The organism is Sphingobium sp. Ant17 (assembly GCF_000588875.1).
In the GTDB taxonomy this organism is placed as follows: Bacteria; Pseudomonadota; Alphaproteobacteria; order Sphingomonadales; family Sphingomonadaceae; genus Sphingobium.
This window is the reverse complement of the sequence record NZ_JEMV01000016.1, coordinates 1-86281: the sequence shown is the minus strand read 5'-3', so window position 1 is coordinate 86281 and position 86281 is coordinate 1. Positions and strand designations below refer to the sequence as shown.

General features: G+C 64.4%; 72 protein-coding genes and 9 pseudogenes. 41 read left to right on the top strand and 40 right to left on the bottom strand.

What is annotated here, in order from left to right; all coding sequences use genetic code 11:
- Window positions 1-346 precede the first annotated feature (346 nt).
- The 5 genes and pseudogenes from BF95_RS09540 (at window position 347) to BF95_RS09525 (ending at window position 5386) form a co-directional block, all read left to right on the top strand.
- The gene (locus BF95_RS09540) at window positions 347-844 is read left to right on the top strand and encodes a hypothetical protein (RefSeq protein ID WP_152542632.1); all 498 of its coding nucleotides are present in this window, start codon (window positions 347-349) and stop codon (window positions 842-844) included.
- A gap of 384 nt (window positions 845-1228) precedes the next feature.
- Window positions 1229-1672: pseudogene (locus BF95_RS28995) on the top strand (TonB-dependent receptor plug domain-containing protein); the annotation flags it as partial.
- Window positions 1673-2502: 830 nt separating this feature from the next.
- A complete protein-coding gene (locus BF95_RS28990; protein WP_235209664.1) occupies window positions 2503-3924 on the top strand; it encodes a TonB-dependent receptor domain-containing protein in 1422 nt (473 codons plus the stop codon).
- Between the two features lie 14 nt (window positions 3925-3938).
- Complete coding sequence (locus BF95_RS09530; RefSeq protein WP_043151100.1) at window positions 3939-4649, top strand: PepSY domain-containing protein; 711 nt, start codon at window positions 3939-3941, stop codon at window positions 4647-4649.
- Window positions 4646-5386: a PepSY domain-containing protein gene (locus tag BF95_RS09525; protein WP_043151099.1), complete on the top strand. Its 741-nt coding sequence runs from the start codon at window positions 4646-4648 to the stop codon at window positions 5384-5386. Before BF95_RS09530 ends, BF95_RS09525 begins: the two co-directional genes overlap by 4 nt.
- 22 nt (window positions 5387-5408) lie before the next feature.
- On the opposite strand, the gene hutC is transcribed toward BF95_RS09525, so the two are convergent.
- The 5 genes and pseudogenes from hutC to copC all read right to left on the bottom strand — a co-directional run bounded on the left by hutC (window position 5409) and on the right by copC (window position 10643).
- Window positions 5409-6218 carry a histidine utilization repressor gene (gene hutC, locus BF95_RS09520; protein WP_235209663.1) on the bottom strand — a complete coding sequence of 270 codons (810 nt, stop codon included), beginning with the start codon at window positions 6216-6218 and terminating at the stop codon, window positions 5409-5411.
- A gap of 277 nt (window positions 6219-6495) precedes the next feature.
- Window positions 6496-6879: pseudogene (cueR, locus tag BF95_RS09515) on the bottom strand (Cu(I)-responsive transcriptional regulator); the annotation flags it as partial.
- Window positions 6876-9167 carry a heavy metal translocating P-type ATPase gene (locus BF95_RS09510; RefSeq protein ID WP_081764115.1) on the bottom strand — a complete coding sequence of 764 codons (2292 nt, stop codon included), beginning with the start codon at window positions 9165-9167 and terminating at the stop codon, window positions 6876-6878. The pseudogene cueR and the gene BF95_RS09510, both read right to left, overlap by 4 nt.
- A gap of 156 nt (window positions 9168-9323) precedes the next feature.
- Entirely contained in the window at window positions 9324-10253 is a 930-nt protein-coding gene (gene copD, locus BF95_RS09505; protein ID WP_043151097.1) for a copper homeostasis membrane protein CopD, read from the bottom strand.
- 3 nt (window positions 10254-10256) lie between these two features.
- The gene (gene copC / locus BF95_RS09500; protein WP_043151095.1) at window positions 10257-10643 is read right to left on the bottom strand and encodes a copper homeostasis periplasmic binding protein CopC; all 387 of its coding nucleotides are present in this window, start codon (window positions 10641-10643) and stop codon (window positions 10257-10259) included.
- A 131-nt stretch (window positions 10644-10774) separates the two neighbouring features.
- Here copC and BF95_RS09495 point away from each other — a divergent pair, with 131 nt between their 5' ends.
- The 3 genes from BF95_RS09495 to BF95_RS09485 are packed head-to-tail and all read left to right on the top strand — an operon-like array spanning window position 10775 to window position 12053.
- On the top strand, window positions 10775-11056 hold the full coding sequence (locus tag BF95_RS09495) for a hypothetical protein (RefSeq protein WP_043151093.1): 282 nt from the start codon (window positions 10775-10777) through the stop codon (window positions 11054-11056).
- The gene (locus tag BF95_RS09490; protein ID WP_043151091.1) at window positions 11053-11493 is read left to right on the top strand and encodes a periplasmic heavy metal sensor; all 441 of its coding nucleotides are present in this window, start codon (window positions 11053-11055) and stop codon (window positions 11491-11493) included. Before BF95_RS09495 ends, BF95_RS09490 begins: the two co-directional genes overlap by 4 nt.
- Complete coding sequence (locus tag BF95_RS09485) at window positions 11490-12053, top strand: RNA polymerase sigma factor (RefSeq protein WP_043151088.1); 564 nt, start codon at window positions 11490-11492, stop codon at window positions 12051-12053. Before BF95_RS09490 ends, BF95_RS09485 begins: the two co-directional genes overlap by 4 nt.
- Window positions 12054-12463: 410 nt before the next feature.
- Here BF95_RS09485 and BF95_RS09480 read toward each other — a convergent pair whose 3' ends face one another.
- A complete protein-coding gene (locus BF95_RS09480; protein ID WP_043151127.1) occupies window positions 12464-13114 on the bottom strand; it encodes a BON domain-containing protein in 651 nt (216 codons plus the stop codon).
- A gap of 527 nt (window positions 13115-13641) precedes the next feature.
- Between BF95_RS09480 and BF95_RS09475 the strand changes: the two genes are divergently transcribed.
- From BF95_RS09475 to BF95_RS30980, 7 genes and pseudogenes are all read left to right on the top strand, one after another.
- Window positions 13642-14679, top strand: coding sequence for a zinc-dependent alcohol dehydrogenase family protein (locus tag BF95_RS09475; protein ID WP_043151087.1), 1038 nt, complete (start codon window positions 13642-13644; stop codon window positions 14677-14679).
- Window positions 14676-15056 carry a ferritin family protein gene (locus BF95_RS28985; protein ID WP_235209661.1) on the top strand — a complete coding sequence of 127 codons (381 nt, stop codon included), beginning with the start codon at window positions 14676-14678 and terminating at the stop codon, window positions 15054-15056. Before BF95_RS09475 ends, BF95_RS28985 begins: the two co-directional genes overlap by 4 nt.
- Window positions 15056-15798: pseudogene (locus tag BF95_RS28975) on the top strand (VIT1/CCC1 transporter family protein). The gene BF95_RS28985 and the pseudogene BF95_RS28975 overlap by 1 nt, the downstream one beginning before the upstream one ends.
- A gap of 147 nt (window positions 15799-15945) precedes the next feature.
- Window positions 15946-16701, top strand: coding sequence for a sensor histidine kinase (locus tag BF95_RS09465; protein WP_081764110.1), 756 nt, complete (start codon window positions 15946-15948; stop codon window positions 16699-16701).
- Complete coding sequence (locus BF95_RS09460) at window positions 16673-17323, top strand: BON domain-containing protein (RefSeq protein ID WP_043151084.1); 651 nt, start codon at window positions 16673-16675, stop codon at window positions 17321-17323. The genes BF95_RS09465 and BF95_RS09460 overlap by 29 nt, the downstream gene beginning before the upstream one ends.
- 307 nt (window positions 17324-17630) lie before the next feature.
- A pseudogene (locus tag BF95_RS09455) lies at window positions 17631-18682 on the top strand (MBL fold metallo-hydrolase); the annotation flags it as partial.
- Window positions 18620-19228: an MBL fold metallo-hydrolase RNA specificity domain-containing protein gene (locus BF95_RS30980; protein WP_443018353.1), complete on the top strand. Its 609-nt coding sequence runs from the start codon at window positions 18620-18622 to the stop codon at window positions 19226-19228. The pseudogene BF95_RS09455 and the gene BF95_RS30980, both read left to right, overlap by 63 nt.
- A 30-nt stretch (window positions 19229-19258) precedes the next feature.
- On the opposite strand, the gene BF95_RS09450 is transcribed toward BF95_RS30980, so the two are convergent.
- The 3 genes from BF95_RS09450 to BF95_RS09440 all read right to left on the bottom strand — a co-directional run bounded on the left by BF95_RS09450 (window position 19259) and on the right by BF95_RS09440 (window position 24219).
- Window positions 19259-20773, bottom strand: a complete 1515-nt coding sequence (locus tag BF95_RS09450; protein WP_043151082.1) for an acetyl-CoA hydrolase/transferase family protein — start codon at window positions 20771-20773, stop codon at window positions 19259-19261.
- A gap of 192 nt (window positions 20774-20965) precedes the next feature.
- Window positions 20966-23497 (bottom strand): magnesium-translocating P-type ATPase, encoded by a 2532-nt coding sequence (gene mgtA, locus BF95_RS09445; RefSeq protein ID WP_043151126.1) that lies wholly within the window; start codon window positions 23495-23497, stop codon window positions 20966-20968.
- The gene (locus BF95_RS09440; protein WP_043151081.1) at window positions 23494-24219 is read right to left on the bottom strand and encodes a Bax inhibitor-1/YccA family protein; all 726 of its coding nucleotides are present in this window, start codon (window positions 24217-24219) and stop codon (window positions 23494-23496) included. Before BF95_RS09440 ends, mgtA begins: the two co-directional genes overlap by 4 nt.
- A 140-nt stretch (window positions 24220-24359) precedes the next feature.
- On the opposite strand from BF95_RS09440, the gene BF95_RS09435 reads away from it, so the two are divergent.
- From BF95_RS09435 to BF95_RS09425, 3 genes are all read left to right on the top strand, one after another.
- Window positions 24360-26171 carry a PHA/PHB synthase family protein gene (locus tag BF95_RS09435; protein ID WP_081764108.1) on the top strand — a complete coding sequence of 604 codons (1812 nt, stop codon included), beginning with the start codon at window positions 24360-24362 and terminating at the stop codon, window positions 26169-26171.
- Window positions 26155-27210, top strand: a complete 1056-nt coding sequence (locus BF95_RS09430; RefSeq protein ID WP_081764107.1) for a lysylphosphatidylglycerol synthase transmembrane domain-containing protein — start codon at window positions 26155-26157, stop codon at window positions 27208-27210. The genes BF95_RS09435 and BF95_RS09430 overlap by 17 nt, the downstream gene beginning before the upstream one ends.
- A 75-nt stretch (window positions 27211-27285) precedes the next feature.
- Window positions 27286-27897, top strand: coding sequence for a murein L,D-transpeptidase catalytic domain family protein (locus BF95_RS09425; RefSeq protein WP_043151079.1), 612 nt, complete (start codon window positions 27286-27288; stop codon window positions 27895-27897).
- A 134-nt stretch (window positions 27898-28031) separates the two neighbouring features.
- On the opposite strand, the gene BF95_RS09420 is transcribed toward BF95_RS09425, so the two are convergent.
- The 7 genes and pseudogenes from BF95_RS09420 to BF95_RS09390 form a co-directional block, all read right to left on the bottom strand.
- Window positions 28032-29276: a TolC family protein gene (locus BF95_RS09420; protein ID WP_043151077.1), complete on the bottom strand. Its 1245-nt coding sequence runs from the start codon at window positions 29274-29276 to the stop codon at window positions 28032-28034.
- On the bottom strand, window positions 29273-29572 hold the full coding sequence (locus tag BF95_RS09415; RefSeq protein ID WP_043151076.1) for a DUF3240 family protein: 300 nt from the start codon (window positions 29570-29572) through the stop codon (window positions 29273-29275). Before BF95_RS09415 ends, BF95_RS09420 begins: the two co-directional genes overlap by 4 nt.
- A pseudogene (locus BF95_RS09410) lies at window positions 29565-32635 on the bottom strand (efflux RND transporter permease subunit). The gene BF95_RS09415 and the pseudogene BF95_RS09410 overlap by 8 nt, the downstream one beginning before the upstream one ends.
- Before the next feature lie 7 nt (window positions 32636-32642).
- Window positions 32643-33767 carry an efflux RND transporter periplasmic adaptor subunit gene (locus tag BF95_RS09405; protein ID WP_043151074.1) on the bottom strand — a complete coding sequence of 375 codons (1125 nt, stop codon included), beginning with the start codon at window positions 33765-33767 and terminating at the stop codon, window positions 32643-32645.
- A gap of 50 nt (window positions 33768-33817) precedes the next feature.
- Window positions 33818-34834: a sensor histidine kinase gene (locus BF95_RS09400; RefSeq protein WP_043151072.1), complete on the bottom strand. Its 1017-nt coding sequence runs from the start codon at window positions 34832-34834 to the stop codon at window positions 33818-33820.
- Window positions 34831-35508, bottom strand: a complete 678-nt coding sequence (locus tag BF95_RS09395) for a response regulator transcription factor (protein ID WP_043151071.1) — start codon at window positions 35506-35508, stop codon at window positions 34831-34833. The genes BF95_RS09400 and BF95_RS09395 overlap by 4 nt, the downstream gene beginning before the upstream one ends.
- Window positions 35509-35626: 118 nt before the next feature.
- Entirely contained in the window at window positions 35627-36358 is a 732-nt protein-coding gene (locus BF95_RS09390; RefSeq protein ID WP_043151119.1) for a cytochrome b/b6 domain-containing protein, read from the bottom strand.
- Between the two features lie 458 nt (window positions 36359-36816).
- Here BF95_RS09390 and BF95_RS09385 point away from each other — a divergent pair, with 458 nt between their 5' ends.
- Window positions 36817-37578: an NRDE family protein gene (locus tag BF95_RS09385; protein ID WP_043151070.1), complete on the top strand. Its 762-nt coding sequence runs from the start codon at window positions 36817-36819 to the stop codon at window positions 37576-37578.
- Between the two features lie 150 nt (window positions 37579-37728).
- Here BF95_RS09385 and BF95_RS09380 read toward each other — a convergent pair whose 3' ends face one another.
- The gene (locus BF95_RS09380) at window positions 37729-37911 is read right to left on the bottom strand and encodes a hypothetical protein (RefSeq protein WP_043151069.1); all 183 of its coding nucleotides are present in this window, start codon (window positions 37909-37911) and stop codon (window positions 37729-37731) included.
- Window positions 37912-38271: 360 nt separating this feature from the next.
- Here BF95_RS09380 and BF95_RS09375 point away from each other — a divergent pair, with 360 nt between their 5' ends.
- The 6 genes and pseudogenes from BF95_RS09375 to BF95_RS30975 form a co-directional block, all read left to right on the top strand.
- Window positions 38272-38643 (top strand): hypothetical protein, encoded by a 372-nt coding sequence (locus BF95_RS09375; protein WP_043151066.1) that lies wholly within the window; start codon window positions 38272-38274, stop codon window positions 38641-38643.
- 162 nt (window positions 38644-38805) lie between these two features.
- The gene (locus BF95_RS09370; protein WP_043151065.1) at window positions 38806-40461 is read left to right on the top strand and encodes an NAD(P)-binding protein; all 1656 of its coding nucleotides are present in this window, start codon (window positions 38806-38808) and stop codon (window positions 40459-40461) included.
- Between the two features lie 91 nt (window positions 40462-40552).
- Window positions 40553-44107 (top strand): pyruvate:ferredoxin (flavodoxin) oxidoreductase, encoded by a 3555-nt coding sequence (gene nifJ / locus BF95_RS09365; protein ID WP_235209659.1) that lies wholly within the window; start codon window positions 40553-40555, stop codon window positions 44105-44107.
- A gap of 82 nt (window positions 44108-44189) precedes the next feature.
- Window positions 44190-44894: a hypothetical protein gene (locus tag BF95_RS28230; protein ID WP_200866928.1), complete on the top strand. Its 705-nt coding sequence runs from the start codon at window positions 44190-44192 to the stop codon at window positions 44892-44894.
- A complete protein-coding gene (locus BF95_RS28225) occupies window positions 44840-45262 on the top strand; it encodes a hypothetical protein (protein WP_200866927.1) in 423 nt (140 codons plus the stop codon). The genes BF95_RS28230 and BF95_RS28225 overlap by 55 nt, the downstream gene beginning before the upstream one ends.
- Window positions 45263-45387: 125 nt before the next feature.
- Window positions 45388-46361 (top strand): annotated as a pseudogene (locus BF95_RS30975) (MFS transporter); the annotation flags it as partial.
- A 35-nt stretch (window positions 46362-46396) separates the two neighbouring features.
- On the opposite strand, the gene BF95_RS09350 reads toward BF95_RS30975, so the two are convergent.
- Window positions 46397-48862: an FAD-dependent oxidoreductase gene (locus tag BF95_RS09350; protein WP_200866925.1), complete on the bottom strand. Its 2466-nt coding sequence runs from the start codon at window positions 48860-48862 to the stop codon at window positions 46397-46399.
- A 310-nt stretch (window positions 48863-49172) separates the two neighbouring features.
- Between BF95_RS09350 and BF95_RS09345 the strand changes: the two genes are divergently transcribed.
- Together BF95_RS09345 and BF95_RS25565 are read left to right on the top strand one after the other, a co-directional pair.
- Window positions 49173-49424, top strand: coding sequence for a hypothetical protein (locus tag BF95_RS09345; RefSeq protein WP_235209658.1), 252 nt, complete (start codon window positions 49173-49175; stop codon window positions 49422-49424).
- Between the two features lie 82 nt (window positions 49425-49506).
- Window positions 49507-50100 (top strand): sigma-70 family RNA polymerase sigma factor, encoded by a 594-nt coding sequence (locus BF95_RS25565; RefSeq protein ID WP_048576643.1) that lies wholly within the window; start codon window positions 49507-49509, stop codon window positions 50098-50100.
- A 16-nt stretch (window positions 50101-50116) separates the two neighbouring features.
- Here the strand turns inward: BF95_RS25565 and BF95_RS09335 are convergent, their stop codons facing one another.
- Window positions 50117-50425, bottom strand: coding sequence for a hypothetical protein (locus BF95_RS09335; RefSeq protein ID WP_043151064.1), 309 nt, complete (start codon window positions 50423-50425; stop codon window positions 50117-50119).
- A 239-nt stretch (window positions 50426-50664) separates the two neighbouring features.
- On the opposite strand from BF95_RS09335, the gene BF95_RS27295 reads away from it, so the two are divergent.
- Window positions 50665-51051, top strand: coding sequence for a hypothetical protein (locus tag BF95_RS27295; protein ID WP_152542630.1), 387 nt, complete (start codon window positions 50665-50667; stop codon window positions 51049-51051).
- Window positions 51052-51195: 144 nt separating this feature from the next.
- Here the strand turns inward: BF95_RS27295 and BF95_RS09325 are convergent, their stop codons facing one another.
- From BF95_RS09325 to BF95_RS09285, 8 genes are all read right to left on the bottom strand, one after another.
- A complete protein-coding gene (locus BF95_RS09325) occupies window positions 51196-51849 on the bottom strand; it encodes a DUF2059 domain-containing protein (RefSeq protein ID WP_043151060.1) in 654 nt (217 codons plus the stop codon).
- 29 nt (window positions 51850-51878) lie between these two features.
- Complete coding sequence (locus BF95_RS09320; protein WP_327195443.1) at window positions 51879-52463, bottom strand: glycine zipper 2TM domain-containing protein; 585 nt, start codon at window positions 52461-52463, stop codon at window positions 51879-51881.
- 397 nt (window positions 52464-52860) lie between these two features.
- Complete coding sequence (locus BF95_RS09315; protein ID WP_043151058.1) at window positions 52861-53352, bottom strand: NUDIX domain-containing protein; 492 nt, start codon at window positions 53350-53352, stop codon at window positions 52861-52863.
- 25 nt (window positions 53353-53377) lie between these two features.
- Window positions 53378-53797 (bottom strand): secondary thiamine-phosphate synthase enzyme YjbQ, encoded by a 420-nt coding sequence (locus tag BF95_RS28960; RefSeq protein WP_043151056.1) that lies wholly within the window; start codon window positions 53795-53797, stop codon window positions 53378-53380.
- A gap of 713 nt (window positions 53798-54510) precedes the next feature.
- Window positions 54511-54867, bottom strand: a complete 357-nt coding sequence (locus BF95_RS09300; RefSeq protein WP_043151054.1) for a carboxymuconolactone decarboxylase family protein — start codon at window positions 54865-54867, stop codon at window positions 54511-54513.
- Window positions 54868-54884: 17 nt separating this feature from the next.
- Window positions 54885-56156, bottom strand: coding sequence for a TolC family outer membrane protein (locus tag BF95_RS09295; RefSeq protein ID WP_043151053.1), 1272 nt, complete (start codon window positions 56154-56156; stop codon window positions 54885-54887).
- Window positions 56153-56356, bottom strand: coding sequence for a YgaP family membrane protein (locus BF95_RS09290; RefSeq protein WP_043151050.1), 204 nt, complete (start codon window positions 56354-56356; stop codon window positions 56153-56155). Before BF95_RS09290 ends, BF95_RS09295 begins: the two co-directional genes overlap by 4 nt.
- 31 nt (window positions 56357-56387) lie before the next feature.
- Window positions 56388-57668, bottom strand: coding sequence for an NAD(P)/FAD-dependent oxidoreductase (locus BF95_RS09285; protein ID WP_043151047.1), 1281 nt, complete (start codon window positions 57666-57668; stop codon window positions 56388-56390).
- A 72-nt stretch (window positions 57669-57740) separates the two neighbouring features.
- On the opposite strand from BF95_RS09285, the gene BF95_RS09280 reads away from it, so the two are divergent.
- The 6 genes and pseudogenes from BF95_RS09280 (at window position 57741) to BF95_RS25560 (ending at window position 64882) form a co-directional block, all read left to right on the top strand.
- Entirely contained in the window at window positions 57741-58097 is a 357-nt protein-coding gene (locus tag BF95_RS09280; protein WP_443018351.1) for a rhodanese-like domain-containing protein, read from the top strand.
- Window positions 58098-58123: 26 nt separating this feature from the next.
- Window positions 58124-59146, top strand: a complete 1023-nt coding sequence (locus tag BF95_RS09275; protein ID WP_043151112.1) for an efflux RND transporter periplasmic adaptor subunit — start codon at window positions 58124-58126, stop codon at window positions 59144-59146.
- A pseudogene (locus BF95_RS09270) lies at window positions 59143-62360 on the top strand (efflux RND transporter permease subunit). The gene BF95_RS09275 and the pseudogene BF95_RS09270 overlap by 4 nt, the downstream one beginning before the upstream one ends.
- Window positions 62357-62680: an ArsR/SmtB family transcription factor gene (locus BF95_RS09265; RefSeq protein ID WP_043151046.1), complete on the top strand. Its 324-nt coding sequence runs from the start codon at window positions 62357-62359 to the stop codon at window positions 62678-62680. The pseudogene BF95_RS09270 and the gene BF95_RS09265 overlap by 4 nt, the downstream one beginning before the upstream one ends.
- A 350-nt stretch (window positions 62681-63030) precedes the next feature.
- Window positions 63031-64524, top strand: a complete 1494-nt coding sequence (locus BF95_RS09260; RefSeq protein WP_043151045.1) for a catalase — start codon at window positions 63031-63033, stop codon at window positions 64522-64524.
- Between the two features lie 40 nt (window positions 64525-64564).
- Window positions 64565-64882 carry a hypothetical protein gene (locus BF95_RS25560; RefSeq protein WP_200866924.1) on the top strand — a complete coding sequence of 106 codons (318 nt, stop codon included), beginning with the start codon at window positions 64565-64567 and terminating at the stop codon, window positions 64880-64882.
- Between the two features lie 251 nt (window positions 64883-65133).
- Here BF95_RS25560 and BF95_RS09250 read toward each other — a convergent pair whose 3' ends face one another.
- From BF95_RS09250 to BF95_RS09235, 4 genes are read right to left on the bottom strand one after another with little or no spacing between them, the layout of a single operon-like run.
- Window positions 65134-65607: a Dps family protein gene (locus BF95_RS09250; RefSeq protein WP_051519940.1), complete on the bottom strand. Its 474-nt coding sequence runs from the start codon at window positions 65605-65607 to the stop codon at window positions 65134-65136.
- Between the two features lie 52 nt (window positions 65608-65659).
- A complete protein-coding gene (cydX, locus tag BF95_RS26285) occupies window positions 65660-65770 on the bottom strand; it encodes a cytochrome bd-I oxidase subunit CydX (RefSeq protein WP_043151041.1) in 111 nt (36 codons plus the stop codon).
- Between the two features lie 17 nt (window positions 65771-65787).
- Window positions 65788-66936 carry a cytochrome d ubiquinol oxidase subunit II gene (cydB, locus tag BF95_RS09240; protein ID WP_043151039.1) on the bottom strand — a complete coding sequence of 383 codons (1149 nt, stop codon included), beginning with the start codon at window positions 66934-66936 and terminating at the stop codon, window positions 65788-65790.
- An 11-nt stretch (window positions 66937-66947) separates the two neighbouring features.
- On the bottom strand, window positions 66948-68522 hold the full coding sequence (locus BF95_RS09235; protein WP_043151110.1) for a cytochrome ubiquinol oxidase subunit I: 1575 nt from the start codon (window positions 68520-68522) through the stop codon (window positions 66948-66950).
- 118 nt (window positions 68523-68640) lie between these two features.
- Here BF95_RS09235 and cydD point away from each other — a divergent pair, with 118 nt between their 5' ends.
- Window positions 68641-70212: a thiol reductant ABC exporter subunit CydD gene (gene cydD / locus BF95_RS09230; protein WP_043151038.1), complete on the top strand. Its 1572-nt coding sequence runs from the start codon at window positions 68641-68643 to the stop codon at window positions 70210-70212.
- Window positions 70209-71801, top strand: coding sequence for an ATP-binding cassette domain-containing protein (locus BF95_RS09225; protein ID WP_043151036.1), 1593 nt, complete (start codon window positions 70209-70211; stop codon window positions 71799-71801). Before cydD ends, BF95_RS09225 begins: the two co-directional genes overlap by 4 nt.
- Here BF95_RS09225 and BF95_RS09220 read toward each other — a convergent pair.
- Both BF95_RS09220 and BF95_RS09215 read right to left on the bottom strand, forming a co-directional pair.
- Window positions 71798-72118 (bottom strand): ArsR/SmtB family transcription factor, encoded by a 321-nt coding sequence (locus tag BF95_RS09220; RefSeq protein ID WP_043151035.1) that lies wholly within the window; start codon window positions 72116-72118, stop codon window positions 71798-71800. The two genes, BF95_RS09225 and BF95_RS09220, sit on opposite strands and share 4 nt — an antisense overlap.
- A gap of 46 nt (window positions 72119-72164) precedes the next feature.
- The gene (locus BF95_RS09215; RefSeq protein WP_043151033.1) at window positions 72165-72827 is read right to left on the bottom strand and encodes a peroxiredoxin; all 663 of its coding nucleotides are present in this window, start codon (window positions 72825-72827) and stop codon (window positions 72165-72167) included.
- A gap of 90 nt (window positions 72828-72917) precedes the next feature.
- Between BF95_RS09215 and trxC the strand changes: the two genes are divergently transcribed.
- Window positions 72918-73373 carry a thioredoxin TrxC gene (gene trxC / locus BF95_RS09210; RefSeq protein ID WP_043151032.1) on the top strand — a complete coding sequence of 152 codons (456 nt, stop codon included), beginning with the start codon at window positions 72918-72920 and terminating at the stop codon, window positions 73371-73373.
- Between the two features lie 232 nt (window positions 73374-73605).
- Here the strand turns inward: trxC and BF95_RS09205 are convergent, their stop codons facing one another.
- On the bottom strand, window positions 73606-75357 hold the full coding sequence (locus BF95_RS09205; RefSeq protein ID WP_051519939.1) for a chloride channel protein: 1752 nt from the start codon (window positions 75355-75357) through the stop codon (window positions 73606-73608).
- A gap of 127 nt (window positions 75358-75484) precedes the next feature.
- Between BF95_RS09205 and lgt the strand changes: the two genes are divergently transcribed.
- On the top strand, window positions 75485-76345 hold the full coding sequence (gene lgt / locus BF95_RS09200; RefSeq protein WP_051519938.1) for a prolipoprotein diacylglyceryl transferase: 861 nt from the start codon (window positions 75485-75487) through the stop codon (window positions 76343-76345).
- Window positions 76346-76457: 112 nt separating this feature from the next.
- On the opposite strand, the gene BF95_RS09195 is transcribed toward lgt, so the two are convergent.
- From BF95_RS09195 to BF95_RS09180, 4 genes are read right to left on the bottom strand one after another with little or no spacing between them, the layout of a single operon-like run.
- Window positions 76458-77381: an alpha/beta hydrolase family protein gene (locus tag BF95_RS09195; RefSeq protein ID WP_043151031.1), complete on the bottom strand. Its 924-nt coding sequence runs from the start codon at window positions 77379-77381 to the stop codon at window positions 76458-76460.
- A 10-nt stretch (window positions 77382-77391) separates the two neighbouring features.
- Window positions 77392-78201, bottom strand: coding sequence for a sterol desaturase family protein (locus BF95_RS09190; RefSeq protein WP_043151030.1), 810 nt, complete (start codon window positions 78199-78201; stop codon window positions 77392-77394).
- A gap of 1 nt (window position 78202) precedes the next feature.
- The gene (locus tag BF95_RS09185) at window positions 78203-78640 is read right to left on the bottom strand and encodes an EF-hand domain-containing protein (protein WP_043151106.1); all 438 of its coding nucleotides are present in this window, start codon (window positions 78638-78640) and stop codon (window positions 78203-78205) included.
- A gap of 56 nt (window positions 78641-78696) precedes the next feature.
- Complete coding sequence (locus tag BF95_RS09180; RefSeq protein WP_043151028.1) at window positions 78697-79107, bottom strand: hypothetical protein; 411 nt, start codon at window positions 79105-79107, stop codon at window positions 78697-78699.
- 158 nt (window positions 79108-79265) lie between these two features.
- Between BF95_RS09180 and BF95_RS09175 the strand changes: the two genes are divergently transcribed.
- Window positions 79266-79982 (top strand): response regulator, encoded by a 717-nt coding sequence (locus BF95_RS09175; RefSeq protein ID WP_043151026.1) that lies wholly within the window; start codon window positions 79266-79268, stop codon window positions 79980-79982.
- Window positions 79979-81370, top strand: coding sequence for an ATP-binding protein (locus BF95_RS09170; RefSeq protein ID WP_081764102.1), 1392 nt, complete (start codon window positions 79979-79981; stop codon window positions 81368-81370). The genes BF95_RS09175 and BF95_RS09170 overlap by 4 nt, the downstream gene beginning before the upstream one ends.
- A 286-nt stretch (window positions 81371-81656) precedes the next feature.
- On the opposite strand, the gene BF95_RS09165 is transcribed toward BF95_RS09170, so the two are convergent.
- Both BF95_RS09165 and ppsA read right to left on the bottom strand, forming a co-directional pair.
- Window positions 81657-82490 carry a DUF6629 family protein gene (locus BF95_RS09165; RefSeq protein WP_235209656.1) on the bottom strand — a complete coding sequence of 278 codons (834 nt, stop codon included), beginning with the start codon at window positions 82488-82490 and terminating at the stop codon, window positions 81657-81659.
- 204 nt (window positions 82491-82694) lie between these two features.
- A pseudogene (ppsA, locus tag BF95_RS09160) lies at window positions 82695-85111 on the bottom strand (phosphoenolpyruvate synthase).
- A gap of 44 nt (window positions 85112-85155) precedes the next feature.
- On the opposite strand from ppsA, the pseudogene BF95_RS09155 reads away from it, so the two are divergent.
- Window positions 85156-85974: pseudogene (locus BF95_RS09155) on the top strand (NAD(P)-dependent oxidoreductase); the annotation flags it as partial.
- Window positions 85975-86281 lie beyond the last annotated feature (307 nt).

Here is an 86281-nt window from a genome sequence, read left to right as displayed (position 1 = left end):
CAGCGCGTCCGAAAGGGTCAATTCCTGCGCGCTGGCAACGTCGCCAGCGAACAGAGCGATCAGCGCCGCGCCGATCGCCAGCGCGCGCCGGGAGCGCGCCGGAAGGCGCGCGTCGGTAGGTTGAAACATGGCAAAAGGGTCTCACGAGCAGGCGTGGCGAAAACCGCGCCCTCTCGGACACGGCGGTTCAGACGCTGGCGGTGATGCTTTTGGGCGGTCGTTCGGGGCCGTGGATCGTCACACCGATCACCGGGCGGGCGGGCGTTAGGCTTCGACGGTCGCTGCGAAGATCGGGCAGGCCGTTATCGCCGGATGCGAAGGCGGGCAGACCGGAGCCGCTATCGCCGTGGTGATGATGTCCGGTTCCGGGCTGATGATCGGGGTCCGCGCCGTCATCCCGATCGCTGGCATCGCTGTGGCCAACATGATGATCGTCGGCATCGAACGAGATATCGGTGAACAGCATGTGCTGGTGGTTCGTTGGAGCGCCCGGCTGATGCTGGATGCGGTCGACGACGCTGGTCGCCGAGGCGGCGGCGAACGCAAGCGCGAGCACGACGCACAGCATCGCGCAAATCCGCCTCAGCGAGAATCGAACCGGAACATCCACGCGAGCCAGCCTATCGGGGTCTGTGCGGCGCGGCAAGAATTCGCGAACATCTTGCAATCGATCATTGGTCGATCAGCGTCATTTGGCGATTCCGGTGCAATTGACGCTCAACAGAGCGTCGAAGAGGGCAGCGGTGCTGGGGAGCCGTCGCATTATCGCCAGATGCGGCGCGAACGCTCGCGATCGTCGCTGAGGCGGATTTGCGCGATGCAAGCTGTGCGGGGCGCGTGCTGATGCTCCTTGCGCGAACACGACGATAGTCGTCGCCGTGATCCTCAACTTTGGACTTTGGCTCGATCGCAGCGACCATCGGAACTCTTCGGTTTCGACCTTGCGCGGCCAATGTTTCACGGTCAACGCGCGATCTGATGTTCCTGCCCTTGCATTGGTTGCCGCGCTCCACAGCCGCGCCGGCAACGCGCGAGAATGCGAAGAGCAAAAAAAAGGCTCCAAATGTGAGGGGTTCCGTCCTGGGCTGCGTATTAAGATACAGAGGCACTCCGCGCGACTCAAATTCAAAGCTAATTAGTTGAAAATACAGGACAATTCATGTTGACCTGTATATACAACCTATGCTCCCTTGCTTGCAGAAGATGAGGGCGAACAGGGAGTTTCAACATGAAAATGGGGGTAGTGTCACTTCTCGGCGCGACGATACTTGCAAGTGGGGCATCGCCCGGCATCGCGCAGGCGCAAAGTTCTCCTGGGGGGAGCGCCGAGGCGCCGGCGTCCGAAATTGTCGTCACCGGCTCCCGTATCCGACGTCAGGACCTGGCCGGCGTCGGCCCGGCCACGGTCGTCTCCGCCGAGCAGATCGAGAATACCGGCATCGTCAATATCGAAACCATGCTCCAGCGTCTTCCAGCCAATGCTGGCTTCGCGGGCAACCAGACTTCGGCCTATTGGACGAGCAATGGCTACGGGACGGCGCAGGTCAACCTGCGCGGCCTCGGCATCAAGCGCACCCTCGTTCTCCTGAACGGTCGCCGCCTCGTCGCCGGCGGCACCGGCGCCAATTCATCGCCCGACCTCAACATGATCCCGGTTGTCGCTTTGGCGCGGACCGACGTGCTCAAGGACGGCGCGTCGGCGATCTATGGTGCCGATGCGATGGCGGGCGTCGTCAATCTCGTAACCCGCACCGACTATGAGGGCCTCGGCGTCAGCACGCGCTATGGTATCAGCGATCGAGGCGATGGCTCGGACTTCTCCGCGGATCTGATCTGGGGCATCCGTAACGATCGCGGCGGCTTCATGGCGGCGGTAACCTATCAGAAGACGAACGCGGTCAACATGGCAAGCCGCGCGCCCTGCTCGCTGGCCGAGACAACGCCCGGCACGCTGTCGTGTGTCAACAGCGCCGCGACGATCGGCGGGCGTGCCGTGCTGCCCAATGGCCAGCAGATCAATTTCAACCAGGTTCCCGGTGGCGACGGCAATTTCTACGAACCGTACAGCGCGTCCAAGCACAACTTCAATTCCGCGCCGTTCCTCAACGCGGTCAGTCCGGTGGAGCGCGTCAGCACAGCCTTCTTTGCCGATTACGACGTCACCGACGACATCGAGGCGTTCGGCGAATTCCTATACACCTTCCGAAAGTCCAACCAGATTGCGACGCCGGGAACGCTGCGTAATTTGTCGATCGCCGCAAGCAACCCGACCAATCCGACGGGTCAGAACATCGTCCTTATTCAGCGTAGACTGGCCGAGCCGGGACCGCGCCAGTTCTTCCAGGAAACGGATACATGGCAAGGCACGCTCGGCTTTCGCGGCAAGCTGGCCAATGACTGGGCCTGGGAAGTCGCAGGTAGCTTTGGCCGCAACACCGCTGTCGATGGTTCCACCAATATCGCAAATCTCGAACGTGTCGCCAACACGCTCGACACTAGCAAATGCAGCCTCACGGCCGGCGCAGCGATCCCGTGCGCAGACTATCTGGGCTTCGGCGACCTGACGCCCGCAGCGCTCGATTATATCCTGTTCACCTCGCGCGATCGGGGCGGCAACGAGCTCGGCACCGTCACCGCAGACCTCACCGGCAGTCTGTTCGAACTGCGGCCGGGCCGGTTTCGTTCGCGACGGGTGCCGTCTACCGCAAGGAGAAGGGTTGGCGCGATCCCGATCCGCTGACCGTGCTGGGCGTCGCCAACACCAACCAGCAGGACCCGATCTCGGGGTCGAGCACGGCAAAGGAAGCCTATCTGGAGCTATCGGTTCCGGTCCTCGCCAACGTGCCCTTCTTCAAGGCACTGACGCTGGACGGCGCGGTTCGCTACTCGAACTACAATCTGTTCGGCAGCGACTGGAACTACAAACTGAGCGCCGACTGGATGATCAATGACGATTTCCGCCTGCGCGGCACTTATGGCACGGGCTTCCGCATTCCCAATGTGCCCGAACTGTTCGGCGGCGTTTCCGAAGGCAATCTGACGACGACCGATCCGTGCAGTCGCTTTGCGTCGAGCGGGAACGCAACGCTGATCGCCAATTGTCAGGCCTCGGGCGTTCCTGCAAACTATGTCCAGCTCGGGACGACCATTCTGACGACAGCCGGTGGCAATCAGGATCTGAAGCCCGAAAGCTCGACGAGCTGGACGATCGGCACGGTGATCCAGCCCAAGGGACTGGTGCCCGGCCTGTCGCTCACCGCCGACTGGTTCGATATCGACATCAAAGACGCGATCCGGGCGATTCCGGGTTCGACCAAGCTCGCGGTCTGCTACGCAAGCGCCAATCTTTCGAGCGAGTTCTGCGACGACTTCACGCGTAGCCCGCTGACCGGCGAGGTCACTTATCTCTCGGCCCAGCCGATCAATACCGGGCGCGAGCAGATGAGTGGGCTCGATCTGGGGCTCGTTTACAACCGCACGATCGGCGGCGTCGCGATCACGCTCGACGTGAACGCCACATGGCTCAACAAATATGTCGTCCTGCCTTTCCCCGGCGGCGCCCCGATCGACTTTGACGGCTATATCGGCGGCGGCAATGGCGGCTATCCCAAATGGCGCGGCTACGGCGTGCTGACAGCGGCGAAAGACGGGATCAGCGCGACCTGGTCGACGCAATGGATCGGCAAGGCGACCGACTTCAACGCAGCCCCGGAGGATGTCGGCTATCGGACCCCCAACGTGTTCTACCACAACGCCCAGCTCGCCTTCGAGATCGATCAGAAGACGCGCTTCCAGATCGGCGTTGATAATGTCTTCGACCGCAAGGCGCCGTACATCCAGAGCTTCACCGATGCCAATACCGACACCATGACCTATGACCTGTTCGGGCGCCGGTTCTACGCCGGTTTCCGGACCGCGTTCTGAGGCAGGAAAGGGCTATGGCAAAGATTCGCTGGCCACTCGTCGCCAGACGGACGCACAAATGGATCGCCCTCTTCGTGGGCGTCCAGGTCGTGCTCTGGACTCTGACGGGCTTCTACATGGTCGTCGTCCATATCGACACGATCCATGGCGACCATCTCGTTCGTGCACCTATCGTCCAGGGCTATGATCTCGCCGCACTCGTGCCGCCGTCATTCATCGTGGCGGCGGCGCCCGGAACCTCCGAGGTACAGCTGCAGCGGCTGTTCGGTCGGCCAGTCTGGCGCTCGGAGACACCCGAGGGGCCAGCCCTTTTCGACGCGAAAACCGGCGAGCGGATGGCCGCGCCGACCGAACAGGAGATCCGTGCCCTTGCCCGCAGGATCTATGCGGGCAAGGGCGACATCGTCGCCGTCAACCTGCTGACCAAGGCACCTCTCGAAATGCAGTCGCGCAAGCCGCCTTACTGGCAGGTCGAGTTTGCAGGCTGGAACCGGCCAACGCTCTATCTGTCGCCGTCGACGGGCGAGCTCATCTCGCGGCGACACGCGCTCTGGCGAGTCTTCGACTTCGCCTGGATGCTCCACATCATGGACTATCAGGGTCGCACGAACGTCAACAATCCGCTCCTTCGGGTCGCAACCTGGAGCGCGTTTGCCATGGCGCTGAGCGGCGCCTTGCTCCTCATCTGGTCGTTTCGGCGCAGCAAGAAGATGCCACGAGCATGAAGCGGTTACGCCTCTCACCGCTGCTGTTCCGCCGTATCCACAAATGGATCGGGCTTATTTTGGGGTTGCAGTTCTTCCTCTGGGCGCTCAGCGGCTCGATGATGGCCCTGCTCGACATGAAGCAGGTCGGGGGCCATGACGCTGCCGAAATCCACGCCCATCCGCTGCCGACTCCCGATCGGCTGATTGATCCCGCCCGCATTCCGGGCGTTCGACAGGCGTCCGGTCTGGTGCTGCGCGATCTCGCCGGCAGCCCGGTCTATGAAGTCCGCACGGAGGACGGAATACGCCTGTTCGGCGCCCATGACGGACATCCAATCCGCATCGATGCGGCGCTTGCCAAGGCCGCCGCATCGCAGATGACCGAAGCGCCAATCCGCGACGTTGTCGCGCTGCCGAAGCCCAATCTCGAAGCGCGCGAGCACTCAGGACCGATGTGGCGGATCAACTTCGCCGATGCGGCGAACAGCAGCGCCTATGTGTCGGCGGAGACAGGTCGCGTCCTCGTGATGCGCGGCGATACGTGGCGGACGTGGGACTTTTTCTGGATGCTCCACAATATGGATTATGTGAGCCGCACCAGCTTCAATCATCCGCTCATCATCTTCGTCGCTTTCGGCACGCTTTGGCTTTCGGGAACGGGCTTCTATCTGCTCTTCAAGAGCTTCGGCCGCGCGGATTTTCGGTGGCTGCGCCGTCGCCGGTCACGCCCCGAGGCGCCCGTTACCACCATCTGACGCAGAGGCGCAGAGGCGCACCCTAACCGCTCGGGACCGAGAAACTGGCGGACAGCTCGAACCGGCTCGCTGGATGGGTCAGCCAAGCATGTGATACCAGTCGCGAGCTGCTCCAGGTCTGACGGGTCAGGAGCAGCACGGGTTCAAGCTCGCCGAGTCCGAGCAGGCTGCGTGTGCGACTGTCGGGCATCGCGGCGCGGACGCGGTGCTCAACGCGCTCGATGGGCGCGATCCGGGTCAGATATTCGTTGGGCGTGGTCTGAGTGAAATCCATGTCGGCATACTCGGGCGCGGCCGACGCCAGGACGAAGCGCTCCTCGAGCTGGATCGGAAACTCGGCTTCGTGGTGCACGATGATCGAGTGGAACAAGCGCGACCCAAGCGACACGCAGAGAAGCGGCGCAGTCTTCGCCGTCGCCTTCTTGACCTCGTTCTGGATTACCCGCGCCCGATATGCGTGACCTCGCGCCCGAACTTCGTCGGCGATGTTGCGAATCTCGATCATGTGGCCGATCGGTCTGGATTCGGCGACGAACGACCCTATTCCCGTCCGCCGAACCAGAACGCCGGCGTTCTGCAGCTCACGCAGCGCCCGGTTGGCCGTCATGCGGGAAACACAGAAGCGGGAGACAAGTTCAGCCTCGGAGAGCACGCGGTCGCCAGGCTTTAGTGCGCCGCTGCCGATCGCGTCCGTAACGAACTGTTTGATGGCGAGATAGCGCGGTCCAGGCTCTGACTCGTCGGATCCGTTGCCCCTGGGTTCATTGACTGGCTGACCGGACCCTCCGTTGCCCGACATCTGACGCGCCTCCGCAGGAGCAAGAATCTTCATATCTGTTCTGCACTTATCCAAGAAGAATACGCTGGATGTTTTCTAACAGTCGGCACTCATATCTGCTACCCACAACAAGCCGCCCCCCTCTACGCAGTGGGGTCACGGCGCGCGATGGTGAGGCGGGCCAACCGCACGTCGATCGTCATTTTTTTACCTGTAGGTTGGTGACGATCTCGTGAGGATTGCCGGTGGCGGCGGGTCCACGGCGATCCGCATGCCCGACAGCCCGCCGCTTCAGCATGCCACGGGATCGCTGGTCGTCCTTTGGCTTGCCTTCCTGAAGCTGGTCGATGATCGGGCACTCGGGACGCTCGCCTCCGTGGCAGCGTTCCGCGAGATCGAGCAACGTCCGCCGCAGCGCCTGCAAGGCCTCCGCCTTGCGGCCGATGTCATCGGACCGGGCAATGGCGAGCGCCTTGACCTCGGCGCTCGAACGATCGCGATCGTCCCAAAGGGCGAGGAGACTTCGGATATCCTCGATCGGGAAGCCGAGATCGCGGGCATTCGCGATGAACCGCAAGCGATGGACATCGGTGTCCGCATAGTCGCGATATCCGCTGTCACGGCGCAACGCGGCCGGGATGAGGCCGATCTTCTCATAGTGACGGATCATCCGCTGCGAGACCCCGCTCACGATGGCGGCCTGTCCGATGATCATATTTTCCGCCGGTTGAGCCGCAGGGCGTTGGTGACGACACTGACCGAGGACAGCGCCATCGCGGCGGCCGCGATCATCGGCGACAGCAGGATGCCGAAGACCGGGTAGAGCAGCCCTGCGGCGACCGGAATACCGGCGGCATTGTAGATGAAGGCGAACACCAGGTTCTGGCGGATGTTGGACATGGTCGCCTGTGAAAGCCGGCGCGCGCGCACGATTCCCATGAGGTCGCCCTTCAGCAAGGTGATGCCCGCGCTTTCGATGGCGACGTCGGTGCCCGATCCCATCGCGATGCCGACCTCGGCGGCGGCGAGCGCGGGCGCGTCGTTGACGCCATCGCCCGCCATGGCGACGATGCGGCCTTCGCGCTTCAGGCGCTCAACGACCGCGCTTTTCTGGTCCGGTAGCACCTCGGCCTCGACCTCGTCGATGCCGAGCGTCCTCGCCACCGCCTCGGCCGTCGTGCGGTTGTCGCCGGTCAGCATCACGACGCGTATGCCCTCGGCCCGCAGGCCGGCGAGCGCCTCCGGCGTCGTCTTCTTGATCGGATCGGCGATGGCGAGGACACCAGCGACGACGCCATCGATCCCCGCGAAGATCGCGGTCGCGCCATCGCGCCGCAGCTCGTCGGCCTCTGCGTCGAGCAGGGCCGTCTCGACCCCATGCTCCTTGAGAAAGGCGGTGTTGCCGAGCAGCACGCGTTTGCCTTCCACGGTGCCGAGCGCGCCCTTGCCGGTCGGGGAGTCGAAGTCCGCGACCTCGGGAATGGGGATCTGCCGGGCATTCGCCGCTTCGACGATGGCGCGCGCGAGCGGGTGTTCGGACGCACGTTCAACTCCCGCCGCCAGGCGCAGCACCTCGTCTTCGCTGAACCCCGCACCGGCGACGATCTTCGTCACCGAGGGGTGCCCCTCGGTGAGCGTTCCCGTCTTGTCGACGACGAGCGTGTCGACCTTCTCCATGCGCTCGAGCGCCTCGGCGTTCTTGATCAGCACGCCGAGCCCGGCGCCGCGGCCGACGCCAACCATGATCGACATCGGCGTCGCCAGACCAAGCGCACAGGGGCAGGCGATGATCAGCACCGCAACCGCGGCGACGAGACCATAGGCGAAGCGCGGTTCCGGACCCCAGATCGCCCAGCCCGCGAAGGCGAGCACGGCGATCGCGAGCACCACGGGAACGAACCAGCCCGAGACCCGATCGGCCATGCGCTGGATCGGCGCGCGCGACCGCTGCGCTTCGGCGACCATCTGGACGATCCGCGCCAGCATGGTGTCGCGCCCCACCTTGTCGGCGCGGATGACGAGCGCGCCGGTCTGGTTAAGCGTGCCGCCAATCACCTTGTCGGCGACCGTCTTGGTGATGGGCATTGATTCGCCCGTCACCATCGATTCGTCGAGCGAGGAGCGGCCGTCCTCTACGATCCCATCGACCGGTACCTTCTCACCCGGCCGGACGCGCAGGCGATCGCCGACGACGATCTGGTCAAGCCCTACCTCCTCGTCCGCGCCGGCCGCGCTGATGCGGCGCGCGGTCTTGGGCGCGAGGTTGAGCAGCGCCTTGATCGCGCCCGAGGTGCGCTCGCGGGCGCGAAGCTCAAGCACCTGTCCGAGCAGCACAAGCACGGTGATGACCGCCGCCGCCTCGAAATAGATCGCGACCGTGCCGTCGGCCGATCGGAAGGCGGGTGGGAAAACACCCGGTGCGAGCGTTGCGACGATGCTGTAGGCCCAGGCGATCCCGGTCCCCATCGCGATCAGCGTGAACATGTTGAGGTTGCGCGTCCGGACCGACGTCCATGCGCGCTCGAAGAACGGCCAGCCGGCCCACAGCACCACCGGGGTCGCCAGCACGAGCTGGATCCAGGCCGATATCCGCATCGGCACCAGATGATGCAGTGCCGGAAAGATATGACCGCCCATCTCGAGGATCAGCACGGGAAGCGCGAGTATGAGCCCGATCCAGAACCGCCGGGACATATCGGCGAGTTCCGGACTGGGCCCCGCGTCCGCCGTAACGATCGCAGGCTCGAGCGTCATGCCGCAGATGGGGCAGTTGCCGGGATGATCCTGTCGGACCTCCGGGTGCATGGGACAGGTCCAGATCGTCCCGGCTTCCGTTTCGTGCTGCGGGACGGAAGTCGAGCCGACGTAACGCCCGGGATCGGTGACGAATTTGGCGCGGCAATCTGAACTGCAGAAATAGTAGGTGGCACCGCCATGTTCGACGTGGTGCGTGGTCTTTTCCGGATCCACGGTCATTCCGCATACCGGGTCCCCGACCGTCATCGTAGACGCAGCGCTATTTTCATTGTTCGCGCAACAGCCGCCATGGGCGGAACGCCCCGCGTCTTTCGAATCGGTCACTGTACTTCTCCTCGTAGACGCATTCAGATCTGGGGTTTGACACCGTGTCAGAGTCAAGCACCGGATCATCTCCGGTGGCTAGCCGTCCGACAAAGGCGGCGCCAAGGTGCCAAGCCAGGCGACGATGGCGAGAACGAGTATCGCTGTGGCCATCTCAAGCATCACGCTGCGCCGGAGTTCCGAGATCGCCTCGCCAGGCGCTCCTCGACTGATCGCGGCTCCAAGCCTGGGAGTCAGGCGGAATCGATTGGCGACTGCAAAAGTCAGCATCAGCGCGAACAGCAACAGCTTTGCGAGCAGGACCTGGCCGTACAGGCTGGTCGTCAGGTGCATGAGATTAGCAAGTCCGACCAGGAGTGCACCGTTTATGAGTCCGGTTGCGACGATGAGTCCGACGATGATGCTGCCGACGAGCGAAAAACCGGCAAGTGCCCGATAAGCCGTCCGCAACATCGCCTCATCGGGGTTGCGCGGCGCTTGCCACAGCAGAAGCGTCAGCCCGAGCAGGGCTCCGAGCCACGCACCGGCCGCGAGGAGATGCAGGATATCAGCGAGCAGATGTATCGTCCCGGCATTCCCTTCGGTTGCCGCGGCATGGCCCGACCAGGCGAGTGTCGCGACCGCGGTCGCGCCAGCGGCCGAGCCGAGTGCAAGAACCGCCACTGGCCGACGCGAAATGGCCACGGCACCTGCGAAGGCGAGGAGCAATGCCGCCGTCATGATTTGATAGGCCCATCCCACCGGAGTATCCGTCAGGAGCATATTTAATATGCTGCGATCCACACCGCCGATGCCCGTTCCGGCCATCGATGCCGCCATAAGCAGGAAGCCCACGCTTGAAAGGGCAAGGCCGAAGAGCGCGAGAAACGCAATAAGAGAGCGCGACGGCAGGAGTCTGTGCCGTTCGCTGCCCTTTAGTGCGTAGAGCCCGAACAGGGGCACCCCGAACAGGAGGGCGAGATCGACATAGACCGCAAACCGGGCGGCGATGAGGGGCCATGCGCTCATGGGTCACGTCACCGTGAAAGCGACCTGTCCTTCGATACGATGGGTGTCCGCCGAAACCGCATGCCATCTGACCTCATAGGTGCCGGACGACAATGGATGCGGCAGCGCGGCCATCAGTGTCTTGCCACCGTTCGAGACGCTGATCTGCAATCCCGTCACTTTCATCGGCGCATGGTTGGCCATGCCGGGCATTCCCGTCATGGTCAGATCGATGCCCGACAGCTGCGCCATCAGCTTTTCGGAGAAGGTCAGCGTGATCCTCGTCGGCGCGCGGACTATCGACGTTGCCGATGGTGTCGATGCGACCAGCCGCGGATGCGCGACGGCAGGGGTTGCCAGGGCAAGACCTGCGATCATTGGTATGGCCAGCAATGCACGCACGTGGTTCATCTCGATCTCCTTTAGTGTGAGGACAAGATGTATACGCAGCGCAGCTCCATATCCCTCGACTGTGGAGCTATCGGAAAAATGAGGGCTTATATCGGATGGTGCGTACTAGCAGCATGGAATGGAGAAGTTGAATGACCGACGTTGACGCCGCACTTGCCCGTTTGCGCGAGGCCCCGGTTCATCCGCGCCTCGCGACAATCGATGAGGCGGTATTGAACCATATGATCGCCCGCACATCCGCTCGTGACGTGTCGCCGGCCGGATTCTTCGGTATGGCGGCGGTGGGGGCTCTGATCATGGGGATTGCGGGATCGAGCTTTCCGGGTGAGCCGGTACGATTGGCCTCTTCGATCTCGCCATTCGGAGCCCCGCCCATGCTCGCGCCCTCGACGCTGCTGGAAAGCGGAGAATGAGCGATATCCGCCGCAACATCCTGATCGCCCTGATCGCTTTTGCGGCGGCGATTGCCGGCGTGTTCGTTGGCCGTGAGCTGGTTGCGCACCAGGCTCCGGTCGAAAACGAGATTCATGACTTGCTGCATGGGCAACTGGACCTCGACAAGGGCCAGCAGACGCGTCTCGATGAGATCGAGCGACGGTTCGCCGTGCGGCGACAGGCGCTGGAACTCGAACTTCGAGCGGAAAATGCACGGCTTGCCGATGCGATCGAGGCCGAACACGGCTATGGTCCGCGGGTAAGCGCGACCGTCGACCGCTCGCATCAGGTGATGGGGCAGCTCCAGAAGGAAACGCTCGAGCATGTCTTCGCGATGCGGGGCGTGCTGCGGCCCGCCCAAGCCGTGAAGTTCGACCGGGCCGTGGTCGGGGCGCTGACGGCCAAGGAAAGGTGACGATCGATCTCGGGGAGTGTTCCGACGGCGAACTGGCCGCACTGGCACTGGGAGGGCGGCAAAGTGCCTATGGGGCACTGATGAGCCGCCATCGCGAAGCGGTCTACCGTCTGGTACGCGGTTATATCGGAGATACCGAAGAGGCGGTCGATGTCACGCAGCAATGTTTCATGTCCGCCTTTTCCGCGCTTGCCCGCTACGATGGTTCCCGCCCGTTCAGGCTCTGGGTCACCCGCATCGCGATCAATAAATGCCATGATTGGGCGAGGCGGCGCGCGGTCCGGCGCTTCCTCCTTGCGGCTATGCCGATCGCGACTGCCGAGCATGTGGCCGACGAGGCGGTTGCCGTCGATGTCGCGATAAGTGATCGCGAGGAACTCGAACGTGTGATCCAGGCGATCGCGGCATTGCCCGCCTCGCTGAAGGATCCACTGATGCTCCGGACGATCGAAGGTCTGTCGGAGACCGAAACGGCGCAGGTGCTGGGCGTGAGCGAGAAGGCCGTCGAGATGCGATTGTACCGGGCGCGCGAAAAACTCGCCGTGCTTCTGGGTGATTGACGCCGGCCCCTCTTGAGGCGGCCATCTGTCGCGACGTCATGTTTGAGACGAGCATGAAGTTGGCGCTGCGGTGATCGGCTGTTTCACGGCGCCGTCCATAGCGCTTCTTAGCTGGCGTTTCCCGGTCAACTCGCGTGCAGCATATCGATGCCAGACTGTCCCGGTGCTCCAGTTCGCTTCCGCCAGGAATTTGCCACGTGAAGACAGGATTAGAAAGCTGAGCGGTATCCTCCGGCGTCGAACGCCATGAACTGGAAGGATTCTCTTTCGACGCTTGACGAGAGCCGGACGGTCACCGAAGAGATATTCGAGAGCGCAGCCGTCCTGATGCCGTGAACGGCGACGCACGCCATATCGACCAGCGCATTTCGCAACGATATCGTCGCCTGTCAGAGTCCAATACCGCGCATTCACGCGATGATGATGTCATTCCGCACATCGGTCACGCCCGGTGCGGCCCACGCCGTCGCCGCGGCGACCTGCCTGTCGTGCGGCGAGTGAACGGTTCCAGCGAGCACGACATTCCCCTGCTCCGCGCTGACGGTGATGGTCTTCGGATCGAAGAACCAGGAACGATGGAGCGCATGCATGATCTCGTCGCTGATATTGGACACGTCGACCCTGCGCTTGATCGTGATCTGGTTGGACACGCCGATCACGCCGAGCAGCCGTCGGACATCCTGTTCGGCGCTGTCCTTCTGATAGTGCCAATCGGCTTCGCCGGTCAGGGTGATCCAACCGTTTTCGACCACAACCTTGATGGCGTCGCGTGGAACGGACACGTCCCAGGCGAGCCGATCGAGCGCGGCGGCTGCGATGTCATCGTCGTCACGCTGGTCACCGAGAGGGAGCCGGATCTCGATCTCCTCGGCCACTGCCTTGACGCCCTTCACCCTGCGGGCCGCAGCCTCGGCTGCCTGCTTTTCCGCGAAACTCTCGACATGGCCCGTGAGCGTCACGACGCCAGCGTTCGCAGTGACACCGATATGGGCGGCGGTCACGCTCGGTTCCCAGTTCAGCTCGGCGAGCACAGACTGTTGAAGATGACTATCCTGGGACATGATATTCTCCAAAGCGATCGACAAAGGGAAGCTGCGCGTCTTGATCGACGACCTTCCTTACGGGTGTCATGTGACAGACAGGCGCAAACTACCTTCGCTCCGACGGAATTTGACTCCTGTCGAAGCAACTCGTCGCGCACCGGCCTTCTAAGCCGGGCTTGCAGGGCCGGCATTCCGGAGTTTTACTGGCGGGTCGTCCACGCATAAGCATCTGGGATCGGCTTTCGCATCGCCGAGATCCATCGCGCCCGTTTTGATGCGCAAGCACGGCGTTACGAGTCTCTCGGTGTTCCTGGACGTCGCGTTCCAGTATGCGACATGCCGGTGTGAGAGAATCATCTCTAGCCAGCCTCACGGGAAAGCCGAAACCCGTCGGAGGTCACGAGACATCGACAGGATTCGTCCCCTCCGTTGATTTACGAATAGGTTCGGCGGGCGTCCGGGTTCAAATCGCGGGTCTTGATCATCGGCCCTGGAGGGATGCGCCCAAGGCGCACGCCGACATTTCACCTTAGAGAGGTTTGTTCATGAAAGCGCTCGTTTATCAGGGTCCCGGCGCCAAGGCGCTCGAAGACCGGCCGAAGCCCGAAATCCGCGACGCCGGCGACGCCGTCGTCCGCGTGACGCGGACGACGATCTGCGGGACGGACCTGCATATCCTGAAGGGCGACGTCGCGACCTGCGCGCCGGGCCGCATCCTTGGTCATGAAGGCGTGGGCATAGTCGAGGCGATCGGCGCGGGCGTCACCGTCTTCAAACCGGGAGACCGCGTCCTGATCTCATGCGTCACTGCCTGCGGCCGGTGCGACTATTGCCGCCGCGGCATGTATTCGCATTGCACGACCGGTGGCTGGATCCTCGGCAACGAGATCGACGGCACCCAGGCCGAATACGTCCGCATCCCCCATGCGGACACCAGCCTCTACCCGATCCCCGAGGGCGCCGACGAGGAGGCACTGGTGATGCTGAGCGACATATTGCCGACGGGCTTCGAATGCGGCGTGCTCAACGGCAAGATCGCGCCCGGGAGCAGCGTCGCCATCGTCGGCGCGGGTCCGATCGGGCTTGCGACATTGCTGACCGCGCAATTCTATTCTCCCGCCCAGATCATCATGATCGATCTCGACGACAACCGGCTTGAGGTCGCCCGCCGTTTCGGCGCAACGCACACCGTCAACAGCGCCGACGGGAAGGCGCAGGACGCGGTGAAGGCGCTGACCGAGGGCCGCGGCGTAGACGCCGCGATCGAAGCGGTCGGCATTCCCACCACCTTCCTGCTGTGCCAGGATATCGTCGCGCCGGGCGGCGTGATCGCCAATATCGGCGTCCACGGCTCCAAGGTCGATCTCCATCTCGAGCGGCTCTGGTCGCACAACATCTCGATCACGACGCGACTGGTCGACACCGCGACGACGCCGATGCTCCTCAAAACGGTCCAATCGAAGAAGATCGATCCCAAGCTGCTGATCACGCATCGTTTCGCGCTGGCGAACATTCTCGACGCCTATGATACTTTCGGCCGCGCCGCTACGACTCAGGCGCTGAAAGTGATCATAGAAGCTTGACCACCGGGACCGACCCTGGCGCCCTGCCGCGCTATCGCTCCAATCTCCAGGGCGAGGTCGATGGCGCGGCGGTCTATGCGGCGCTGGCCGAGAGCGAGGCCGATCCGAAGCTGGCCGAGGTGTTCCACCGGCTCGCCGCGGTCGAGCAGGCCCATGGCGAGTTCTGGCGCAAGCGGATCGAAGCGGCGGCGGCCATTTTTCGCCTGCTCCCTCCGCAAGCGCACGCATCCTCTCCTGGCTGGCGAAGCGATTGGGACCGGCTTTCGTCCTGCCGGCGATCGCGGCCAGCGAGGCGCGTGGCAGCACGGCCTATGACGCACAGCCCGAGGCGAAGGCCGCCGGGCTTCCCGGCGACGAGCGATCGCATGCCGTGCTGATGCGGGCCGCCGCCGGCAAAGGAGGTCTTTCAGGACCGACGATCGCGCTCCTCGAGGGACGCCACCGCGGCGGTGGCAACACATTGCGCGCCGCCGTGCTCGGAGCCAATGACGGCCTCGTCTCCAATCTCAGCCTGGTGATGGGTGTGGCCGGCGCCGCCGCGGCGGACAATACGCTGTTGCTCACGGGGCTTGCCGGTCTTGTCGCGGGCGCCTGCTCGATGGCGATGGGCGAATGGCTGTCGGTCACAAGCTCGCGCGAACTCTACCAGAGCCAGATCGCGACCGAAGCCGAAGAGTTGCGCGAGGTTCCCGAGGAAGAGGAGGAGGAGCTTGTCCTGATCTATCAGGCCAAAGGCATCGCCGAACCACAGCGCGCGCGCTGGCGGAGCGGCTGCTGGGCAATGAAGGAACCGCGCTCGACACGCTGGCGCGCGAGGAGCTCGGGATCGATCCGGATCAGCTCGGCGGGTCCGCCTGGACGGCCGCGACATGGTCGTTCCTGCTCTTTGCGACCGGCGCGATCATCCCGGTCGCGCCGTTCCTGCTGCTCTCGGGGCGACCGGCGCTGATCGCCAGCCTGGCCGCCAGCGGCCTTGCCCTCGCGCTGATCGGCGCCGGCACGAGCCTTTTCACCGGCCGTTCCGCGCTGTTCTCGGCGGCGCGCCAACTCGTCATCGGGATTGCCGCTGCCGCAGTCACCTATGGTGCCGGGGCAATCGTCGGCGTGTCGCTCGGCTGACGGCCACGATGAAGCCGTCGCCAAGAGCCCGCGGAGTGAAACATCAATATGGAAGGACGCGAGCACGGGGGATCGACCCCTAAGTAACATTCCCGATTCTCCGGGCGCTTCCTGAGAGGGACAAGAATTGCGTCAACGGAGGGCGCCATGCACAGTGTCTCACTTCACCGGGATCCGGATATATCCACGCGTGAGACTATTCACGATCTGCGCAACCTCTTCGGCGTCGTGGCCTCCGCGCGGCACATGCTGGACGACAGGCCGACGGGCGATCGGCGGACATTGCTGCTCGACGCGATCGAGGACGCCGCGTTGCGCGGGGGACGACTTACCAGCGCGATGCTCGGGCAAGGCCGATCGGGAGGCGCCGCGACGCGCTTCGACCTCAACGAGCATCTCGCCGGTCTCGGGTCGCTGATGCGCGCGCGCGCCGGTCGGCACGTCGAAATCCGGTTCGAACCGGCCGTCGGCTCACTGCCCGTGAAGCTCGATCCCGCCGATCTGGACGCCGTGATCCTGGAGCTGGTCTCCAACGCCTGCGCGGCATTGGTGAGACCGGGCGTCATCCGGATCCGGACCAGACGGCTCGGAGGCCGCGTCCGGCTCATCGTCGCCGATAATGGCCGCGGCATGAGCGCCGCCGAACTCCACGCGGCGCTGCATCGATTCGAACAGCCCTCCGTGAACGGCTTCGGCCTCGGCCGCGTCCGGCATTTCGTCGAGAACGCCCATGGCCGCCTGCGTTTCCGGAGCAGCGAGAACCGCGGCTCCGTCGCTTCCCTGAACTTGCCGCTGGTCCTCAAGGTCGCCGGCGCTGAGACCGCCGCGACGGCCCCCGCCCGGTGGAATAGAATGACCCGCAAGGAGATCAGACATGAAAAGCGACAGTCAATTACAGCGTGACGTTCTCGATGAGCTGGCGTGGGAGCCGAGCATCGACCAGGCCGATATCGGCGTGGCCGTGACGGACGGCGTCGTCACACTTTCCGGATTCGTCAAAAGCTATCCGCAGAAGATGGCGGCGGAGAAGGCAACCCGGCGCGTTGCTGGGGTCAAGGCAATCGCCGAGGAGATCAAGGTGCGCTTCGCCTCCGATCCGAAGACCGCCGATCATGAAATCGCCAAGCGCATCCTCGACATGTTCTCCTGGAACGTCTCGATCCCCGACGACAAGATCGCGGTGAAGGTCGAGCATGGCTGGGTGACGCTCAGCGGCACGGTCGACTGGTACTATCAGAGCGACGAGGCGCGGAAGGTCGCCGGCAAGGTCAACGGCGTCGTCGGCGTCAGCAATCTGATCGAGCTGCGCAAGCTGCCGACGTCCGGCGACGTCAAGGACCGGATCGTGGCGGCGTTCAAGCGCAATGCCGATCTTGATGCCGCCTCCGTCACCGTGTTCACCGATGGCGGCAAGGTGACGCTGGGCGGCAAGGTCAGGGCGTGGAACGAGCGGCAGATCGCCGAGCGCGCCGCCTGGGCCGCTCCCGGCGTCACCAGGGTCGAGGATAATATCGTCGTCGTCTGACTGCGCCACGTCGGAAATCAGCGGCCGCCGGAATATCCCGGCGGCCGCATCTGCGCTGTCCTCTTCTAAACTCGGAGTTTCGTCGATCGCGCAGCCATCCGCACGGATAGCTGCTCAGCCATCGTCCGGATGAATGTCGCCGAGAGAATATCGCCACAAATACTGATTGCACGGCGGCAAGGCCTCCTGCTTTGGTTGCCTTCGCTTGCAACACGTCGGACACTCTCCGGCGAAACGATGACATGGGCAGTTCGAGTGGGAGAAACGGCTTTTCCCCAGCCGATCCAGGACAATGATCTGATACTTCATGACTGACGACCTCACACTCGCCTTCCACGGAGCAGCCCGTACTGTCACTGGCTCCTGCATGGAATTCTGCCGTGACGGGAAACGGTTGCTCGTCGATTGCGGGCTCTTCCAGGGTTCCCGTACGCTCGAAGCGCTCAACCGGAGTGCCTTCCCGTTCGACGCGGAGGAGGTCGACGCGGTCATCCTGACCCACGCCCATATCGATCATAGCGGACTATTGCCCAGGCTCGTGGCCGAAGGCTTCACGGGCGAGATCTGGTGCACGGCGCCAACGGCGGATCTGCTCGAGTTCATGCTGGCCGACGCGGGGCGCATCCAGGAGAGCGACGCAACCCGACGCAATCGACGCAAGGATCGTGCGGACCAGCCAAAGATCATACCGATCTACACCGAGCAGGACGCGATGGCCGCGTGGCGGCAGACCCGGCCCGTTGAGCTCGAGACATGGTTTGAGATCCCCGGGTTCAGGGCGCGCCTTTGGAACGCCGGGCACATCCTGGGCTCGGCGTCGGTTGAGCTCGATGTCGGAGGGAGGCATGTCCTGTGTTCCGGTGACCTTGGTCCCGAGCATAAGGCGTTTCAACGCGATCCGGAGGGTCCTTCGGGGTTCGATCATGTCATCTGCGAATCCACCTACGGCGACCGCAAGCGCGACCATCTCACCATCGGCGAGCGCCGAACCTTGCTGGAAGCCGAGATCAAGGGGGCGCTGGCGCGCGGTGGCAATCTCATCATTCCGGTGTTCGCGCTCGAGCGCACGCAGGAACTGCTGGTTGATATCGCCGCGCTGATCGACGCCAACCGCATTCCGTCCACCCCTGTCTTCGTCGATTCCCCTTTGGCCAATCGCGCGACCAGCGTGTTCGCCAAATATGCCGGCTCGCTCGAGGACATGGAGGGCGAGAATGTCTTTGGTCACCCGGCTTTTCATTTCGTCGATGATGTCGCGGAATCGATCCGGCTGAACAGCTTGTCGGGCGCATCATCATGGCGGCATCGGGCATGTGTGAAGGCGGCCGCATCCGGCACCATCTCAAGCACAATCTCTTCCGACGCGAATCCACGGTGCTGTTCGTCGGCTTCCAGGCGGAGGGCTCGCTGGGCCGGATCATTCTCGACGGCGCCGAGCGCGTGCGCATTTCGGGTGAGGACGTCGTCGTGCGCGCCCAGATTCGGCACATCGACACCTATTCGGCGCACGCCGATCAGGACGATCTGCTGGCGTGGATGGAGGCGCGGCGTCCTGTCGGGGGCAGTCTCTTCCTCTCGCATGGGGAAGCGACGGCGATCGGGACGTTGCGCCGCATCGCCCAGGCCCGCGAATTGAGCGCCTCCATCATCGTGCCGGAGATAGGCGAGGTGTTCCGGCTGCCCGTCGGCACGCCTGCCGCCCGGATCAAGACCGGAGACCCGGAGCTTCGGCAGGCCGTGGGTCGCGATTGGCAGAACAGCTACGCTGATTTCGCCGCCGGCCTGAAACGCGAACTAGCCGAAATACAGGATGCCAAGATCCGTCAGCAGGCGCTCGACGATATGCGGGCTGTTCTGGAGAGCTACAAGAAGGTCCGGGACAAGCGCGCCGCCCGGCGGCACTGAGAGACGATGATCCCACGGACTCGCGCTGGCTCAGGCCATCATCGTGCCTGTCTCCACGAAGCGCTGATGCCATGACAGGGCTTCGGCCAACAGGGACGGCGAGTGCTTGCCGTAGGATGACCGCAAGGCCCGCTCGAAATAGTCGGACAGCGCAGGCTTGTAACGAGGATGCGCGCGTTTCTCGATGATCAGTCGCGCGCGCTGCTTGGGCGAGAGACCGCGCAAGTCGGCCAGGCCCTGCTCAGTCACGAGTATCTGGACGTCCTGGTTGATGTGGTCGACATGGCTCACCTGCGGCACGATGGCGGAAATCGCGCCACCCTTGGCGAGCGAGGGCGTCATGAAGATGGACACATAGGCGTTGCGGGCGAAATCGCCCGATCCGCCGATGCCGTTCTGGATGCGCGAGCCCATGACGTGGGTGGAATTGACGTTGCCGTAGATGTCGGCCTCGATCAGCCCGTTCATCGCAATGCAGCCCAGCCGGCGGATCAACTCGGGATGGTTGCTGATCTCCTGTGGGCGCAGCACCATCTTGTCCCGAAAACGCTCCATGTCGGCGTTGAGACCGGCGGCGGCCTCGGGACTGAGCGAGAAGGCCGTCGCGGATGCCATCCGCAGCTTGCCGGTGGCAAGAAGATCCAGCATCCCGTCCTGGATCACCTCGGTATAGGCGGTCATGTCCTCGAAAGGGCTATCGACAAGGCCGGTCAGCACCGCGTTGGCGATGTTGCCCACGCCCGACTGGATCGGCAGCAGGGACGCGGGCAATCGGCCCTGCGCGACCTCATGGCGGAAGAAATCCAGCAGGTGACCGGCTATGGTCAGCGCGTCCTCGTCGGGCGCCTTGAACGGCAGATTGCGGTCGGGCGCGTCCGTTTCGACGATAGCGATGATCTTGGCGGGGTCGCACCGGAATCCGGTCTCGCCGATCCTGTCGTCCGGCCGCACGAGCGGGATCGGCACGCGGTGCGGGGGCAGCGCGGTGCCATAATAGATGTCGTGCATGCCCTCGAGCGCCGGGTTCTGCCAGCTGTTCACCTCGAGGATGACCTGGCTCGCCCTGTCCAGCCACGTCTTGTTGTTGCCGACCGACGACGACGGGATCAGCGAGCCGTCCGGCCGGATGCCACTGATCTCCACTAGCGCCGTGTCCAGCGGACCCAGGAAGCCCTGCCACGCCATCGGCGCGACCTGGCTCAGATGCATGTCGAAATATTCCATCTCGCCGCGGTTGATCTTGTCGCGGGCAATGGGGTCGGAATTATAGGGCAGGCGGAATTCGATGCCGTCTGCCTTGGCGAGCGCACCGTCGAGTTCCGGACCTGTCGATGCACCGGTCCAGACGCGGAGCGAGAAGGGGTTGCCTGCGGCATGCTCGGCCTCAATTCGCTCGGCAAGGGCGAGCGGGACCGCCTTGGGATAGCCCGAACCAGTAAAGCCGCTCATGCCCACTGTGGTGCCGGGTGCGATCAACCGGGCGGCATCCTGCGCGCTCATCAGCTTCGACCGCAGCGCTTCGTAACCAATACGTCGTTCCTTCACCGTCCCGAATCTCCGATCGTGTTCAAACTGCCTGCAAGCATTCATGATACCGGGCCCGTGCGCCAGCGCCGCGCGTCCGCATGGGCGCTTACGGCCCCGGCCTATCGCTCCGCCGCGATGCCAATTGCCGGCATTTCAAACCATCCCGATAAGATCGAGGGACGCGGTCATGCAGCCACGGCGGCCTCGTCATCAACGCGCGGACCTCGCTGGCCGCAATGCGAACCGCTTGAGGAACTCCGCGCTTGCCAGATAGCCGGCCACCAACAGCGCGATGGCGCCGAATATGGTTGCACCCGGTATCGCGAAGCCGAGCAGACCGGCCGAAGGCAGCAGCGGCAGCAGCAGCGCTGCCGCCAGGCCGGCCAGCGCGGTGACCGTCAGCACGATGTGAGGCCGGCTCGACCAGGCCGGGCGGGATGTACGGATCACGAACACGACGAGGATCTGCGTCATCATCGATTCCATGAACCAGGCCGTGCGAAACTCCGGGATGCCGACGTGGAAGACGCCGAGCAGAAGCGCGAAAGTCGCGAAGTCGAAGAGCGAGGAAAGCGGTCCCATGATCGCGGTGAAGCGTACGAGCCCCCTTATGTCCCATCCCTGCGGACGCGCCAGATCGCCGCTGTCCGCGGTGTCGAACGGGATGCCGATCTCGGAAAGGTCGTAGAGAAGGTTGTTGAGCAGCACCTGCACCGGCGTGAGCGGCAGGAACGGCAGGAACAGCGACGCGATCGCCATGGTCAGCATGTTGCCGAAGTTGGAACTCGTTCCCATCCGGACATATTTCATGATGTTGGCATAGGTCCGTCGCCCCTCCGCGACACCATCGGCGAGCACGCCGAGATCGGGCGCGAGCAGGATCATGTCGGCCGCCTCGCGGGCCACATCGGTGGCGCCGTCGACAGACAGGCCGACATCGGCGGCGCGGATCGCCGGCGCGTCGTTGATGCCGTCGCCGATGAAGCCCACCGTGTGACCGCGCGCACGGAGCGCGCGGACGATCCGCGTCTTCTGGTCGGGCGTGACCCGAGCGAAAAGGTCGACCTGTTCCACCCGGGCAGCTAGTGCTGGATCATTCAGCTTCGCGATCTCTTCGCCGGTCAAAATACCTTCGACCGGCAGGGCGAGCGCCGCCACGAGATGCTGGATCACGGGCGCCGCATCGCCCGAAATCACCTTGATGCGAATGCCCGCCGCTTCGAGCCGGGCGACTGCGGACGTGGCGCTCGGTTTGGGCGGGTCGACGAACACGCAATAGCCCGCGAACACCAGCTCGTCCTCTCCCCGGGCGTCGATTCGCTCTTGCCCGGCCGCCGGTTTCCATGCGATCGCGAGCAATCTCAGCCCCTGCGCCGCGCGATCGTCGCGCAGCGCGCACAGACGGGCGCGCAGCGCATCGTCGAGCGGCACGAACTCTCCCGATCGGTCCTGCGCTCTTGTGCACAAGGCGAGCAGCGTCTCGGGCGCGCCCTTGACGATCTCGATCCGCTCGCTTCCCTGCTCGGCAAGCACCGCGACGCGCCGCCGCTCGAAATCGAACGGCCGTTCATCCAGCTTGCGCCAGCCCTCGAGCGAGCGGCCGGTCATGTGGAGCAGCAACGCCTGGTCGAGCGGACTTTTCAGGCCGGTCTCGAAGCGGGCGTTGACCGCCGCCAACTCCGCCACCCGCTCGTCATCCTCGCCGTCGATGCCTGGGTGGCCGACGAGCGTGATCCGCGCCTCGGTGAGCGTGCCGGTCTTGTCGGTGCACAATATATCCATCTGGCCGAGGTCGTGGATCGCGGATAGCCGCTTCACCACGACTTTGGCTTTCGCCATCCGCTGAGCGCCGCGCCCGAGCGCGACGGTCATGATCATCGGCAAAAGCTCGGGTGTCAGGCCCACCGCGAGCGCCATCGCGAACAGGAAGGATTGCAGCGGCGGCCGCCCGAGCGCGAGATGGGCGAGCAGCACGAACAGCACGAGGAAGATCGTGAGCCTGACGATCAGCACCCCGAGCTTGTGGATGCCATGCTCGAAAGCAGTCGTCGGCTGTTTGCCGGCGAGCGAACGCGCGATCGCGCCGAAGCGCGTGCGCAAACCGGTCTGGACGACGAGCATTGTCGCCGTGCCGCCAATGAGCGATGTCCCGTGGAACAGCGCGTTGCGCGCGTCGGCCGGCGTCTCGGCGACCATGACGGGCTCGATCTGCTTCTCAACCGGATAAGGCTCGCCGGTCAGCAGCGCCTCGTTCACCTGCGCGCCGTTCGCCGCCAGGACGACGCCATCGGCGGGGACGAGATCGCCCGCCGCAAGCATGACGATATCGCCGGCCACCAACTCGCGCACGGGCAACTCGATCGGCTTGCCGTCGCGCAGCACGGTCGCATGAAGGGCGATCGCCCGCTTGAGCGCTTCCGCCGTCGCTTCGGCCCTGTGCTCCTGGACGAGATCGAGGGTGGTAGACAGCACGACGACGAGGAAAATGATGGCAAAGCTCGCCATGTCGCCGGTGGCCCCGGCTATGCCGGCGGCCACGAGCAGGATAGCGATCAGCGGATTGCCGAGGCGGCGCAGGAGGTCGAGCAGGAGATGCCGCTGCTTCGCCGCGGAGATCTCGTTCGGCCCGTCACGGTCGAGGCGCGCGGCAGCCTCATTCGACGACAGCCCGTCGCAGGTCGCGGCGAGCGTGCGGAGAGAATCGTCGGGCGTGGCTTGCCAGAACGCCTGCGGCTCGGTCACCACCGCTCCCGTCCGCTGAACCGCAGCAACGACAGGAACAGGTTCAGGAAATCGAGGTAGAGCGTCAGCGCACCCAGCACCGCAGCGCCATTGCGCCCGTCCGCGGCGCCCTCCTCATATTGACGCTTCAGCCGCTGTGCATCGAATGCGGTGAGCCCTGCGAACAGCAGGATGCCGACGCCCGAGGTGAGCAGATCGACAGTGCCTGAGCGCACGAACAGATTAAGCAGCATCGTCACGATGAGCCCGACGAGCGCGATCGTGAAGAAGGCGCCCAGGCCCGACAGATCCTTGTGCGTGACAGTGCCCACCAGAGCGAGCACGGCAAATCCGGCAGCAGCGGAAACGAAGGTGTAGCCGACGCTGTCGCTGCTGTAGGTGAGCAGCAAGCTGCCAAGCGACAATCCGACGAGCGCGGTGTAGAGGATGAAGATCGCGCTGGCCGTCGAGGCAGACAGCCGATCGACCCGTGCGCCGAGCAGGATCACCAGTCCCAGGGGCGCCAGCGTCACGATCCATCCAATGATGGTGAGCCCGTCGGCAGTGAACAGGGCGTCCGCGAGCGATCGGCTGTAGGCGGCCAGAAGGGCGAACGCTGCCGATAGGATCACGCCGCCGGCCATGTGGAGATAGACCGCGCTCATATAGGCGCCCAGCCCACGATACCCGCCGTTCGCATTGCCGGATGCCGGCCACTCAAATTCGTTGCTTCGATGGAGCATGCGCCGGTCCTCGCCTTGGGTAAAAGCTACACTTCTACCCTGTGTCGGCACGTCGCTGCGACCAATCCGCAAAGCTACGTAAGCTGACGGGCGGCCCGGGTCCGTAGGCTTACCTAATTCGTGGCGCTGCCGAAGTCCCTATGAGCCAAGTGGCAGGCAACGAGGAGCAGGCAGTGGTTTCGCTATCGACGCCCGACGGAACGGCAACAAACTGTGCTGGTGGTCCATATGACGGATGGGCCGAACTGTTCCTTCGCCCCACGAGAGCGGCCGTTGCAACCCTTACAGGCGGGCTGGCGCCGTCGTCGCTCGGTGAGGCCTTCGCAGACTGGGCGACGCATCTCGCCTTATTTCCAGGCAGCCAAATGCATATTGTTGCCGAGACCGTCCGCGAATTTATGTCGCTCGCCGGTGGTGAGTGGCGGACTGCTGCGTCCGCAGGCGCACCCAAGCCCCAAGCCGGCCCTCCAACGCGGGATCACCGCTTCGACGATCCTTCCTGGGAGGCATGGCCTTTCGATCTGATACGTCAGTCCTTTTTGCACAGCGAGAGGTGGTGGGATGAGGCGGCGTGCGATATTCTTGGGGTTACAGCGCAGCATCGGGCAATCATGCGCTTTTCGATCCACCGAATGCTCGACATGCTGGCGCCCTCGAACTTTGTCGCCACCAATCCGGTTCTCCAGCACCGCATTATCGAGACCGGGGGCGAATGCCTGATCGATGGTGCGGCAACTCTGATCCAGGACTGGCTCCGCTCGCTTGCGGGGGAGCGGCCGGCCGGCGCCGAATTCTATCGTCCTGGCGCCGACGTGGCGATCACGCCGGGCAAGGTGGTTTATCGGAACGATCTGATCGAGCTCATCCAATATGTGCCGACGACGCAGGCCGTCCGTCCGGAACCGTTGCTGATCGTTCCGGCGTGGATCCTCAAATATTATGTTCTCGACCTGTCGCCCGAGAATTCCCTGGTGCGCTGGCTCGTCGGGCAGGGACAGACGGTGTTCATGATTTCGTGGCGCAATGTCGGCGAAGGCGGTCGCACGCTCGACCTGGAGGATTATCGTCGGCTGGGTATCATGGCGTCGCTCGACGCGATCACCGCGATCACCGGCGCGAACAAGATCCATGCGACGGGCTATTGCCTCGGCGGGACCTTGCTCGCGATCGCGGCGGCGGCGATGGCGCGCGATGGCGACGATCGTCTTGCGACGATGACGCTGTTCGCGGCGCAAACCGATTTCAGCGAACCGGGCGAGGTCGGCCTGTTTATCGATGCGGCGCAGCTGGATTTTCTCGAGACGATGGCGCGCGCACGGGGTTATCTCGACAGCGCGCAGATGAGCGGCGCTTTCCAGGCGCTGCGCTCGAACGATCTTGTCTGGCCATATTTTGTCCGCGACTATCTCATGGGCGCACGCGGCCCCATGAGCGACCTGCAAGCTTGGCACAGCGACGCCACCCGCCTGCCTTTTGCAGCGCATAGCCAGTATCTTCGCTCCCTGGCTCTTGGTAACGATTTGGCCGAGGGACGGTACCAGGTCGACGGTCGACCGATCCCCCTCGAAAATATTCATGTGCCGGTTTTCGCGGTCGGCGCCGAAAGCGACTATGTCGCGCCCTGGCGATCGGTCTACAAGATCCATCGGCTGATGGGTACGGAGGTGACATTCCTGCTCACCACCGGCGGCCATGACGACGGAATTGTATCCGAGCCAAGCCATCCGGATCGATTCTATCGGTTGCTCGCACGACCGGCAGACGCGGACTGCGTCGAACCTGAAACCTGGCTGGCCCGGACATCGTCAGACGCAGGTTCGTGGTGGCCGGCATGGGCCGTCTGGCTCGATCTGCATTCAAGCCCTCCAAGCGTACCGCCGCCGCTCGGCGGTTCCGGCGTGAACTCCGGGGCGCTCGGGAACGCGCCGGGCAGCTATGTCCTCGAAAGCTGACGAGGCGACCGCAACAAAGCCGTCGGGCGCATGGCGGTCCTGGTTTCTCGGCATCATCCTTGTGGCGGCGCTGGTCGGGGCGGTGCTGCATTTCGGCGAGATAGAGAAGTTCGGCCGTCTGGTCGCTCGCGCCAATCTCTTCTGGTTGGCTCTTGCCGTCCTGTTCCAGCTTTCGACCTATGCCAGCGTGGCGGCGGGCTGGGCGGCGGTGCTGCGCAGCGCCGGCACATCACGCCCGCTTTCCTCGTTGATGCGCATCGCGCTCACCAAATTATTCGCGGACCAGGCGGTGCCAAGCGCGGGAATGGGGGGCAATGTTCTTCTCGTCGACCAACTCGTGCGGTTGCGCGTGCCGCGCGGGACGGCGGTGGCGGCGCTGCTCGTCTCGATGATCGGCTATTATGCCGCCTTCGCTTTCTTCGCGGTCTCCATGCTGGTCCTGCTATGGCTCCATGACAAGGCGACGCCGCTGATGGCCGGTGTGGTCACCACGTTTCTGCTGGTGGCGCTCGCCATTCCGTCGCTCGCGCTCTGGCTCAGACATCGCGGCAGCCAACCCTTGTCGCCCCGGCTCGAACGGGTGGGCGTGGTCCGTAACCTGCTCGGGATCGTCGGTCAGGCCCCAGCCCATCTGATCGGCGATCGCCCGCTTTTGGTTCGAGTCACAGGCTTCAATGCATTGGTCTTCCTTGCCGACGCCGCGACGCTCTGGGCCTGCCTTGACGCACTGGGAGGGCCCGCCGGTTTCGGAACTGCGTTCATTGCGCTGATCATGGCTTCGATCGTCGTGACGCTGGGCCCGATCCCGCTGGGTCTCGGCAGCTTCGAGGCGACGTCGACCGCAACGCTCGGTCTCCTGGGTGTGCCGATCGAGAATGCCTTTGCCGCCACCATGCTGCTGAGGATCCTGATATTGTGGCTGCCGCTTCTGCCCGGTCTTATGATGATGCGCTCGGTACTCAGGCGGCGTCCGCATCGGTCTCGGCGATCGTCTCGAACCAGCCCGCCCGGCAATCTTCCCGATTCTCGTAAGGTTTAGTACTTATCTGTGAAGTGGCTCATATCATGCTTATCATGGTCTTGATCAGCAAACAGATAGTGGTTCAAGACAAGCGTGACATTCATTTCCAGGCGCCATCTGCTTCTGGGTGGCGGTGCCGCTGCTTTGGGCATGTTACAACAGACGAACGGGCTTGCCGCCCTGCCAGGACCAGTTCCTCCGCGCCCGGCCTTGCTTCAACGCGCATTGAGTGCGCTGGACCGCCACCGCGCGACGATAAAGCATCGCGACGTGATCGGTATCGTGGATTTCAGCCAGGCGTCGCGCATTCCCCGGTTCCACCTCGTCGATGTGATGAGCGGGCGAAGCCAAAGTCTGCTGGTCGCACACGGGCGCGGATCCGATCCGGATCATAGCGGTTGGGTCGAGCGCTTCTCGAATTCACCGGGCTCGGCGGCGTCTTCAGCGGGCGCTTATCTGGTCGGCAACGGCTATTCAGGCAAGCATGGTCGCTCGCAGCGCCTGATCGGCCTTGACCCTGAGAACAGCAACGCCGAGGCGCGCGCCATTGTCATCCATGCGGCATCCTACGTATCGGATGATATAGTTCGTGCCACCGGCAAGCTCGGGCGAAGCCAGGGGTGCTTTGCTGTTGCACAGGCCGATATAGCCCAAATTCTCGGCCGGCTCGGCCCGGGCCGAATGATCTACGCGGCCAAGCTTTAGTCAAGCGACCAAGGCGTTCGCGGTACGCCGCCGTCGGTGAGGTCCGGACTCGGCTTCCCTGCACATTTCATCTCTTGTGCCGCCAAGAAGCTGAACCAGAGGGCCTGGCTTCGCGCCCGTGCACAAAGCCGTTCTCAATCATGGTCGCCATCGGGAACCCAGATGCTATGGGAATCGATCTGCAATTTCAGCAGCGCCCGCGAGGCTTCCGATCGCGCATCGATCTCGGATCGGCGGGCGTCGTTCGCCTGGCGGCGGGCATAGAGCAGGTCGACCAGATCGATCTGGCCCAGTTGATAGCCGCGCTCCGTCCGCCCGGCGGCGTCGGAAGCGCTCTGCGCCGATGCCTGCGCGCTTCGCCACGCTTCCAGCCGGGTGCGCGCATTCGACAGGTCGGCGTCGGCGATAGCCGCGACCGATCGCTGGATATTGGCGAGTTCGAGACGGGCGGCGTTTGCCTCCGCCGACGCCTGGGAGGCGGCTGCCCGGCGGTAGCCGCCTCCCAGCGGGATGGACGCCACCACGCCCGCGCCCCGCTCCATGCCGCTACGCTCACTGAACAGGCGGACACCGAAAGAGGGATCGGCGATCCGATCCGCTCGAACCCGTCGCGCAACGACGGCCAACCGCTGCGCCTCGCGGTCGGCGGCGCGGATCTCGTGACTGCGCTCGATCACCAGCGTCCGCATGGTTTCGAGTTTCTGTGGCGGCAGTTCGGGCAAGGCGAGTTCGGCTGGCTCGGGAGGAAGCGGTATCTCTGGAAAAGTCGCGACCAGGATCACGCGCGCCTGCTCGCCTGCGGAGAGAGATGCAGCGGCCTGGGCCTGCGCCTGCGCCAGTGCGGCGGAAGCCTGGTCGAGATCGAGCGCCGGGGCATCTCGTAGCTGGACGCGGCGACGCAAGGCGGTCAGGGCCGCTTCCAGCGAGCGCACCGTGTCGAGGTCGTTGCGATAATGGCTGCCAGCGGTCAGCCAGTCATGCCAGAGCCCGGTCAGGACCAACGCCGCCTGATGGCGCGCATCCTCCATCTGGTTCTCCGCAACCTCGACGCCCAGCGCGCCTGACTTGCGGTCGAGCGCCGCCTTGCCGGGGAGACGGAAGGGACGGGAGAGGGTTGCATCAAACTCGTCATAGCCGCCTTCGCGGTCAACGCTGCGGCGAATGTAGCTGCCCGCGATAACCGCTTCATGGGTGCCCTTATACAGCATGTCCCCGCGCGCACGGGCGACTTCAACCCTGGCGGCGGCGGCCATGACGGTCGGATGGTTGTCGAGCGCTTCGTTGACCTTCTCGACCGGCGGGAGGTCCGCGCGCTGGGCATGGAGCATGCTAGGCGCCAGCAGCGAGAGCATGGCGAGGACGAGAATGAACGGCCTCATGCGAGCCTGCCCCGCGCCACGACCGGAACGGCGCGCCAGCGAACCGGCAGGTCGCGCCTGGATTCGGCCACGGCCCGAACCAGTTCGGTCATCGCATCGTCCGCTACGATCAGCTCGATCGCACTTCGATCAAGATTGCCCGTCACGCGCTCGGCGGTGCGTGCGTCGCTGAAATCCCGGCCGCGCACCGCGATATCGTGGATGTGGATCGGTGCCTGTGATGCCGCGCGGATCGCCGCCACGACGGTTTCGACATCGCGGGTCGCGCAGTGAAAGGTCAGGAGCAGGTCAGGCATTTTCGGTTTCCCTGGCACTTTCACCAAAGCGCTCGAACAGGATGGGCAGGAGGACCAGCGTCAGCAGCGTCGAGGTGATGAGCCCGCCGATGACGACGATGGCGAGCGGGCGCTGGATTTCCGAGCCCGGGCCGCTGGCGAACAGCAGCGGGACGAGGCCGAAGGCGGTGATGCTCGCCGTCATCAGCACCGGGCGCAACCTGCGCTCCGCGCCAAGCCGGACGGATTCGGTCATACTGCGCCCTTCGGTGCGAAGCTGGCGGAAATAGGCAACCAGCACGAGACCGTTCAGCACCGCTATCCCCAGCAGCGCGATGAACCCGACCGAGGCCGGCACCGAGAGATATTCCCGCGACGCCCAGAGCGAGACGATGCCGCCCACCATCGCGAACGGGATGTTGAGCAGGATGAGGATCGAGGCGCGCAGCGACCGGAGCGTCGCTAGCAGCACGAAGAAGATCAGCAGGAGCGCCACCGGGATGACTAGCATCAGCCGGGTCGACGCGCGTTGCTGGTTCTCGAACTGCCCGCCCCAGACGATGCGGTATCCGATCGGCAGCTTGATTTTTGCCGCCACCGCCGCCCTGGCTTCGTCGACATAACCCACCAGGTCGCGCCCCGAGACGAACGCCTGCACCAGCGCGAAGCGCGAGCCGTTTTCATGGTCGAGCTTCACTGGCCCCTGGGTCCGCTCGACCCGCGCCATGTCGCTGACGCGAGCGAGAATGCCCCCGGGCGTGCGCAATTGCAGGTCGGCGAAGCGCGTTGGGTCCGAGCGCAGGCTTTCATCGCCACGGATCATGATCGGAACGCGCTTCTGACCTTCCGCGACAATGCCCGCGTGAATGCCCTCGACCTGGGCGCGCAGTGCATCCTGCATCCGGTCCACCGGCATGCCGAAACGCCCGGCCGCCGCGCGATCGATGTCGAGCTGGAGATAATCGACACTGTCGTTGGCGACGGTCAGCACTTCCGACGCCCCGCTTATGCTGGAAAGGGTGCGCTGGACCTGACCGGCGAGGTCAGCGAGCGTCGCGAGGTCCGGCCCAAAAATCTTGACCGCGAGATCGCCGCGCGCGCCGGTCAGCATCTCGGACACGCGCATCTCGATCGGCTGGGTGAAGCTGGGCTGGATGCCGGGCATGCCTTCCATAGCCTTGCGCATCTCGCCGACGACGAAGTCCTTGTCGCCGCGCCATTCCGACTGCGGTTTCAAGCGCACGAAGCTGTCGGTCTCATTCGGCCCCATCGGATCGAGGCCGATCTCGTCGGCGCCGACGCGGGCGATCACGTCGCCGACCTCGGGCACCGTCAGCAACGCGCGCTGCGCCGCCATGTCGCCCTTGACCGATTGGTCGAGGCTGATCGACGGGAGCTTGGTGAGCTGCACGATCACCGAGCCCTCGTCCATGGTCGGCATGAAGGTCTTGCCGACCGCACCATAAGCGATACCGGCGATCACCAGCCCCGCCGTCGCCAGACCATAGACCAGTCGCTTGCGGGCGAATGCCGCGTCCAGCAGCGCGCGGTAACGCGGCGAGATCCGGCGCATGATCCAGGGATCGCCGTGGTGGCCGCTCTTCAGGCCGAAGGAGGACAGCACCGGAACCAGCGTCAGAGCCAGCAACAGCGAGCCAGCCAGCGCGAAGACGATGGTCAGCGCGACGGGCGCGAACAGCTTGCCCTCCAATCCCTGGAGCGCGAGCAAGGGCAGGAAGACGAGCGCGATGATGACGATGCCCGCCGACACAGGAACGACCACCTCGTTGGTCGCCTGGAAGACATGATTGAGGCGCGGATGGTCGTCATCATGAGCCCGTCCGAGCCGCTCGACGATATTCTCGACCACCACCACCGCGCCGTCGACCAGCATGCCGATGGCGATGGCGAGGCCGCCCAGGCTCATCAGGTTCGCCGACAACCCCATGCCGCGCATGAACAGGAAGGTGATGAGGGCCGCCATCGGCAGGGTCGCGGCGACGATCGCCGCCGCCCGCCAGTCGCCCAGGAACAGGATGAGCAGCACGACCACGAGGATCGTCGCCTCGAGCAGCGCTTCCTCGACCGTGCCGATGCGCGGCCGATGAGGTCGGATCGGTCGTAGAAGACATCGACATGGGTTCCGGCGGGCAGCGTCTTCTGAAGCTCCGCAAGCCGGGCGCGCACGCCGTCGACGACCTGGCGGGCATCGGCGCCGCGCAGGGCGATCACCAGCCCCTCGACCGCCTCGGCCTTGCCGTTCTTGCTGACGGCGCCGTAACGGGTGAGGCTGCCGATTCCGATCGTCGCGACATCGCCCAACTGGACGATGCGGCCATCGCGACTGGCGATCACCAGCGACTGGAGATCCTCCACCGTGCGGATCGCGCCGACCGCGCGGACGATCAGCGATTCTTCTCCGCTTGTCAGGCGGCCGGCACCGTCGTTGCGGTTGCCGCTTTCGATCGCAGCGCTGATGTCTGCGGTCGACAGTCCCGTGCCGGCAAGCGCCACCAGATCGGGCCTGACCTCGAACGTCCGCACGAAACCGCCCAAGGCGTTCACGTCAGCCACGCCGGGCACGGTCCTGAGCGCGGGCCGGATCGTCCAGTCGAGCAGTTCGCGCTTCTGCTGGAGCGAGAGCGGCCCTTCGATCGTGAACATGTAAACGTCGGACAGCGGCGTCGAGATCGGGGCGAGGCCGCCGCTGACCGACGCGGGCAGATCGGCCATCACGCCCGACAGGCGCTCGGCAACCTGCTGGCGGGCCCAATAGATGTCGGTGCCGTCGGTGAAGTCGATGGTGATGTCGGCAATGGCATATTTGGCGGTGGAGCGCAGGATCGCCTGGTTGGGAATGCCCAGCATCTCCATCTCGATCGGCGTGATGACGCGGCTCTCCACCTCCTCGGGCGTCATCCCTGGCGCCTTCAGGATCATCTTGACCTGCGTCTGAGCGATATTGGGATAGGCATCGACCGGCAGGTTCACGAAGGCCCATGCACCGAGGCCCGCAACCGTCAGCGCGAGAGCCAGCACGAGCACGCGATAGGATAGAGCCGCGGCGACCAGTGAGCGCAGCATTGGCCGGTTACCGCGACAAGGCGAGCGCTTTGAGCGCGCTCGTGCCGGCGATGACGACCTGCTCGCCGGGCTTCACGCCAGACAGCAGGATGGCCTGGCTTCCATTCGCCCCGCCGCTCTTCACGTCGCGCACCGCAAAGCCGCCCTTGGTGGCGACGAAGACGACAGTCCGGCCGTTCATCGTTGCGACGGCGGCAGCAGGCACGCCGACCGCGCCCGAGGGAGCCGGGCCGGAAATCAGCAGATTGGTCGCCCGCCCCGCCACGATGCCTGGACCGGCGGCGATCTCGGCCTTCACGCTGGCCGAGCGTGTTGCAGGATCGATGGTCGACCCCACCGCCGTGACGCGGCCCTGTATGTTCGGATCGATCCGCACCAACATGCCCGGACGGACCAGCCCAACCAGCCGCTCGGGCAGCTGGCCAAGCACTTCGTAGCGGTTCGCTGCATCGATCACATAAGGCGCGCTCGTGCCGTCCACCGAATTTCCGGTCTGGATCCTGGCCGTGGTGATGCGGCCGGCGATCGGTGCCGTCAGCGTGTAGCTGCCGCTTGCACCATGGCCGTTGACCATGTGCAGGATACGCGCCTTCTCCGAAACATCGGCGCTCGTTTCCACGGCGATCGCACTGGCCTCGTCGGCACGGGCGCCGGCAATGATGCCCTCACGACTGAGTTGCGAGAGACGAGCGGCATTCGATCGAGCGACCCCCAGCCGTGCGTTCGCGCGCGTCAGGTCCGCGCCCATCATCAGCACCTCGCGGCTCGAAATCACCGCAAGTGGCTGTCCGCGCCGCACCGTGTCGCCTTCGACGACCAGGGTGCGCATCACCACGCCCGGAAAGGTTGCGGCCACAGCCACGCGCGCATTGGCGGGCGGCTGGATCAGGGCGGGCACGATCGCGAGCGGCGCTTCGTTCGCCGCAACGGCGGGTGCAAGGCGGATACCGAGTTGCGCCGCCTGCCCGGCCTCGACGCGTAGATGGCCCGGCACCGCGCTCGCAGAGTCCACAGGGGGGCTGGACTGAGCGGCGGGCGACGCCGTGCCGGCACGGGTGGTCAACCACCACAGGCCGGCAAGCGTCAGCGCGATCACGGCGACGCCGGCAAGGATGAAGCTGCGGTTCAACATGGCTTTCGCCTAGCGGACGAAGCTGACGACTCCCTGACGGGAGTGGAACGTCAGGCGCCGGGAAAGCGCAGCGACAACTCGCGCCTGTCCGAATCGGTCGCGAGCATCCCGCCGTGCGCCGCCATGATCCGGTCGACGATCGCGAGGCCCAGCCCCGCGCCGTCCTTGCTCGCATGGTCGGCGCGGCTGTGGCGCCGCACAAGATCGCGCAGGCGATCGGGCGAAAGGCCCGGCCCCTCGTCTCGAACACCGATCGCCGCTCCGGGACCGACGCTGACATGGACAGCCCCGCCGGCGGGCGTCACGCGCACAGCATTCTCGATGAGATTGCGCAGGGCCGCCGCGATCGCCTCGCGCCGTCCACGCACGATCGGCGATTGCTCTCCAGTTTCGAGGGCGATGGTCTTGCCCGTCGCGATGATCCCCGGGGCCATGAAACTGACGGCGTCGGTCGCCACATCCGTCAGCGAAACGGCTTCCGGCACCAGTTGGGCCGCCGTGGCGGCGTCGATCTGGGCGAGCAGCATGAGTTGGTCGATCAGCCGGCGCATGGCCGCGACATCTCCCTTGAGACGGCCTGCCTCGGCGTGATCGAGCCGGTCGAGTTCAAGCGACAGCACGGCGAGCGGCGTGCGCAGTTCGTGCGCGACGTCGGCGGCGAAGGCCTCCTGACGCATTGCCGCATCGTCGAGCCGGGTGAGCAGATCGTTGACCGCATCGGTGAACGGCAACGCCTCGGAGGGCATTCGCGAGGTATCGATCCGGAAGCCGCGCTCATGCCCGCGTGCCGCCTCGATCTCCGCTGCCGCCTCTTCCAGCGGGGTGAAGGCCTGTCTGATGACCCGGAGACCGACGAACGCGACCGGCGCCATCAGGATAACCACCGGCAGGGCGACATGATCCAGCATCTCGTTGAGTGCGCGGGACGTCGCTTCGCCTGCGGCAAGGTCTGCGAACGACAGTCGATAGAAGAAGGCGACGGCCGCAAGCAGCAGGACCGTGCCGACCAGCCCGACCAAGCCCAGGCCACGCACCAGCCGTCGGGAAACGGACCGCCGATAGGTCATGCACCATTGTCCCGCAACATATAGCCCACGCCCCGGATGGTATGGAGGTTTCCACCCGCGCCGGCATCTTCGAGCTTGCGCCGCAGCCGCGATATCGCCGCTTCCACCGCATTGGGCGTGACGGGCTCGTTGAAATTGTAGAGCGCGTCCTCGATGGCTTCCCGGCGAACGACCGCGCCCGCGCGTCGCATCAGCAGTTCCAGCAGGTCGGCCTCGCGGCGGGACAGGTCAATCTCCCTGCCGTCATGGCGCGCCGTCCGCCCAGCGGTGTCGAACAGTAGCGGCCCGACTTGCAGCACGGTCTGGGTGCGCGGGCCGGGGCGGCGAAGCAATGCGCGAAGGCGTGCGGCCAGTTCGTCGATCTCCACGGGCTTGACGACATAATCGTCGGCGCCGGCGTCAAGTCCCGTTACCCGGTCCTCCAGCGCGCCGCGCGCGGTCTGGACGATCGCGGGCGGGACCTGCCGGTATCGCCGCCGCGCCGCCAGCCAGTCGATCCCGTCGCCGTCAGGCAGGCCCAGGTCGAGGACGATGGCGTCATAGGCCGCGCTGTCCATCGCGCTGTCCGCACCCGCCAGGCAACCGGCGACGTCGCACGAAAAGCCCCGGCGCTGGAGGCCGTCCGCGACCAGCTTCGCCAGCCGGTCATTGTCTTCGACTACAAGGACACGCATAAAATGGACCTCTCCAATATAGCCCGTTCCAGGGCTTCTGCCCCTGTTCTTTGCGTATATTGGCACGAGCGACATGGAGGTTGCGGCAGCCCGGGTCAAACCGCGCCGGGAGCTACGCTCAATCCCCGTCAGGATTTTCGCCGTGCCCGGCGGCCGTGTACTCGCCGCCCTGGCCTTCTCCCGCCTCGCCATGCGCCTGCGGGCTGAAGGCGGCGGGATCGAACCGCGTGATGCCGAACACCGCCGCGATGACGACCACGCCGCCAAGCACGACCGCCATGAAACCCGGGACCCGCGCATCCCGCGCTCCCGGGTAGAGTGCGGTGCGCTTGCGACCCGTGACCATCGCTCTGGCGAGGTTGTCGCGAGTGACCAGCGACATCACGAGAACGGCGGCGACATGGATGCCGACCAGCGCCAGCATGCCGTAGGCGAGCGCTTCGTGGATGTCCTCGTCCGCTTTGCCCGCATCGACCTGGATGCCGGTCCACAGGACTGCGCCGACCGCCGCGAACAGGGCAAGCACAGCAAGCGCGCCAAGCGGATTATGCCCGACCGTGCGCTCCGGATGGCCGGCCACGAGGCCACGGATATGCGCCACGATACCCGAAGGCCGGATGAAATTTACGAACCGCGCATGCTCGCCTCCGACAAATCCCCAGATCAGGCGAAACGCAAGGAGCACGGCCGCGACCCAGCCGGCCGCCATGTGCCAGGCGGCGATCGGACTGTCACCTTCCGAGGATAGGAAGGCCGCTGTTATCGCAGCGACGAGCAGCCAGTGAAACAGCCTGAGCGGCGCGTCCCAGACCTTGAATGTATTGCCACCAGCGGGGTTTGCCACGAGCATCGACATCTCCTTTGCCCAATCGCATAGGGCCGCTTACTGACGACAGCCTGACGGCCGCGACAATGATCCCTTAATGGGCGTCCGCTGCACGTGCGCGAAGACACTCGCGGCGGCTGAAGCTATCAGCGATGATGCTGAGCGGCCGTTCTGACGTTCCCCGAGCACGATACGCTTCGTTTGGGCAAGCAATGACGCGTTGCCCGGCGAGCAGCTCTATTCGCCGCACATCGGCAGCGCGCATTGTGGGCGGCACACGCGTGACAGCCCTGCGAAACGGCTATGGCGACAAACGGGAGGAAACAGATGATGATAGGTGTTGCCGGGCCTGATCAGGTTGTCGGCCGAAACGGCGAGCGGCAACTTAAAATCCCGAGACCGCTCGCTCTTGCGTGTCGGAAACGGAACGCTATCTCGTTGGACAGCGTTTCGATTGATCCGGCAGCCGTCGGCGAGCGGATATGTGCGTCTTAGCATTGGCGTGGCGCGCGCACCCAAATTGGCGCCTCGTCGTTGCCGGCAACCGTGACGAGTTTCACGCGCGCCCTGCAGAACCGTTACGACGATGGGACGAGCCCGATCATGTGCTTGCGGGCAGGGATCTGCTATCGGGTGGCACATGGCTCGGCGCCTCGGAGCAGGGACGGTTTGCTGTGGTCACGAACCTGCGAGGCTTCGGGCCGTCGGAGCCAGGCCGACCGTCCCGCGGCCTTCTATTGAAGGATCTGTTGGCGGGGGAGGGGCGATATGCCGAACCAGCCGACGCGGACCTCGTGGATTTCAATCCGTTCAACCTCATCGTGGTCCAGCGCGGCCAGGCCGAATTCTGGTCCAACAGGCCCGGTCCCACGCGGCGCATCCTGCCGCCGCAGGTCTATGGTCTGTCCAACGGCGCGCTGGACGAGCCCTGGCCCAAGACTGTTCGCCTCAAGGCCGTTCTTCGCAACTGGATCGGCGCCGGCGCGCAGCACCCCGAGAGTCTTCTGGACGGACTAATGGAAGAGACCCTTACGGAACCGTCCGATTGGCCGGTCGGCCCATCTGACGTGGTGCAGGAGCCACCTCTTTCGCCGATTTTTATCCGCGATCCGGTTTACGGGACGCGGTGCAGCACCTTCGTCGCGATTGATGGTGTCGGGCGCGGCATCATCTTCGAGCGTCGTTTCGGCGCGAGTGGAGACAGGGAGGGTGAAACGGCCATCCCATTCTCGTGGCCGCGTTGAGGCTCTGAGGTGCGCCGCGGCTGGATGGAGGATCGCATCAGCCCCGGAGGCTTGCGCAGGACATTCGCGGACATGCGCCAACCATCGCCGGTCCAGCGGCCGGCCGCCCCACACGCCGCACCTCGCGGGAGGTGAAGCTTTCGATAGGATTCAGATTACGGGGACCGCCGATATCACTCGAATGTCCCCCGGCTCGCTCCGCCGGGCCGCGACAGCCTTCGCCTTTTCGACTGCCAGCAGTCCGCGAAGAGTCGTCGCTTTGCATGCGTCGGTTTCGCTCGCGAGCAGATTCTCGAACCGCTCGATATTGGTCTGGGTAACAAATTCCTTCATGGCCGCTGTTCCTTCGGAACGCTGCCCGGACCTGTCCGAGTCGTCTGACAGATCATAGCATGGCCCGACCCAATGGGCGCTCACATATGCCGAGAGTTCGCATCTCGGTCTCCATTTCCGCGTACTTTCACATCCACATCGGTGCAAAATCTCAACGGGCGTTGCTTTGTGCGGAGATTCGCTCTCTCGCGTCGGCGTTCGCGCAAGCAGCCGATAGCGTTGCCGCCGCGCCTCCCGCAGACTGTGCCCCGGTCGGCAAACTTCCCAAGCCGGCCTACGTAGCATTCCCAATGCATGTCGGTCCTGCGTTTCGCCACAACGCATGCTTCCCCTTGAATTCGCACCGCAGGAGAAGACCCGATGACCTATCCCCTCGATCAACTGACCGCGACTTCTGAGGCTAATGTCCGCCTCGCGACAAGCATGGCCGAGACGGCCCGCCAGGCCGGCGAGGATTGGATGGATCTTGCGGGGAGGGCGTTCACGCATGTCGGCAAACCGGCTGAGACCAATGGCAAGGCCGGATTTTTGCCTTTTTCGCTGATCGCCCCGGGCAATCTCGGCGAAGGCGTTCTTGCCTCCATGACCGAGAGCCGGGAGCGAACGACCCGGACGCTCGCCAGCGCGTGGGAAGCCTGGCAGCGCTCCTTGGCTGATGCCTGGAATCCCGCGAAGCTGCTCGCCGGCGCGGCCAGGAACGCGGCGTCGGCCAACCCGCAGCCTGCCGCCTGACGGCGTGGCTCCCGCCGGTCGTCAGGCAGCAGATTCACGCTCACATGATGCGATGCGCACCATGTGTCTGCCCAGCTGTCCAGCGGCCGGTATCGTGTCATCGTCCAATGAGCGTCTTCTCGGACAAAGGGGCCACCGCGCGAAGCTGATGGCTCGGCCGATATGCCCGGCAGGATCGCGATGGTGAGCAGGACGCCGGATTTTACACCCCTCATCGATCTGGTTGCCCAGCCGGGCACTGGTCCGGTGCGCGTGCGCCGTCCGCTCTATCTCGATCTCCTGCCGCCCTGCAATCATGCGTGCCCGGCAGGCGAGGACATCCAGGGCTGGCTCGCCCATGCCCGGGCGGGTCGCTACCGTGAGGCCTGGCTGACGCTGGTGCAGGATAATCCCTTGCCGGCCATTCACGGGCGGGTCTGCTATCACCCGTGCGAGGTGAGCTGTAATCGCAAGGACATCGACAGCGCGGTCTCGATCCACGCAGTCGAGCGCTTCCTCGGCGACGAGGCCGCCCGGGAAGGCTGGCGCCTGCCTGTCGAGGCGGCGCCCTCCGGCAAGCGCGTGCTGATCGTCGGGGCCGGGCCGAGCGGTCTTTCCGCGGCCTATCATCTGGCGCGGCTGGGTCACACGGTGGAAATCCGGGATGCGGGTCCTTTGCCCGGCGGGATGATGCATTTCGGCATCCCGGCCTACCGGCTGCCGCGCGAGGATCTGATGCGCGAGGTGCAGCGGATCGAGGCGATGGGCGTCAGCATCGTCCTCGATCACAAGGTCGAGGATCTGCTCGCGGAGAAGGATGCCGGCGGCTTCGACGCCGCGTTCGTCGCGATTGGAGCGCATGCTTCCAGGCATGTCGACATTCCCGCGCGCGACGCCGCGCATGTCCTCGACGCGGTCAGCCTGCTGCGCGGGGTCGGGGCCGGCGAACACCCGAAACTGGGGCGGCGGGTGGCCATCTATGGCGGCGGCAACACGGCGATGGATGCCGCCCGCACTGCCAGGCGCCTGGGCGCCGACGAAGCCCTGATCATCTATCATCGCGACCGGGCGCATATGGCGGCCCACGCTTTCGAGGCCGAGGAGGCGCTCGAGGAGGGCGTGAAGATCCGGTGGCTGACCAGCATCAGGGACATCGCCGGCCCGAGCCTGACGGTCGAGGTCATGGAGCTGGGGGCCGACGGCACGCCACGCGGTACCGGCGAAATCGAAACGCTGACGGCGGACACGCTCGTGCTGGCGCTGGGGCAGCAGGCCGAAAGTGGTTTCCTCGCGAAGATCCCCGGTATCGAGGTAGCGGCGGACGGCACGGTCGTCGTCGCCCCGAACATGATGACCGGCCATCCTGGCATCTTCGCGGGCGGCGACATGGTGCCGAGCGAGCGCACCGTCACCGCCGCCGTCGGGCACGGCAAGAAGGCGGCGCGCGCCATCGATCGCTGGCTGCGCGGCGAGGACGCGCGGCCCGCGCAGCCGCGCCCCGTCGTCGGCTTCGAGATGCTGCATCTGCCGATCTACAGCGACGCCGAGCAACGCGCGCAGGCCACATTGCCGGCCGCGACGCGGTCCGCCGGATTCGAGGAGGTGGTGGCCGGGCTGGGCGAAGCGGACGCCCGCTACGAGGCCCAGCGTTGCCTGTCCTGCGGCAATTGTTTCGAATGCGACCAATGCTATGCGGCCTGCCCCGAGCAGGCGATCGAAAAACTCGGTCCCGGGCTGCGCTACCAATTGCTTTACGATCGCTGCACCGGATGCGGTGTCTGTTACGAGGCCTGCCCCTGCCATGCGATCGAAATGATCCCCGAAGTCGCGGCGAGCTGACGGAAGGTGTGATGCAGCCCGATATGCCCCGCACCGAGATCATGGACGGCAACACCGCGGTTGCCCATGTCGCCTATCGGATCAACGAGGTGTGCGCGATCTACCCGATCACGCCATCCTGACGATGGCCGAACTGGCCGATGAATGGTCGGCGCGGGGACTGACCAACATCTGGGGCAATGTGCCGGTCGTGCAGGAAATGCAGAGCGAAGGCGGCGCTGCCGGTGCCGTCCATGGTGCGCTGCAGTCCGGTGCGCTCACGACGACTTTCACGGCATCGCAGGGGTTGCTGCTGATGCTGCCCAACATGTTCAAGATCGCCGGCGAGCTGACCTCGACCGTGTTCCATGTCGCCGCCCGGGCGATCGCGACGCAGGCCCTTTCGATCTTCGGCGATCATTCCGATGTCATGGCGGTGCGGACGACCGGCTTTGCCCTGCTGTCGTCCGCCTCGGTGCAGGAGGCCCATGACGCAGCGTTGATCGCGCAGGCGGCGACGCTCGAGGCCCGCATACCGTTCCTGCACTTCTTCGACGGCTTTCGAACCTCGCACGAGCTCAACAAGATCAGCCTGCTCTCGGATATCCAGATCCGCGCGATGATCGACCAGGATCTCGTTCGCGCGCACCGGGCCCGGGCGCTGACACCCGAGCATCCCGTGGTGCGCGGCACGGCGCATAATCCGGACACCTTCTTCCAGGCGCGCGAGACGGTGAACCCCTATTACGCCCGCCTGCCCGCGATCGTGCAGGCGACGATGGATCGCTTCGCCGCGCTGACCGGCCGCGCCTACCATCTGTTCGAATATACCGGGCCGAGCGACGCCGAGCGCGTGATCGTCTTGATGGGCTCCGGCGTGGCGACCGCATGCGAGACGGCGGCGTTCCTCGGAGCGCAGGGCGAGTCCGTCGGCGTGTTGCAGGTGCGGCTCTACCGCCCCTTCGCGACCGAGCAGTTCCTGCAGGCCCTGCCCGAGACCTGCCGCGCGATCGCGGTGATCGAGCAGACCAAGGAACCGGGCGCATCGGGCGAGCCGCTCTACCAGGACGTTGTCGCGACGCTGGCCCAGGCGGTCGCAAGCGGTACGCGCGCGGCCATGCCGCGGGTGATCGGCGGACGCTATGGTCTGGGATCGAAGAACTTCAGTCCGGCGCAGGCGAAGGCCGTGTTCGACGAACTGAAAAGCGCCAATCCCAAGCACGGCTTCACCGTCGGCATCGAGGACGACATCGCGCAGACCAGTCTTGCGGTCGATCCGGATTTCTCGCTCGAGCGCGAGGATGTCGTGCGGGCCCTGTTCTTCGGGCTCGGCGCCGATGGCACGGTCGGCGCCAACAAGGACAGCGTCAAGATCCTCGCCGAGGATGCCAACAGCTATGCTCAGGGCTATTTCGTCTATGACTCGCACAAATCGGGCGCGCAGACGATCTCGCACCTGCGGTTCGGAAAGCATCCGATCGGATCGAGCTATCTGATCGAATCGGCCAACTTCATAGCCTGTCACCAGTCCGGCCTTCTCGACCGCCTCGATGTGCTGCGGCTGGCGGTCGATGGCGGGACATTCCTGCTCAACACGCCGCATGGGCAGGAGGCCGTCTGGCATCATCTGCCGCGCTCGCTCCAGCGCCAGATCGTCGACAAAAAGCTGCGCTTCTTCGTGATCGACGCCTCCCGGGTCGCGCGCGAGGCGGGCCTGGGCGAGCGGATCAACACCGTGCTGCAGACCTGCTTCTTCGCCATTTCCGGCGTGCTGCCGCGCGACCAGGCGATCGGGCGGATCAAGCACGCGATCGAGGCGAGCTACGGGATCAAGGGCGCGGGCGTGGTGCGCGCGAATTTCGCGGCAGTCGACCATGCGCTGGCCAATCTGTTCGAGGTGGCGGTGCCGTCCACCGTGACGAGCCTGTTCGAACGACCGCCAACGGTGCCGTCGCGCGCGCCGGCGTTCGTCCAGGAAGTGACTGCCAGCATGATGCGTGGTCGCGGCGACGATCTCCGCGTCAGCCAACTGCCGGTCGATGGAACCTATCCTTCCGGAACCGCGGCGTACGAGAAGCGGAACATCTCGGAGAGCGTCGCGCTCTGGGATCCGGACGTCTGCATCCAGTGCGGCCAATGTGGTTTTGCTTGCCCGCATAGCGTCATCCGTTCGAAATATTTCACGCAGGATGCCTGCGACGGCGCGCCGGAAGGGTTCAAGCACGCGCCGGTCAACTCCCGCGGGAACCCTGAGGTTCGCTTCGCGCTGGAGGTCTATCTGGAGGACTGCACCGGTTGCGGCATTTGCGTCGAGGTCTGTCCCGCGCACAGTTCGCGCGAACCGGGCAGGAAGGCGATCAACCTTGCGGACAAGGCGCCGATCCTTGAGACGGGGAAGGCCAGCATCGCCTTCTTCGAAACGCTGCCGGTCAACGATCGCGCGCGCGTCGATTTCGCCAATGTGCGCGGCGTGCAGTTCCTCGAGCCGCTGTTCGAATTCCCGGGCGCCTGCGCCGGCTGCGGCGAGACGCCCTATCTCAAACTCCTGTCGCAGCTGTTTGGCGATCGGTTGCAGATCGCCAACGCGACCGGCTGCTCGTCGATCTACGGCGGCAATCTTCCCGTCACGCCCTGGACGAAGGATGCTTCCGGCCGCGGCCCCGCCTGGTCGAACTCCCTCTTCGAGGACAATGCGGAGTTCGGGCTGGGCTTCCGCCTTGCGGCGGACAAGCACCTCGATCTGGCAAGGACGTTGCTGCTCGACCTGGCCGCGAGCCTGGGCGAGGAGGTCGCCCGGGCGATCCTCGACGCGCTGCAGGAGCGCGAGTCGGACCTGCGCGCCCAGCGCGCCCGTGTCGATGCCCTGAAACAAAAGCTTGCCGCGCTGGATGACGAGCGGGCCCGTGATCTTCTTTCGGTCGTCGATCATCTCGTCAGGCGGAGCGTCTGGATCGTCGGCGGTGACGGCTGGGCCTACGACATCGGCTATGGCGGCCTCGACCACGTCCTGGCGAGCGGACGCGACGTCAATATCCTCGTGCTCGACACCGAAGTCTACTCCAACACCGGCGGCCAGGCCTCCAAGGCGACCCCACTCGGCGCCGTCGCCAAATTCGCGTCCGCGGGCAAGCGGGCGGCGCGCAAGGATCTCGCGCTGCAGGCGATCGCCTATGGCGACGTCTATGTCGCCCAGGTTGCGATGGGGGCCAACCCCCAGCATACGCTGCTCGCAATGCGGGAAGCCGAGGCTTATCCGGGTCCGTCGCTGATCATTGCCTATAGCCATTGCATCGCGCACGGCTTCGACCTCCGCCATGGCATGAAGCAGCAGGATCTGGCGACCGCCAGCGGCTACTGGCCGCTGTTCCGTTTCAACCCGGCGATGCGCGCGATCGGTGAAAGGCCGTTCCTGCTCGATTCACCGGGGCCGACGATAGCGTTCAAGGACTATGCCTATAACGAGTTGCGCTATCGCGCGCTCGCCCAGAGCGATCCGGCCGTAGCCGCGGCGCTGCTCGCCCAGGCACAGCAGGTCGCTGACGAAAAATATCGCCAATACGAGGCGCTCGCGAACCGCGGTGGCGATGCCTTCCATCCCGAAACACGCGAGGTCAGGCGACCGGCTGTCGCGCCAGCCAGGCGCGACCATTCGGGCGAGGCGGGATGACGCGGCCCGTCGCCTGCAACCGTTCGTTCCCGCGCACGCGTCTCGCGCGCGCCAAGGGGCAACATCGCTCTGGCGTGGCCGCATGGGGCCGGTCGTGGAACGGTTCGTGCCGGGCAGGCTCGCATCTGGCGCCTTTGACCGGGAGCGGCGCATGGACCTGACCACCCACTATATGGGATTGCGCCTGAACAACCCGCTGATCGCCTCGGCAGCGCCGCAGAACGGGGAAATCAAGACGCTGCGGGCGCTGGAGGACCATGGCGCGGGTGCCGTGGTGCTTCCCTCGATCTTCGAGGAGGAGATCGACGCCGAGCGCCACGCGCTCGAGCGGCAGGGCCAGCTTGCAGCGACCGGTTCGGCCGAGGCCCAGAGCTATTTCCCGCTCTATGGCGGGTACGGCTTTGGACCGGAGCGCTATCTCGACATCGTCCGACGCGCGAAGCATGCCGTCGCAATACCGGTGATCGCCAGCCTGAACTGCGTGTCCGGCGAAGTCTGGGCCGAATACGCCCGCGATCTTGAACAGGCCGGAGCCGATGCGATCGAACTCAATATCTACTTTATCACGGCCGACCCGGCAGCGGACGGTCGCGCGGTCGAGCAGCGCTATATCGACACCCTGAAAGCCGTGAAGGCGGTCGTCGCCATTCCCGTCGCGGTCAAGCTCAGCCCCTATTTCAGCGGCATGGCGGCGATGGCGCACGCCCTCGCCGGCGAGGCGCGGACGCTCTGGTGCTGTTCAACCGCTTCTACCAGCCCGACATCGATCTTGTTACGCTTGAACTGAAACTGGACCTCGAGCTCAGCACGCCGGCGGAGATGCGGTTGCCGCTGCTGTGGATCGCGGTGCTACACGGGCGGGTAGGGGCCTCGCTTGGCGCAAGCACCGGCGTCGAGGCGCCGGGCGATGTGCTGAAATATCTGCTGGCGGGCGCCGATACTGTGATGACGACCTCGGCGCTGCTGCGGCATGGCATCCCGCACATGAAGACATTGATCGAGGGACTGACCACGCTGCTTGCCGCGCGAGGTGTCGCCTCGCTGGCCGATGTGCGCGGCAGAATGAGCCAGCGGCACCTCAAGGATCCAGCGGCGTTCGAGCGCGCCAACTATATCCACATCCTTCATGGTCACCCGGTCCGCCGCGATGGTTGAAACGCGCACCGGGATGAGCGCGGGACGCCTCATGGCCCAGGCGGCGCGATCACTCCCAACCGGTTTTGCCGGCGTCCCTCCCCATCGTGGCTGAATCGCCTCCCGCCCGCGCCCTGTCACGCGCGATGCCGTCGGGTGTCTGGATGCTGGGTTTCGTCAGCATGTTCATGGATATTTCTTCGGAGATGATCCACGCGCTGCTGCCGGTCTTTCTTGTGACCACGCTTGGTGCGTCCGCGCTGACCCTCGGCCTGATCGAGGGCATCGCGGAAGCCATCGCCAATGTGACCAAGCTGTTTTCAGGCGGGCTGTCGGACTGGCTCGGCCGGCGCAAGCTGCTGACGACGGTGGGTTACGGTCTCGCCGCCCTGACCAAGCCCGTTTTCCCGCTCGCCGCGACGATCGGCTGGGTGGTCGCGGCGCGCTTTATCGACCGGATCGGCAAGGGCGTGCGCGACGCGCCGCGCGACGCCTCATCGCCGACATTGCGCCGCCTGACCTTCGCGGCGCGAGCTTTGGCCTGCGTCAATCGCTCGATACGGTGGGCGCCGTCGTCGGCCCGCTTGCCGCAATCGCGCTCATGGCGCTCAGCTCCGACAATATCCGCCTGGTATTCTGGATCGCCGTAGTCCCGGCTCTTGCCTCGCTCGGGATCATGATCTTCGGCGTCCGCGAGCCGCCGCAACACCATGCCGAGGGGAAGGAGAGACTCCGGCTGTCGGATGCCGGTCTCATGCCGGTCGCCTTCTGGATGGCGACGGGCATCGCGATCATCTTCACCTTCGCACGGTTTTCCGAGGCCTTTCTCATCCTGCGCGCCCAGCATACGGGCCTGCCGCTTGCCTTTGTCCCGAGCGTGATGGTGGTGATGAACATCGTCTACGCCGGCTCGGCATATCCGGCGGGCGTGCTGTCCGACCGCATCGGCCGGACAGGTCTTCTCGCTATAGGCATCGCCTGCCTGATTGGCGCCGATCTCATTCTCGCCTTCGGCACGACGGTCGCCGGCGTCATGCTGGGCGTGCTATTCTGGGGCCTGCACATGGGGCTGACCCAGGGGCTCTTCGCCAGCCTCGTGGCCGATACGGCGCCTGCGCGATTGCGCGGGACGGGCTTCGGCATCTTCAGCTTCGCTCAGGGGATCGCCATGCTGGTCGCGAGCGTCGTCGCGGGTGGCCTGTGGGACGGATACGGGCCTAAACTAACATTTGTTGCGGGATCCTGTTTCGCTGCGATCGCGCTGATCACACTCCTCCTGTGGCGCTGGCGGATCGGCAAGAACGCGGTGGGGTCCATGTAGCCATCATGGCCGTGCGGGATCCGCGGAAGGCGCGCGCGCTTGGCCGAGTATTCCTTTTGCGACCGCATAGCCTTCGGACCGGCTGGCCTCGATCGCCACATCCGAAAAATCATAGTCGCCCGAGGAATGCTCGTCCGATTGGCCGGTCCGCACGAACCGGGTGATCCTCGTCGGCGCGCGTCCCCCATGAGCTGGATATAATCGGGCAGATGCTTGACCCGGGCCGCGCTAGCGGGATCGACATAGCTGAGAACATGGTCAATGAGCCTGCGATAGCTGTCGACCGTCTCCCGGTAGTGCAGATCGCTCCGCACCCGCTCGGAATAAACGATCTCGTCGCGCCGGGCCAGAACCTCGATCATGTTGGAGGGAAGCGCCCGCTGTCCCGAATAAAGGTCGACGATGAAGACCCGCTTGCCGTCCGGGCCGCAGCGGTCGACGACGAGATCGAGCGGCGAGTTGCTGATAATGCCGCCATCCCAATAGGCCTTGCCGTCGATCACCGTCCACGGGAAGCCTGGCGGCAAGCTGCCGCTCGCCACGATATGGTCCGGCGTGAGGTCATCGACATAGCTGTCGAAGACCTCGAGTTCTGCGGTCGCCACGTTGACGGCGCTGATCAGCAGGCGCACCGGGCTCGTCTTGAGCGCGGCGAAGTCGACATGTTTCGCGATCAGCTGGCGCATGGGCGTCGTGTCATAATAGCTTGTCCAGGCCACGGGCCATTCCAGCGGGGTGAACGGCGCCAGCCACCTTGCCCTGAAGAAATTCGGCACACCGCACGTCAGGATCTGGGCCGCGGCCACCGTCTGCCGGAAAATAGCGGGCGAGAGCGCCGAGGTCAGCACGGCCAGTTCGTTCCAGAAGGCTTCCAGGGCCTGCGTCGCCTGCCGGGGATTGCTGGCAATGACGGCGCCATTGAACGCGCCGATCGAAACACCTGCGACTATGTCCGGGAAAAGCTGCTCTTCCTCCAAGGCCTTCACGACCCCGCATTCGAACGCGCCCAGCGCGCCGCCGCCCTGCAGGATCAGCGCGGTCTGCGTCGGGATATGTTCGAGCGCGAAGTCGGCCTCCCGCAGGCGCTCCTTCACCGAGCCGAGGTTGACCCGATAACGGATGAGCCCTTCGGCAACACGTGTCTCGTCGGCGGGTCGTCCGGTCGAGAACAGCGCGCGCGGCACATCGCCCTTGAGATAGAACATCGCGAATGAGCCGTCGTCCAGCGAGCCCCGGGTAATCCATTCGTCGGCTTCCTCGGTCGCACCCAGCACGTTGAAGCCGATGTCGCCGACCTCGCAGAAGAAATAGGAGACTTCGTCATATCTCAGGCGTCGGCCCAGCATGTTTCGCGCGGCGAGGCGCGCCTGCTTTATGGCATTGTCCCAATGCTCGATATGGCGCCGGCGCGCGAAGACCGGATCGTAGAAGCTCGTGACGTCTCCTGCCGCGAAAACATTGGGCACGCTCGCGCGCAGCAGCGCGTCGATGGCGACATAGCCGTCTTCCAGCGCGATCCCGCTGCCTTCCAAAAAGCCGCTGGTGGGCGAAACGCCGATACTGACCACGACCAGATCACACGCTATCCGTCGACCGGCGCTCGTTTCGATTTCCTCGACCGTCGTACTCCCGTGGAACGCGATCGCGGTGTCGTTCAGCAGCACCGTAGCGCCCTGGCTCTGCACACGGCGTTCGAAATGGGCCGAAAGGTCCGACGCCTCGAGATGGGGAAGGAGCACGCTTCCGCGCTCGAGGACGGTGACGTCGAGCCCGCGCGCCACCAGCGACATGGCAATCTCCATACCGAGAAAGCTGGCGCCGATGACGACCGCGCGCTTTGCCGTCCCGGCGGCTTCGCGGATGACATCGGTGTCGGCCTTGGTCCGTAGCGTGTGAACGCCCGCGAGCGCCTCTCCCGGAACCCCGAGAGACTTCGGCGTCGCTCCCGTGGCGATCAGAAGCTTGCCGTAGGCGATTCTTTCACCTGCCGCGGTCCGCACGATCTGGCTGACGGTGTCCACGCCGACCACCGGGCTGTTGAGCCGCAGTTCGATGTCACGCTCGTCGTAGAAACCTTTCGGATGGACGAAGATCCGTTCCTCGTCTTCACGTTCGGGCAGCAACTGCTTGGATAAAGGCGGGCGATGATAGGGCGGTAATTCGTCCGCCGATAGTATGAGAACAGAGCCGCTCGCACCCTCGGCGCGCAACGTCTCGGCCGCGATCGCGCTCGCGACGCCACCGCCGACGATGAGAAAGTCAATGTGTCGGGATGCGCTGCTGGCGGTGTTGTCGGCCATCGCGGTCTCTGTCTTCACAGCTGCTCCCAGTTTCGAGTCGGTTCATGTGCGGACATTGCCGGCCGGTTCTTTGCGGCGGCCCAGGAGCATAAGAAGGAGATCGAAGGTCTGCGGGCAATGCGCAAAAGTCCTTAGATTTCCGGCGAGGGGCGGTTGGAAGCGTTGGGGGAACGGATGGTCATGCGTGAATCATTGTCATCTGCGGCAACGACCAAGGGCCGAGCCGCCGTCGCGGTTTCGTAAACTTACGTATGCCCGCACCATCATGCCCGGGCTAACTTCTTGTTCGAAATCGCGGATCACCTGCCCTGTGCCGGTGCCCACCTTCAACAATAGCTGGGATGCAGTGTCCTGGTGGATGATGTCAGGATGGAAATATGGCTTGGGTCGCCAGGTTGCTGCTGATCATACCCGCGCTGATCGCGGGCTGGTTCGTGTCGAAAGAAGATCCCCGCTTCTGGGTCGTGGCCATGGCTATAGCCTCGTGTTCCTGGCGTTGACCTGCCTCGTCGCCTTTTATGTGCCGCCAGTGCGCCTGTGGCCGCGCCGTCGTGGACGGTGAGGTCGTCAATCGGCCGTCGATAACCAATGTCGTCGACACAAAGAATGATGTCGCAAGCAACTCCGAAGGTAGAGCGAAATCCATGACCCCGGGAGAATTCGACTGTGCGACACGGGCATCACTACCAGCACTCACCCGTTATGCGCGACGGCTCACCAATGGCGCCGACGGAGCCGAGGATCTGGTGCAGGAGGCATTGTCGCGAGCATGGAAAGCGCGCGAGCGCTTCGAAACCGGAAGCAACTTCAAGGCATGGACCTTCACGATCCTGCGCAACCTCTTCCTCTCACATGTGCGGCGCGAGCGCAGGAAGGTCGATTGGAACGATCTCGCGATGCATAGCTTGCCGGTTTCGCCACCGGATCAGGAGATTGGCCTTCTGCGCGAGGAGTTCGGCCAGGCTCTGGCAGCGCTCTCCGAATCCAACCGGCAGGCGCTACTTGCCGTGGTCGAGGACCAACTCGCCTATGAGGACGCTGCCGAACAATGCGGCGTATCACTGGCAGTTCTGAAAAGCCGGGTTCACAGGGCACGGATTGCCATGCTCGCCTATCTTGGCGGGACGCATCGATCCCAACTCCAGAAATCTTCACCCCCCTATATTCATCGCGGCTTTGTCAGCCCTCCCGATGCGAGGCGATTGCCGAACAAGATATCGTTCTGCCGGGCGGCTTGAGCATGGAGGCGCTTGGTCACCAAGTCGCCTTCCGGTGGATGTCAACGTACGCGGCGACCATAGCCTCATCATAGTTGCGATAGTTGCGCTGAATGGCATCCGCACGTTGCTTCTCTGCAGCGAGCATCGCCGCACCCTGTCGGTTGAGAATGCGCACCTGACGGCGTTCGATCTCCTCCTTCTCGTCGGTCACGCCATCGACCGAAACGCTCGAGTCGATCTCCACTGTCTGGATGGCTGCGTTCGCTCCGGCAGGTTCCTTCGGAAAAGCCATCCCGGGCGTCTGGGCGATGAGGTGAGCGCCGCTGGTCCCTGCGACCAGCATGGCCCGCGAAGAGTCGAGCGGGTTTCTTCTCAGGTATCGCCAGCTGACCTTGTCTGACCTATATCAGCCTGGTCCGTAAGGGCGACGGGCCAAGGACATAAGACCGTCGAAGCGGCTGGGAGCAGCGACTCACTCGTTGCCCCATTGAGCCAAGCCCGCCGCCAGTCCTCGCAGGCCGTCCTGCTCCGCTCCATCGTCTCCAGCCGCCATTCCTCCACATCGGCGACGATATCATCCCATTGACCGCCGCGAACATCTGTCTGACTTTCGGCATTGGGCTGGAAAAGTCGCTGCATCACCGCATCCGATTCCGTGGAACATTCGATGCTGATCTTTTCGCTGATCTGGACGAAGCGTTCCCAGGCAGCACGCGCGATATCCGTCAGGACAAGGCCAAGCTGGAAGTTCAGCTGGCCAACACGGACGAACTCATCGACTGGCGAGGCCATCTTCATCTCCCGCTTGATATCAAAATCGATACGATATCGCCCGGTCGTGGGCGGCAGGCGAAACCCCGGATCCTGCATCGCGCCTGGCGCATTTCCACCGTTGCGCCACCGACCATCCGAGCATCTGCACAAATTGTACGATCCGGATCTTCATCATCGCTTCTGATTGATCTTTGACTAGCAAGCTTTGCACGTCCAGGTCTCTACGTGCTTTTCCGCAGGGCTCGATCTTTTCAGGGTGGTTCGGACCCGATTCGGCACGCCACCATTCGACATCCGGCCAGTTTCGCGAGACGCTCCCAGCGGGATCGCCGAACGTTCTCACAATGTCGGATGGGCAGAGGATGCCGCCGGCTCTTTCTTGCACCCACCCAAGCGGGCGCAGAATCGTCTTTGTGCATCGACAATGATCTCGGGAGTGACATCGCTCACCGCCTTCTCAAGTGCCGGAACCATGAGCGTGCGGCCCTTTTCGAGCCAGGCGCGACCGGCACTGCTCTCATAGAAGGCGTTAATTCCCATCAACTCTTCCACTGTGAAGGCCGCCGCGCAACTCTCGCGAAGCCTTGAAAGGACGGGGGCCTTCGCGGCCACCATCGCCTCTCCCAATGAGTCGCGATAGGCGGAGATTGTATCTGTGTCGTCGGGGAAGGCGGCGGACAGCGTCCGGAAGGAGTCTTCGACCGCTTCGCGGATGTTGGCGTCCATGACCTGATCGAAGCCGGAGAGCGCAATCGAGCGGGTGCACAATGCCCGACGCTGCGAAATGTCGTTCTCCGCAGCAGCGGCCTGGGCCGGAGAAATCGCCGGAGAGAGGGAAGCAGCGAGTATCAGCGCGGAGCCAAGCCAGAGGCGGCTATAGGCGGAACATCCGGCACGAGCGCGAGTGTTGTGGGTCACGATGATGGCCTCTAACTTGCCATTCTGGACGGCGTCAGGGTTGCGAGATAGTCGATGCGGCTTGTCCACGGTCACGACTTCATGCTTCCCGTGGACAGGGCGTTTTACCGGCAGCGGACGTCGTTTTGCTCGATCGATCGGCCGGCAAGCGCGCCCAGCGCGCCGCCGATCAGCGTACCGGCGGTACGATGGCGACCGCCGTCGATGATGTTGCCGAGAATCCCGCCGCTCGCGGCTCCGATGATGAGACCGGTCGTCCCGTCACTCCGCTTGCAGTAATAGCGTCCATCGGATCCGCGATAAACCTCGTCGCGGTCGGACAGGCGACGCTCACCATAACGGGGATCGTCCCTGTAGTAACGGGCCGCGTCATACTCCGTCGTGTAGGGATCGCTGCCGCGCCGACCGGTCGTGTCAGGATGATCGGCGCGCACGGCGGCTTCATAACGATCGCGCTCCGCCTCGTAGCGGGCGATCTCCGCGCGATAGCGTTCCTGGGCGTCCGTCCATCGCCGCTGATCGACAGCGCTCTGTGCGAGCGCAGATCCGCAAACCAGGGGGAGGGCGGCGAGTGCAAGCGCGGAGAGTGCGATTTTCCATCCGCGCGCCCTTGAAGCGCTTCCCGGACAATTGATTATTGCCGCGTCGGATCGGGTGGGGCTCTCGTTCATGAGAGGAACCGGGGACATGACATTCTCCTCGTTCGGGCGGGATCTTCACCGAACGATTACAGGGCGCCATGCCGCCCCAGTATACGCAACATTACCGAACGATCAGGACTTGGCAGGTTTGACCAAAGCGGAAGGCAGCCAGTCGGGGTGCCGCGCCACAGAACGCATCGTCGCGTGGATATCAATGTCAAATGGCTGGAATCCTCTATAGATCTTTCGGTCCGGATACCATCGTCTCCCCCGGCCACCTCCTGCCTTAGTGCAGTCCCCACCCGAGCGCGCGGCCGCCACCTCCAGCCTCTCTCGTTAGCGTATCATCGATGCAGTGACGACTTGTCGGCAGGGCTACTGCGCCACGGGAACGGTCCTCGTTCAATCATTTCCCGCTGTCGCCGGCTATTCCAGACGGCGCCGGTCACCGTTCCAACGGCGAAGCCGAACTATCGTCGTTCCGCAGATAATCTGCGAGCCAATCGAGCAGCGGACGCTGGCTTATGAGCATGCTGGGCGAGGCGCTGGAGAGAGCGAACCAGCGCGCTTCATCGATCTCCGGGAACGACTGCATCTTGCCGGATCGCGGCGGCCATTCCATTTCGAATAGATTGCTCTCCACGGCGTGGATATCGACCTGCTGCTCAAGAGCGAATGCCTCGACAAGCTTGCCTCCCGCCTGCCTCAGCTGTCCAAGCCGATGGAACTCGCCGGTAAGGCGGATGCCGAGCTCCTCCTCGACCTCGCGCCGGGCCGCAGCGGATGCGTCCTCGCCCGGCTCGATCAGGCCCTTGGGAATCTGCCATGATCCAGCGTCCTTGTTACGCCAGAAAGGCCCACCTGGATGGACAAGCAGGACATCAACCTCCGCACCGCGGCGCCTGTACAGCAGAACTCCCGCGCTCATCGGCGCCATGACGCTGCCTGTCGGACGACCGCGCTCATGCGCCGAGCAGATGCGCCGCGACGGTGCGGCGATGCGGCCGTCGCCGGTGCTCGAACAGATAGATGCCCTGCCATGTGCCGAGCGCCAGGCGCCCATCGATCAGCGGGATGGAAAGCTGCACTTGCGTCAACGCAGTCCGCAGGTGCGCCGGCATGTCGTCCAGACCTTCATCGTCATGCGCATATACTGACGGGTCTTCCGGTGCGATCCGCGCGAAATAGGCCTCGAGATCGGCGCGTACCTCGGGCGCCGCATTTTCCTGGATCAGTAGCGATGCCGAGGTGTGGCGGCAGAACAGGGTGAGCAGCCCCTGCCGAAATCCCGCTTCAGCGACCCAGTCGGTTACGTGCCGTGTGATCTCGACGAGCCCCTGCCGCCGCGTCGAGAATTCGAGAATGGTCGCGACCTGCTTCACGGGCCAACGTTGGCGCCGCAGCCGTGCGTGCGCACCTCTTAATGCGGCTGGAGGGAAAATTCGACAGACCGGCGGGTGCTTGCTCGTCTTCCCCAGCCACGCACGGGACGATCCACCCTGCGCGTCGGCTAGGTGGGCGGCGACCGATAGGTTCAGCAACAGGTGGTCGATCCGAGCCCGCCGCGTTCGCGCATTGGTGTTCCCAAAACAGTCCGTAAGCTGTGAGACGTCTCGCCAGGGTGGATCATGCGCGAGCATTGATCCGGGCTTGCTCCAGCAGGTCAAAGTGGCCGCACCTGTCGCAGGCACAAACACGGCATGGTCCTGGGTTCCGGCTTGCAGACATATCGGCGGGTTGGCGTGGCGTTGAAGTCGCCAGCGGGAATGACCCGGAAGCCGGGCTGGGCATGCCCCGATGGAGCAAGCTCGGCCTGATATAGTGGATGCTGAGGCAGGATCGCGGGGAAGCCCGCGCCGAAGCCTGTGGATCGATAGGTCTGGCATGAACCGATCGGTCGCGGATCGAATTGGATCGAAGAACAGGTGCTGTTGGTCCAGCTCGATAAGGCGACTGGCGCGCGCCCCCGTTGATGCATTGCTCCGAAGAATCGACCGAAGGCGCAGCTTCGTTCGCAGTATGATCTCCAAGCGGCCAGATGGCGGCAGCTGACCTCCAAAGCGTAAGGAGGGACGGAAAGGTCGTCCGATGGGCACTATGAGCCCGGCGCCTTATCCGCGAACTGGTCGAAGGCCTCCACCGCCTGCGCCGCGTACATCAGGCTCGGACCTGCACCCATGTAGAGCGCCATGCCCATCACCTCCATGATCTCCTGGCGCGTGGCGCCATTCTTGACGGCCGCCTGCGAGTGAAAGGCGACGCATCCGTCGCAGCGGATCGCAACCGAGATGGCGAGCGCGATCAATTCCTTGGTCTTGGTGTCGAGAGCACCCGCTTCGGTCGCGGCGCGCGCCATTGCCGAGAAGGCCTTTGTCACCTCCGGACTGCCGAGCCGCACTTCCTTGATCGCTCCGGTCAATTCCGAGGCCATGGCTGGCCAGTCCTTGTGCATTTTCTTTCCTCCAGGCTTCAAAGGCGTCCGAGCAGCGCTGCAACCCGATAGGCTGCGACGATTCGGTCGGTGCGAGCGCGGGTGGCCCCCGCTTCGGCGGCAATCGCTTCGCGCTCGGCGTCGAGCAGATCGAGTTGCGGCTTCATACCCACCCGCACCTCGTGACGGACGCTCTCGAGCGCCTGCGCCGCCGCCACGGCCTGGTCGCCCGCGGCCTGCTCGACCAGCTGGGCAGTGCGCACGTCCTGGAAGGCCGATATGACCTGTTCCTCGACCTGCATGCTGGCGGCCCGCATCCGTGCGTCAGCGGCACGGACCTCGCTGCTCGCTTCGGCGACCTTGCCCGACACCCGGCCGCCGCTGAAAAATTCCCAGCGCGCCCGGATGCCGACGGTCGCGCTGTCCGCGCGATAGTCGGGGAAGAACTGGTCGCGTACCGTTCCGGCTTCGGCAAAGGCGCCGACGGTCGGCAGTCGCTCAGCGCGTGCGCCCCGCGCTCCTGCCTGCGCTGCGCGCAAGCCGGCCTGGGCCTGGACGAGCAGAGGGTTGCTCCGCATCGCCTCCTCCATGGCATCATCGAGCGTCGCGGGCAGTGGCGGATTGGCGGGCAACAACTGCAAATCGATGGGCTCAAGGCCGGTCAGATTGGTGAAATGCGCGCGAGCAGAGACCTGCATGCCCTGCGCCCGGGCCAGCCCGGCGCGGGCCTCGGCCAGGCGCGCGCCGGCCTGCGCAACGTCGGTGCTCGGGCTCTCCCCTGCCCGATAGCGCAGCCGTGCCTGGCGATCGATCTCTGTGGTCTCGGTAAGCAGCCGTTCGTAGAGAGTCAGCATGCGCGCCGCAGTCAGCACGTCGCCATAAGCCTGCGTTACGGCCATGGCGAGCTGAGCCCGCGCGCCGCTTTGCCCGGCCTCTGCGCCCGCAATCCCTGCGCGCGCGCGATCCATGCCCGCGCCAAGCCGCCCGCCGGTGAAGAGCGGCTGCTCGACCGTCACCTGCGCCGCGCGCGGCGTGACATTGGCGGCGCCCAGCCCGAAGAAATTCTGGGGATCGAGGCGGCCATAGCCGATCGTCCCGCTCAGCGTCGCGGTCGGAAGCCGTCCCGAACGCGCCTGCTCGAGGCGCGCCTTGGCCGCGTCGGTCTCCGCATCTGCAACCACGATCTCGGGCGCATGGCGCATCGCCGCCGCAATCGCTTCCTCGAGTGTCGTGGCGTTGGCCGCCGTGCTCGCCATCAATGAAGCGGCAAGCCCCAGCGTCAGGCGAACGAGCCGGCGGGATCGGTTCATTTGAAGGCAGTCCCCGGCCGGACGCCCATTGCCTTGAAGACAATCGCGGCGGGGCAAAAGCCAGTGAAGCTCGCCTGGATCATGTTGATGCCCGCAAAGGCCGTGAGCGCTATCCACCAGGGATGGACGGTGAGGGACAGGACGACGCCCAGAAGGACGACACATCCGGCGAAGATCATGACGGCGCGATCGAGAGTCATTGTGGCATTCCTTTGCTGGTCGAGAGTGGGGTCACATCCGCAGCTTGCGGATGCCCATGACGTGGAGGGCGAGCTTTTCGTAGAAGGGCTCGCTCTCTCCCTTGCGCACCTTGCGCAGGAAATATTTCTCGAAGCCGATCTTGGCGAGATGGACCCATTTGCCGCTCGCCGCCCAGTTGACGTTGCGTGGCGGGATTTGCGGCTGCGCGACGAAGGCGACGCCGCCATCGCCGAAATCGGCGAGGCAGACAGCGTTCCAGGTCGCTTCCGCGGTGGGTTCCTTGCCGTCCAGGATCATATCGAGGTTCGCGGCGATGGCGGTCACCATGCTTTCGATCATGAAGCCGGTCTTGGGCACACCGACCGGCACCGGCGTCGGGCCGGTCGGCGGAATGGCGACGCAGACGCCCAGCGCGAAGATTTCCGGAAAGGCCGGGTTGCGCTGATGCTTGTCGACCAGAATGAACCCGCGCGGATTGGTGAGCCCGGCGATGTCGCGAACGGCCGGAACGCCACGGAACGCGGGGAGCATCATCGAGAAAGCGAACGGCAGATCGTGGGTCCTGGCGACCGCGCCGCCCTCGGCGATCTCCTCGAGGTGCATCATGCCGGCCTCGACCTTCGCGACGCGCGCATTGGTGATCCATTTGATGTGCCGCTCGCGCAATACGCTTTCGAGCAGGGACTTGGTGTCGCCGACGCCATCGAGGCCGAGATGGCCGATATAGGGCTCGGCGGTCACGAAGGTCATCGGCACCTTGTCGCGGATCTTGCGGCGGCGCAGTTCAGTGTCGAGGATCAGGGCGAACTCATAAGCCGGACCGTAGCAGGACGCGCCCTGCGCCGCGCCAACCACGATCGGTCCCGGATTTTCGACGAAGCGGTCGAACGCCTCTGCCGCAGCGGACGCATGCGCGGTCTGGCAGATCGAAACGGTATGACCTCCGTGCGGCCCCAGCCCTTCGATTTCATCGAACGCTAAATCAGGCCCCGTAGAAATTACAAGATAATCGTAATTGATGGACGTGCCGTCGTTGAGCTCCAACCGCTTTTCCGAAGCATGGAGACGCTTCGCGCCGACCCCCGTGAAGCCGATCTTCTTCTTCGCGAAGATGGGCGGAAGGTGTACCTGAATCGCCTCGGGCTCGCGCCAACGCACGGCGACCCAGGGGTTGGAAGGCACGAAGGAATATGTTTCCGAGTCGGAGACCATCATCACTTCGGCGCGCCCCTTTACCGCGGCGTTGATTTCATAGGCGGCGATGGTGCCGCCCAGCCCGGCGCCCAGCACCACGATTTTCGGCTTATCCATGACTTCCTCTCGCACTTCTCAAGAACTCGCTTGACGGAATATAATGATTACATGATATATGCAATAAGCAAATTGAAGGAGAATCTCATGTTTGGTTTCGGAAAGGCCAAGTCCCATCGTGAGCTCCGGCCCCTGGAGCTCAAGACCATGCTCGCGGACGGCTCCGCGCTGCTCATCGACGTGCGCGAGCCGGACGAATTCGCAGCGGGCCACATCGCCGGCGCAGTGAACATGCCTTTGTCGACCTTTTCACCGCGTAATGTCCCGGATGCAGCCGGGCGAACGGTCGTGCTTCAATGCGCGGGCGGCAAACGCTCCGGCATGGCACTGGACCGTTGCGTGAAGGCCGAGGCGGCGATCGATACGCATCTGGGCGGTGGCATCGGCGCATGGAGAGACGCTGGCCTGCCAATCGTCAGCGGCAAATAAGAGCGAAAGGGTCGGGGATGCGCGCGATGACGAAATGGGTCTGGCTTGCGAGCGTTTCGCTCGCCTTGGCGTCCTGCGGCGGCAAGGAAGCGGCCGACCAAGCCTCCACGACGCTCCCCGCAGGTGAGTCGCTGAAGCTCGCGGCAAGCGACATCGCTGACATGAAGGCAGTGGGCGCCGAGATCACCACGCGCGATTCCGCCGAGGCGCTCGCCCGAATACCGGGCACGCTTGTCAGCCTTTCGGTCCGCGAAGGCGATATGGTCGAAAAAGGCCAGCGCATCGGCACGGTCGTCGATGCGCGCCTCGGCTACGAGACCAGCGCTTATGGTGCCCAGGTCGCCGCGGCACAGGCCGAGGCGGCGCGCGCGCGCGGCGACCTTGCCCGCATCCAGGATCTCTACAACAACAAGGTCTATGCCAAGGCGCGCCTCGACCAGGCGGTCGCCATGTCGCGTGCCGCCGACGCGCAAGTCGCGGCCGCACGCGCGCAGCAAGGCGCAAGCGCCAGCGTCGCCGGGCAAGGTGCGATCGTTGCGCCGGCTAGCGGCCGGGTGCTGCGTGCGGATATCCCCGCCGGATCAGTCGTCGCGCCGGGCATGTCGGTGGCGACGATCACCGCCGGCCCTCCCCTCTTGCGGCTCGAGCTGCCGGAGTCGCTGGCCGGACAGGTGCGCAACGGCGCGCAGATATTGGTAGCTGAAGGCGATCTGCCCGACGGGTCGCGTCAGGGCCGAGTGACGCAGGTCTATCCCGCCGTCACCGGGGGCCGGGTGCGTGTCGATGCGACCGTGCCCGGCCTTTCCACGCAGCTTGTCGGGCGGCGCGTGGGCGTCTCGATCGAAGTCGGGCGGCGCAGCGCTCTCGTGGTGCCGCGCCGCTTCGTCTCGACGCGCTATGGCATCGACCAGGTCGATGTCGTGACGGCCGATCACCGGGTGAGCGCCGTACCCGTCCAGGTGGCGCCCACCACCGACCCCGACAGGATCGAGATCCTGAGCGGCGTTGCGGCCGGGGACACACTCTTCCTGGCGGGCGCGCGCAAATGAACCTCGGCATCTCCGGGCGGCTGACCCGCGCGACCATCATGTCTCCGCTGACGCCACTCTTCCTGATGGCGGCGATCGCGGTCGGGCTTCTCGCGCTCTTCTCGATTCCCCGCGAGGAGGAGCCGCAGATCAGCGTGCCGATGGTCGATATCCAGGTGATGGCGCCCGGTCTCGCCGCAGCCGACGCCGTCGAGCTTGTCGGCATTCCGCTCGAGACCATCGTCAAGAGCGTCGATGGCGTCGAGCATGTCTATACTCAGCCGAAGATGACGGCGTGATGGTGACGGCGCGCTTTGTGGTGGGATCAAATCCCGAGGACGCAGCGACCCGCATCGACGAGAAGCTGCGCGCCAATTGGGACCGGATTCCGGTTGGAATCCCCGATCCCAAGGTCACGGTGCGCGGAATCAACGACGTGCCCGCGATCGTGCTGACGCTCACGCCCAAGCCCGGCGCCGCCGGACAATGGAGCGATCAGGCGCTCTACGATCTTGCCACCAAGCTGCGCACCGAAATCGCCAAGGTCGACAATGTCGGCCTGACCTTCCTGACTGGCGGACGTCCCGACGAGATCCGGATCGCGCCAGACCCGGCCAAGCTCAACCAATATGGCGTACCGCTCGGCAGCGTCATCGAAGCGGCCGGCCAGGCCAATCGGAGCTTTCCGGCCGGCAGCATCCGCGAGGGCGGCAAGGCGGTCTCCGTCACGGCCGGCCGCACTTTGTCCTCCGCGCAGGAGGTGGGCATGCTCACCGTCCGCTCCGCGCGCGGCGCGCCCGTCTATCTGCGCGACGTCGCCGCCGTCACCCAGGGACCACGCGAGGACCAGTCCCGCGCCTGGCGCTGGGCGCGGAGTGGCGACCAATGGTCGAGCGCGCCCGCCGTCAGCATCGCCATCGCCAAGCGGTCGGGCGCCAATGCGGTTGTCGTCTCCGACGCCGTGCTGTCCAGAATCGAAAGCCTTAAGGGCAAGCTCATCCCCGATGGGGTCGATGTCGCGGTCACCCGCAACTATGGCGCGACGGCGAACGAGAAGGCCAATGAGCTGCTGTTCCATCTGGCGCTGGCGACCATCTCCATCGTCGTCCTGATCGGCTTTGCGATTGGCTGGCGCGAGGCGGCGGTGACCGCTGTCGTCATCCCCACGACGATCCTGCTCACGATGTTCGCCTCGAACCTGATGGGCTACACGATCAACCGCGTCAGTCTCTTTGCGCTGATCTTCTCGATCGGTATCCTGGTCGACGACGCCATCGTCATGATCGAGAATATCGCGCGCCATTGGGCGATGCCGGACGATCGCACGCGGACGCAGGCCGCGATCGAGGCCGTGGCCGAGGTTGGCAATCCGACCGTGGTGGCAACCTTGACCGTGGTCGCCGCCTTGCTGCCGATGCTGTTCGTCTCCGGCCTCATGGGCCCCTACATGGCGCCGATCCCGGTCAACGCCTCGGCGGCGATGGTCTTTTCCTTCTTCGTCGCGGTCGTGATCGCGCCCTGGCTGATGGTCCGCTTCGCGCGCAAGGCGCTGGCGGACGGAACGGCGCATGGCGGCCATGCGCATGACGAAAGCGGTGGAAAGCTCGGCCGGCTCTATGCCCGCGTTGCCCACCGCGTGATCGACAGCCGTACCTCGGCGCGCAATTTCCTGATCGCGGTCGGCATCGCCACGCTGCTCGCCTGCTCGATGTTCTATTTCAAGGCCGTGACCGTGAAGCTGCTGCCCTTCGACAACAAGTCGGAGCTGCAGGTGGTTGTCGACATGCCCGAAGGCACGAGCCTGGAGGCAACCGGCAGGACGCTCGAGGACGTGGCGACCGTGGCACGCAGGCTGCCGGAGGCAACCGCGATGGAAGCCTATGTCGGGACCTCCGCGCCGTTCAACTTCAACGGCCTCGTCCGCCACTATTTCCTGCGCAACAAGCCGGAGATGGGCGACGTGATGGTCGCCTTGTTGCCCAAAGGCGAGCGCGACCGGTCCAGCCACCAGATCGCCCTTGTCCTGCGCGAACAGCTCAAGGCGCTGAAACTGCCTGATGGGGCCTCGATCAAGGTGGTCGAGACGCCGCCAGGGCCACCCGTGCTCGCGACCCTGCTCGCCGAGATCTATGGTCCCGATGCGCAGACCCGGCAGCGCACCGCGACCGAACTGGAAAAGATCTTCCGTTCGGTCCCCTATATCGTCGATGTTGATAACAGCTTCGGCCAGCCTCGGCCCAAATTGCGCCTGATACCGCAGCGCGACCGCATCGATTATTATGGGCTTTCGGAACGTCAAGTCGCCGACAGCATCGGCGCGCTGATGGGCAGCCAGACGGTTGGCTATGCGCCGCGTGGACAGGGCCGTACGCCATTGCCGATCACTATTGCCCTGCCGCAATCGGCACGGGGATGGTCGCAGACGCTGGCCAGCACACCGGTCGCGGCAACGCCGGGCGGCCAGTTGATCGAGCTAGGCGCGGTCGTGGACGCGCGCAACGAACAAGGCAGCCGCGCGATCTTCCGGCGCGATGGCCGCTTCGCCGACATGGTCACGGCCGAGCTCGCCGGCGAATATGAGGCGCCAATTTACGGCATGCTCGCTGTCGACAAGGCGGTCGACGCCTATGACTGGGCGGCTAAGGGCCTCGCCAAACCGATCATACGCCTCAACGGCCAGCCCGAGGATGAGTCCGTCACCTCGCTGCTGTGGGATGGCGAGTGGGAGATCACCTGGGTCACTTTCCGTGACATGGGGGCAGCGTTCATGGTGGCGCTGCTCGGCATCTACATCTTGGTCGTAGCCCAGTTCCGCAACTTCAAGCTGCCGCTGGTGATCCTGACGCCGGTGCCGCTGACGCTGGTCGGCATCGTCATCGGGCATATGCTGTTTTCGGCGCCCTTCACCGCTACGTCGATGATCGGCTTTATCGCGCTCGCCGGCATCATCGTGCGCAACTCGATCCTGCTGGTCGATTTCATCCGGCACACCGCCACACCCGGCAAGCCGCTGCGCGACGTGCTGATCGAGGCGGGCGCGATCCGGTTCAAGCCGATCGTGCTGACGGCCGGGGCGGCGATGATCGGCGCGGCCGTGATCCTCACCGACCCAATCTTCCAGGGTCTTGCAATCTCGTTGCTTTTCGGCCTTGCTTCATCGACCCTGCTCACCGTTCTCGTCATCCCGGCGATCTATGTCGTGCTGCGGGATGACGGGAAAAGCGCGACACGATGATGGCCTGGAGTGCTGCCGCCGAAATGCTCTGCGAGCGTGCGACGGAAGTCGCCGACCTGCTCAAGCTGGTGGCCAATGAGCAAAGGCTGCTGCTGCTGTGCCGCCTGCGCGAGGGCGAAGCTTCGGTGGGCGAACTGGTGGGATTGTGCGACCTGTCCCAATCCAGCGTTTCCCAGCATCTCAGCAAGATGCGTGAGGGCGGCCTGGTGCAAACCCGCCGTGAAGCGACCACGATCTACTATAGCATGGCAAACCCCCATGTGGATGCGCTGATGGAATTCCTGTGCAGCCGTTTCGGGCGAACGGAAGAGCATATATGAGAAATGGATAGGCGGCCGCCGTGGTGTTCCTGAAAGTGCTACCCATGGAATCCGGCACCGACCTGTCCCGCGCCGTCGCGATGCAATTGGAACCGAGCTATTGCATGCTATCGATGTCGTCATGCACGAAGTGACTCGCCCAACGTCATGATCATACAGAATTCACGCGAGCATCAGCACATGTCCGTGTAGCACTATCCTGCTCCACTCGACGTAGCGAAACGCGCCTATTTGTAGACGAGTTCTGGCTGCCAGTGACCGCCGCTTCTTCAGCATAAGGGCCTCTACGGATATCAGCAAAGGAGGATAGCGCCGAGACAGGAAACACCGATTTCTGCTGGAGAAGTGCAATGACCGACCGGAAAGATGAACGCGGGTCCACGATGAGCACTGGCGCCCCGGCGCTGAGCGATCGCAACTCGCTGACGGTTGGTCCGGACGGCCCGATCCTGCTTCAGGACGTTCATTTTCTCGAGCAAATGGCGCACTTCAACCGCGAAAAGGTCCCCGAACGGCAACCGCATGCCAAAGGTTCGGGCGCTTTCGGCATATTCCAAACGACCAAGGACGTTTCCGCCTATACCAAGGCTGCCCTGTTCCAGCCGGGCACGACTACTGACATGCTCGCGCGCTTTTCTACCGTTGCCGGCGAGGCCGGCAGTCCCGACACCTGGCGCGACGTGCGTGGCTTCTCGCTTAAATTCTACACCGACGAAGGCAATTACGATCTGGTCGGCAACAACACGCCGATATTCTTCATTCGCGATGCAATGAAATTTCCGCACTTCATCCGCAGTCAGAAGCGTTTGCCGGATTCGGGTCTGCGCGACAATCATATGCAGTGGGACTTCTGGACCAGTAATCCGGAATCCGCCCATCAGGTGACCTATCTCATGGGCGAACGCGGTCTGCCCCGCACCTGGCGCAACATGAACGGCTACGGCTCCCACACTTATATGTGGATCAACGCCGAAGGCGAGAGATTCTGGGTGAAATATCACTTTCACACCAATCAGGGCATGGCCTTCTTTACCAATGCCGAAGCCGCGACGATGGCGGGCGCCGATGCGGATTTCCATCGTCGCGACCTGTTTGAAGCTATCGCGCGCGGCGAGCATCCCAGTTGGTCGCTCTCGGTCCAGGTCATGCCCTACGCAGATGCCAGCGCCTACCGGATCAACCCGTTCGATCTGACCAAGACCTGGTCGCATGCGGATTATCCGCTAATCCCGGTGGGCACGATGACGCTCAATCGCAATCCGGAGAATTTCTTCGCCCAGATCGAGCAGGCGGCGTTCTCACCAGGAAACACGGTGCCGGGCATCGGCCTGTCGCCCGACAAGATGCTGCTCGGCCGGGCGTTCGCCTACAACGACGCGCAGCGTAACCGCATCGGCACCAACTTTCACCAGCTGCCGGTCAACCAGCCGAAGGTAGCGGTTAACACCTACATGTTCGACGGCCACATGGCCTATCATCACAGCGGTAGCGCTCCGGTGTACGCGCCCAACAGCGGAGGCAGAAGCTGGGCGGACGAAACAGGGCCCGTCGTGGACGGCTGGGAGGCCGATGGCCCAATGGTTCGCAGCGCCTATCCGCTGCGCGCCGAGGACGATGACTTCACGCAACCCGGGATCATGGTTCGCGACGTGTTTAATGACGGGCAGCGGACGAAGCTGGTCGATCAGGTCGCAGGCAGTCTGCTCGGCGGCGTTCGCTCGCCGGTTCTCGAGCGGGCGTTCGAATATTGGAAGAGCATAGATGCCGATGTCGGCCACCGGATCGAGGAAACTGTCCGCGGCGGCGGTGCGCCGAAGCCAGCGGAAGGCATGGGCGAAGGCTGATCGCAGCTATCAGCGCAACACCGGGCAGGGAGGCAATATCATGGTGAGCACGACAGGACCCGCGTCTGTGGATATGGCCCAGGCGCTCCTTGATCCGGGATCGATCTTTGCGGACCCCGAAGAACTTCTCTTGCATGAGGGTCTTTCTCGGGAAGAGAAGATCGAACTGCTCAAGCGGTGGGAATATGACGCGAGCGAAAATAGCGTCGCCTTGGAAGAAGGGATGCCCGGTGACGAGAGCGACCTGTTGCGGCGTATTCTGCTGGCGCTCGATCATCTCATGGCCGGCATCGACGTGGACCATGTCGGTCCGACCAAGCAACATGGCTTCGCCAGTTCGGTCATCACATCCACATAGAAGTGGGGGCAATCCTCGAAAGCCGTTCGCGGGCATCGCAGAGCGCAATGTCGAGCGCTGCAGGACACGCCGCGCTCACATGTAGCCCGAACCTGCGTTGCTCACCCTGCGCCGTCGTCGCGGTCGCTCACCGCTACTTCCTTTTCCGAGACCTGCCATATTCGCCCGGAATTTCTCCGTGACGAGATCAAATGAAGCATGTCGACCAGCCGGTGGGACGGAGCCCGCCGGAATTTGGATCGCCCCTACCCTCAATCTTCGAGCAGGGCACGCAACATCCAGGCCGCCTGCTCATGCACGCCGATCCGCTGGGTCAGGAGGTCGGCCGTCGGTTCGTCGCTGGCAGCCTCGACGACAGGATAGAGGCTCCGCGCGGTTCGCGCCGTCGCTTCATGGCCTTGCGCCAGGATGGCGACCATCTCGAGCGCTTTGGGGGGCGTCGCCGGAGCGTCGGGAAGCGAACTCAGCTTGGCATATTGGCCGTAGGAGCCCGGGGCGGGATGACCCAGTGACCGGATGCGCTCGGCGATCGGGTCCACCGCATTCCACAGTTCGGTATATTGCGCCATGAACATCGCGTGCAGGCTGTTGAACATCGGCCCGGTGACGTTCCAGTGGAAATTATGCGTGGTCAGGTACAGCGTATAGGTATCCGCGAGCAGGTGGCTGAGGCCGTCGCTGATCGCTGCACGATCCGTATCACTGATGCCGATGTTGAGGCTCATGACTATCTTCCGATCTTCGCTGGAAATGCTGTTCGTGTTTCTTGCTTGCGCGCTACGCCGTCATGTCTTCGTCGGGGTCGGTATGAAATTCATGCCAGAGCCCGTTCAGGACGCCGAAGGCGACGGCCAGGCCCAGGCCCAATATCCAGCTGAAATACCACATGGTCCATGTCCTCGAGATCAATAGAAGTCCGGGTTGGTGCCGACATCCTTGAGCGTGATGCGCCCGAACAGTATCTTGTAGACCCAGGCGGTATAGAGCAGCACAATCGGCAGGAAGATCAGCGTGACCAGCAGCATGATGAACAGGGTTACATGGCTGGAGGACGCATTCCAGACGGTCAGGCTGGAGGCCGGGTCGATCGAGCTGGGCAGGATGAAGGGGAACATTGACAAGCCGACCGTCGCGATGATGCCAAGCGTGCCAAGCGACGAGCCGCCGAACGCCAGGACTTCGCGGCCGGTCCGGATTCCAGCCAGGGCGATCAGCGGCCCGGCAAAGCCCAGCAGCGGCGCCACCAGCATCCAGGGATGACGCGCATAATTGCTCATCCACGCGCCGGGCGCGGCAATCATCGCCATCAAATGCGGATTGGACGGCCCCATTGGATCGACTGCGCCTGTCATGCTGAACCCCATGCCACCGCGTGCCACCATCAGGCCGCCGATGGCGAAGAGCAGGACGGAAAGAATAGCCGCGATCTGCCCGAAACGCAGGGCGCGATCGTGCACCGCACCCCGTTCGATCTTGATGGCGAGCCAGCTTGCGCCGTGCAGCACCAGCATCGCTACCGAGAGCAGGCCAGCCAGCAATGAGAAGGGATGAAACAGGCCGAGCAGGCTGCCTTCGTAGAAAGAGCGCAGGTCGCCATCCAGGCGGAAAGGGATGCCGGTCAGCACATTGCCCACGGCCACGCCGAAGACCAAAGCCGGCACGAACCCGCCAACGAACAGCGCCCAATCCCACCGGCTGCGCCATGCCGCGTCGGGCCTCTTCGAGCGATATTTGAAACCGACGGGGCGCAGAATCAACGAGGCGAGCACCAGGAACATGGCAAGGTAGAAGCCGGAGAAGCTCACCGCATAGACGAACGGCCAAGCGGCGAAGATTGCACCGCCGCCCAGGATGAACCAGACTTGGTTGCCTTCCCAGGTCGCGCCGATGGAGTTGATGACCATGCGCCGCTCCGCGTCGGTTTTGGCGACGAACGGCAGCAGGGCGGCGACGCCAAGATCGAACCCGTCGGTCAGCGCGAACCCGATGAGCAAGATGCCCATCAGGCCCCACCAGATCAGGCGAAGCGTCTCATAGTCGATGGGAGGCACCATGATCGCTCTCCTTATTCAGCGGGCAGCGGCGTGTAGCCGTGCCCCGCTACAGCAGCATCCGACGGCTTATCGGTGTGTTCGAGCGGCCCCCTGCGGATCGCCGCCAGCATCAGCCGGACCTCGATCACCGCCAGCGTGCCATAGAGCAGCGTGAATCCGATGATCGTCGTCCAGAGCTGGGCAACCGTGAGGCTGGAGGCGCCCAGGAACGTCGGCAGCACGCCCTCGATCGCCCAGGGCTGTCGCCCGATCTCGGCGAGCACCCAGCCGAACTCCGCGGCGAGCCAGGGGAGCGGGACGATCCAGACGGCGGCGCGCAGGAACCAGCGCGCATCGAAACGGCGGACGGTCGAGAAGTAGAAGGCCAACAGGAAAAAGCCGATGAAGAAGAAGCCAAGGCCCGCCATCACCCGGAACACCCAGAACATGACCGGCACGTTGGGGACCGTGGACCATGCAGCCTGGACGATCTGGTCAGGCGTGGCAGTCCGTGGATCAGCAACGAAGCGCTTGAGCAGCATGGCATAGCCCAGATCGAGCTTGTGCCGCTCGAACTGCTCGCGCGCCGCCATGTCGGTGCGATCGACCTTCAGTTTCTCCACCGCGTCATAAGCCTGGACGCCATTTTCGATCCGAACCTGCGCCTTGGCGACAAGTTCGGTGATGCCCGCGACCTCGCCGGTCAGGCTGCGCGTCGAGATCAGACCCAGCACATAGGGGATCTTGATCTCATAGCGTGTCTCTCGTCCTTCGAGACTGGGGATGCCGAAGACGGCGATGCCGGCAGGCGCGGGCTCGGTGTGCCACATGGCCTCAAGCGACGCCAATTTCATTTTCTGGTTGTCCGTAAGGGCATAGCCGGATTCATCGCCCAGCACGACGACCGAGAGCGAAGAAGCAAGCCCGAACGCAGCGGCGACGGTGAAGGAGCGCCTGGCGACCGCCACCCATTTGCCCTTGAGCAGATACCAGGACGAGACGCCGAGGATGAAGACCGAGGCGGTAACATAACCAGCGCTCACGGTATGGACGAACTTGGCCTGGGCGACGGGATTGAACAGTACCGCCATGAAGTCGGTCACTTCCATCCGCATCGTGTCCGAGTTGAAGCGCGAGCCGACAGGATGCTGCATCCAGCCATTGGCAACCAGAATCCACAGCGCCGACAGGTTCGATCCGAGCGCGACCATGAAGGTGGTGAAGAGATGCTGGCGCTTCGACAGCTTGTCCCAGCCAAAGAACATGAGGCCCACGAACGTTGCTTCAAGGAAGAAAGCCATCAAGCCTTCGATCGCAAGCGGCGCGCCGAAGATGTCGCCGACATAATGGGAGAAATAGGACCAGTTGGTGCCGAACTCGAATTCCATGGTGAGGCCCGTGGCGACGCCGAGCACGAAGTTGATCCCGAACAGCTTGGCCCAGAAACGCGTGACCGTCCGCCAGATTGGCCGGCCGGTCATCACATAGATGCTCTCCATGATCACCAGCATGAAGGACAAGCCGAGCGTCAGCGGCACGAACAGGAAATGATAGAGCGCGGTCAGCGCAAACTGCAGGCGCGAAAGCTCGATTACTGCCATATCCACCATTGGCGGAACTCCTGTGCGGTCGGTTGCGGCATCCTGCCCACCGAGTCAGTCGCGATATTGATTAGTCATTAGGCGTAATTATGTATATGAACAAGCACCCTTTGGTGCGAAACTGATGCGGATGAGGCGCGCTTCCCTGTTATGGCTGGTGGACGGAGTGTTGGCCGTCTGTGTGGCCGCAGCAGTCGCTATCGCCATTTCGACGCGGGCCGGGAATCGTGAACACTACGTAGTCGCGCTCCTCCTGCTCGCTGCCGCTGCCGCAACGCGCGCAGCTCTCCAGACAACGGCCTTCTCGCAGGGGCATCGGGACGCGGCTCGTGCAAAGCGCGCATGGCGATCGCCTGCATTCAGCGCGGTGCTGCGCGCTGCTGCCGGCTCGCGACGGATGCTCGGGGAGCAGGTCGCCGATGCGATCGACCGGATAGAGGACATTGACGGCTATCATGCGCGCTTCTTACCGTTGCGTTTTGCAGCGGTGGCGACGCCCTTGCTGATCGCGGCATCCGCAGCACTGGCGAGTTGGATTGCAGCGGCCATTCTCCTGGCGACGCTGATCCCCTTTGCCCTGGGCATGGCGCTGGCGGGAACCGTGGCCAGCCGGGCAGCCGCTCGGCAGCTCGACGTTCTGGCGCGGCTCTCGGGACTGTTTATCGATCGCATCAGGGCACTCCCCGTGATCCTTGGCTTTGGCGCGCAGGATCGGGTCACGCGCCAGCTTGCCGAGGCGACACAGGAGGTCGCCCGGCGCACCGTCGTGGTTCTGCGCATCGCCTTTCTCTCCGGGGCGATCATCGAGTTCTTCGCCGCGCTGTCGGTTGCAATGGTCGCGGTCTATTGCGGTTTCAACCTGCTCGGGCTGCTGCCCTTTCCCGTGCCCGAGACGCTCGACCTGAGCCGCGCCCTCTTTGTTCTCATCCTTGCGCCTGAATTCTATCTGCCGATGCGCCGCCTGGCCGCAGCCTATCACGACAAGCAGGTCGGTGAAGCGGCGCTCGAGCGTCTGGCCGCCCTGACTCCGGCGCCGGTGGTCGCCACGTCGCCGGTCCATATGCTGGCGGCTCCGCCCGCCATCCGGTTCGAGTCAGTCGTTATCGATTATGGCGAACGAAGAGTGGGACCGATCTCGATGCACATCGCCGCCGGCTGCGTGACGGCGCTCTCGGGTACGACCGGAACGGGCAAGTCGAGCCTGCTCCACGCGCTGTTGGGGCTGGCGCCGGTGGTCGCGGGCGATATTCTTCTCGACGGACGCCCACTCTCGCCGGAGGCGCTGCGCGGGGAGGTCAGCTGGGCCGGTCAGGCGACGGCGCTCGTGCCGGGAAGCCTGGCCGACAATATCCGCCTGGCGCGTCCCCATGCGAGCGATGCGGAGGTCGAGGATGTCGCGCGGCGCGCGGGACTGACCGAGGTCGTGCAGACCCGAGGGGCGGGCCTTGCAACCCTCATCGATCCACGCGGATCGGGCCTCTCGGGCGGCGAGCGCCGGCGCGTCGGTATCGCGCGGGCGCTGCTCCGCGACGCCCCGCTGTGGCTCCTCGATGAACCCACCGCCGATCTCGACGAAGGCTCCGCGATGGAACTGGCCCGGCACATAGTCGAGGCGGGCAGGGGGCGCACGGTTCTCCTCGTCACCCATAGCGCCGCGATCGCTGCATTGGCCGATCATCGCGTGGTGCTCTCATGAATCGCGAACTGGCGGCGCTGCTGGCCGATGTGTCCCAGCCACAGCGGCGCGCGAGCGGCGTCGCGCTGTGGTGCGCGGCGGCTGCCGCGATGGCGGGGATCTCGCTGCTTGGACTCGCGGGCTGGTTCATCACCGCCGCGGCCCTTGCTGGGGCGGCGGGAATAGCCGCGATCCAGGCGTTCAACTATCTGATCCCCAGCGCCGCGATCCGCTTGCTCGCGATCGTACGGACCGTCACGCGCTACGGCGAAAGACTCTATGGGCACAAGGCTGCGCTGTTCGCTCTTGCTGCCCTCCGGACCCGACTGTTCGGGTGCCTGATCAACGCGCCGTCGCCAGAATACACCCGGTCGGCGGGCGAGGCTGGCGCGTTGCTGCTGCAGGACGTTGACGCGCTCGAGGATCGATTCGTGCGCGCGCCAGCCTATTTCGCCGGAATGGTGGGCGCAGCCACGGCGTTGGGGCTGGCGATGCCCGCCGGACCGCGCGCTTTTCTTGCGTTGTTCGTCATCATGGCTGCGGGAGTCCTGGCCGCGCGATCGTTCGCCCGGCGTGTGCTGCCACGCCGGCGCTCGACATCCAGGAGCAGATCGCACGGGCTCAAGCAGGATTTCGTCGAATATACAGCGGCGTCGCCCGAGATCGCCGCTTATGGATTTGGTCCCTCGATCGAGGCGCTGCTGGCGCGGCAGGCCGCCCGGCTCGATGACGCCCGTGTCGGCTTCGCCCGGAATGAGGCGCTGCTCGGCGCGGGGGTGACCGCGCTGGGCGGCCTCGCCATTGCGACGATGATTGCCCTGTCGCGGGCAAGCCTTCCCCTCACCCTGCTTGCCGCCCTCGCGGCCGCAGGGGCGCTCGAAGCGCTCGGCGCCACGATCAGGTCCCTAGGCCGCGACGCCGTCGTCGCGGCAGGTCTGGAGCGGCTGGCGCAACTCGCCGCTATTCCTGGGCCCACGGCGGCGCCTGTCCCTTTGATCGGTGAGAGCATTGCGCTGGGCGACGATCCGCGCTCGGTCATGCTTGCAAAGGGTGACCGGCTCGCGATCACGGGCCGGTCCGGTGCGGGCAAGACCAGTTTGCTGGAGTGTCTGGCCGGCTGGCGCACCACATGTGGCCATAGCTTGCTGATCGATCAGCGGCCACTTGCCGAATGTCCGCCCGAAGCGCGACGGCGCCTGTTCGCGCTCTCGCCGCAGGATGGGGGAATGATCGCCGGCACCATTGCCGACAATTTGAGGCTGGCGCGGCCTGGCCTCGAAGACGAGGCCCTCTGGCACGCGCTCGGCATAGCCTGTCTGGCAGATGACGTTCGCGTCATGCCCGAGAGACTGTTGACCTGGATTGGCGATGGCGGCGCCCGCCTGTCGGGAGGACAGCGCAAGCGGCTGTCCCTGGCGCGCGCACTGCTGGCTGGGCTACCCTGGCTGCTCCTCGACGAGCCGAGCGAGGGGCTTGATCCTGCCACGGAGGCGGTGCTCTGCGCCAACCTGGATTCATGGCTAAGGGAAACCGGAACCGGACTGGTCCTGGTCACGCACCGCTCGGCGATGCTGCCGCTTGCGCATCGCCTTCTGGAGCTGCCCGATTAAAGGATCTTCGCGAACGTGGCCGCCGAGCCGCGCGCGGGCGTGGCCTTGATGGGTTCGGCTCCCGAGGTTTTCATCCCGGCCAGATCTGCCATGAAGGCGGCCGTGCCGGCCAGTGCTGCCGGCGCGAGGTGGTAATAGACCTGCTTTGCGGCGCGGCGCGTCCTGACGAGTTCCGCCTTGCGCAGGATCGCCAGCTGCTGCGAGAGACCGGGCTGGCCGATCCCAGTCAATGCTTCGAGTTCGCCCACCGATTGCTCACCCCGTATGCGCAACGCGTCGATCAGCCTTAGCCGTGTTTCGTGGCCCAGGATGCGCATCACCTCGCAACTGTCTCCAGCTCGATTTCCGACAAGGGCTTAGCCGTCACGTCGATGCGTCCTTCCGATCGGGACGAGATCTGTGAAACCAGAGCGGATCGGCTGCGCCGGCGAGAAGCGCGGCCTGATCGGCATGGGGCGGCAAAAGCACATCGTCGCCCGGACGCCAGCCTTCGGGCGTCACTACATTATCGGCATCGACCCGCTGCAACGCGGCAAGCACGCGCAGCATCTCATCAACCGACCGACCGACCGTCGCGGGATAGCAGATCATCGCCCGGATGATGCCATCGGGATCGATGAAATAGGTCGAGCGCATCGTCGCTGCGTCGGGGGAACGGTCCGAGATCATGCCATAGGCCCGGCCGATGATCAGCGAGGGATCCTCGACGATCGGAAAGGCGACCGTCACGTCGAAAGCATCGCGAATCGCCCTGATCCAGCCCAGATGCGCGTAAAGGCTATCGACAGACACCGCGAGCAGCTTGCAACCGAGCGCCTCGAACCGCTCTGACGCCCGTGAGAGCGCGACGAACTCGCTCGTACACACCGGCGTGAAATCCGCCGGATGCGAGAACAGTATCAGCCAGCGACCCCGGAAATCCGACAGGCTGACCGTGCCCATCGTGCTACGCGCCTGGAAATTGGGTGCCGCGTCTCCGATCTGCAAGATATCTGGCGTCTGGGCGGTGGCCGTCGCATCGTTCATTCACGTCTTCCGTTCCATAGCCATCTTGGCAATCGTGATCTCTTGATTACATAAGTCATGTAATCAACTAAATGGCCGGAGTAAAGCCGCATGACAGCAATCCAGTCCGATCCGGCCCTTGTGGTGTGTCCGCGATGCGTTTCGGTTAATCGGGTTCCGGTGCGAAGACTTGACCAACATCCGCAGTGCGGCCGCTGCAAGCAGCCGCTCTTTCGGGGTGAGCCGATCGTCGCGGACTCGCACGCGTTTGCGCGCCACGTCGAAGCCGGCTCATTGCCGGTGCTGGTTGATTTCTGGGCGCCCTGGTGCGGGCCTTGCCGCGCGATGGCGCCCGCCTTTGCCGCCGCTGCCCGGGAACTCGAGCCCGGCATGCGGTTGCTCAAGATTGATACCCAGGCAGAGGAGGCCGTTGCCGCGCGATTCGCCATCCACTCCATTCCGACGATGATCCTCTTTGCCAATGGTCACGAAATCAAGCGCACGGCGGGTGCAATGGATCGTCAGTCCATCATTGCCTGGGCAGATCGTAATCGCCCATCTTCCTGAGCGGTGAATTGGGGACCGAAGGGTAGCGTGCGGGAAGTTCAGCAAAAATCTCCTGAAAGGGTTGGCCTTTGGCAGGGTCACTCAAGATACGCCCGTCGAAGGCTTGGCGTGAAGATCGGACCGAAGCGGCACTCCTGTTCCGACAGCGGCAACCGATTCATAACAGCGGACTGGCATTGCGCTGTCTGGATAGGCATGGCCGAGGGCGGACTCTGTCGGCTTCGCGGCTTGCCTAGTCCTCCCCGTAGAGGTCGCGCTGCACGCGGTCGATCTCGTCGGCATAGCGCTTGCGCACATATTTTTCGGTCAACATGCCGAGGATACGACCTTCCGGATCGATAACGGCGAGATCGTCGGCACCGCTGTCGTCGAAGCGTTCCATAATCGCGCCGATCGTCAGTTCGGGCGACAAGGTCACGTCCTTCAGGATCGCGAGTTCCGACACCGGACGCTCGCCTGCGTCGGTGTCGGCAAAGACCGCAGCTGTGGGAACCAGCCCCGCATAATGGCTGGCTTCGTCTTCGAGCAGGACGCGACTCGTCGAACCCAGGGGGAACTGCGCCTTGAACTCTGCCATGGGCAGCGTCGACAAGGCTGTGGCCGGCGCAGCGCGCATCATCCGCCGTGCGGTCAGAGAACGCATCCAGCCGATGTCGCGCGCGCTTCTGATCACTTCGCCCCTAAGGTGGAGGCGCCAGGTTGAGAAAGAATAGCCGAACCGCTCGCGGACGAGTGCGCTCGAGCACAGGGTCGCTGTGAGGACGATCGCCGTGATCTCGAAATCATGGGTTGCCTCCAGGACGAGGAGCGACATCGTCATCGGGCCACCGACAACCGCGACCGCGAGGCCCGCCATGCCGACAAGCGCCGCATCCACCGGTGATAAAGGGATCACGCCGGGGATGAGCGCCCACAGTTCTGCGAAAATCTGGCCGAGCAATGCGCCGAGAAACAGGGAAGCAAAGAACAGGCCACCGCGAAATCCGAAGCCGAGCGACACGATCGACGCCAGGCACTTCAGCGCGAAGACAAGCGCCAGCGCACCCAGGGCCAGTTCGCCACCGATGGTCAGGTGCAGGGCCCCATGTCCGGCCGAGAGTGCGTGCGGCGAGATCATCGCGATCGGAATCAGGATCAACCCGCCAATGGCTGGACGCGACCATTCGGGAAGTACACTGCGCCGAACGACCGCCTCGACGAGCGAGACCAGGCGCATGAGCGCGATACCGACAACCGCCGAGATCAGGCCGAGCCCGGCATAGAGCAGATAATCGACGGTGGCGAGATTCTGGCTGCTCGTTGCGGCGATGAGATAAGCAGCGGTGCCTAGTGTGCGAGCCGTGATCACAGCGGCGAGCGTGGCGGCGACGACCGGTGCGATGCTGGCGGGTGTGTAGGCTCCGATGACGATCTCGAAGGCGTAGAAGGCCCCGGTGAGAGGCGCACCGAATGCCGCGCCAATCGCGGCGCCGGCTCCCGCGCCGACCAGCACGCGCAGGTCGTTGCGGCGCAGGTTGAGCCATTGGCCGATGAGCGAGGCAACGCCGCCGCCGGCCTGCGCATAGGCAGCTTCGAGCCCGACAGACGCGCCGCAGCCGTTCGAGATCAACGTCTGGCCGGATACGAGCATGGTGTCGCGGAACGGAATGCGGCCGCCATGGAGGGCGTTGGCTTCGACTACGTCTATCGCCGTGCGCTTGTGGTAGCGGACGGTGAGAATGATCGTCCCGAGCAGCAGTCCTCCCAGGGGCAGAGCCAGCAATCGCCCTGGCGAAATCGTTGCAAGGCCGCTCAGTCGATCCTCGACGTCGAAATGATAGAATGTCGACTGCAGGAAATGCGCGACAGTGCCGAGGATTGCCGCGAGCAGCCCGGCAGCGATGCCGACACCGATCGAAAGCAAAATGAAGCCTGCTTCGCTCAAGCGGAAAAGGCGGCGCGCGAGCGAAAGAAGTGCGGTGGGGCGCAGCAGGCGTTCACTCATGGGAAACTGGCTGCGCTTTCGGCACCAAATGTGACGGAAATGATTGGAAACATGGAAAGGATTACCGTTGAGCGCGAGTCCGAATAATGGAAAGAGGCTAGATCCCCCCTTAGATCGGACCAGCGTCATGAGTCTCGCGGGCTATGTCCCAAACGCGATCTATTTTTCGTCGCTTCATCTCAATCCCGTGCTCGTCCAGGTCGGTCCGTTCGCGCTGCGCTGGTACAGTCTCGCCTATATCGCCGGCATCCTGCTCGGCTGGCTATATCTCGTCCGCCTTTTGGACGAGAATGCGGCGCCGATGACTCGAGAGCATGCCAACGCGCTCGTCACATGGGCGACGGCGGGCATAGTGATCGGCGGGCGCCTTGCCTATGTGCTCTTCTACGATTTTGCCACCTATCTGGCTCATCCACTGAATGTCCTGCGTCTCTGGGCGGGCGGAATGTCCTTTCATGGTGGCGCGCTGGGTGTCGCCATCGCCATCTTCCTCTTCGCCCGTCGCCATCGCCTCGATTGGCTGCGGATCATCGACTATGTAGCGATGTCCGCACCGATCGGACTGTTTCTCGGCCGGCTTGCAAACTTCGTAAACGGAGAACTGTGGGGGCGACCGACCACCCTGCCCTGGGGGATCGTATTTCCCGGTGCCGGCCCTCTGCCGCGCCACCCAAGCCAGCTTTATGAAGCGATGCTCGAGGGACCGCTCCTGTTCGCGATGCTATGGTGTTTGTTCCGGTTTACCGGAGCACGGCGGCGCCCCGGCCTTCTGTGTGGCGCGTTTGTGCTCGGCTATGGCGTTTTCCGCTTCCTCGTTGAGTTTGTCCGCGAGCCCGATCAGCAACTCGTCGCCTTTGCCGTCCATTCAGGGCTTCACATGGGTCAGTGGCTCTGCGTACCCATGATTCTGGGTGGGTCCTGGCTGGTTCTGCGGGCGGTTTTAACTCCGGCGCCGACGTGCACCCGGCACCCGGCACCCGACAGGTAAATCCTAACTGCGGGTGTGCAGTGGCTTTTTCGCACCTGCGCGACATTAGGTCTGGGGGAAGCCGACCGCTTGAGCTTGATGGGTGCTCCAATCCCCGGAACTGGGTCGAGGTTCAGCGATGTTCGAGCCGATCGCCAGCGACCAAGCCCACGTCATCCGCGTCGAGCTGGCGCTTCGCCGCTTCATCGCCCAGCAAGGTCCAGCGCCAGAAGGCGATCGTCGCGTCGATGACCACCGCCTGGATATGGGCGTTCGGTGCGGGACGGCCATCACCCCGGCCGTTGAAGTCCATGTGGGTGGCGCCGTCGAGCACCAGCAGATATTTGCCGCCGGGCGGCATGGCGCGATACGGGCGCTCGCGGTCAGCGGGCCTGATCTGCGGGGTCAGTGGAACGCTGTCGTCCGTTCCGGTGATCGAGAAGAAGGGAATCTGCACGTCGGCGAACGCCGCTTCCGTCGAGCCCCGGAACGGCGGCGAAGGACTGAAAGCGATCGCTGCCTTCACGCGAGGGTCCGTGTAGGCATTGCTGCCAGCCATCGGGAAATGCTGGCCTGCGATCGCCTGGGTGGTATGCGCGCCGAAGCTGTGACCCGACATGCCGATCCGCGAGAGATCGAGGCGGCTGAGATCGCATCTACCCTCGCGCCCCTTGCGGCCGAGTTCGTCGATGACGAAGTGGACATCCGTAATGCGGGAAACGAGCTGCTGCGGCGACATCGCGCCGCGCACCGCGCCGCCGCGCAGGATGCTCCGGTCGCTGCCGGGGTGCTGGAGGTTGACGACCGCAAATCCGGCGCTGGCCCAAGCCAGCGCCCAGAGCATGCCCGAATCCACCGAGCCGCCGAGGCCATGGCTGAACAGGATGACGGGCACCTTGCCCGACCCTTCCGGCATGCGGATGCGGACGGGCACCGTGCGGGTGCGGGCGCTATCCACCCAGCTGGCCTCGCACACTGGGCCGGGCGACGTTGTCGCCCAGGCGGTTGACGATGGGGTGAGGCTCAGTGCGGCTATCAGGATCAGAATGATTTTCATGAACTTTTCCTCAGGGCGCGCCGAACAGGGCGCGCGCTAGCTGGCGCGGTCCCCTGGCCACGGCGGCGTCCCGGGCAATGTAGCTCCACTCGCGCAGCGCCAGCCGGATCGGATTGGCCGTCGCCTCGCGATGGGCCAGGCCGTAGCGGATCGGTTCATCGGGCCGTTCGGTCGCAAGTGTCCCGAACAGACGGTCGAAGACGATCAGCACGCCGCCATAGTTGCGGTCGATATAGGCAGGGTTCGACGCATGATGCAGCCGGTGGTGCGCGGGCGTATTGAAGATCCATTCCACCGGGCCGAGCCTGCCCACCGCTTCGGTGTGCAGAAAAAACTGGTAGCGCAGGTTGAGCGCGAGCAGCCCGAACACCAGCCGCGGATCGAACCCTGCGAACACCAAGGGAACATAGAAGATCCAGCCGGCCGAGAAGAGATTGGTCCAGCCGAGCCGCAAGGACGACAGCAAGGTCATCTGTGTGGCCGAATGATGCACCGAATGCGACGCCCATAGCCAGCGCACGCGGTGGCTGGCGCGGTGAAACCAGTAATAGGCGAATTCGACCGCGGGGAAGCCCGCCGCCCAGGTTCGCCAGTCGTCGAGCGGCAAGCGGGTTGGCGCGATCGTCCACGCCGCCGTGAATAGGCCGCCCAGCAGCAGCGCGTTGAGCGCGGCAAACGGGATGTTGCCGGCAACGATACCGAGCGTCGTGAGCGCCGTACGGGCATCATAGCCATGCCCCTTGCGCATACGCCAGGCCACCTCGGCCAGCACCAGCGCCAGCATCATTGCCAACCAGACGGGCGAGCGCTCGGGGCTCATGTCAGTTCGCTCCGTCCCGCATCTGGGCCATGGCGGTGCGGGCTGCGGCGAGCTCTGCGCTGTCGATAGCGCCATCATTGTTGCTATCGGCACGCTCGAAGATGGGTGCCGGAGCCGATGCCATCTCGGCTCTGGTCAGCCGGCCGTCCCGATTGGCGTCGGCCTGCGCGATCATGGCCTCCAGGCGGTCCACCGCCTGCGGGCGGAATTTGGCGAGGCGTGCGAAATCGGCCTTGCTGATCGCGCCGTCATGGTTGCGGTCCATCGTGTCGAAACGAGCCGTGCGCGCAGCGGAGAATTCGGCGCAGGTGATGATGCCGTCATGATTGGCATCGGCCTTGTCGAACGCCGCAGCGCCGTCGCCGCCCCCGAAGCGCTGGGCGCAGGCGGGCGTGGCGACAGCCGCGGTTGCAGCGATCAGGATGAAAAATCGGGTCATCGGGAATTCCTTCGACTGGGTGGCCGCGCCCCGGGAGAAGAGCGCGGCCGGGGCAATCAATAGGGATCGCGATTGACCGTGCCCGACACCGAGGTGCTGGTGCCGTCGCGGCGGGTGCGGGTCGAAGCATAGCTCGCGGTGCCGTCGCCATTGTTGGTCGCGGTGGTGCTGCGGCCAAAGCTCGTGCCGTCGTTGAGCGTGGTCGTGCGGCCGCCATTATAGCTGCCGTCGCCCCAGTTGGCGCTGCGGTTGCTGTTGTAGCCGCGCCCATTGTTGGTCTGAAGGCTGCGGTTGATCGAGGTGCTGCCGGGCTGGCGCGAGACCGAGCGCTGCTTGACATAGCCGCGGCCGCCCGAGCCCTGGACGCTCACCACGCGACCACGCTGGCGGGCTTCCGCAGACGTGGCGACGGTGGCGCTGGCGACCGCTGCCGTCGCGGCTGCGATCAGGAAGAGTTGCTTGTACATGGATACGCTCCTTGATTGTCCGACGGTCTGACCGCCTTCAATCGGTATGGGTGCGTTGCGTAAGCCTGGTGCTGCACCACGGTAACGGACGGTGACGAATTGTAACGCACTGCCGCACGCTTATTCCATCCTCCGTCGCAACGCGGCACAAACACTTCATGGAGACAAGTTTCATTGCCGTCGTCGAGGACGACAACGAGATCCGGTCCTTGGTGACCGGGCTGCTGGTGCGCGAAGGTTTCGAAGCGATCGGGTGCCGCACCGCGGTGGAGTTCGACCGGTTGATCGAGCGTCAGCGGATCGATCTCGCGATCCTCGATATCATGCTGCCGGGCGAGGACGGCCTGTCGCTGTGTCGGCGATTGCGCGCTCGCGGGGATGTGCCGGTACTAATGGTCACCGCCAAGGGCGACGACGTCGATCGCATCGTCGGGCTCGAGATCGGCGCCGACGACTATCTGCCCAAGCCATTCAATCCGCGCGAGCTTGTGGCCCGCGTGCGGGCCATCCTGCGGCGCACGCGGGACGCCCAGCGGGTCGTGCCGGCATTGCGGTCCGAGCGGTACGTCTTCGCCGGTTGGATGCTCGACGCGGGTTCGCGCGCGCTCACCGATCCCGACGGCAGCCTGATCGATCTGACTGGCGGCGAATATGACCTGCTGCTGAGCCTCGTCACCCACGCGCAGCGCGTGCTCAACCGCGATCAGTTGCTCGACTGGACGCGCGGGCGCAGCGCCGGCCCTTATGACCGGGCGGTCGATGTCCAGCTCAGCCGCCTGCGCCGCAAGCTCGCCGAGCATCCGACCGGCGAGGCGCTGATCAAGACCGTGCGTGGCGGCGGCTATATCTTCACGCCCACGGTCCTGAGCCGATGACGATCGGGTCCAATCTCTCGCTGCGCATCACCGCCATCCTGCTCGGGGGCTTCGTGCTGCTCCAGATGCTGATCTGGGTGGTGATGGCGCTCCCCTCGCGCGGGGATGATCAGCGCCCCTATAATCTGCCGCTGCCGACCGAGGCGCGGACGATGGTCGACACGCTGGAGGCCGCACCGCCGGCCCGCCGCGCATCGCTCGTCACGATGTTCAATGGCTCGCTCTATACCGTGCGGATTCTACGCGAGCCGCCGCCGGCGCCAGCCACGCAGCGCGAGGGGCTGGATCGTCTGCGCATCGACTATGCAGCGGCGCTGCCCGGTCGTGATATCGGCCTTACCGGACGACGGCCTCTGCTTGGCCGCATGGCGGGGACACGCCCCTGGACCAGCCGCTTCTTCGCGCCGATCACGCTTACCGTGCCGATGCGCGGTGGCGATCTGCTTGTGGTCGACAGTCGGCCCTCGATGGTGGTGCGGGCCTATCTGCGCCAGCGCGCGTTCCTCGGCGCCGTCGGCGGACTGCTGGTGCTTGGTGTACTGGCGCTCGCGGTTCGCCAGACGACACGGCCGCTGGTCCGGCTATCGGCGGGCGTCCGCCGCTTTACGTCCGATCTCGACACGCCCGACCTCCCCGTCGCCGGATCGCGCGAGATGCGCGATCTCTCGGCCGCCTTCAACGAGATGAAGGCCAGGATCGGTGGGCTGATGGCGGAGCGCACGCGCATGCTGGCGGGAATCGCACATGACATGCGTACCTATCTGACCCGGCTGCGGCTGCGCGCCGAGTTTATCGACGACAGCGAGCAGCGTGCGAAGGCCGCCGCCGATCTCGACGAAATGGCGGAACTGCTCGACGACACGCTGCTGCTCGCGAAGCGGGATGGCCGAGCGACACCGCAGCCCCAACGCATCGATCTGGCGACAGAACTCGCCGCGATCGCTGCGCTGCGCGTCGACATGGGCGATGCCGTCACGCTCGGCGCCATACCTTCCGATCTCGCGATCGAAGCGACGCCGATCTCGCTTCGCCGCATGCTCGCCAATCTGATCGACAACGGCGTGCGCCATGGCGGCCACGTGTCGATCGAGGCAAGCGCAGATGATCAGACCGTCACGATTTCGGTCGCCGATGACGGACCCGGCGTTCCGCCCGAGACGCTGGAGCGGCTGGGCGAGCCGTTCGGGCGGCTCGACCCTTCGCGCAACCGTGAGACCGGGGGCGCCGGGCTTGGCCTCGCAATCGTCCGCGCATTGGCCGATCGCGAAGGTGCTGCCATCCGCTTTGCGAACCAGCCCAAAGGCGGCTTTGTCGCTACAGCAACTTTCCCACGAGACAACCCGAACGTTTCGCGCTCTACCCGATCATCAAAAGTCCGGGCGGGGTGACGGGGCGGATGCCCCGCCGCCGCGCGGCACGCGCGCACAACGCAACTTCAGCTAGAAAATTCCGATGCATCGTGGGTCATTCATGCGAACAATCTCGATCAGGTATTTCGCGTCTTGGCTGACGGGACGCACCGGCAATTTTCGATGGCTTGCTCCAGGCGCGGACGTCAGAGGTAGACGCTTCCCCTGAGCCGGCGGTCTCAACATTGCCCGGTTCCTCAGGGCGGCGATAAGGGCGAGGCCAGCGGGTCGATTGCAGAGATCCCAATCAACCAGCCTCTGGTGTTCAATCGGTCCCCACAAGAGCTGACCTGCCCGGACGTAACCAGGCGAGAAGGAACGGCCTGAGGTTTGGTGAAGCGCCGTTGGGCGTCTCGATATCAATGTTCAGACGCTTGAATTGCCAATAGATCATCACGCTCATGATCGCGGCGTAAAAACACCAGACAGAAGCAAATGCGTATTCTTTGACGATCTGTGCGACCGTCAGCGCAATGACGTTCACCACGCCGTAGGCTTTGACGACGCGATGGGTGGACAGCAGCAGGGCGCCGCAGGTCGCGAGAATATACAGGCAGGATATCCAGAAATCGCCGGTCAGCGGATTGCGGTAGGCGATCGAGTTCTGCTCGACAAAGACTTGGCTCGGAAAGAATATCAACCCGTAAACGTCCCACACACATACGAGCGCGCCGACGGCGGTCAGGCCGAGAATGGCCTTTCTGCGCCAGCCGGGTGGCTCCATCAACACGACAGCGGCTGGCATCAGCAGGGGCAGTATCCCCTGCGCATAGAGCATGAACAGGAAGGCGACATGATCAAGCGCAAGCTTGTCGATATGCCTGTCAAGGCCGAGCCAGACGAACCCTTCGGAGAATTGGTGAACCGCGAACAGCATCGGCACGGAAGCGAACAGGAGGGCGCGCGGCTCCCGGACATGCCGCAATGTCGCCACGCCGATCGATCCAATCACGGCGCTGGCGATAAAGCTGGAACTGGCTGAAAAGCACATGTCGTCATTCCCCGAAAAGGGGCGCGGACCCCTGACAAGCGCTTCCTGTGTCATACACAGCGTGATGCGGCGATCTTTGGCGTCTTCGCTGCCGCGGTCCAGCTTCAATTTAAGTGAAAGGCCGCGAGTAGGATTTATCTATTCGGCTCCGCGATCGGGTCCCGGGCCCCTTTCTGGGCGGAGCGTCGCACCTGACAGACAACAGCGGCGCTGACCTTGGCGAATAACTGCGACCGGCGCCATCGCATCTGGTTTATCAAGGATACGGACATAAATGGAGATAGCCACGCGGGCGCAGGCGAATCATTTCGTTCACGCGGCCAGTACGGGAGCCGGCGTCGGCTCTGCACGAGGGGACTGTTCCGCCTGGCTGATATGGGCCATCGTCCGAACGAAGCTGTCGGGATTGAGCGAGATCGAATCGATGCACTCGTTCACCAGGAATGCCGCGAAATCGGGATAGTTGCTGGGCGCCTGGCCACAGATGCCGATCTTGATGCCGGCGGCATGCGCCTTTCGGATCGCTTCCGACACCATCCGCATTACGGCTTCGTCCCGCTCGTCGAACAGCGTCGCGAGCAGATCGGAATCGCGATCGACACCGAGCACAAGCTGGGTGAGATCATTCGACCCGATCGAGAAGCCGTCGAAGCGCTTGGCGAACTCTTCGGCGAGGATCACGTTCGAAGGGATCTCGCACATCATATAAACTTGGAGCCCGTTGTCCCCGCGGCGCAGGCCGTTCTCCGCCATCACCGCGAGCACCCGATCGGCTTCGGCCGGCGTGCGGCAGAAGGGGACCATGATGATCACATTGGTAAAGCCGAGCGTTTCGCGGACGTGCTTGAGTGCGCGACATTCAAGCGCGAAACCCTCGCGATAGCGCTCGTCATAATAGCGCGAGGCGCCGCGAAATCCGAGCATCGGATTTTCCTCCTCCGGCTCGAAGGCTCGACCACCCAGAAGGTGGGAATATTCGTTCGTCTTGAAATCGCTCAGCCGCACAATCGCCGGATACGGATGATAGGGGGCCGCCAGTTTGGCGATCCCGCGCGACAGGATTTCCACGAAATAGTCTGCCGGACTGGCATGGCCTCGAGTCAGCTCTCGGATCAGGCGGTTGTCCTCCGCGCTAACCCGCTCGGGATGGAGCAGGGCCATCGGATGCGCCTTGATCAGCGCGTTGATGATGAACTCCATGCGGGCAAGACCGACACCCTTGGCCGGGAGGCGCCACCACTGAAAGGCGGCGGCCGGATTGGCAATGTTGACCATCACGTCCGTCCTGGTCGTGGGAATGGCGCCCAGATCAATCTCTTCCCGGTCGAAAGCGAGAAGACCGTCATAGACGCTGCCGACATCGCCCTCCGCGCAGCAGAGCGTGATGGCCTGCTCGTGGCGGAGCACCGTCGTGGCGTTGCCGGTCCCCACGACTGCGGGAACGCCCAGTTCGCGGCTGACGATCGCGGCATGGCTGGTGGCGCCGCCATGATCGGTGATGATGCCGGCCGCGCGCTTCATGATCGGCACCCAGTCGGGATCGGTCGTGCCGGTGACGAGGATCGCGCCGTCGCGAAACTGGCCGATGTCGGCGGCGTTGCGGATTACGCAGGCCTGCCCTGATGCGATCGCGCTGCCGATGGCGGCGCCGGTCACCAGCGGAGTGCCGCCCTTGGTCTTGAGCTGATAGCGCTGGAAGGACGAGCGGCTGAGCCCGGCCTGGACGGTCTCCGGACGTGCCTGGACGAGGTAGAGCAGGCCGCTCTCGCCGTCCTTGGCCCATTCCATGTCCATCGGCCGGTCGTAATGGGCCTCGACGATGACGGCCCATCGACCGAGTTCGAGGATGTCGTCGTCATCGAGCACGAAGGCTTCGCGCTCGGCGGGGCTGGTCTCAACGATGCGGGTGCGCTTGCTGCCTCCTTCGGCATAGCGCATCTTCAAGGCCTTCTTGCCAAGACTTTTCTCGATGATGGGACGCGCGTTCGCCTGTTCGAGCAGCGGCTTGAAGACAAGATATTTGTCCGGGTCGACGCTGCCCTGCACGACCGTTTCGCCCAGACCCCAGGCGGCGCTGATCACCGCCACGTTAGGGAAGCCGCTTTCGGTGTCGATCGAGAACATCACGCCCGATCCGGCAAGATCGGATCGCACCATCTGTTGGACGCCGATCGATAGTGCGACATCGAAATGGTCAAACCCCTTGGTCTGGCGGTAGCTGATCGCCCGATCTGTGAAGAGTGATGCAAAACAGCGACGGCAAGCATCGAGCAGGGCGCGGTGGCCCCGCACGTTGAGGAAGGTCTCCTGCTGACCAGCGAAGCTGGCGTCCGGCAGATCCTCTGCCGTTGCGCTGCTGCGGACCGCCACGGCGAGATTGGGGGCGCCAGCCTGGTCTTGAGTTCGTCATAGGCCGCCTGGATGGCGTCGGCGAGGGCAGGGGGAACCTCGCTGTCAAGGAACAGAGACCGGATCGCATGGCCGGCTTCCTGGAGCGTCGCCTTGCCTTCCTCGTAGGTGGCGAGCTGCGCCCGGATCGCGGCTTCTATTCTGTTGGCCGCAATGAAGCTCCGATAGGCGTCGGCGCTCGTGGCGAAGCCATTGGGAACACGCACGCCCTTGCCCGAAAGCGTGCGCACCATTTCACCGAGTGAAGCATTCTTGCCGCCTACCGACGCGATATCGCCGATCCCGATCTTGTCGAACCAAAGTATCGGGCTCTCGGTCATTGTCTGGTCCACCTCTGTAGAGATGGAGGACGATATGTTCGCCCATGGTGGCTTGTCTGTCGGGGATGATACGTAGTGGCCGACGCACTGAAATCCGGCATGTCGAGAGGACGGGCGCATGCTTTTCAGGGAGTCACATGATGCTGGTGGCCGTTTTCAGCACCAAGCCCTATGACCGGCAGTTCCTCGAGGCTGGCAACGCTGCGGCCGGCTTTCCGCACGATCTCGCTTTCCTGGAAGCGCGGCTCAGCGTCGAGACTGCGCCGCTTGCCGCCGGATCCGGCGCCGTCTGCGCCTTCGTGAATGATTGCCTTGATCGCCTGGTGCTGGAACGTCTTGCCGTGCTCGGGATTAAGCTCGTCGTGCTACGCAGCGCGGGATTCAACAATGTCGATCTTCTCGCCGCAGATGCGCTGAAACTCCCGGTAGCAAGGGTTCCGGCCTATTCGCCCCAAGCGATCGCGGAACATACGCTCGCCCTCATCCTGTCCCTCGACCGCAAGATCCACAAGGCCTATGCCCGAGTGCGCGAAGGCAATTTCTCGCTCGAAGGACTGCTGGGGTTCGATCTGAACGGGCGGACGGTCGGCATCGTCGGAACCGGAAAAATCGGGGCAGTCGTAGCGCGCATTCTCAACGGTTTCGGTTGCCATATTCTCGCCTGTGACCCCACCGCGAACGCCGAAATTGTCGCCATGGGTGGCATTTATGTGGAGCTGGATGCGTTGCTGGCTGCATCCGACATCATCACGCTGCACTGTCCGCTCCTGCCGGAAACCCGGCATATCATCGATAGCCGCGCCGTCGCCCGGATGAAGCGCGGCGTCATGCTCATCAACACAAGCCGGGTCGGGGTCATCGATACGCAGGCGATGATCGATGGGTTGAAGACGGGTGTGATCGGCTATCTAGCCCGTCCTATTCAGTGGTGGCCTGAGGGCAGTGGCGCTGGGGGGGCTGGCTTGAGGCGAAGACGCGGCTGGCCGAGGCGCCTTTTGCATCGCGTGTTGAGGGTGGTTTGCGGGGTTGAAGGACAGGGTTTGTTCAGCGGCGCCTGCCGCGTTGTTCAGGGTCCGGCGGCGCGCAGGGTGAGCGAGATGGATCGGAAGAGGGCGGCATCGGGGCAACCGGTCGCAAACGCGACACGGATGCGGCTGGCGGTTTCCACGA

Bases quoted from the DNA above. Each gene is read 5' to 3' on its own strand.
- BF95_RS28990 (WP_235209664.1), top strand. From the start codon at position 2,503: ATGCAGCCTCACGGCCGGCGCAGCGATCCCGTGCGCAGACTATCTGGG.
- BF95_RS09530 (WP_043151100.1), top strand. From the start codon at position 3,939: ATGGCAAAGATTCGCTGGCCACTCGTCGCCAGACGGACGCACAAATGG.
- BF95_RS09525 (WP_043151099.1), top strand. From the start codon at position 4,646: ATGAAGCGGTTACGCCTCTCACCGCTGCTGTTCCGCCGTATCCACAAA.
- hutC (WP_235209663.1), bottom strand. From the start codon at position 6,218: ATGAAGATTCTTGCTCCTGCGGAGGCGCGTCAGATGTCGGGCAACGGA.
- BF95_RS09510 (WP_081764115.1), bottom strand. From the start codon at position 9,167: ATGACGGTCGGGGACCCGGTATGCGGAATGACCGTGGATCCGGAAAAG.
- copD (WP_043151097.1), bottom strand. From the start codon at position 10,253: ATGAGCGCATGGCCCCTCATCGCCGCCCGGTTTGCGGTCTATGTCGAT.
- copC (WP_043151095.1), bottom strand. From the start codon at position 10,643: ATGAACCACGTGCGTGCATTGCTGGCCATACCAATGATCGCAGGTCTT.
- BF95_RS09495 (WP_043151093.1), top strand. From the start codon at position 10,775: ATGACCGACGTTGACGCCGCACTTGCCCGTTTGCGCGAGGCCCCGGTT.
- BF95_RS09490 (WP_043151091.1), top strand. From the start codon at position 11,053: ATGAGCGATATCCGCCGCAACATCCTGATCGCCCTGATCGCTTTTGCG.
- BF95_RS09480 (WP_043151127.1), bottom strand. From the start codon at position 13,114: ATGTCCCAGGATAGTCATCTTCAACAGTCTGTGCTCGCCGAGCTGAAC.
- BF95_RS09475 (WP_043151087.1), top strand. From the start codon at position 13,642: ATGAAAGCGCTCGTTTATCAGGGTCCCGGCGCCAAGGCGCTCGAAGAC.
- BF95_RS09465 (WP_081764110.1), top strand. From the start codon at position 15,946: ATGCACAGTGTCTCACTTCACCGGGATCCGGATATATCCACGCGTGAG.
- BF95_RS09460 (WP_043151084.1), top strand. From the start codon at position 16,673: ATGAAAAGCGACAGTCAATTACAGCGTGACGTTCTCGATGAGCTGGCG.
- BF95_RS30980 (WP_443018353.1), top strand. From the start codon at position 18,620: ATGGCGGCATCGGGCATGTGTGAAGGCGGCCGCATCCGGCACCATCTC.
- BF95_RS09440 (WP_043151081.1), bottom strand. From the start codon at position 24,219: ATGCTCCATCGAAGCAACGAATTTGAGTGGCCGGCATCCGGCAATGCG.
- BF95_RS09435 (WP_081764108.1), top strand. From the start codon at position 24,360: ATGAGCCAAGTGGCAGGCAACGAGGAGCAGGCAGTGGTTTCGCTATCG.
- BF95_RS09430 (WP_081764107.1), top strand. From the start codon at position 26,155: ATGTCCTCGAAAGCTGACGAGGCGACCGCAACAAAGCCGTCGGGCGCA.
- BF95_RS09420 (WP_043151077.1), bottom strand. From the start codon at position 29,276: ATGAGGCCGTTCATTCTCGTCCTCGCCATGCTCTCGCTGCTGGCGCCT.
- BF95_RS09415 (WP_043151076.1), bottom strand. From the start codon at position 29,572: ATGCCTGACCTGCTCCTGACCTTTCACTGCGCGACCCGCGATGTCGAA.
- BF95_RS09405 (WP_043151074.1), bottom strand. From the start codon at position 33,767: ATGTTGAACCGCAGCTTCATCCTTGCCGGCGTCGCCGTGATCGCGCTG.
- BF95_RS09400 (WP_043151072.1), bottom strand. From the start codon at position 34,834: ATGACCTATCGGCGGTCCGTTTCCCGACGGCTGGTGCGTGGCCTGGGC.
- BF95_RS09395 (WP_043151071.1), bottom strand. From the start codon at position 35,508: ATGCGTGTCCTTGTAGTCGAAGACAATGACCGGCTGGCGAAGCTGGTC.
- BF95_RS09390 (WP_043151119.1), bottom strand. From the start codon at position 36,358: ATGCTCGTGGCAAACCCCGCTGGTGGCAATACATTCAAGGTCTGGGAC.
- BF95_RS09385 (WP_043151070.1), top strand. From the start codon at position 36,817: ATGTGCGTCTTAGCATTGGCGTGGCGCGCGCACCCAAATTGGCGCCTC.
- BF95_RS09380 (WP_043151069.1), bottom strand. From the start codon at position 37,911: ATGAAGGAATTTGTTACCCAGACCAATATCGAGCGGTTCGAGAATCTG.
- BF95_RS09375 (WP_043151066.1), top strand. From the start codon at position 38,272: ATGACCTATCCCCTCGATCAACTGACCGCGACTTCTGAGGCTAATGTC.
- BF95_RS09370 (WP_043151065.1), top strand. From the start codon at position 38,806: ATGCCCGGCAGGATCGCGATGGTGAGCAGGACGCCGGATTTTACACCC.
- BF95_RS28230 (WP_200866928.1), top strand. From the start codon at position 44,190: ATGGGGCCGGTCGTGGAACGGTTCGTGCCGGGCAGGCTCGCATCTGGC.
- BF95_RS09350 (WP_200866925.1), bottom strand. From the start codon at position 48,862: ATGGCCGACAACACCGCCAGCAGCGCATCCCGACACATTGACTTTCTC.
- BF95_RS25565 (WP_048576643.1), top strand. From the start codon at position 49,507: ATGACCCCGGGAGAATTCGACTGTGCGACACGGGCATCACTACCAGCA.
- BF95_RS09335 (WP_043151064.1), bottom strand. From the start codon at position 50,425: ATGCTGGTCGCAGGGACCAGCGGCGCTCACCTCATCGCCCAGACGCCC.
- BF95_RS09320 (WP_327195443.1), bottom strand. From the start codon at position 52,463: ATGTCCCCGGTTCCTCTCATGAACGAGAGCCCCACCCGATCCGACGCG.
- BF95_RS09315 (WP_043151058.1), bottom strand. From the start codon at position 53,352: ATGGCGCCGATGAGCGCGGGAGTTCTGCTGTACAGGCGCCGCGGTGCG.
- BF95_RS09300 (WP_043151054.1), bottom strand. From the start codon at position 54,867: ATGCACAAGGACTGGCCAGCCATGGCCTCGGAATTGACCGGAGCGATC.
- BF95_RS09295 (WP_043151053.1), bottom strand. From the start codon at position 56,156: ATGAACCGATCCCGCCGGCTCGTTCGCCTGACGCTGGGGCTTGCCGCT.
- BF95_RS09290 (WP_043151050.1), bottom strand. From the start codon at position 56,356: ATGACTCTCGATCGCGCCGTCATGATCTTCGCCGGATGTGTCGTCCTT.
- BF95_RS09285 (WP_043151047.1), bottom strand. From the start codon at position 57,668: ATGGATAAGCCGAAAATCGTGGTGCTGGGCGCCGGGCTGGGCGGCACC.
- BF95_RS09275 (WP_043151112.1), top strand. From the start codon at position 58,124: ATGACGAAATGGGTCTGGCTTGCGAGCGTTTCGCTCGCCTTGGCGTCC.
- BF95_RS09265 (WP_043151046.1), top strand. From the start codon at position 62,357: ATGATGGCCTGGAGTGCTGCCGCCGAAATGCTCTGCGAGCGTGCGACG.
- BF95_RS09260 (WP_043151045.1), top strand. From the start codon at position 63,031: ATGACCGACCGGAAAGATGAACGCGGGTCCACGATGAGCACTGGCGCC.
- BF95_RS25560 (WP_200866924.1), top strand. From the start codon at position 64,565: ATGGTGAGCACGACAGGACCCGCGTCTGTGGATATGGCCCAGGCGCTC.
- BF95_RS09250 (WP_051519940.1), bottom strand. From the start codon at position 65,607: ATGAGCCTCAACATCGGCATCAGTGATACGGATCGTGCAGCGATCAGC.
- cydX (WP_043151041.1), bottom strand. From the start codon at position 65,770: ATGTGGTATTTCAGCTGGATATTGGGCCTGGGCCTGGCCGTCGCCTTC.
- cydB (WP_043151039.1), bottom strand. From the start codon at position 66,936: ATGGTGCCTCCCATCGACTATGAGACGCTTCGCCTGATCTGGTGGGGC.
- cydD (WP_043151038.1), top strand. From the start codon at position 68,641: ATGCGGATGAGGCGCGCTTCCCTGTTATGGCTGGTGGACGGAGTGTTG.
- BF95_RS09225 (WP_043151036.1), top strand. From the start codon at position 70,209: ATGAATCGCGAACTGGCGGCGCTGCTGGCCGATGTGTCCCAGCCACAG.
- BF95_RS09220 (WP_043151035.1), bottom strand. From the start codon at position 72,118: ATGCGCATCCTGGGCCACGAAACACGGCTAAGGCTGATCGACGCGTTG.
- BF95_RS09215 (WP_043151033.1), bottom strand. From the start codon at position 72,827: ATGAACGATGCGACGGCCACCGCCCAGACGCCAGATATCTTGCAGATC.
- trxC (WP_043151032.1), top strand. From the start codon at position 72,918: ATGACAGCAATCCAGTCCGATCCGGCCCTTGTGGTGTGTCCGCGATGC.
- BF95_RS09205 (WP_051519939.1), bottom strand. From the start codon at position 75,357: ATGAGTGAACGCCTGCTGCGCCCCACCGCACTTCTTTCGCTCGCGCGC.
- lgt (WP_051519938.1), top strand. From the start codon at position 75,485: ATGAGTCTCGCGGGCTATGTCCCAAACGCGATCTATTTTTCGTCGCTT.
- BF95_RS09195 (WP_043151031.1), bottom strand. From the start codon at position 77,381: ATGAAAATCATTCTGATCCTGATAGCCGCACTGAGCCTCACCCCATCG.
- BF95_RS09190 (WP_043151030.1), bottom strand. From the start codon at position 78,201: ATGAGCCCCGAGCGCTCGCCCGTCTGGTTGGCAATGATGCTGGCGCTG.
- BF95_RS09185 (WP_043151106.1), bottom strand. From the start codon at position 78,640: ATGACCCGATTTTTCATCCTGATCGCTGCAACCGCGGCTGTCGCCACG.
- BF95_RS09180 (WP_043151028.1), bottom strand. From the start codon at position 79,107: ATGTACAAGCAACTCTTCCTGATCGCAGCCGCGACGGCAGCGGTCGCC.
- BF95_RS09175 (WP_043151026.1), top strand. From the start codon at position 79,266: ATGGAGACAAGTTTCATTGCCGTCGTCGAGGACGACAACGAGATCCGG.
- BF95_RS09170 (WP_081764102.1), top strand. From the start codon at position 79,979: ATGACGATCGGGTCCAATCTCTCGCTGCGCATCACCGCCATCCTGCTC.